Source organism: Fibrivirga algicola, assembly GCF_011742925.1.
GTDB classification, from domain to species: domain Bacteria; phylum Bacteroidota; class Bacteroidia; order Cytophagales; family Spirosomataceae; genus Fibrella; species Fibrella algicola.
Genome location: NZ_WAEL01000007.1, coordinates 230,687 through 346,029, shown reverse-complemented (window position 1 = coordinate 346,029; position 115,343 = coordinate 230,687). Strand labels below are relative to the sequence as shown.

General features: G+C 54.7%; 78 protein-coding genes (2 of these 78 running past the window's edge). 36 read left to right on the top strand and 42 right to left on the bottom strand.

The window, feature by feature from the left end:
- Together F7231_RS19635 and F7231_RS19630 are read left to right on the top strand one after the other, a co-directional pair.
- On the top strand, positions 1-903 hold the 3' portion of the coding sequence (locus F7231_RS19635; RefSeq protein ID WP_166693242.1) for a sugar phosphate isomerase/epimerase family protein. It extends 21 nt beyond the left edge of the window; the window shows 903 of its 924 coding nt (coding positions 22-924); its start codon lies beyond the left edge, outside the window; it ends in the stop codon at positions 901-903.
- Positions 904-924: 21 nt separating this feature from the next.
- Positions 925-1,659 carry a carbon-nitrogen hydrolase family protein gene (locus F7231_RS19630; protein WP_166693241.1) on the top strand — a complete coding sequence of 245 codons (735 nt, stop codon included), beginning with the start codon at positions 925-927 and terminating at the stop codon, positions 1,657-1,659.
- A 137-nt stretch (positions 1,660-1,796) separates the two neighbouring features.
- On the opposite strand, the gene F7231_RS19625 is transcribed toward F7231_RS19630, so the two are convergent.
- Entirely contained in the window at positions 1,797-5,918 is a 4,122-nt protein-coding gene (locus tag F7231_RS19625; protein WP_166693240.1) for a DUF8508 domain-containing protein, read from the bottom strand.
- 389 nt (positions 5,919-6,307) lie between these two features.
- Here F7231_RS19625 and F7231_RS19620 point away from each other — a divergent pair, with 389 nt between their 5' ends.
- The gene (locus tag F7231_RS19620; protein ID WP_166693239.1) at positions 6,308-7,609 is read left to right on the top strand and encodes an alpha/beta hydrolase family protein; all 1,302 of its coding nucleotides are present in this window, start codon (positions 6,308-6,310) and stop codon (positions 7,607-7,609) included.
- Between the two features lie 24 nt (positions 7,610-7,633).
- Here the strand turns inward: F7231_RS19620 and F7231_RS19615 are convergent, their stop codons facing one another.
- Positions 7,634-7,873 carry a DUF3820 family protein gene (locus tag F7231_RS19615; protein ID WP_085413943.1) on the bottom strand — a complete coding sequence of 80 codons (240 nt, stop codon included), beginning with the start codon at positions 7,871-7,873 and terminating at the stop codon, positions 7,634-7,636.
- Positions 7,874-7,982: 109 nt separating this feature from the next.
- On the opposite strand from F7231_RS19615, the gene F7231_RS19610 reads away from it, so the two are divergent.
- The 4 genes from F7231_RS19610 (at position 7,983) to F7231_RS19595 (ending at position 13,820) form a co-directional block, all read left to right on the top strand.
- The gene (locus tag F7231_RS19610; protein ID WP_166693238.1) at positions 7,983-9,425 is read left to right on the top strand and encodes a Gfo/Idh/MocA family protein; all 1,443 of its coding nucleotides are present in this window, start codon (positions 7,983-7,985) and stop codon (positions 9,423-9,425) included.
- 74 nt (positions 9,426-9,499) lie between these two features.
- Positions 9,500-10,513 carry a glycoside hydrolase family 5 protein gene (locus tag F7231_RS19605; RefSeq protein ID WP_166693237.1) on the top strand — a complete coding sequence of 338 codons (1,014 nt, stop codon included), beginning with the start codon at positions 9,500-9,502 and terminating at the stop codon, positions 10,511-10,513.
- 62 nt (positions 10,514-10,575) lie between these two features.
- On the top strand, positions 10,576-12,207 hold the full coding sequence (locus tag F7231_RS19600; protein WP_166693236.1) for a serine hydrolase domain-containing protein: 1,632 nt from the start codon (positions 10,576-10,578) through the stop codon (positions 12,205-12,207).
- A 179-nt stretch (positions 12,208-12,386) separates the two neighbouring features.
- Positions 12,387-13,820, top strand: a complete 1,434-nt coding sequence (locus tag F7231_RS19595) for a DUF6600 domain-containing protein (protein ID WP_166693235.1) — start codon at positions 12,387-12,389, stop codon at positions 13,818-13,820.
- A 209-nt stretch (positions 13,821-14,029) separates the two neighbouring features.
- Here the strand turns inward: F7231_RS19595 and F7231_RS19590 are convergent, their stop codons facing one another.
- Both F7231_RS19590 and F7231_RS19585 read right to left on the bottom strand, forming a co-directional pair.
- Positions 14,030-14,617, bottom strand: coding sequence for a DUF4405 domain-containing protein (locus tag F7231_RS19590; protein ID WP_166693234.1), 588 nt, complete (start codon positions 14,615-14,617; stop codon positions 14,030-14,032).
- A gap of 499 nt (positions 14,618-15,116) precedes the next feature.
- A complete protein-coding gene (locus F7231_RS19585) occupies positions 15,117-15,512 on the bottom strand; it encodes a hypothetical protein (RefSeq protein ID WP_085413949.1) in 396 nt (131 codons plus the stop codon).
- A gap of 261 nt (positions 15,513-15,773) precedes the next feature.
- Between F7231_RS19585 and F7231_RS19580 the strand changes: the two genes are divergently transcribed.
- The 13 genes from F7231_RS19580 (at position 15,774) to F7231_RS27260 (ending at position 39,361) form a co-directional block, all read left to right on the top strand.
- The gene (locus tag F7231_RS19580) at positions 15,774-16,178 is read left to right on the top strand and encodes a hypothetical protein (RefSeq protein ID WP_166693233.1); all 405 of its coding nucleotides are present in this window, start codon (positions 15,774-15,776) and stop codon (positions 16,176-16,178) included.
- An 18-nt stretch (positions 16,179-16,196) separates the two neighbouring features.
- Positions 16,197-16,625 carry a hypothetical protein gene (locus F7231_RS19575; protein ID WP_229370127.1) on the top strand — a complete coding sequence of 143 codons (429 nt, stop codon included), beginning with the start codon at positions 16,197-16,199 and terminating at the stop codon, positions 16,623-16,625.
- Between the two features lie 29 nt (positions 16,626-16,654).
- Complete coding sequence (locus F7231_RS19570) at positions 16,655-17,536, top strand: alpha/beta hydrolase (protein WP_166693232.1); 882 nt, start codon at positions 16,655-16,657, stop codon at positions 17,534-17,536.
- A 105-nt stretch (positions 17,537-17,641) separates the two neighbouring features.
- Positions 17,642-18,553: an ABC transporter substrate-binding protein gene (locus F7231_RS19565; RefSeq protein WP_166693231.1), complete on the top strand. Its 912-nt coding sequence runs from the start codon at positions 17,642-17,644 to the stop codon at positions 18,551-18,553.
- A gap of 133 nt (positions 18,554-18,686) precedes the next feature.
- Positions 18,687-19,718, top strand: coding sequence for an FHA domain-containing protein (locus tag F7231_RS19560; RefSeq protein WP_085413954.1), 1,032 nt, complete (start codon positions 18,687-18,689; stop codon positions 19,716-19,718).
- A 113-nt stretch (positions 19,719-19,831) separates the two neighbouring features.
- Complete coding sequence (locus tag F7231_RS19555; protein ID WP_166693230.1) at positions 19,832-20,902, top strand: PP2C family protein-serine/threonine phosphatase; 1,071 nt, start codon at positions 19,832-19,834, stop codon at positions 20,900-20,902.
- A gap of 2 nt (positions 20,903-20,904) precedes the next feature.
- Complete coding sequence (locus F7231_RS19550) at positions 20,905-22,458, top strand: serine/threonine-protein kinase (protein WP_166693229.1); 1,554 nt, start codon at positions 20,905-20,907, stop codon at positions 22,456-22,458.
- Between the two features lie 6 nt (positions 22,459-22,464).
- Positions 22,465-23,769, top strand: a complete 1,305-nt coding sequence (locus tag F7231_RS19545) for a serine/threonine-protein kinase (protein ID WP_166693228.1) — start codon at positions 22,465-22,467, stop codon at positions 23,767-23,769.
- 48 nt (positions 23,770-23,817) lie between these two features.
- Complete coding sequence (locus F7231_RS19540) at positions 23,818-27,795, top strand: FtsW/RodA/SpoVE family cell cycle protein (RefSeq protein ID WP_166693227.1); 3,978 nt, start codon at positions 23,818-23,820, stop codon at positions 27,793-27,795.
- Positions 27,796-27,861: 66 nt separating this feature from the next.
- Complete coding sequence (locus tag F7231_RS19535) at positions 27,862-28,743, top strand: FHA domain-containing protein (RefSeq protein ID WP_166693226.1); 882 nt, start codon at positions 27,862-27,864, stop codon at positions 28,741-28,743.
- 91 nt (positions 28,744-28,834) lie between these two features.
- A complete protein-coding gene (locus F7231_RS19530) occupies positions 28,835-29,407 on the top strand; it encodes a phosphatase PAP2 family protein (RefSeq protein WP_166693225.1) in 573 nt (190 codons plus the stop codon).
- Between the two features lie 12 nt (positions 29,408-29,419).
- A complete protein-coding gene (locus tag F7231_RS19525) occupies positions 29,420-30,160 on the top strand; it encodes a hypothetical protein (RefSeq protein ID WP_166693224.1) in 741 nt (246 codons plus the stop codon).
- Between the two features lie 426 nt (positions 30,161-30,586).
- Positions 30,587-39,361, top strand: a complete 8,775-nt coding sequence (locus F7231_RS27260; RefSeq protein ID WP_208295646.1) for an ExeM/NucH family extracellular endonuclease — start codon at positions 30,587-30,589, stop codon at positions 39,359-39,361.
- Between the two features lie 102 nt (positions 39,362-39,463).
- Here the strand turns inward: F7231_RS27260 and F7231_RS19500 are convergent, their stop codons facing one another.
- The 3 genes from F7231_RS19500 to F7231_RS19490 all read right to left on the bottom strand — a co-directional run bounded on the left by F7231_RS19500 (position 39,464) and on the right by F7231_RS19490 (position 42,427).
- A complete protein-coding gene (locus F7231_RS19500) occupies positions 39,464-40,084 on the bottom strand; it encodes a class I SAM-dependent methyltransferase (RefSeq protein WP_166693223.1) in 621 nt (206 codons plus the stop codon).
- A gap of 67 nt (positions 40,085-40,151) precedes the next feature.
- Positions 40,152-40,640, bottom strand: a complete 489-nt coding sequence (locus F7231_RS19495; RefSeq protein ID WP_166693222.1) for a metallophosphoesterase family protein — start codon at positions 40,638-40,640, stop codon at positions 40,152-40,154.
- 89 nt (positions 40,641-40,729) lie between these two features.
- Positions 40,730-42,427, bottom strand: coding sequence for a fatty acid--CoA ligase (locus tag F7231_RS19490; RefSeq protein ID WP_166693221.1), 1,698 nt, complete (start codon positions 42,425-42,427; stop codon positions 40,730-40,732).
- Positions 42,428-43,283: 856 nt separating this feature from the next.
- Between F7231_RS19490 and F7231_RS19485 the strand changes: the two genes are divergently transcribed.
- Both F7231_RS19485 and F7231_RS19480 read left to right on the top strand, forming a co-directional pair.
- On the top strand, positions 43,284-44,129 hold the full coding sequence (locus F7231_RS19485; protein WP_166693220.1) for a M12 family metallopeptidase: 846 nt from the start codon (positions 43,284-43,286) through the stop codon (positions 44,127-44,129).
- A gap of 145 nt (positions 44,130-44,274) precedes the next feature.
- Positions 44,275-45,546, top strand: coding sequence for an MFS transporter (locus F7231_RS19480; protein WP_166693219.1), 1,272 nt, complete (start codon positions 44,275-44,277; stop codon positions 45,544-45,546).
- 45 nt (positions 45,547-45,591) lie between these two features.
- Here the strand turns inward: F7231_RS19480 and F7231_RS19475 are convergent, their stop codons facing one another.
- From F7231_RS19475 to F7231_RS19460, 4 genes are all read right to left on the bottom strand, one after another.
- Positions 45,592-46,479: a trypsin-like peptidase domain-containing protein gene (locus F7231_RS19475; RefSeq protein ID WP_085413968.1), complete on the bottom strand. Its 888-nt coding sequence runs from the start codon at positions 46,477-46,479 to the stop codon at positions 45,592-45,594.
- Positions 46,480-46,583: 104 nt separating this feature from the next.
- Entirely contained in the window at positions 46,584-47,936 is a 1,353-nt protein-coding gene (locus tag F7231_RS19470; RefSeq protein WP_085413969.1) for an OmpA family protein, read from the bottom strand.
- Positions 47,937-48,079: 143 nt separating this feature from the next.
- Positions 48,080-48,976 (bottom strand): phosphogluconate dehydrogenase (NAD(+)-dependent, decarboxylating), encoded by an 897-nt coding sequence (gnd, locus tag F7231_RS19465; protein ID WP_166693218.1) that lies wholly within the window; start codon positions 48,974-48,976, stop codon positions 48,080-48,082.
- Positions 48,977-49,056: 80 nt separating this feature from the next.
- Complete coding sequence (locus tag F7231_RS19460) at positions 49,057-49,281, bottom strand: hypothetical protein (RefSeq protein WP_085415208.1); 225 nt, start codon at positions 49,279-49,281, stop codon at positions 49,057-49,059.
- A 238-nt stretch (positions 49,282-49,519) separates the two neighbouring features.
- Here F7231_RS19460 and F7231_RS19455 point away from each other — a divergent pair, with 238 nt between their 5' ends.
- Entirely contained in the window at positions 49,520-50,398 is an 879-nt protein-coding gene (locus F7231_RS19455) for an SMP-30/gluconolactonase/LRE family protein (RefSeq protein ID WP_166693217.1), read from the top strand.
- A gap of 310 nt (positions 50,399-50,708) precedes the next feature.
- On the top strand, positions 50,709-53,168 hold the full coding sequence (locus F7231_RS19450; protein WP_166693216.1) for an outer membrane beta-barrel protein: 2,460 nt from the start codon (positions 50,709-50,711) through the stop codon (positions 53,166-53,168).
- Positions 53,169-53,264: 96 nt separating this feature from the next.
- On the opposite strand, the gene F7231_RS19445 is transcribed toward F7231_RS19450, so the two are convergent.
- Positions 53,265-54,686, bottom strand: a complete 1,422-nt coding sequence (locus F7231_RS19445; RefSeq protein WP_166693215.1) for an arylsulfatase — start codon at positions 54,684-54,686, stop codon at positions 53,265-53,267.
- Positions 54,687-54,987: 301 nt separating this feature from the next.
- Between F7231_RS19445 and F7231_RS19440 the strand changes: the two genes are divergently transcribed.
- From F7231_RS19440 to F7231_RS19415, 6 genes are all read left to right on the top strand, one after another.
- Complete coding sequence (locus tag F7231_RS19440) at positions 54,988-55,533, top strand: GNAT family N-acetyltransferase (RefSeq protein ID WP_166693214.1); 546 nt, start codon at positions 54,988-54,990, stop codon at positions 55,531-55,533.
- Between the two features lie 76 nt (positions 55,534-55,609).
- A complete protein-coding gene (locus tag F7231_RS19435; RefSeq protein ID WP_166693213.1) occupies positions 55,610-62,308 on the top strand; it encodes a hybrid non-ribosomal peptide synthetase/type I polyketide synthase in 6,699 nt (2,232 codons plus the stop codon).
- Positions 62,309-62,606: 298 nt separating this feature from the next.
- Complete coding sequence (locus F7231_RS19430) at positions 62,607-63,185, top strand: nucleotide exchange factor GrpE (RefSeq protein WP_166693212.1); 579 nt, start codon at positions 62,607-62,609, stop codon at positions 63,183-63,185.
- An 89-nt stretch (positions 63,186-63,274) separates the two neighbouring features.
- Complete coding sequence (dnaJ, locus tag F7231_RS19425) at positions 63,275-64,438, top strand: molecular chaperone DnaJ (RefSeq protein WP_166693211.1); 1,164 nt, start codon at positions 63,275-63,277, stop codon at positions 64,436-64,438.
- 219 nt (positions 64,439-64,657) lie between these two features.
- A complete protein-coding gene (locus tag F7231_RS19420; RefSeq protein WP_085413978.1) occupies positions 64,658-65,263 on the top strand; it encodes a hypothetical protein in 606 nt (201 codons plus the stop codon).
- Between the two features lie 118 nt (positions 65,264-65,381).
- Positions 65,382-66,068: a DUF421 domain-containing protein gene (locus F7231_RS19415; RefSeq protein ID WP_085413979.1), complete on the top strand. Its 687-nt coding sequence runs from the start codon at positions 65,382-65,384 to the stop codon at positions 66,066-66,068.
- A 215-nt stretch (positions 66,069-66,283) separates the two neighbouring features.
- Here F7231_RS19415 and F7231_RS19410 read toward each other — a convergent pair whose 3' ends face one another.
- The 8 genes from F7231_RS19410 to F7231_RS19375 all read right to left on the bottom strand — a co-directional run bounded on the left by F7231_RS19410 (position 66,284) and on the right by F7231_RS19375 (position 73,530).
- Positions 66,284-66,697, bottom strand: coding sequence for a response regulator (locus F7231_RS19410; protein ID WP_085413980.1), 414 nt, complete (start codon positions 66,695-66,697; stop codon positions 66,284-66,286).
- A 186-nt stretch (positions 66,698-66,883) separates the two neighbouring features.
- Positions 66,884-67,534, bottom strand: a complete 651-nt coding sequence (locus F7231_RS19405; protein ID WP_166693210.1) for an alpha/beta hydrolase — start codon at positions 67,532-67,534, stop codon at positions 66,884-66,886.
- Positions 67,534-68,067, bottom strand: coding sequence for a DUF4442 domain-containing protein (locus F7231_RS19400; protein WP_166693209.1), 534 nt, complete (start codon positions 68,065-68,067; stop codon positions 67,534-67,536). The genes F7231_RS19405 and F7231_RS19400 overlap by 1 nt, the downstream gene beginning before the upstream one ends.
- A gap of 27 nt (positions 68,068-68,094) precedes the next feature.
- Positions 68,095-68,547: a DinB family protein gene (locus F7231_RS19395; RefSeq protein WP_166693208.1), complete on the bottom strand. Its 453-nt coding sequence runs from the start codon at positions 68,545-68,547 to the stop codon at positions 68,095-68,097.
- Between the two features lie 22 nt (positions 68,548-68,569).
- A complete protein-coding gene (locus tag F7231_RS19390; protein WP_085413984.1) occupies positions 68,570-68,974 on the bottom strand; it encodes a MarR family winged helix-turn-helix transcriptional regulator in 405 nt (134 codons plus the stop codon).
- 107 nt (positions 68,975-69,081) lie between these two features.
- Positions 69,082-70,299 carry an AGE family epimerase/isomerase gene (locus F7231_RS19385; protein ID WP_166693207.1) on the bottom strand — a complete coding sequence of 406 codons (1,218 nt, stop codon included), beginning with the start codon at positions 70,297-70,299 and terminating at the stop codon, positions 69,082-69,084.
- 97 nt (positions 70,300-70,396) lie between these two features.
- Positions 70,397-71,620 (bottom strand): glycoside hydrolase family 130 protein, encoded by a 1,224-nt coding sequence (locus tag F7231_RS19380; RefSeq protein ID WP_166693206.1) that lies wholly within the window; start codon positions 71,618-71,620, stop codon positions 70,397-70,399.
- 26 nt (positions 71,621-71,646) lie between these two features.
- The gene (locus F7231_RS19375; RefSeq protein WP_166693205.1) at positions 71,647-73,530 is read right to left on the bottom strand and encodes a sodium:solute symporter family protein; all 1,884 of its coding nucleotides are present in this window, start codon (positions 73,528-73,530) and stop codon (positions 71,647-71,649) included.
- 324 nt (positions 73,531-73,854) lie between these two features.
- Here F7231_RS19375 and F7231_RS19370 point away from each other — a divergent pair, with 324 nt between their 5' ends.
- Entirely contained in the window at positions 73,855-74,727 is an 873-nt protein-coding gene (locus tag F7231_RS19370; RefSeq protein ID WP_085413988.1) for an AraC family transcriptional regulator, read from the top strand.
- A 172-nt stretch (positions 74,728-74,899) separates the two neighbouring features.
- On the top strand, positions 74,900-76,042 hold the full coding sequence (locus F7231_RS19365; RefSeq protein ID WP_166693204.1) for a TlpA disulfide reductase family protein: 1,143 nt from the start codon (positions 74,900-74,902) through the stop codon (positions 76,040-76,042).
- A gap of 173 nt (positions 76,043-76,215) precedes the next feature.
- On the opposite strand, the gene F7231_RS19360 is transcribed toward F7231_RS19365, so the two are convergent.
- The 6 genes from F7231_RS19360 to F7231_RS19335 form a co-directional block, all read right to left on the bottom strand.
- Positions 76,216-77,943 carry a RagB/SusD family nutrient uptake outer membrane protein gene (locus F7231_RS19360; RefSeq protein WP_166693203.1) on the bottom strand — a complete coding sequence of 576 codons (1,728 nt, stop codon included), beginning with the start codon at positions 77,941-77,943 and terminating at the stop codon, positions 76,216-76,218.
- Between the two features lie 15 nt (positions 77,944-77,958).
- Positions 77,959-81,240: a SusC/RagA family TonB-linked outer membrane protein gene (locus tag F7231_RS19355; RefSeq protein WP_166693201.1), complete on the bottom strand. Its 3,282-nt coding sequence runs from the start codon at positions 81,238-81,240 to the stop codon at positions 77,959-77,961.
- Positions 81,241-81,373: 133 nt separating this feature from the next.
- On the bottom strand, positions 81,374-82,480 hold the full coding sequence (locus tag F7231_RS27770; protein WP_166693199.1) for a FecR family protein: 1,107 nt from the start codon (positions 82,478-82,480) through the stop codon (positions 81,374-81,376).
- A gap of 55 nt (positions 82,481-82,535) precedes the next feature.
- Positions 82,536-83,108 (bottom strand): RNA polymerase sigma factor, encoded by a 573-nt coding sequence (locus F7231_RS19345; protein WP_085413993.1) that lies wholly within the window; start codon positions 83,106-83,108, stop codon positions 82,536-82,538.
- Between the two features lie 283 nt (positions 83,109-83,391).
- Positions 83,392-84,249: a dienelactone hydrolase family protein gene (locus F7231_RS19340; protein WP_085413994.1), complete on the bottom strand. Its 858-nt coding sequence runs from the start codon at positions 84,247-84,249 to the stop codon at positions 83,392-83,394.
- A 37-nt stretch (positions 84,250-84,286) separates the two neighbouring features.
- Positions 84,287-85,246, bottom strand: a complete 960-nt coding sequence (locus F7231_RS19335; protein WP_085413995.1) for a nitrilase family protein — start codon at positions 85,244-85,246, stop codon at positions 84,287-84,289.
- Between the two features lie 186 nt (positions 85,247-85,432).
- On the opposite strand from F7231_RS19335, the gene F7231_RS19330 reads away from it, so the two are divergent.
- Positions 85,433-86,413, top strand: a complete 981-nt coding sequence (locus F7231_RS19330) for a DUF1028 domain-containing protein (RefSeq protein WP_166693197.1) — start codon at positions 85,433-85,435, stop codon at positions 86,411-86,413.
- An 87-nt stretch (positions 86,414-86,500) separates the two neighbouring features.
- Here F7231_RS19330 and F7231_RS19325 read toward each other — a convergent pair whose 3' ends face one another.
- The 11 genes from F7231_RS19325 to F7231_RS19275 all read right to left on the bottom strand — a co-directional run bounded on the left by F7231_RS19325 (position 86,501) and on the right by F7231_RS19275 (position 106,410).
- Positions 86,501-87,274: an SDR family oxidoreductase gene (locus F7231_RS19325; protein WP_166693195.1), complete on the bottom strand. Its 774-nt coding sequence runs from the start codon at positions 87,272-87,274 to the stop codon at positions 86,501-86,503.
- A 147-nt stretch (positions 87,275-87,421) separates the two neighbouring features.
- Entirely contained in the window at positions 87,422-89,308 is a 1,887-nt protein-coding gene (locus tag F7231_RS19320; protein ID WP_166693193.1) for a heparinase II/III domain-containing protein, read from the bottom strand.
- Positions 89,309-89,345: 37 nt separating this feature from the next.
- Positions 89,346-91,298 carry a heparinase II/III domain-containing protein gene (locus F7231_RS19315; RefSeq protein ID WP_166693191.1) on the bottom strand — a complete coding sequence of 651 codons (1,953 nt, stop codon included), beginning with the start codon at positions 91,296-91,298 and terminating at the stop codon, positions 89,346-89,348.
- 154 nt (positions 91,299-91,452) lie between these two features.
- On the bottom strand, positions 91,453-92,664 hold the full coding sequence (locus F7231_RS19310) for an alginate lyase family protein (RefSeq protein ID WP_166693189.1): 1,212 nt from the start codon (positions 92,662-92,664) through the stop codon (positions 91,453-91,455).
- 84 nt (positions 92,665-92,748) lie between these two features.
- Positions 92,749-93,741: a DUF4466 family protein gene (locus F7231_RS19305; RefSeq protein WP_166693187.1), complete on the bottom strand. Its 993-nt coding sequence runs from the start codon at positions 93,739-93,741 to the stop codon at positions 92,749-92,751.
- 6 nt (positions 93,742-93,747) lie between these two features.
- Positions 93,748-94,146 carry an SGBP N-terminal domain-containing protein gene (locus F7231_RS19300; protein WP_085414002.1) on the bottom strand — a complete coding sequence of 133 codons (399 nt, stop codon included), beginning with the start codon at positions 94,144-94,146 and terminating at the stop codon, positions 93,748-93,750.
- A gap of 19 nt (positions 94,147-94,165) precedes the next feature.
- Complete coding sequence (locus tag F7231_RS19295; protein ID WP_166693185.1) at positions 94,166-95,911, bottom strand: RagB/SusD family nutrient uptake outer membrane protein; 1,746 nt, start codon at positions 95,909-95,911, stop codon at positions 94,166-94,168.
- Between the two features lie 18 nt (positions 95,912-95,929).
- Positions 95,930-99,076 (bottom strand): SusC/RagA family TonB-linked outer membrane protein, encoded by a 3,147-nt coding sequence (locus tag F7231_RS19290; RefSeq protein WP_166693183.1) that lies wholly within the window; start codon positions 99,074-99,076, stop codon positions 95,930-95,932.
- 108 nt (positions 99,077-99,184) lie between these two features.
- The gene (locus F7231_RS19285) at positions 99,185-100,297 is read right to left on the bottom strand and encodes an endo-1,4-beta-xylanase (protein ID WP_166693181.1); all 1,113 of its coding nucleotides are present in this window, start codon (positions 100,295-100,297) and stop codon (positions 99,185-99,187) included.
- A 522-nt stretch (positions 100,298-100,819) separates the two neighbouring features.
- Positions 100,820-104,986: a hybrid sensor histidine kinase/response regulator transcription factor gene (locus F7231_RS19280; RefSeq protein WP_166693178.1), complete on the bottom strand. Its 4,167-nt coding sequence runs from the start codon at positions 104,984-104,986 to the stop codon at positions 100,820-100,822.
- Positions 104,987-105,219: 233 nt separating this feature from the next.
- Positions 105,220-106,410, bottom strand: a complete 1,191-nt coding sequence (locus F7231_RS19275) for a glycoside hydrolase family 88 protein (RefSeq protein ID WP_166693176.1) — start codon at positions 106,408-106,410, stop codon at positions 105,220-105,222.
- 436 nt (positions 106,411-106,846) lie between these two features.
- Here F7231_RS19275 and F7231_RS19270 point away from each other — a divergent pair, with 436 nt between their 5' ends.
- Positions 106,847-107,905 (top strand): LacI family DNA-binding transcriptional regulator, encoded by a 1,059-nt coding sequence (locus F7231_RS19270; protein WP_166693174.1) that lies wholly within the window; start codon positions 106,847-106,849, stop codon positions 107,903-107,905.
- An 81-nt stretch (positions 107,906-107,986) separates the two neighbouring features.
- Entirely contained in the window at positions 107,987-109,159 is a 1,173-nt protein-coding gene (locus tag F7231_RS19265) for an alpha/beta hydrolase family protein (RefSeq protein ID WP_166693172.1), read from the top strand.
- Between the two features lie 41 nt (positions 109,160-109,200).
- Here F7231_RS19265 and ggt read toward each other — a convergent pair whose 3' ends face one another.
- Positions 109,201-110,907 carry a gamma-glutamyltransferase gene (ggt, locus tag F7231_RS19260; RefSeq protein ID WP_374757381.1) on the bottom strand — a complete coding sequence of 569 codons (1,707 nt, stop codon included), beginning with the start codon at positions 110,905-110,907 and terminating at the stop codon, positions 109,201-109,203.
- A gap of 90 nt (positions 110,908-110,997) precedes the next feature.
- Between ggt and F7231_RS19255 the strand changes: the two genes are divergently transcribed.
- Positions 110,998-112,041, top strand: a complete 1,044-nt coding sequence (locus F7231_RS19255; protein WP_166693170.1) for a sialidase family protein — start codon at positions 110,998-111,000, stop codon at positions 112,039-112,041.
- A gap of 29 nt (positions 112,042-112,070) precedes the next feature.
- Here the strand turns inward: F7231_RS19255 and F7231_RS19250 are convergent, their stop codons facing one another.
- The 4 genes in view from F7231_RS19250 to F7231_RS19235 are tightly spaced (at most 37 nt apart) and all read right to left on the bottom strand, a layout consistent with a single transcriptional unit that may run on beyond the window.
- Positions 112,071-113,057, bottom strand: a complete 987-nt coding sequence (locus F7231_RS19250; RefSeq protein ID WP_166693168.1) for a glycosyltransferase family 9 protein — start codon at positions 113,055-113,057, stop codon at positions 112,071-112,073.
- Between the two features lie 14 nt (positions 113,058-113,071).
- Complete coding sequence (locus tag F7231_RS19245) at positions 113,072-114,151, bottom strand: DUF4249 domain-containing protein (RefSeq protein WP_166693166.1); 1,080 nt, start codon at positions 114,149-114,151, stop codon at positions 113,072-113,074.
- Between the two features lie 37 nt (positions 114,152-114,188).
- On the bottom strand, positions 114,189-115,271 hold the full coding sequence (locus tag F7231_RS19240; protein WP_166693164.1) for a DUF4249 domain-containing protein: 1,083 nt from the start codon (positions 115,269-115,271) through the stop codon (positions 114,189-114,191).
- Between the two features lie 22 nt (positions 115,272-115,293).
- Positions 115,294-115,343: the end of a TonB-dependent receptor gene (locus tag F7231_RS19235; RefSeq protein WP_166693162.1), read on the bottom strand. Its footprint extends 2,347 nt past the window's final position; the window shows 50 of its 2,397 coding nt (coding positions 2,348-2,397); the start codon falls outside the window, past its right edge; the stop codon is at positions 115,294-115,296.

Here is a 115,343-nt window from a genome sequence, read left to right as displayed (position 1 = left end):
CGACGATCATTTCTTAAAACCGTGACGGCTGGCATCCCTCTGGCAGTTACGTCAACGGGTGCCCCAGCAATAGCGACTTCGGCTGGTTTGGCGCCCAAAAAGCCGTTACCAGTCCGATTGAGCTGCAACCTGTATTCGTTCAACGAACCACTCGTCAACAAGACCATGACGCTTGAGGAAGTGCTGAGGTTTTGTGCCGAAACAGGCTTTGCGGCCGTTGACCCGACGGGCTATTACTTTCCTGACTACCCCGCCACTCCCGACGACAGCTACACGTACCTGATCAAACGGACCGCCTTCAGGCTGGGGCTCGACGTTAGCGGCACGGGTGTGCGCAACGACTTTACGCTGCCGGACGTTACCCGCCGGAAAGCCGAAATTGAGCTGGTTCGGCAGTGGATTGGCGTGGCCGCGAAACTGGGGGCTCCTGTCCTGCGCATCTTTGCGGGCAAGAACGTACCTGCCGGTCATACGCGCGATGAGGTGACCACCTGGGTGGCCGACGCGATTGGTGAGTGCGCCACCTATGCCGCCAAACAGGGCGTGATGCTGGTGTTGCAAAACCACGCCGACTTCATTGAAACTGCCGATCAGGTGCTTGACCTACTGAAGCGGGTAAACTCTCCCTGGCTGGCCCCCAACCTCGACGTGGGCAGTTTCAAGATCGGCGACCCGTATGCCGAGATTGCTAAACTGGCCCCGCTTGCCGCCACCTGGCAAGTAAAGGAAAACCTGTTCGTCAACGGACAGGAACAGGCAACCGACCTTGGCAAGATTGCCCAGATCGTCCGAAATTCGGGCTATCGGGGTTATTTGCCCATTGAAACGCTTGGCAAAGGCGATCCCCGGCAGAAGGTACCGGCTTTTTTTGATAAAGTGCACCAGGCGTTGAACGCTGCCTAACGTTTCTAACCAGCTTCGCTCATGACGATTTGTGTCGCGCAGAGTAGACCCGTCACGGGCAATGTCCCGGCCAACCTGGATAAGCATATCGCCCTGATAAAGCTGGGCATTGCCAACGGCGCAAGTGCCATTTTCTTCCCTGAGCTATCGCTGACGGGTTACGAACCAACGCTGGCAAGAAACCTGGCTACTCAAGCCAACGACCCCCAATTCAACGTTTTCCAGCAACTCAGCGATGCCAGCCAAATCGTCATTGGCGTAGGCATGCCAACGATCACTGAGTCGGGCATCTGCATCAGTCTGCTTCTTTTTCAGCCGCATCTGGACAGGCAAGTTTACTCGAAGCAGTATCTGCATGCCGATGAGGTACCCTATTTTGTGAGTGGCAATGACTTTCCCGGTCTGACGATTGGTGGCAAAAAAATTGCCCTGGCTATTTGTTACGAGCTTTCAGTGCCCGCCCATACGGCCAATGCCTGCTCAGGAAGTGCCGTAGTTTACATCGCGAGTGTGGCTAAAACCGCTGGTGGTCTCAGCAGCACCCTAAGCCGATTAGCGCTCATTGCCCGTACCCAGTCAATCCCCGTCCTGATGGCTAACTGTGTAGGACAGGCCGATGGAGACATCTGTGCCGGTACATCTTCGGCCTGGAACGACAGCGGCCAATTGACCGGTCAGTTAGCTAGTGATAACGAAGGACTATTGCTTCTGAATTTGGCTACGCAGGAAGTAACCGTAAAACAGTTGCCGCATTAACGCGCCGAGCTCCCACCGGCGCTGCCTTGCTCTGCACAATTCTGCCTTCATAAGCTGCGCTTGACACGCCAACGGGTAAGGAATTTACCTAATAGCGGCCTATTCCTTACCCGTCGACAATCAGTTGGCAGGGTAGCCTACCGCTGCTTCAGCAACCGCTGGCGATGCAGTATACCTTCAGCCGTTTTCACGTTCAGGATATAAACTCCTTCGGGCAAATCCGATACAGTAACCCGCAGTTTCCCTACACCCGCAACCGGTGCTATGTCCCACTGCTGTTGTAGTCGACCTGCCACGTCGAGAAGCACAATACGGGCGGGAGCCGTCAACCCCTGTATATCCACTTCCAGCATTTCTTGTACCGGATTAGGATACACCCGCACCTGAACCAACTCGTCGGTTTCCCGCCCCATACGGGCGTTACTACCACCCAGCATGCACGATCCATCCAGCAGTGTTTCCTCGCTGACGGCAGCCCCGGTTTTATCTGTCACAGTCAACCGAATCAAATAATTCTGCAGGCCGTTGAGGTTCCCTTTTGTGCCAGTGATGTTGATGGTTGAGCCACCCGGAACAGGCACAAAACTGACCTTTCCGATAGCGGTACCGGCAGTTGCGATTCCCTTATAGTTCGTCGAATTTGGTGCTTTGTAAGACCAACTGTACGTATACGGCGACGTCCCACCCGTTACAGTCATAGCCAGTGGCAGCGTAACAGCCTCGTTGGCTGGTGGCGCGCTTTTAATACAGAGTCGGGCCGGGCCGTCCACGTCAAGTAACCGGATAGCCGTAATGCTGACCGACGCGATACTGGAGCAACTGGCCAGATTAGTAACGACCACCGAATACACCGTGCTACCGGCTGGTGGCGTTACGGTAATGCTGCTACCAGTAGCGCCTGTGCTCCACAGATACGACGTACCTCCGCTGGCGCTGAGCAAAACCGACTGGCCTACAGTCACTGTAGTTGCCGAGGCAGTCAGGCTGGCAGTTGGCAGCGAATTGACCGTTAGCGTGGCTGTGGCCGTTGCTGTACACCCACTGGCGTTTCCGGCAATCACCGTGTAGGTACCTGCCGCACTCACCACAAATTGACCCGACGTACTCTGCTGCCCATCACTTAGCGTGTAACTGCTGCCGCCGGTCGACGTGGCCAGCAACGTAGCCGATTGACCAGTGCAGACAGACGCACTCGTCAGGCTCGTGTTTAACGGCACCTCGTTGATGGTTATCGGGCCACTTACAGCCATTGCGACCAAGTTATCGTTGGTTGAAACGGTAGCCGTAAAAGCTCCGTTGACGGTGGGAATAACACTGGTTTGTATAAGGGTAGCCGATTGACCAACTGCCGAGATCGTGTTGGTTCCGTTGCTGATCGTGTAACTGTACGTCTGCCCGGCCGTTAGTCCTCCAACCGTGAGCGAGAAAGCAACGGGGGTACCCGGACATATTGCAGATGCGTTGGCAGCGATCGTTACCGACACCGGCGGTTCCAGACTAAACTGCGCCACACTCGGATCATGGTCGCTAATCTGATCCGCAAATTCCGAATTCATATGCACCACATCGAACCCGTTAAGTTTACTCAACAGGCTGTTGCTGACCAGAATGTGGTCGAGCGTTTGTGCGTTCCCTTCGAAATTGTACGTGTAGCGTTCGTTGGCAGGCAGCGTTTCAATCAGTGCAGTAAGGCCACTGTTTTTTAGAATGGTCAGCGGAGCAGCAAACTCAAAGTCGTTCAGGTCACCAGCCACAACTACGTTGGCAGACGCACTGATTGCCAGAATACTCTGTACAAAATCCTTTACGATGGTTGCCTGCTGAATCCGCTGGGCTTCGCTACTGAGTACCGGTGGCTGAAACTTACCAAACAGCGGCTGATCACCTCCTTTTGAATTGAAGTGGTTACCAATAACAAATACCGTTTGCCCGTTGAACATAAATTCACCAACCAGCGGTTTACGGCTAGCCGCAAAGGCGGCATTAGTGGGATCAATGCGGCCGGGGCTAGCCGATAACACGGGTTGCCCACCACTGGCACTAACCGTCGTAGCTGTCGTCGCATTACCTCCCGGCCGATCCATAAAACTCACCCGCACCGGATTGTACAGAAAACCCTGCCGAATGTTACCGCCCGGTTCTCCACCATCCTGGTCATCTACAGGATCAATCTGGCGGTAGGCGTATGTAGGCCCACCGGCCGAAGCGATGGCATCAACCAACGTCTGGTAGGTGGTCGATGCGGAAACAATAGCATCATTGACAGGGCCATTGTTGTCCTGTATCTCTTCAACAACGATAATGTCGGGCGATTGCAGGTTGGTAACCACAGCCGTAGCCAGGCTAGTAAATTTCTGTGCACCATCGCCCGAATCTAGATTTTCAACATTGAAGGTCGCAACGGTCAATTTTCGACTGTCGCCCGTCAGGGTGGTAACTTCTTTCGTTAAGCCCGAAGGTGATGAAACCACCGGGGCCGTTGCGGGTAGTACGGCAAAGTTGCCCGAGTTGTAATCGACTACTCCCGTGATGGTATTGAGTTGAGTGCCTACAGTCACCATAGGGCTACTGGCACTATACAGCACGTTATCGATCTGGATTCGCTCAGGGTTAAAATCCGTCGACTGAATCAAAATACCGCCTCGGGCCGTACGCAGGCCGGCTGCGGCCCCGTTATCGGCCAGTACCCAGATCTCGCCGGAACTAGCGGTTGGGCCAACTGCTACCGGGTTGTTGATCTGAACCAACATCCCCTCCAGACTTTCATAAAAATCAATTCCATCCGTAGCTGGGTCGAACGTACCGCTTGTTTCGACGTTACCTGCAGCGTCGTTATCAATTATTGTGGAAGGTATAGCGCGGCCTCCGTTGCCAAGAACCGTTGTGGCTGGCAGTGAATTACCTGACGATAGTCTAGTAACAGTGGGATTGGTAAGCTCAGTCGTGGTTAGGTTGGCTGAGCCAGCGCCACCCGCTCTGAATTCGGCGATGGTGCCGGTAACCTGTACCGCATCACCAATGGCTACTACAGGAGCCGAACTGGTAAAGACAAATAGCCCTTCTGACGTAGCTTCGTCACTATCCGGAGTTGGGTTCTGTATATAGAATCCATTACTCCGAAGCGCCGTAACAATCCCGGTTGTAACGACCGACTGACCAACAAGGGGCGAGGTATGACCTGCCCCCTGAATGCTGTAAATGGGCAGGATCGATACATCGTCATTCTGAATAATACCCAGCCCCTGTGCATCAGCAACTGTAGTACCGGTAACATTAGTTACATTGACAAAGAAGGCCTCGTTAGCTTCTTGAAATCCATCTCCGTTAATCAGCACGCTGAACGTATAAGTAGAGCTCCCCGCAGGAATCGTCTGGCCCGTGAGGCTTTTGGCGATGTAATCGCCAGTGGCCGTAGTGGCCGTACCGTCGGCGGTAGCCACGTCAAAACTGACCCCTCCGGCCGGAGCAGGTGACGATAAGCTTATGGTAAAATTGAACGCGGTCGTTCCACTATTTCCTTCACTCAGCGTCACGTCATTAATCGAAAGCGATGGGGTCGAAGTGGCATTGGGCGTGAGGCTAAAATCATCAACGGCCAGTCCGTCGTCTGCTCCTGCAGGGTCTGAATCGGTCCATCGAATCCAGAACCCGGCTCCATTCGGGATGGATATCCCGGTGATGGTCGCTGATAGGTTGGTTCGATTCTCCGCTGCGTTGCCGTCTTTCGCTCCCGCAGTCACCGTATTTGGGGTAACGAAATTGAGTGCGGCAACAGATGTCCAGACGCCTGTCGACAGATCGGTGGCGTTGGTGCTGTATTCGAAGTTCAGTTGATCGGTTCGGGCAACCCCACCCAATCGCCACTCTTCGCCCGTGTAGCTAATTTGAAAGCTATTGATTGTGCTGCCTGTGTTGTTTACAAAGTAGGCCCCAAAGCTAGGCACCAGTGTGCCACTGCGCAGGCAGCCAAATGCGCGATCGACACTGCCAGTTGCCCCATAGCTATAGGTATCACCCGCATTACTGCTCCCTATATCAACCCCATACTGCTCATTATCTCGGGTACTGCCGCCCGACTCAGTCATAAACCACCCGGTAATCGTCAGGTTGTTCGTTGTAGACCCCGCTGTGCTTGACAGCTCATTAAAATTCTGTGTATACGTACTACCAAGCGTAGTTAACGATACGCTCTGGCCCCAGGCTATACGGGCAAGTAATACCGGAACAAGACACAGGAATCGGAGTAATCGTGGGTTCATAAGCATATAGGTTGATTGGTTAACTCCATACAGACAGGTCAACTTTTCTACTTTTGGCGGGGTATGGGTAAGCGAGAGTGTAGCACTGGCCCTGCTCAACGCTCAAGTAGACGGCCTGACTGGCGCTAGGTACGCTACTCTGTACTGTGCCTGCCAGGCATGAGAAATACCCTGCGGAAATCTACTAACTATATACTCAGTAGCTATTTCGTTATATCATTTTAGGCACACTGTTTATCAAGCGGTTAAGCAGACGGCGCTTTGCACCTCAGCTAGTAAGCAGGCTGACCAAAACCAGTTCGGTGATACGCCAACGGTTATAAATAGGAATAAGCTACTTTGCCATGTACAGGCGACACGCCACCCTACTCACAAACGCTGCTTACACCATGCACTTCTGCTACCGATTTATCACCCTGCTCATTAGTGGGGTATTGTTCCTGTCAACTGCCGTTCAGGCGCAGTCAGCCACCGACGCGTTCGTGTTCGGCGACCTGCTCCCCGATGCTCCCGAACTGGCGGCGCGGGGAGTCCTCGGCGTTGGCGTTCGCACGCTGACACTCTCCCACGCTAATCAGCTGAATATTCTAAAGACGAAAGATGGGCAAACACCGCGCTACGACCGGCCACTCACCGTCGAGATTTGGTACCCGGCCGACATCCCGGCGGGCAAAACGCAACAGGTAACGTATGAGCAGGTAATGGGGAGTTCAAACGACCCCAAACGTCCGCTCATTCCGTTTACGTTTGCCGGGCGGGCCCTGCGCGACGCCACACCCACAACCGGCACGGCTCCGTATCCACTCCTCATCGTGTCGCACGGGTACCTGGGTTCGCGGTTGCTGTTTACGTACCTGACCGAAAATCTGGCGTCAAAGGGGTACGTTGTCGTTTCCATCGATCACGCCGAATCGACGTTTCGGGACGCGGGCGGATTTGCCAGCACGCTCTACAACCGGGCACTCGACGACCTGTTTGTCCTAAACGAAATGGCCCGCCTGAGCGAGAAAACAAGCAAATCGTTTTTGGCCGGCTTACTCGACGCCAATAACACCGGTCTGATCGGCTATTCGATGGGGGGGTATGGTGCACTGAACGCCGTTGGTGCGGGCTACAGCGCCCAGGCAGCCGGTATGTTCAAACAGCTCTCGGGCGGCAGTACGGCACTCGATACGCGCCTGACCAACGCGCCGGAGTACAAAGCCTCGCAGGACCCACGCATCAAGGCCGTGGTGGCGTTTGCTCCCTGGGGCATGGAACGGGGCGTTTGGGATGCGGAAGGACTAGCCGGGCTAACCCGTCCTACGCTGTTTGTGGCGGGTAGCAAAGATGATATTTCAGGCTACGAAAAAGGAATAAAAGCAATTTTCGACGGGGCCGTCAACGCTGATCGGTACCTGCTGACGTACCTGAATGCCCGGCATAACGTGGCACCCAACCCACCACCAGCCGAGTCGCTGAAGCCCGGCCTGCATATCGACGAATATTACCGCTACGCCGAACCTGCCTGGAACGAACGCCGGATTAACAACATCAACCAGCACTTTGTCACCGCTTTTTTGGGCATGCACCTGAAGGGCATGGCCTACGGCAAATACCTCGCCCTGCCCGAATCCGCCAACCAAGGTTCCTGGACCGGCTTCAAACCCCGTTCGTCGGTCGGGCTTGAACTGCGCCACGTCAAACCCTGATTGGTCACTGAACAGGCCTCTCTCCTAGCGTCGCGTTTTCTGAAGTTCGTCGAGCAGGTAGTCGAGGCCATTCAGCCTGATTTCGTACAACGTCTGGAGCAGCATGCCCAGCTTTCCAGGGGGAAAGCCTTTCTGTGAAAACCATTCCAGGTACGTTACGGGCAATTCCCGAAGTAACCGCCCTTTGTATTTACCGAAGGGCATCGGGTACTGAAGAAGTTCAAGCAGTAATTCAGGATTACCGGCTGGCAGATACTCGGCCATGTGATGAAGTTGCGGTTAATGTGTACTAAATGAATTGCACAGAGTATGTATAGTCACTAATTTACTTCAATAAAAAATAACAAGACTACCCAAAAGCCATACGTACCTGATGACTAAACGCGATCAACCCCCAGTTTCGCCCACCTACTCGTCCGACGCTTCTCCTGGTTCGGCATCTCGTCGCTCATTTTTAAAAACGCTCGGCGTAGCGGCTACAACACCCGTTGCCCTAGCAGAATCGGCTAAGGGTGCACCAACCACCCAGTACCTCAACCTGGTTAAAAACCACGCGAGCAGCTCGGCAAACAGCAAAGTCAGGATGGCGCTGATCGGTACCGGCGGTATGGGTATCGGCGATATGCAGACCGCCCTTCAGGTCGACGGTGTTGAAATGGTAGCCGCGTGTGATTTATACGACGGTCGCCTGCGCCGCGCAAAAGAGCTGTGGGGCGATGGCCTCACCGTTACCCGCGATTACCGCACGCTGCTCGACCGGACTGACATCGACGCTGTTATCAACGCCACGACCGATCACTGGCACGAAAAAATCTCGTCAGACGCCATGCGCAAAGGCAAGCACGTGTACTGCGAGAAGCCGATGGTGCAGAAGGTTGACGACGGCCATACGCTTATTAAAGTGTCGAACGAGACAGGTAAGGTATTCCAGGTGGGCAGCCAGTTTGCGTCGTCGATCATTATTGCCAAAGCCAAAGAACTGCTGAAAGCGGGCGACATTGGCGAGCTGGTTTTTGCCGAAGCAATTTATGACCGGCACAGTGCCATGGGCGCCTGGCAATACTCGATTCCACCCGATGCATCACCACAAACCGTTGACTGGGACACGTACCTGGGCAGCGCCCCCAAGCGGTCGTGGGACCCGCTCCGCTTTTTCCGCTGGCGTAACTACCAAGACTACGGCACCGGCATTGCGGGCGATCTGTACGTCCACCTGCTCACTACGCTGCACACCATTACCGGCTCGCTGGGGCCCAACCGGGTCTATTCGAGTGGGGGTACCCGCTACTGGAAAGACGGGCGCGACGTACCTGATATTCAGCTGAGTGTCTACGATTACCCTAAAACAGCCGAACACCCTGAGTTCAACCTTACCACCCGCTCGAACTTCGTAGATGGCGGGGGCGGCAACTACCTGGTTCGGCTCGTGGGTACCGAGGGCGACCTGTCTATTGGCTGGGATAGCCTCACGGTACACCGCAACAAGTTTCCCAAAGCGCCGGGCATGTCGATCGACAATTTCCCGAAAGATCAGAAGGAGTTATATATCGCCCAGTACAATAAACTGTACCCGGCTATTCCCGAGATGGAAGGGCCCAAAGAGTTTAAATACTCGGTACCAAAAGACTACAAAGGCGACCGGTACGAGCATTTTGTCAATTTCTTCAACTCGGTACGCGACAAGAAGCCAAACATCGAAGACGCCACGTTTGGTCTGCGCGCCTGCGGCCCAACGCAGTGTGGTAACATGAGCCTGCTCCAGAAGAAAGTGGTTAGCTGGGACCCTGTAAAAATGAAGATCGGCAACGCCGTTTAAGTTAATAGGCTGTGGTTTGTGGGGGCTGCTTCACGAGCAGTACCCACAAACCACAACAAGCGCTTTATCACTCAATGCAAGCACAATCAGTACGTTTACTTGTCAGCCTGCTACTCTTGGCGGGGCAGTTAATGGCTCAGCCGACTACGCCGCTTGGCCAGCTTCGCGTGCAGGGAAACCAATTTGTGACGGCCGACGGGAAACCGGTTGTGTTCAGAGGACTCAACGCCAGTGACCCCGACAAATTGGAAAAAAGTGGCCACTGGGACAAGTCGTATTTCGAGGAAATGAAACGCTGGGGAGCCACCCTGGTCAGGTTTCCGGTACATCCGGCGGCCTGGCGCAGTCGGGGTGCTACCCAGTACCTACAACTACTCGACAAAGGCGTAGCCTGGGCGGGCGAACTGGGCATGTATGTCGTGATCGACTGGCACAGCATTGGCAACCTTAAGAACGAGATGTACCAGAGCCCAAACTACGAAACCACCCGCAAGGAATCGTTTGAGTTCTGGCGCACCCTGTCGGACCATTACAAAGACAACTCAACCGTTGCGTTCTTCGAGCTGTTCAACGAACCGACCGTTATGGGTGGCAAGCTGGGTACGTGTACCTGGGCCGACTGGAAAGCGTTAATGGAGGAAACGATCACGATCATCCGGGCAAACGGTGCCAAAGCCATTCCGCTGGTGGCTGGTTTCAACTGGGCCTATGACTTGAAAGAAGTGGCCCAAAGCCCGATCAACGCCGAAGGGATCGGGTACGTCAGTCACCCCTACCCTATGAAACGCCCCAAACCGTGGGAACCACAATGGACGGCCGATTGGGGCTTCATCGCCAAAAAATACCCATTGCTACTAACGGAAATCGGCTTTTGCGGAGCCGATGATAAAGGAGCGCACGTACCCGTAATCAGCGACGAATCGTACGGCGACGCCATTACCAGCTATTGTGCCACCAATGGCATTTCGTATGTGGTCTGGGTGTTCGATCCGCAGTGGGCCCCTATGTTGTTCAGTGATTGGAATTATACACCTACCCGACAGGGCCGGTACTTTAAGAAAGCCATGCAGTCGGCCATTGCCAAGTAAGACAGCACCATCCAAACGACCCGCCTGCTTCATTACCAGGCAACCCTAAACCGTCCGTTCTTATGCATCTCGATCGCAGACATTTTTTGAAGCAACTGGGCTTTGGCGCCCTGGGCCTCAGCGTAGCCACCACCAGTTGGGCCAGTTCAGTCGGCTCGCCGGAAGGGCTGTTATCGCCCACGCGTACGGCCAAACTGCCCCGCAGCCTGCCCACGGCGCAGGGGGTTGCTCCGTCGGGATTACTCGATTTTACCACTACCATTGAAAAGGCGAACCTCAATGTGCACAGCATCATGGTGGTTCGTCACGGAAAAGTTGTGGGCGAAGGCTGGTGGGCGCCCTACGCTCCTCAGCTGAAACATACGCTCTACTCGCTGAGCAAAGCCTTTACCTCAACCGCTGTTGGAATTGCAGTAGACGAAGGTCGCCTGTCGGTAGACGATAAAGTTGTTTCCTTTTTCAAGGATCAGCTCCCCGCCACCGTCAGTGAAAACCTGGCGGCCATGCGCGTGAAGGATCTGCTCACCATGACCACCGGGCACGACAAGGAGCCCACGCCCGATATGCGGGCAAACGGCAACACAAACTGGATCAAGGTGTTTCTGGCCCATCCCGTCGACCACAAGCCAGGTACGCATTTCGTGTACAACAGTGGTGCCACCTACATGCTGTCGGCGATTGTCCAGAAACTGACCGGACAGCCCCTGATCACGTACCTGACACCACGCCTGTTTGGTCCGCTGGGTATCGAAGGCGCCGACTGGGAGGTGGACCCGAACGGCATCAACACCGGCGGCTGGGGACTGCGACTGCATACCGAAGACATCGCCAAATTCGGTCAGCTCTACCTGCAAAAGGGCATTTGGAATGGCAAGCGACTTCTATCTGAAGGCTGGATTGCCGACGCCACCAAGCCGCAGGTCCAGTCGGCCGGGGGTAAACGCAAAGCCGAAGAAAACGACTGGCTTCAGGGCTACGGCTACCAGTTCTGGCGGTGTCGGCACGACGCGTACCGGGGCGATGGAGCCATGGGTCAGTACTGTATCGTGATGCCCAACGAAGATGCCGTTATTGCCATCACCTCCGAAACGGGCGATATGCAGGCCGTAATGGACGCCGTCTGGAACCATATTCTGCCCGCTTTCAACGCCAGTCCGCTCCCCGCCGATGCGGCCGCAACCGCCCAGATGAATCGGAAGCTGAGCAGCCTCGCTCTCACCTACCCGGCCGCAGAAGCCACCTCACTCCTGGCAGCTACCATCAGTGGGAAAACTATTTTGTTCGACGACAATTCCCTGAAAGCCAGCAGCATGTCGTTGACCTTTGCTAACGGCAACTGCCTGGTCAAATTCAACGATGGGCAGGGCAAGCACCAGCTAACCTGTGGCCTTAACAAATGGGCAGAGAGCGAATCGACGCTGTCGACGGCACCGATTAAACTGGTACCAACGCCCATTCCCGGTGAAACCAAAACGCGCATTGCCGGCACCGGTACCTGGACGGATGCCAACACCTTTCTGATGACCTGGCGGTTCATTGAAACGGCTCATTACGAAACCGTCACCTGCCGCTTTAAGGCCGATACGGTTGCCGTTGAGTTTGAAAGCAGTATCTCGAAGATCAACAAAACGAAAGACAGCCGACCTGTTCTTCAGGGAAAGATGCAAACTGGCGCAGTCAGTCAGCGCGGGTAAGTACACAATAACCAAAAAAAGACTAGCCGACCGATAACTAGGATCAGGCTGAACTGCCCGGATTTTAATACGCAGTTCGGCCATATCTGAGTTATCAGTAGGCTAGTCTTTTTTTGTCAGTCAACTAAACGTTTGCCTGCCAGATACATCTAACTTGTATACAAGCCCAAAACAAGGCCATGAAAACTGCAGGTAATTTTTTAATTGTGTTGGTCGGGCTGACCGTCAGCCTTTCCGGAGTACTCTCTTCGTGTGCGCAGGGCACCTATAGTCAGCCGGGCTACGGTCAAACCCAGCCCGACTATGGCCAACCGGGCTACGACAACGGATACAATAATCAGCCAGGGTATAATAGCCAGCAAGGCTATAATCAATACGGCGGTCAGCCGCAGGATTTTTACAACGAACTTGGGCCTTACGGTCAATGGGTACAGACGCCCCAATACGGTACCGTCTGGATTCCGAACGTACCCCAGGGTTTTCAGCCCTATGCTACCAACGGCCACTGGGTTGTTACCGAGTATGGCAACACCTGGGTGTCTGATTATGCCTGGGGTTGGGGGCCATTTCACTACGGTCGCTGGTTTCAGGACCCCCGGATGGGTTGGGCCTGGGTACCGGGCTACGACTGGGGTCCTGCCTGGGTATCGTGGCGTTCGGGTGGTGGCTATTACGGCTGGGCTCCGCTGGGACCAGGCATGAACATCAACGTAAACATCAATATTCCAGCCAATTACTGGGTGTTTGTGCCGCAGGTGTACATTACCAGCCCCAACATTTACAGCTACTATGTACCCCGCCCGCGGGTGGTGAATATTTACCAGAACACCACCATCATCAACAACGTGTATCGGTCCAACAACCGGGCGTATGCCTACGGACCACACCGCGATGAGATCGAACGGGTAACGCGCCGCTCAGTGCCGGTCTACCGGATCGAAAACGCCGGACGGCCTGGCCGCGATGAAGTACGGAACAACAACTCAGTTGGCATTTATCGGCCCGAGGTAAACCGTAACAATGGTCGCCAGGGGTCAGAAAGTCGGAGTTACAACGAGCCGTTCGACAATACCCGCCGTGGTTCTGGTTCACGGACCGACTCGCGCTACGATTCACGCAACAACGCCCCTAATGCCGGTACGTATAACGGGTACCCAAATGGGCGCGGCAACGCCGGCACGTACCCAGACGCAGGTTCACGGCCTGTTCCATCGACGCCCGCCCCAACCGCCCCAACGCCAACTTATCCGGAACGGGGACAGTCGCCCCGGGGTGGCGGAAGCTACGGTCGGCCAAACTACGAGGCGCAGCAGAATCAGCCGGCGCCGCAACCGAGCCAGAGTTATCCCGGCCAATCAGCGCCACAGCCCCGCCGGCAACAGTCGATTGAACCAGCACCAGCTCAATGGGGACAAGGCAACCGGCAGCAGGCACCAGTACAGCAAGCCCCCGTCCAGCGGGAATACCCAAATCGGGATGCCGGTAACGGGCGTGTAGGTACTAGCCAGCCGCAGGAGCAGCCCCGCCCGGCAACTCCCGAGCAGCGCAGCCCCGGCCAGCCCACCCAAGGCGGGTACCAGTCCGGACGCGGCAGCTCACGCGGCAATAATTAGTCGCACTACTAACAGATTACACAAAGAGCCAGCCCCTGATGGGAGCTGGCTCTTTGCTTGTATACTCATCCCACGGCGATTAACCAGTTGACAGTAGCATATGAACGGGTCCTGACTAACTGCCTTTGCGTGGTCTTGGTGCTATCGACTAGCCAAGTGGTGTAGTTCTCTGATGGAAATGAAGTAAGCTTTCTCCAGTTTAAATAGACCTACCGAACGGGTGCTGATTGCTGAGCGGCCACTTTCCATTGGTCCTTATCTAATTTAAGTACTTCGGTAAATCGGAATGTAGCTGTGTCGGGACTGGCGTGCGAGGCCGTACCCTGCGCCATGATCACATTATCGGCCAGCGAAGCGGTTGAATCGAAGTGAATTGTTTGCGCATCGGCAGCCAGAGAGCCAACCACTACCTGCCGGGCGATCGAATCGATGGCGATTTTGCTTAACCCGCGTTTTTCTGGGCGGGCGGGGCTGAACAGTTTCTTACCGGCATTGGCCAGGTCTTTAAATACTGGCAGATCGGCCGCAATCCCGCCGGCAAACACAACCACAACCAACGCCGATACAAGAAGCTCCCGCTTCAGGCCACCCGTTCGCCGATCGGTTGAATAGCCTTTAAGCGACGACCAGTTGTTGACAATATGAAAAACCGCTGCGGCGAAAAACAGCATGCCAAACCACGCATGCGTATGATCGACGGTGTGATTGCTCTGCCCAAAATAAATGAGCAGACCGGTGACAGACAGTACGGTGAATACGGCCGCCACCATTAGGCTAACCAAGTTCTTCTTTTTCATACTAACGAGTTAAGGGCCAATTGCCTGGCTGTATCTGCAAAGGTTTGTTTTGAATATGGATCTAAAAAGGTAATTACTTTTTTGAGATTCTCAGGCAATAAGCAAAGCTAGCCGCTATAGCCTGTGATGGTTACCCGCTGTTTCCTCAAGCCTCAGCTATCAGGTGACCATCCGTTCTATGCTGAGTCAGGTAAGGCGGGTCGGACTTGCCGAGGTAGGTCGCGGTTCTGACTCGTTTTAGCGGTAGTTGATAGCGACAATGGCGTAGCTATGTGTATGGGCGTCAAAAACAGGTGGCAACCATCAAGCGGCAGCTAGTCCAACACGAATCTACTTCATGCCGCGAAGAGCAGAAGTTAAGCCAACCTGAACGGTCGATATGCTGTACAGATGAGCGCTATTCGGTTCTTAACCAACAGTGTTTTTTTAAGTGTCTCGCAAGTTGTTTAGCATGTCACCACCTGTGTCGCGATCTCTGCAACTGCTGCCGCCCTGATGATCAGCGCCGGAACCGGAACCGGATCAACACGAAAAGACTGCCGACAACGAGCGCAAAACTGACCAGCACCATACCCGCTATATAAGCTGCTCCTACATGCGGCCCCTGATCACTAACGGCCGACAAGCCAGTTTCGAGAGAAAAATGCGCGCCGATCAGACCCGCTATCCATACACGCCATAACAGCCAGCGTTTCTCGACGATGGGTACGTACCAGAGCGCGAACAGGACAACGGTAACGGCAGGCAAAAGTACCGATAACCCTTCGATGAGGTCATCGAAGAGCGGCTGGGGTGGGTGATTGGCATTCGCCAGTAAGCAGACAAGCCAATAGACCAGTAGCCAAAGCAGTTCTGGACCAATCAACGCAGTCAGCCATCGAGGCAACAGTTGCATACACATTTAAAAAAGCTACAGTATCAATACGCGGCTTGTCAAGCAGATGTGTGGCAATGGCGCTCTTCCGGTCTACTATTTTAGCCTGCGGTCGCCGACTAGAGCGGCAATATCAATACACATGCACCAACGTTCATCATATCACATTAAAAACTGATTAACTGAAACCACCCCGAACCAGTGTACCCGTTGCGGTTGCGTAAACTTGTACCTTTGGCCATTGCTGGCGTATCCCAGACGTAATCATTTCTCAACAAACTCATGAAACCAACCGCGATCTACGATCTGTTGATCGATGCCATGGAGGAGCACCTCCCGTCGGGCTGGACCATTGCCCGCCTGAATATTCAGTTTCTGACCAATGGCCAGGATGTCGAGTTCTCAGGCACGTACCTGGATGCCGCCGGAGAGCCGCAACCCCTTACGACTGACTTCCCCGATGAAGTCACCGAAGCGGTACAACAGCTTTACCAGTCCCGTAAGACAGAAGGCCACCCCAAAGCCAACACCATGCAACTCGACCTTACGGCGGCAGGGCAGTACACGACAGCTTATAGCTGGGACCAGGAAATTCAGGATGAAGATGACCACTTCAGCAATGGCGGTACAGCCCGGGAATGGCAGGCAATTCGGGATGACAGGTACGGCGCTTCCTCAGAGCAGTAAGTCCATCCCGCTGACCACATGATGACTGTCTCGTATCGCACTCTGGTTGATTTTGGGCTGGTCATTCTAATCTGGCTGGTTCAGCTCATCATCTACCCTGGCTTCCGCTATTGCAGCCCTTCCAGCCTGGCGATCTGGCACCCAACATATAGCAACCTGATTACGCTCATCGTTGGGCCACTCATGCTGGCACAGGTGGCCCTGATTGGCCGGGAAACGTACCTGAACGCATCCTGGATTACTGTATCGTCGGCCGGGCTGGTAGCACTGATGTGGGTAGCAACGGCCTTCGTATCGGTGCCCATTCACAACGCCATTGCAGCGGGCGACACGTCTACAGCCACACTCGCCCGGCTGGTCGACACCAACTGGATACGTACCATTGGCTGGACGATCCTTTTCATCCTTGGTTTGATCAGCCATGCCCGAACGGAAACCATCGACTAAACTGACTGCTTCTAGCCCGCCTCTCCCAAATGCACATCAACCTTTCCGGTCTGTTCGTCCTGCTTTGCCTCTTTGTTTTCAGCCCACTCGTAGGGCAGGCACAGAGCAGCCGGTCAGCTACCAGGCCTGCCACCTTTGCGCTTAGCCGAATTGACACGATTTCATCGACTATTCTTGGTGAAAATCGAGTGCTCAACGTCTACCTGCCCGATGGGTACTCCCCCGATTCGGCCACCAAATACCCGGTCATCTACCTGCTGGATGGTGGCGTCGATGAAGATTTTGTGCACATCGTTGGGCTGGTAATGTATAATACCACTCCTTGGATCAATCGCTTTCCACAGTCGATCGTCGTTGGCATCGGTAACGTGAACCGGCGGCGTGACTTCACCTTTACCGTTCCCAATCTGGACTTTGTTGCCCAAACCGGTTTCGATAAAAGCCAATATTCGGCCTATGGCGGTTCCGCGAAATTCATCGCCTTTCTGGAGCAGGAAGTTCAACCGTTCATCGACAAGCGGTACGCCAGCAGTAAAGCCAGAACGATCATCGGCGAATCGCTGGCAGGGTTGCTGGCTACCGAGATTCTGCTGAAAAAACCCGCCCTGTTCGATACGTACATCATTATGAGCCCCAGCCTGTGGTGGGGGCAAGAGTCACTGCTGTACGATGCCCCCCGCCTGTTGGCAGCGAAGGGCCGCAATCCCGTGAACGTCTATATTGGAGCCTGCGAGAAAACAACCAGCCTCCGTATGTATGCTGATGCAAAAGCACTATCGGATATAGTAACGAAACACGGAGCCGGAAAAGCGCGGGTTTATTTTGATTACCTGCCCGACGAAACCCATGCTACGCTGATTCATCAAAGCGTGTACAACGCATTTAAATTACTGTATCCGCTAAAAAAATAACAACAAAGCAGGGCACACCCACCGTTTACCCTCGGAGTGCCCAACGCTGCATCATCCGAATAAACCAGCCATGTACGCTGGGCATTACGCAACCAACTCATAGCCATGAAAAACCTCCGACTCGCTCTCGACTGGACAGCCAACACCAACCACACCGGGTTCTACGTAGCCCGCGAATTAGGCTATTACGCCAAAAACGACATTGCCCTCACGCTGCTCACGCCCGACGAGGATGAGTACGCAACAACCCCCGCCAAAAAGCTGGAGTTGGGCACAGTTGATTTTGCACTGGCCCCCTTCGAGAGCATTATCAGCCTGCACACCAAGCAAAACAGACTACCTGTGAAGGCCATTGCCGCGCTATTGCAGGAAGACATCAGTGCCATCGTTACCCTCAGTGCTAACAAAATTTCCCGCCCCCGTGACCTCGACGGACGTACCTACGCCTCCTACAAAGCCCGTTATGAAGATGCCATCGTTCAACAACTGATAAAAAATGATGGAGGCGCCGGTTCCATCACGGTGCTATACCCGGAAAAGCTGGGTATCTGGAACACACTCCTGACCAATGCCGCGGACTCGACCTGGATCTTCGACAACTGGGAAGGGGTAGAAGCACAGTCATCGGGTATAGAACTGACCAAATTCCGGCTGGCTGATTACCAGATTCCGTATGCGTATTCGCCGTCTCTGATTGCTACGGAGGCCGCCATCGAACAGAATGCTGACCTGTACGCTGCTTTCCTGGCCGCTACGAGGGCTGGTTTCCTGTACGCCAAGGCAAACACGGAAGAGGCCGTAGACATCCTGAAAAAATACGTACCTGAGCGGGATGCCCGCCTCATCAATCTGGCCGAAAGCCAATCATACACGTCAGCCTACTACGGCGATGAAAGCAATTGGGGCCAAATGGATGCCGATCGGATTCAACGGTTTATCGACTGGCTCTATGATCTGGGCCTGGAGTCGGAAAAACTTGCCGCTGCCAATCTATTTACAAATGAGTTGCTCGGTTGAGCACTTTACGTGGCGGTATCAGGCTGGGCACAGGTAGCAAGAAGTGGCAGTTCGTTGCCTCGGTCTGAAAAACTTAATGACCATTGCCCCGTTCATTTATGTAAGACAATCCCATCTGTCCGTTAGTAAGAAAATGGAAAATAAGCCCAAGGATTTTTGGGATCAGTTAGGCAGTCTGCTCGTTCCGAAGCGGCAGTCAAGTGCGCCGCGTACCGTAACGAACGAGCAGATTCTGCACGAACTGATCCGGTGTTTCGACACCTCGCTCAATCGGGAAAGCATTGGTACCAGCCTTCTGTTTGACGCTCACTACGTTATTGTGCTGCATCCCGCCAGCTATGCCGAACGGCTGGGGGCGCTACCCGTCATTGTCAACGAGGCAGTGAATGCATTCAATGAACGGCTGAAACAGCGCAACCGTGAACCCAACCGGATTGTCACGGTTGCGTCGCACTGGCATTTCAAATTTGGGCCCGGTACGGAGTTTGATGGCCGCGCTATCACACCGGCCGATGTGGAGGTAATCGGCTCATTAACGGGCGCGTCGCTCGAAAATGACAGCCTGAGCGCCCCCAAAGCGGGCAGTGTGAACCTGAAGGCGACCCGGAAGGTGAAAAATACGAACGTCTATGAAAAGCTGGACCTTAATCTGCCAGCATTCAGCCACATTGATTTTCGCGAATCAGGGGCTTTCGCCGTGCGAATCGACCCCGCTATTTTGCACCCGCCCGTAGCCGCTCAACCAACGCCGGAGTCTTCGGCCGTTATGCCTGAGCAGACCGCCACGCCCCCACCCGCCCCCAGTCCGGTTCGCCCCGATGCTCTGGCGCGGATTGACTGTTACATGGCCGACCAGAACACGGAACAGACCTACTGGATGAAAGACCGCGAGATTGTCATTGCCCGCCTGGAGCCTGACAATGAACTATTTACAAACTACATTCGGCTATCGTCGCCCTACGTTTCCAACCCGCACGCCCGTATACGACACGACGCCGCCACCGGTCGGTTTCAGCTGGCATCGTTCAGTAAACACGAGACCAGGCTCAATGAGCAGGTGGTGGTCCGCAGCGAACCGGGAAGCCCCACTTGGGTCGAGCTGCCAAACAGCTCGCAGATTTTGCTCAACGGTGTCGTTACACTGACCTTTCAAAGCAACATTTAGCCCATGTTCGACGTAATCACGGCCCTATTATTGAGCATACTTGTGTTGGTGATGGTTTTACGACATTTCCGTAACCTTCCTAGATAACCTAGACGCTTTTCAACTTTTTCTCAATGGCTTCAGTACACATCGCCGGTCAAACCGATGTTGGTCGCTCCCGTCACGACAATCAGGATACCTTTATCAGCCAACCGCTCTGGTCGGCGCAGGATGCCCTGTTGGTCGTTATTGATGGAGTTGGTGGCTATGCGGGCGGCGCGGAAGCCGCCGGGTTAGCCAGAGAATCGATCACACAGTACATGGCAACGCCCACCGGCGACACCCTGACCATGTTGCGCGAGGCGGTGATCTACGCCAATAACCAGATTGTCCGGCAGCGACAGCAGGATCCGTCGCTGGGGCGTATGTGCTGCGTGCTTACCGCCGCCGTTGCCGACGCCGCCACCAGCAAGCTACTGTATGTACACGTGGGCGATACCCGCCTGTACCGCTTTCGGCAACAGGAACTCGAGAAGCTGACCCACGATCACTCACTGGTGGGCGTTCGGGAAGATGCCAACCAGCTTACCGAGCGCGAGGCGATGCGCCATCCACGTCGTAACGAAATCCTGCGCGACGTGGGGTCGGTCATGCACCGCGTCGACGACCCGGATTTTCTGGAGTCGGGCGAAACCGATTTTCTGCCTGGCGATGCCCTTCTGCTTTGTAGCGACGGCCTAACGGATATGCTCACCCGCGCTACAATCACCGATGTGCTTACCCAACCGCTTCCGGCAGATGAGCAGATAACTGAGCTGATTCGGCTGGCCAATGAACAGGGCGGACAGGATAACATCACCGTTGTGCTGGCGCAACACCTGGCCGAAGATGCAGCCAGCATAGCAGACGCACCCGTAAGAGAACCCGTGCGCACCAGTGAGCCCCCGCCCGACCTGCTTGCCAGGGTAGCCGGGCACCAACCCACGCCTGTTCCGTCGCGTACCCGGAAGCCGTGGTTGGTCGTTTTGGGTGTAGTGCTTTTGGGAGCCGTGTTGACAGCGCTACTTTGGCCCCGCGCTAACTCGATTCAGCCAGCGACCAGCAGCCAACCAACGGCAGCCGATTCTGCTGTCAGCTTTCCATCGGCAGAACCGATTAGTTCGACTGCCACCCTTGCCAATCCTCAACCAGATTCCACCCGGTAACCATGCCAACTGTTAGCTTTAATACAAATTTTCCGGGCTACGATGTACTGGGTGAAATCGGCCGCAGTAACGCCCGCGTCCTGAAGGCCCGCCACCTGGCTACCGGTGATCTGGTCGCCATCAAGCACTTTGCCCTTAATACCGACGCTGACACGCTCCGCCGTTTTGAACGTGAATCCGAGATCATGTCGCGTATGTCGCACCCCAACATTGTCCGGGTGCGCGAGGTCCGCTTAAATGCCGATCTGCCCTACATTGTGCTTGACTATATTGAAGGGGGTACCGTACGGCAGCTGATTACCGAACAGGGCTGCCTGTCAGTTGAGCTGACTATCCGGCTGGGCCTTCAAATGGTCGATGCTTTCCGCCAGATTCATGCCCAGGGTATCATCCACCGTGACGTAAAACCGGAGAATATCCTCTATCACCGCATGGCAAGTGGTGAACTGCATTTTCTGCTTACCGACTTTGGGGTAGCGCGGCTGCACGAACAGCCTGTAACCATGACGGGGCAGTCGCTGATGACCTATGAATACGCCGCCCCCGAACAGTTCGATAATCCGCGCAACGTCACCGAATCAGTTGATTATTACGCACTTGGCGTCGTTTTTTATGAATGCCTGACGGGTAAAGTACCGTTTGCCATGCGTGGCGAAACGGGGATCGTCACGTTCATGAACGCGGTGCTCACTACCCCGCCGCCAACACCAGTTCTACATTCAGCGCAGCCAATTCCCGGCAGTTTGGCATCCCTGCTGAAACAACTGCTCATTAAGAAGCCAACCGAGCGGCTCTATAACCCCGACATTGTCAGGCTGGCGCTGAAGCAGGCTGAGGTGGAGCAACTGCAAGTTGAAAACGGACAGACGTCGCCACCATCTATCTCGCGGACCGAAGCCTACCGCCCGGCTTCGATACCCAACCAGACCCGGTCATTCACACCGCAGTCAGACAACACGCCCGCTCAGCCGACTCAACGGCGTCGAAGCGGACTGTTACCGATCTTACTGCTGGTGGCGGCACTCATTCTGGGGGGAGTTGCGGCCTTTTGGTACGTAAACCAGGAGGACAAGCAGGCTAACCCGACTAGAGAAGCGTTAGAATCGGACCCGTTTCAGGGCAATGCTGACCCACGTACGACTGATGACGCCCTGCCCCCCAAGGTCATAAAACCGTCGGATGCCGAGGTTAAACGGCTGGCGGCCGAAGCGGCGATTCGGCGATTTGATGAACAGGTTGCCACGGCCACCAAACAACTCAACGCGGAAACCTTCGGCGGCAAAACGCGTATAATCGGCGGTGTGAAAGGACTGAATGTGCAACTGAGCAACCCGTCGGCCATTACGTTTTCGTCGGTAAGAGTGCGCGTGCGGTACTACAAGGAAAGCGGCGACCTGTTCAAATCGACCACTATGTATTTCACCATTGGCCCCAATGCCACGGTTGTTCGAAAAGCTCCCGACAGTCCGCGCGGTACCCGATTTAGTGCCGATGTGATACGGGCCGATGCCGTGCGGCCAGATAGTCTAGCTGCCGACACGACCCAAACTCCCTGACCCTCAATGCCAACAGTTAGTTTCAACACACACCTTCCCGACTACGAAGTTTTGGCCGAATTGGGCCGGGGCAACACGCGGGTGCTGAAAGCCCGTCACGTACCTACCGGCGATATCGTTGCCATCAAGCAATATGCTTTCGCTACCGATGCCGACACGCTTCAGCGGTTCGAGCGTGAATCGCAGATCATGACGCAGATCAACCACCCAAACGTAGTGCGGGTGCGCGAAGTACAACTGGGAGCCTCCATGCCGTACGTAGTTATGGATTTCGTAGAAGGGGGTGATTTACGCGGCCTTCTACGGCAGTTAGGGCACCTCGACATACCCACCACCATCCGGCTCGGCTTGCAGCTGACAGAGGCGTTTCGGGCAATGCACCCCCTACACGTCATTCACCGCGATGTAAAGCCGGAGAATGTGCTTTATCGGCGGTTGGTGAGCGGCGAGCTGCACTTTCTGCTCACCGATTTCGGCATTGCCAAGCTTCGGGCCGACGACAGTACCCGGACCCGCACCGGCCAGTCGCTGATGACCTACGAATACGCCGCTCCCGAACAGTTCGACAATCCGCGCCACGTTGATGAAGCGGCCGACTATTATGCGCTGGGGGCTGTACTGTACGAATGCATTACGGGCCATGTCCCGTTTGTGTTGCACCACGAAAACGGGTTGGGTGGATTCATGAATCAAGTCTTGACTGCCCCCATCCCGAAGCCAGTGCTGCCGTCCGGACAGCCGCTGCCCCCAAGCCTGGGTACGTTGTTGATGAGCTTGCTTATCCGGAATCCTGCCCACCGCCTGCGCGACCCCGACCAACTTGAACTGCTGCTAGAACAAAGCCGGGTAGAGCATTTAAAAGCCAGCCGAATGGCCCAGCCCGCACCCGTCGTGCGCAGCCAGACTGTGGCCGGGCCGGTAGTAGCCGCTACAGCGCTGGCCGGGGAAGTACCAGACGAAACAGGCTACGTACCTGAAGAAGAAACCGGCCTCAGCAGCGGAACCTGGTGGGGCATTGGCGGCATCGTAGTAGCGATTGGTCTGGCGGCGGGGCTTTACATCTATTCAGACCGGGACGTACCCACGGCAACCGAGCCTCAGATCGACTCCACCATGCTTATGCAACGGAGCAGCGTACCCACGATAAGCGATTCCAGCAACGTATCAACGGACGAGCCCGTGCCGCAGGAGGAGGAAGCTACCGAGGAGCCAGCGGCCAGCGAGCCAACCCGTTCGACCCCGTTCGATTCGACCACAAACACCCCGCCCGACGATTCACTGAGCCGCGTGCCACCCGACAGTACCGAGTAACGCACGTCGCTTTTACATCGTCTTCCTCTCAACGTTCCCACTACACCCATGAAATTCCTTTCGTCAGAACGCGGCTATTTAACGGTGGCAACGGCCCTGTTACTGGTGCTGTTCCTGCGGTTGTTTATGAATAGACAACCCATGCTCGAGGCGGCTGAACAGGACTATACCGCTGGCCTGAAGCTGAACCTGCAGCCTGGCATTCGGGCCGAGGCGCTGCAACGGCTACTTCGACAAGGCAACTACCTCACCGACCCCCGCGACATTGAGCTTGTCAGCGATTCGCTTCGGGCCAAACTTAGTCAGAACGGCACGCCCGACAACTTGGGGGCGATCAACAAACGGGCTTTCGCCATTCGTACACCACAAACCTGGCAAAGCCGTATTGGTGGCAATGACTTTCAGAGCCGATTACGCGTATCGCGCCAGCAGATTGGTTTCGATTCACTCCTGTATAACAATGAGTTAAGACAACCCAAAACATACCCGGCCGTGGTAGGCACAGGCGGTGTGCAACTGGCAGGGCGCGTGCTGGATGATAGTGAGCCCGACGCGAAACCGATAGCCAATGTGCTCGTGCAACTGAAACAGCACGTACCCAATCGGGACCCGGCCAGCGAAACGCCCAACGCATTCACCTACGCGCGCACCGATGCCGATGGCCGGTTTACCTTCGCCGGATTGCAGGCCGATGGAGCCTACAGCGTTTTGCCGCTTAAACCAGGCTACGAATTCGGTAGCCGACGGGGTACGTCAAAACTGGCGCGGGCAGCCGAGTACACCTTTACGGCCCGCCCTCATACGCTTCGCCTGATTGGCCCGCTGGCCTACGGACAGCTGAAAACCGATCACGCCCTGACGGTACGTACCCCAACCGAGTTCCGACTCTCATTCTGGCTGCAGGCGGGCCTCTTTCTGATGGCGTTCTGGGTCGTGCATCTGGTCTGGACCATCCGCCGTTTTCAGCCTGACCCGCTCCTGCTGCCCATTCTGATGCTGCTGACAGGCATTTCGGTATTGACGCTGCTCGCCATTCAGGACCCGTTGCAGGATACGTTCTACGGCGGTCAGGCTGTGCTGGGGGTTGGCCTGGGCCTGCTGGGACTTACCATCGTTTCCCAACTGAACATCGGCAAATTTTATACCCGCTGGTGGTTTGACCCACTGGCCAATCTGCGCCAAAAATCTACGTTCCGCCTCACCGGCTGGACCTGGCTGCTCCTGGCGTTTGGACTGGCCGGGCTAACGCTGGTGTTCGGTACGGGGCCCGAGGGCAGCGGCGTTCGGGTGAACCTGCGGGTCGGTGGCCTCCTGTTTCAACCCAGTGAGCTGACCAAATACCTGATGTTGCTGTTCCTGGCCGGTTTCTTCGCCGCCAATGAAGAGCAGCTCCGCACCCTTCCCGACCTGCGGTGGCGGTTCCGAATCAGCATCGGCGTGTTCATGGGCACGGGCATTCTGATGGGCCTTTACCTCTTGCTAGGCGACATGGGGCCGGCGCTGGTAATTGGCTTTACCTTCCTGCTTTTCTACACCATTGCCCGGCAAACGCTGGGGATCACCTTGCTGGCTGGGCTCATCTACGGGCTGGCCCTGTGGCAATTGCCCGGTTTGCCGGCTACGCTGCTGGGGCTAGTGGCGGCTATTGGCCTGCTGATCTGGAAAGGCCATGCCCGAACCACTACAGCGGGCGGCTGGTTTGCACTGCTGGCAGAAGGACCGGTGCTGCTGGTATTGGTCTTGGCGGCCTTTGCCTTTGGCGATCAGATTCCAGTTGTCGGCGACCGGCTGGCCGACCGTAAAGCAATGTGGCTCAGCCCCTGGAATAACGACGTCTATGGCGGCGACCACCTGGCCCACAGCTTTTGGACACTCTCGACAGGCGGCTTGACCGGGCAAGGGCTGGGCAAAGGTTTCGCTACAGCCATGCCCGCCGCCCATACCGACATGATTTTACCCAGTCTGGCCGAAGAACTTGGCTGGGTGGGGCTGGTATCTGTGTGCCTGCTCCTGTTCATGCTCCTGCACCGAATTTTGCTGCATGCCCGCCGGTCTGGACAGCCGTTTAGCTTTTACCTCTGCGCGGGCATTGCCCTGGCTACAGGCGTCCAGTTTCTGCTCATTGCGGGCGGCTCACTCGGTCTGGTACCCCTGACGGGCATTTCAGTCCCCTTCCTCAGCTACGGAAACGTGTCGCTCATTATTAACCTCACGGCGATGGGTGTCGTTTTTTCCATTGCCAGCCGCCCTGGCGAGGCCATTCAACACACGTACCTGGACCAGCACTACGACCCGGTACTGGCCACTGGTATAGCCGGTTTTCTGATCGGTTCGCTGGTGCTGGTAGGTCGGGCTGGCGACGTATCGTTGCTGAACTGGACCGACTACATTGTGCGGCCCAGCCGCGTACTGAGTCGCGATGGCCTGCCGGTTTACAGCTACAACCCGCGTATCAACCGGATCACCGACGCGCTGGCCGCGGGTACGCTTTACGACCGCAACGGTAAGATTCTGGCCACCAGTTCGCCCGATTCTGTTCGTCGGAATATGCCGCAGCTTAAGCAGGCCGGTCTCGACGAAAGCAGTGTCAGGAAGTTGACAACACGACGACTGAAGCGTTTTTACCCCTTTGGCGAACAGCTCTTTTACATGGTCGGCGACGCGAATACCCGGCTTTTCTGGGGGCAGCAGAACGGCTATTTCGCCGAAGCCGCCCACCTGAGCGACCTGCGTGGCTTCGATAACCATCCGCGCCAGAATACGCTGCTTACTACCCGCTACCGCGCCGACCGTTTCACCCCCGCTATTGACCGGTCGCTTACCCTTCCGCTCTACGATTATCGGGAGCTAGCCCCGGCTGTACGCTCCGGCATCGACGGACGGGTGGTTGAGGAACACAAACGCCGCAACCGGGACCTGAATCTGAGCATCGACGCGTCGTTGCAGGTGGCCCTTCAGCAAGCCCTGGCAGGTTCCGAGTTCAACGATAAGCGCCTGTCGGTGGCCGTACTCGATGCCCACACGGGCGACGTACTGGCTTCAGCCATGCATCCGTTGCCCAACCTGCAACGCCCCGACGAACTGGCCCTTCCCGACCGGGAGCGCATGAACCTTCCCTACCTGACCACCGAACGCGACCCGGCCCTCACCTACCCAACCGCACCCGGTTCTACGGCGAAGATCATGACCGCTACGGCGGCGCTCAACAAACTGGGCATGGCCGGGGCCGAGGTGACGTTCCCCATCAGTTGCGGCGAGATCATCCGGCGGGGCAAAACCGAGAGTGAACCCTGCGGCGGCCGGGTCGACATGCGCCAGGCCATCGTTCGGTCGAGCAACGTCTATTTCATCCGTATTGCCAACGAGTACAGCCTCGACAACGAAATGGCGAAACTCTACCTGGCAACGGGCATGAACATCGACTACGTGGGTGGCTATTCCTTTGCCGATACCCGCACCGCCTCCGATGAGTCTCGGATTTTGAAACACTGGCATGACTCGTCGTTTGTTGTGCGGCGAAACCTGTATAAGAGCCTGGTTTACCCCCGGCGCTACCGGGGTGAGTTTTCGGGACTGGCCTGGGGGCAGGGGCAGCTCACAACCACGCCGGCAGGGCTGGCCCGCATGGCGGGTGCCGTCGCCAACGGAGGCGTGATGCAGCCATCCCGCTACGTATTGCGGCGGGGCGGCAAAGCAGTACCCGTAGCCAAAGGAGTGCCGCTCACCCAACAACCCGCCGCCAATCTGATTCGTGATTTTATGATTGAGCAGTCGAACCCCGGCGGCCGGGCGAAGATCAGCATCAGCAAAGTCGCGGGGAAGACCGGAACACCCGAACGCATTGTGATGGGCGAAAAACGCAACGATGGCTGGTACGTCTTTTTTGCCCCCACGCCCAACGGCCGCTCCCATACGGTTACCTGCGTGCGCATCGAACTGGGCGAATCCTCGGCCGACGCTGTAAAATTAGCCAACACCGCCATTGCGCCCATCCTGCAGGAGCGGGGGTATCTGGGCTCCTTTTAACAGCGCCTGCCAGCCATTTCAATGTAATCGGTACTTAATCCTTGTTTAGTGCTAACTGACCAAACCATGGCGTTCATCGATAACCTCAAGCAACTGTTCGGGCTGGGTACGTACCCGGCCAAGCCGGAAACGCCCCCGGCGCAGGCGAGCAACGTACCTGCTCCAACGCCGCCCAACCCATCGGGTATGCCTACCACCCCGCGCCTGCGCGAAAGCCTATACCGGTTCATCGTTGAAAAACTGGGGGCTTATTCGAGCGAAACCGACGGACTCCCCACGGGCCTGAAACTCTGGGTACGTTGCGCCGATACCGCCGAAGAAGACCGTATGGCCGTGGCCCTGTACGCCGCTCAGCCCAACCATTTCCGCAACGACCTAAGCCGGCACCTGGCCGATCAGTATATTCGGCTAGCCCCCAACTGGACGTTTAGCTGGCAATTTGTTCATGATGAACTACCGGCGGTGTGCTCCTACCAGCAAGGAAACCTGGGGCTGGAGGTGATCCGTCCGGCCACGAGCAAGCCCCTTCAGCTACGGGTACGCACCCTGAAGGGACAAACTACCCAAACGATCTATGTGCTCGACCCGGCGCAGCAAACCGAGTTTCGCGTCGGGCGGGGCCGCACCGTCGAAACAGCCTCGGGACGCGTTCGCACCAACGACATCGCCTTTCTGGACCCCGCAGAACCAGGGTTTGACCCCGAGCGGGGCGAACCAAACGCCAGCGTTAGCCGGCAACATGCCACGATCCGCTACGATGCCGAAGCACGCCGGTATCGCCTGATGGCTGATGCGGGTGGCCTGCCAGCCAACGGCAACAAAACAAAAATACTCCGCGCCGACGATACCGTCGAACGCGCCGATCTGCCGGGCGTTGGGTACACCCTTTCACCCGGTGACCAGATCGAACTGGGCGGCGAGGCCAAGCTGCTGCTGGAAGGGATCTGACGGCAATCAGGCACTATGGAGTACAGTTCGTCTGGTGGCTTATCAAAAACAGACTATACTCCGTGGTGCCTGCTGTTATCTTTGCGGCACCATGCGCGACATCCTAAATCAGCTCGATACAACGTTTTTCCTTTACCTGAATGGCCTGCACGCCCCCTGGCTCGACGGGCTGATGGTGCTGATTACCGAGCGAAACACCTGGATACCGTTTTACCTGCTGCTGATTGGTTGGCTGGGCTGGCGTTTCGGCTGGCGGGCGGTGGGGCTGGTACTCACGCTGGCCCTGGCGGTGGCGGTGAGCGATCAGGTCTGTTCGTCAGTCCTTAAACCCCTCACACTTCGGCTGCGGCCCTGCCACGAAGCGGCCCTGCAACCGCTTATTCATCCCGTACTGCCCTGCGGTGGTCTGTATGGGTTTGCCTCCTCGCACGCAGCCAACACGTTTTCGCTCGCCATGAGCCTATGGCTGCTGTTTGGGCAGCGCATTAAGAGCCTGGTCTGGCTGTTTCTCTGGGCACTGGTGGTATCCTATAGCCGCATCTACGTAGGCGCTCATTACCCGCTCGATGTACTGGCCGGGGCTGGTATAGGTACGTTGGCGGCGACTGCTGCTGTATCTTTGTACCACACGCTGGCCGGGGCTCCCTACTCACCCAGCCGCTAATCTTACCGCCGTATGTCGTTTGCTGCTCTCCAAATTCGCTTTCAATCAGCCGGAATGATTCCGGCACCTTATACGCACTTCTACGAACTACAGGCCCGGCCCGTTGGCAAAAATGGGTTGCAGATCGATTTTTCCATTACCTATACCGACCGCGAAGACCTCGACGAAGAGGATATTGTGGGGGAAGGATTCACGCTGACCGATGATTTTTCCTGGTCGGGACAGCTTGGTTCGGCCTGGTTACCGCTCATAGACAGGCTCGTGACAACCACCAAACTTGGTCCCTTCGACGAAACGGCACTCGATGAGGAGGATGATTTTCTGGAAGTGACCATCGATAGCGGCACCGTCCGGCCTACCGTTGGTACACCAGCTAATGCGGAAAGCTTTCTGTACGCGATTCAAGAGCTGATTCAGGCAATCTATGAGGCGGGTGGTAAGGAAAAACCGTTTGAACTGAGCTACTTAAGTTTCCAGCGGAGTGGCGACTCGGAAGTGCACCTGCAAGCCCAATTTGCCACGCGAACGGTAAAGTTGATTACGGTCCGCAACGGACAGGAACAGAACCGAACATTACCGTGGGACCAATTGCGCAGCCTGATGAGCGTTGTATTTGCCCATGATTATATCCCCGGCGAAGGAACGCCCAAACCACCTAAACGCGACGGGCATTACCTCGACGTGGGCGGTGACGAATGGCACGACATCAGTACACTCGATGAGGTCCATGAGGCATTAGTAGCATTGCTGTAAGCTCAGGCAGCTCAGTTACCGACCCGCTCCAAACGTTTTGCCATTAAGTTGTCTTTATGACAATACTGCCAACTAATCAGCCAGTTAGTAGTGAGCATCCCCTATGGCCGGGGCCATAGTGTAGTGAAAGCATGGCCAAAAAAGGCTGGCATCACGAAAAAACAACACATCGAATTAACCCACTGATTGTCAGCAACCTATTTTTCAGAAGGCGCTAAAAAACAGCAGAAAGTTTTTTCTACTTACTGGTACTACGCCCCCGACCCTATATTTATTTACTGGTACCGCCCGTTCAATTCGCGGCTAGTAACCATCTTTGTCTTTATACCTCTTTTTCCCTGTCGTATGTGTTAACGAAAAAGTAACACCTTTACATAGATAGGATTAGTAGATTTACAGTGCTTATTTATCTTTTTCTCAATTTTCATGAACAAACCTTTACAACAATCGTACCGAACTTGGCTTTGGTTAATGGCCTTGCTGTGGGTACAGAGTACAGCATGGGCACAAACGCCTCTGTTGACAGATGATTTCAACACGACTTCGTTGCCTTACAGTCTCACCTCACAAGGCTGGGGGATTACTGGCACAGCAGCACCAAATTCAATCTCGGCCTTAGCCCCTGGTTTAACGTATTCGGGCTTAACCACTGCTGGTGGGTCAGCCAGTTTAACGACGTCTGGCGAAGATGTGAACCGCACATTTGCTTCGCAGACAAGCGGGTCAGTCTATGCCTCATTTCTGGTACAAGTAACCACTGCCCAAAGTGGTGGCGATTACTTTCTGAATTTAGGACCTTCTCCAATCGGGACTGCCTATTTCGGACGGGTTCATGTGAAGAGTGTATCGGGTGGTATCCAGTTTGGACTCATCAAAGCAGCTACCGAAACAGTGACCTATAATCCAACGACTTATTCGTTAGGCACAACGTACCTGCTTGTTTTGAAATACACCTTTGTGAGCGGTACTACAAATGACCAGGTCAGTCTATTCATAGAGCCGGCTCTCGGCCAACCGGAACCGACGCCAGCGATTTCATTAACACCTACTACCGGTGATGCCACTCAGATAGGTGCAGTTGCTCTACGGCAAGGAGGGAGCGGTACGGCAGCGGGTCTGCGAGTCGACTATATTCGTGTAGGCACATCCTGGGGAGACGTAACTAGCTCCAATGGAACATCAACAGTTGCCACTTTATCGGCTACACCTACTGCTTTGAATGGTTTTTTAGCAACAAGTGGTACAGCCTCTGACGTGAAGCAGTACACGTTGAGTGGGGCTAATTTAGCCACACAAAATGCGGTGGTCATTTCGGCCACCAACGGCATAGAATTAAGCACTGATGGCAACACGTTTACAACGGAACCGCTGTCATTCTCGCCCGCATCCGAGAGCATTAGCCGGGTAATATACGCCCGTATTGCTAACACGGCAGCAATCGGCCAGTTTACGGGTACGATTACCAACACGTATAACGGTACCCTCACGGCCTCAGTAACGGTCGCAGGAACAGTCAACAGCCCACAGGTTACCTACAAGCTGATTTCAGTGATTCAGGGTAGCGGGGCAACCAGCCCGCTTGTCGGCAATACGGTGACCATTGAAGGTATCGTCACGCGCACTTTCGCCGGGGCAACCAAACTCAATGGTTTTTATGTGCAGGAAGAAGACAGCGATGCAGATGGCAACCCCGCCACGTCTGAGGGCATCTTCGTCTATGACCCAACGGGTTTGTTTATCGGTAATACTGGCGACAAGGTTCGGGTATCCGGTACCGTTGCTGAATTTACCAGCGGCACCAACAGCAGCCTGACTCAACTCACCACGCTCACCAGTGTAGTCAACCTGAATGCCAGTACGCTGCCAGCAGCTACCAGCGTAACCCTGCCGGTGGCTAGCATCAGTGATCTGGAGCGCTACGAAGGCATGCTCGTCACCATGAGTGCAGCCACGGGTAACCTGGCCGTTACCGAATATTTTCAACTGGGCCGATACGGACAGGTTACTCTTTCTGCAACCGGCAGTACAGACGTAGCGGGTACCGATTCACGCCTCGACCAGTACACCCAGTTCTACGCACCCAGCGTGTCGGGCTACGCAACGTACCTGGACGAGACCGCTAAGCGCAAAATCATCCTTGACGATGGAAGTGGCGTGCAAAATACGGACCCGATTCTCTTCGGTCGGGGCGGTCAGCCTCTGAGCGCGGCCAACCCGCTTCGCGGTGGTGATGAGGTAGCTAGTGTGACGGCCATTCTGGACCACCGGCTCGAAGGCTACCGGTTACAGACAACGACGGGTGTCGACTTCCAGCCCACCAACGTGCGCCCGGCCACGCCCCCAGCAGTGGGCGGCACCCTGCGCGTGTCAGGCTTCAACCTGCTCAACTACTTCAACGGCGACGGACAGGGTGGCGGGTTCCCCACCTCCCGCGGGGCCGACAACATCAATGAGTTTAATCGTCAGCGGGCCAAGACCATCAAGGCTGTCGTTGACTCAGGCGTGGACATCTTCGCCTTCAACGAACTGGAGAATGATGGCTATGGGGCCAACAGCGCCATTCAGGACATCATCAACGGGGTAAACGCCGCGACGGCTCCGGGTACCTTCACCTTCATCAATGCCGGCAACATCTCGACCGACGAGATCACGGTGGCGATGATCTACAAGCCAGGCAAGGTGACTCCGGTGGGTGCTTCGGCAGCTATTCCGAGTGGCTTTGGCAACGGTGCCTTTGATGTGGTAGGTCGCAAGCCGCTGGCCCAGACTTTCCGCGAGAATGCAACAAATGCCGTATTTACGGTTGTCACTAACCACTGGAAATCGAAAGGCTCTAGCTCAGGAGGAGCCGGTGATACTGACGCAGGCGACGGACAGGGCCAGTCAAACGGCACCCGTACCCGGCAGGCGCAGGACCTGGTCAACTGGCTGGCCACCAAGCCAACGGGCACGACCGATCCGGACTACCTGATCCTAGGTGACCTCAACTCGTACGCCAAGGAAGATCCTCTGACGACGCTCCACAACAACGGCTACCAGAACCTGATCCCCAATACGACCTATTCGTATGTGTTTGACGGTTTTGTGGGGGCGCTGGACCACGCGCTGGGCAACAGCACACTGGCGGCACAGGTGGCTTCGGCGACCAAGTGGCACATCAACGCTGATGAGCCGGCTATTCTTGATTACAATACGGAATTCAAGTCGACTAATCAGATCAGCAGTTACTATAGCGTCGATCCATTCCGTACATCAGATCATGACCCGGTGGTTGTTGGCCTGTCGCTGACGCCCCCACCAGCAACTGCACTCAGCCTGACCGTAACGGCAAGCCCAACCACGCTGTTGGCAAATGGCACAACTACAATTTCAGCAGCCGTATCAGGGGGAACACCCACCTACACCTACAGCTTCGACGGTCCGGGCACGATCAGCGCCAGCGCTAACACAGCTACAGTATCGGGCCTGACAGCAGGCGTACAAACGTTTACTGTCGTGGTAACCGATGCTACACTGCCAACCAGCCAGACGGTGACTGAAACGGTAAGCGTAACGGTTAACGAGGTCCCTACAGTATCACTGGCCGCCAATGTGGTGGGTCTGTCGGGCTTCACTGCCACGCAGGGCACTCCGTCCGCCTCGCAGCTGTATACACTGTCGGCGTCGAATCTGACTGCCGATATTACGGTAACAGCACCAGCGGGCGTTGAGGTTAGCTCAAACAACAGCACGTTCTCATCGTCGCTGGTTCTGCCACAAGCAACAACCTCAGCCACCATTTATGCCAGGTTGACTGGCGCTTCTGTTGGCGCGGTGAACGGCACGATCACGAACGTTAGCGGATCGCTAACGGCCACGGTGCAGGTCGGTGGTACTGTAAGCGCCGTGGTTTCGCAGACCGGTGCCGCAGTCGTTATCAGCCAGGTTTATGGCGGTGGTGGCAACTCAGGTGCTACGTATAGAAACGACTTTATTGAGCTGTACAACCGCAGCAGTTCACCAGTTAGCCTGGCAGGATGGAGTGTGCAGTATGCCTCGGCAACGGGCAGTAGCTGGCAGGTTACTAACCTAAATGGCACCATTCAGCCAGGAGGATACTACCTGATTCAAGAGGCAGGCAGTACATCAACTACGTTTACCAGCCTGCCAACCCCTGACGCAACTGGCAATATTCCAATGTCGGGCACGGCGGGTAAGGTAGCCCTGGTTAACGTGACTACCGCGCTGTCTGGAACTTGCCCAATGGGTGCCAGTATTATTGACTTCGTAGGTTTTGGTACAACTGCCAATTGCTTTGAAGGTACAGGCCCCACCGCTGCCCCAAGCAACACACTGGCTGTACTTCGTAAGTTGGGTGGGCAAACCGATACCGATAACAATGCACAAGACTTCGCAACAGGTGCTCCTACCCCACGCAATTCAGGTCCAGTGGTTGTTGTTGCTTCATTGGTGGCGACACCGTCATCACTGACCGGCGCCAGTGGCCTATCCTATCTGGAAGGCAGCGGCCCGGCAAGCGGCAACATCTCGGTGAGTGGCAGCAACCTGAATACAGCTTCAGGGAATATCACCATTAGCTCGTCGACCACGGCTCTTACTGTTTCGCCAGCTACGCTTCCGTTCAGCAATTCGACGCTGAGTGCTACGTCGTTCAGCGTACAGCTAATCGCGGGTCTGTCAGCTGGCAACTACTCAGGAACTATTACCCTGTCAGGCGGTGGCGCTACACTGACGGTACCAGTTACGGCCATTGTCAACCCAACGCAGGTTACCGCCACATTGATCTCAGCCATTCAGGGCAGTGGAGCAATCAGCCCGCTTGTCGGCAATACGGTAACCATTGAAGGTATCGTTACCCGCACCTTTGCTGGCGCGACCAAGCAGAATGGTTTTTATGTGCAGGAGGAAGACAGCGATGCAGACGGCAACCCTGCCACCTCGGAAGGTATCTTCGTCTATGATCCGGCTGGTCTGTTCGCAGGCGTAGCGGGTCAGAAAGTACAGGTTACCGGCACCGTCGCCGAATTTGCTACCACCAGCGGTGGTGTCAGCCACAGCCTTACCCAACTCGCTACGCTGGTCAGCGTAGTATCGGTAGGCACACCGGGCGCACTGCCTACGGCGGCCAACGTCACCCTGCCAGTGGCTAACATCAGCGACCTAGAGCGTTATGAAGGCATGCTTGTCACCATGAGTGCAGCCACGGGTAACCTGGCCGTTACCGAGTACTTTGAACTTGGTCGGTATGGTCAGATCGTACTCTCGGCCACCGGTAGTACAGACGTAGCGGGTACCGATCCACGCCTGGATCAGTACACCCAGTTCTACGCACCCAGCGTGTCGGGCTACGCAACGTACCTGGCCGAAACCGCCAAGCGTACGATCATCCTCGATGATGGCAGCAGCGTGTCGAATCCAGATCCGATCCTTTTCGGTCGGGGCGGTCAGCCTCTGAGCGCGGCCAACCCGCTTCGTGGTGGCGATGAGGTAGCTAGTGTGACGGCTGTGTTAGACGAGCGCTTTGAGGGCTACCGGTTACAGACAACGACGGGTGTCGACTTCCAGCCCACCAACGTGCGCCCGGCTACACCCCCAGCAGTGGGCGGCACCCTGCGCGTGTCAGGCTTCAACCTGCTCAACTACTTCAACGGCGACGGACAGGGTGGCGGGTTCCCCACCTCCCGCGGAGCCAATACCCTGGTTGAATTTAACCGCCAGCGGGCCAAGACCATCAAGGCTGTCGTTGACTCAGGCGTGGACATCTTCGCCTTTAACGAACTGGAGAATGATGGCTACGGGGCCAACAGCGCCATTCAGGACATCATCAACGGGGTAAACGCCACGACGGCTCCGGGTACCTTCACCTTCATCAATGCCGGCAACATCTCGACCGACCAGATTACGGTGGCGATGATCTACAAGCCAGGCAAGGTGACTCCGGTGGGCGCTTCGGCAGCTATTCCGAGTGGCTTTGGCAACGGTGCCTTCGACGTGGTAGGCCGCAAGCCGCTGGCCCAGACCTTCCGCGAAAATGCGACTAGTGAAGTCTTTACGGTCGTGACTAACCACTGGAAGTCGAAAGGCTCTAGCTCAGGTGGGGCTGGTGATGCCGACTCAGGTGACGGACAGGGCTTCTCCAACGGCACCCGTACCCGGCAGGCACTGGACCTGGTCAACTGGCTGGCCACCAAGCCAACGGGTACGACCGATCCGGACTACCTGATCCTGGGTGACCTCAACTCTTATGCTAAGGAAGACCCCCTGACGACGCTCCACAACAACGGCTACCAGAACCTGATCCCCAACACGACGTATTCGTATGTGTTTGACGGCTTTGTGGGGGCGCTGGACCATGCGCTGGGCAACAGCACGCTGGCAGCACAGATGGCTTCTGCGACCAAGTGGCACATCAATGCTGATGAGCCTACCGTGCTGGACTACAACACGGAGAACAAAACCAGCGGTCAGATCAGCAGCTACTATAACGCTGATCCGTTCCGTACATCAGATCACGATCCGGTAGTTGTTGGCCTCTCGCTGAATACACCGGTTGCGGCGCTGAGCGTCACCCTTACGGCCGACCCGACCCAACTTCTAACTTCGAGCAGCACCAGTCTGTCGGCGACAGTATCGGGAGGTAAGGCTCCCTTCAGCTACAGCTTCTCGGGGCCGGGTACGTTGACGCCATCCGGCAATACGGCTACGGTATCGGGCCTGTCGGCAGGGGAACAGATCTTCACCGTTGTGGTGACCGATGCGACCACTCCAGCCAACCAGACCGTTACCCAGACGGTCAGCGTAACGGTCAATCAGGCCAACCGGGCACCGGTAGCTACGACGATCGCAAATCAGGCGACACTGGCAGGTCAGGCGTACAGTTTCGATGTGGCCAGTGTTTTCTCTGATCCGGACAACCAGGCGCTGACCTATTCGGCCAGTGGATTGCCAACCGGACTGACCTTAAACGGCAGCACAATCAGTGGAACACCAACGGTATTAGGTACGTCGACGATTACGATCACCGCTACGGACCCCGGTTCATTGGCTGCCAGTACGTCATTTGATCTGACAGTGAATGCCGTTGCACTCAATGCTGTTACGGCTACGGCTACTCCGGCCACGGTTTGCCCGTCTGGAACAGCTACCGTGTTTGCCACTATCACCGGCGGAACAGCTCCATTCACGTATGTATGGACAGGACCGGCTACGATCACGAATGCGTTGACGGCTACAGCAACGGTGTCGAACCTGACTACCTCCGGTGTGTACACGTATACGGTTCTGGTAACCGATACATACAACCAGACAGCTACGGCTGAGACAACGGTAACAGTGAGCCAATCGCCGGTTGCCAGCATTACGCCATCGACAACATCGGTATGTGCCGGTGGTACGGCTACCCTAACGGCGAGCGCTGGCAGCAGTTATCTGTGGAATACAGGTGCCACCACGCAAGCCATTGACGTTACGTCGACAGGTACGTACTCGGTGACGGTAACGTCGGCTGGTGGTTGCCAGGCAGTGGCTTCGGCCAGTGTAACGGTAAATCAGCCGGTTACAGCTCCAGCGCTTTCGAGCGTAACGGCTGTTCAGGGATCAGCTAACGTTGTTCTGACTGCTGCCAACTGCACAGGTACGTTGGTTTGGACAGGTGCAGCCAGCGGATCAGGCAGTTCGATCACGGTGTCGACCGCTACGTTGGGCAGCTTCGTTTACAATGTGCAGTGTCAGGTTGGCGAGTGTACCAGCCCGGCTACCTCGGTTACAGTAACGATTGTACCAACGCCAAACACAGCGCCAACGGTTGCCAATTCGATTCCAAATCAGACAGCCACCAGAGGCCTGCCATTCAGCTACAGCATCCCGACTAACACGTTTGCCGACGATGCGGGTGTGGGTGGCCTGACAGTGACCGTAACTGGTTTACCGGCGGGCTTAAGCTTCGTGAATGGTACGATCACGGGTACCCCAACCACTATAGGTATGTCGACCGTAACGGTGAAAGCGACTGACGCGGGGAACCTGTCGGTAAGCACGACGTTTGTCCTGACGGTAAATGCACCACCGAATGCAGCGCCAACGGTAGCCAATCTGATTCCAAATCAGACAGCCACCAAAGGCCTGCCATTTAGCTACAGCATTCCAACCAATACGTTTGCTGATGATGCGGGAGCTGCTAACCTAGTGGTAACGGTAACGGGATTACCTGCTGGCTTGAGCTTTGTAAACGGAACGATCACGGGTACCCCGACTACTACGGGTACGTCGACTGTGACGGTGAAGGCGACCGACTCGGGAAACCTGTCGGTAAGCACGACGTTTGTCCTAACGGTAAATGCACCGACACCGGTCAACACGGCTCCGGTTGCGGCTTCAGTTGCCAATCAGACTACGATTGTAAACGTGGCTTTCAACCTGCAACTGCCTTCATTCAGCGACGCCGAAACCCCTAATCAGCTGAACTACAGTGTCAGCGGTTTACCGAAAGGGCTGCGGTTTAGTGAAAAGGACCTGACCATCGTTGGTACACCTTCGGTAGTAGGTACGTCGACAATTACGTTAACGGCGACGGACCCAGGTAACCTATCGGCAAGCACCAGCTTCGTACTGACGGTTAATCCAACGCCAGTCAACACGGCGCCTACCGTTGTATCGCCTGTCGCGAACAAAACGGTGACGGTTGGCCAGATGTACTCGTTGAACGTTGTTCCCCTGTTTACTGACCTGGAAACGCCAACGCAACTAGAGTATTCGGTGAGTGGTTTACAGAAAGGGGTGAACTTCGACAAGAAGACCAACCTCATTAGTGGAACGCCAAATAACGCGGGTGTATTAACGGTGACGATCACCGCAACCGACCCCGGTAAACTGTCGGCAAGCATCACGTACACGCTGACGTTCAAAGCGGCCAATGGTCGTATTGGGGCTGAGGAGCCAGGCACTCCACTTTCGCTACAAGTTGATACGTACCCGAACCCGGTTGTAGGCGAAGCCGTATCAGTGCAGATTCGGAATGTGGCGCAGCAGAGCGTTCAGCTTCGGTTGATCGACCTGCGCGGCAATGTGATTCAGGATCGGCAGGTGACAGTGTTGACCGATCAGCACACTGAGCGTGTTGAACTGAGTTCGGTTCCGGCTGGCATGTACCTGATTCAGGTTAGTGCAGGCAACCAAACCAAAGCCAAGGCAATTATCAAGTAAGCCGCCGAGGCACGTGTGTATAAAGGAACAGACCCGCCAACAACGGGTCTGTTCCTTTTTTTTATGCCGTTTTAGCGGAGGCAACTTTTCGGGTGAGTCTGGCTATACATACGTCTGCCGCAGCCAACAACCCGAACGTAACTGACCATATCGAAAGGATTGCCCATGCTGTTCAACCAAACCGAGGGCAGCCAGAGAGGCGGGCCAATTAGTCCAGTGCCGGGCCGGGATTCCCGTGGTTAACCGGAAGAAGCGGAGCATCAGCCACATATAAACTCGCTGCCAGTATGTGGTAGGTTTGGCAAAATCAGTAACGATCAGTTGACCGGCTGGCTGAAGTACGCGGAGCAACGTGGGCAGCATATCAGATTCCAGAGCTGCCGCCGGGTAAAGGTCCAGCACAAACGGAAGCAGGATATAATCGAATGGTTCACTAGTAGGTACGTCGGCTTCTGTGCCCAGCAGGAAGGCGACTGGTGCACCCGGTGGTACCCGCTGTTGGGCCAACAACAGCATGGCCGCCGATGCCTCAACGTAGACAACCTGCGTGGGGTGACGGGCAAGCAGGCCGGGCAGGGTCACTCCGGAGCCTCCGCCCAGAACCAGTACCCGGTAACCCGGACGTACCTGCGCAACGCCCCACTCCTGAGCCCTGATCAGCGACTTTCCAAACGCTAACGCAGCCAGTGAGTCGTAGAAAGGTGCCACAGGGTCGAACGTCATGGAGTAGATAAACGGCCCGCAATCAAATGGGCGTTGCTAAGGATGGTACGCGGATAAGAGGGGTCGCTTAGCGTTTCCCCAGTCCAATCACCTGCATGTTGCTGATCTGCTTTTCGTGGAGCGAAAAACGCAGACAGGTACGCTGAAGATGAAACCCGGTTTTGCCCGCTGCGCCGGGGTTGAGGTACAGCATATTGGCCAGTTTGGGATCGCGCACTACTTTCAGAATGTGTGAATGCCCACAAATAAACAGGTCGGGGGCATTGGCCTGAAGTAGTGGACGCACTGTGGGATTATAGCGCGGAGGCGACCCGCCAATGTGCGTGATCCAGACCGAAAAGCCCTCCAAATCAAAACGCAGATCGGCCGGGTAGTCGTGCTCAGAGTCGATATTGCCGCTAACAATGCGAAGCGGCCGAAAGTCGGCAAGTTGCCGGGCTACTTCAGGGGCACCTACATCGCCTGCATGCCAGATTTCGTCGCACTCCTGAAAATGGGTAAAGACAGCCGGGTCGAGGTAACTATGGGTATCCGATATAAGCCCGATTCGAATCATGGAAACGTACTAATAGGCGGTCTGCCGCCGTGCTCAGGTGGCCTCCAATGGCGAAGGTACCGCCTGCTTAACGACAGACTACCCAGCTGTTAGTTCAGCATTGCGTCTTTTAATTCAACCCGCATCCGTTTTTTATCCAGTTTACCGACGCTCGTTTTCGGAATTTCGGCAACGAAGAGAATGCGGTCGGGTACGTACCACTTATTCAATTCGCCCCTATCGACCCGTGCCTGAAGAGCCGCCCTCACCTGATCGGATTGCAGCTTGTCTTTGTAGTCGGGTTTAGGCACAATGATCGCATACGGGCGCTCACCCCACTTTTCGTCGGGCAATCCGATCACGGCCACCTCGGCCACGCCGTCAATCTGAGACAATAAGTCTTCGATTTCGAGCGAGGATACCCACTCGCCCCCCGTCTTGATGACGTCTTTGGTACGGTCGGCAATGTGCACCCAGTTGTCGGGCGTAATACTGGCTACGTCACCCGTGTGCAGCCAGCCGTGATTCCATAACTCGCTTCCCCGGTCGGGCTCCTGCCAATAGCCCTGGGTCATCCAGGGTCCCCGCGCCACAACCTCGCCCACCGCTTCGCCATCGTGGGGCAGCATGTTTCCCAGTTCGTCCATAAGGCACATCTCAACAAAGGGAGCAATGCGCCCGGCCTGTGTAAGGAGTGGCACTTTTTCCTCGATCGACAGATCGCGCTCCTGATCGTTCAGGTACGTGATGGCCATGACCGGAGCGGTTTCGGACATACCGTATCCCTGATACACCTGGATGCCCATCTTCATGGCAGCACCAGCCAGCCCCTTTGTCAGTGCCGACCCGCCGATGATCACTTTCCAGCGGCTCAACTGCTCGCGGAACTGCACAGCGGCCGGGCTGCTCACCAGCATATTGAGAATGGTTGGTACGCAGTGCGAGAACGTGACACCCTCGGTGAGAATCAGTTTCAGCAGCATCTCGGGCTCGTACTTTCCAGGATACACCTGTCGGGCCGATAGCATGGTAGCCAGATACGGGAATCCCCAGGCGTGAACGTGGAACATGGGCGTGATGGGCATGTACACATCTACCGACGATTGAAACGACACCGCCTGATAGCCGCACACATAGGTGCAGAGGCCCATTGTGTGCATAAATAGTTGCCGATGCGAAAAATAGACGCCCTTCGGATGCCCCGTTGTACCAGTTGTGTAGAAGGTAGTCGCAAGCGCATTTTCGTCGAAGTCAGGAAAATTAAAGTCGGCCGACGCAACGGATAGCAGGGTTTCGTATTCGCCAGATGTACCCTCCGGTGCGGCGTAGGCACCGGACTTTACCTGCCTGGTCTCAGGATCGTACACGTTATCGCTGAGCACCACAATCGTTTGCACCGTTGTCAGTTCGGGGCGAATGCTGTCGAGCAGCGGCAGGAAGTCTTCGTGAATCAAGACCACTTTATCAGCGGCGTGGTTCATCGTGTACAGAATCTGAAACGGAGACAACCGCACGTTGATCGTGTGCAGTACCGCACCAAGGCAAGGCACGGCGAAGAATGCCTCCAGGTAACGATGACTATCCCAATCCATGACGGCAACGGTATCGCCAGCTGTAACGCCCAGTTGGGTCAGTACATTGGCAAGTTGCTGTACCCGATGATTGAAAGTTGCGTAGGTCATTCGGAACAGGTTCCGGTACACAATTTCTCGATTAGGCTCATATCGGTCCGACTGCCGAAGCAGATTCTTTATCAACATTGGCGGCTCATGAGCCGTAGCAACCCGGGGTATCAAACGAACAGGCATAGTAAATGAAGAATGATGAGTAAATCCTGGATTAGATAATAGGTAACACGAAAGTAAGACAAAATTATTAATCGGGGTATTTTTATAATAATTATAAGACAAGTTAGTATTTTTTTTATTATATATAAACAATAACACGAAGCCACTAAATAAGCATATATACTCATTTTATATATATGGCTCTTACTGGCTAACTAAACAATCAGCTACAAATTAAGCCGTGTACGTTAACTAATTAACTGAGTTTGTTAATAAGAAATAATACTCATATTTACAACGAATCAACTCATATAATCATCTGCTGATGTAATCAACTGTTTTGACCATTGGGTATGGTAGTTAACACCTATTCAGCTGTGATACTGTGTCTTGTTTTCCGATTTAGTAATAAACCATAGACTAAACCTACCAATCCATGAAAAAAACGATGATTCATCAATGTTTTGCCAGCACCTGCCAGTACAGACTAACGCCGCACTCACCAACAAAGCTGTTTTTAAGGCCACGTTGGCGTGCCAGGTCGAATGACCAGAATCGACATATGCGGTGCTTAATCTGGTCAACCAGCTACGTAGGCGCGATCGACGTTGTCCGATACCTTTCAGCCATGCGCAGGCTTTCTAAAGCTGACTAGTTCTAATCAGTTTGACTCATTTTGCTGTGTGCAATTAGCCCATGTGATCAACGACCTCTAGTTTACAGTCTATAGGATTAATATACTTATTCACTAAATAATCCACTGAAAAATAGATTTAAACAATAAAAGTGACGTTGTGTTAATTTTCTGCATTGCGGGAAATACGCAGTAACATGAAAGCTCCCCTAAGTTTTTTTCATTAACTTATTAGATCGTTCCATGAAACACATCCACCTTTCATTTGTCGGAACTGCCCTGTCAGTCCTTTGTTTTTTTGGCTGCGCTACAGACCAACAGGCTGTTGACCTGGCCCCGCTTCATAACAACTCATCCATCGAAGTGGCCTACCCCCACCAGACCGGCACTCTGGAAGCAGGCACCTACCTGGGCCAACCCATCACCTTTCGGCGCGTTAACGGAGAGGCCGTTTATCAAGGCGACATGATCCTTCACCCCAGCGAGCTGACCGACGCCGACCATGCTACACAGGGAGCCGGTCGAACCCTAAAATCACTTCGCTGGACAGGCAAGATTGTCTATTATACCATCGACCCTAACTTACCCTATCCCGAGCGTGTAACTGATGCGATGGCTCACTGGCAGGCTAATACGGCTATCCGCTTTGTGCGGCGTACGGCCGAGTATAGCTACGTGACGTTCAAGGCGGGTAGCGGGTGTGCCTCAAACGTAGGTCGAATTGGCGGCCAGCAGTTTATTACCCTGGCCGACTGGTGCTCAACGGGCAACACCATCCATGAGATTGGCCACACCGTAGGACTCTACCATGAGCATAGCCGGGCTGACAGGGATGGGTCAGTCACGATCCTGACCCAGAACATTATGCCAGGTTACGCAACAGATTTCCAAACCTATATCCAGCAAAATAAGGATGGCTTCGATCAACCGGGAGGCTTCGACTTCAACTCTATCATGATGTACCATTCCTGGAGTTTTTCGGTCAATAATGAGCCCACCATTGTCAAAAAAGATGGCTCTACCTTCAATGTACAGCGTACGGCCCTTTCTCCTCTTGACATTGCTACCGTCAAGACAATGTATCCGTAAGCAGCAACAGGATGCCAGTCAGGCGAGATGTTCCCCCTCGTTGGGGGCCAATCAGTGTAATGCAGTTGGCTAGTGAACCTCCAGCGCAAGATCGGACGTTGACTAACAGACTGCGCGACGTCTCGCCTGACTTCTTGACATTTCCATGACTTCTTCTGATTCAACTTCTTCCAGTACGCCATACGATCCGTTTGCCTCGCTGCGAATCCCCGATTTCCTTTATTACATTCTCAATTCGTTCTTTATCACAGTAACGTTGTTGATTCAGGAGGTAATTCTCGGTTACGAATTGTACAAAATCACGCGTGATCCACTGGCGCTTGGGCTTGTTGGTCTGGCAGAGGCAATCCCGTTCATCGCACTCTCACTCTTTGGCGGGCATCTGGCCGACCGGCGTGATAAGAAGCGCATCCTGCAGATCAGCCTGGTTGTTATCATGCTGGGATCGGTCATTTTATACGCGGCCTTTCGTCCGGCAATTGTCAGTCAATTTTCTCAAACCACACGGCTAGCCGTCATTTATGGCGTACTGATGCTAATCGGTACCGCACGCGGCTTTTACTCGCCAGCCAGTTCGTCATTAAAACCCTTTCTGGTTCCCCGTGAGCTTTACGCTAATTCGTCGACCTGGAGTAGTTCCTTCTGGCAAGCCGGTGCCATTGTGGGACCTGCCATAGCGGGTGTGCTGTACGCTACGATTGGCTTTGAGAACACACTATTGACCGCCATTTTTCTCTATGTGCTCTGCTTTATTTTCCTCTCACTCATCAAGCGACGTCCGGTGGTAGCTACTCATACCGTGACCGATGTTGGTTTTTGGGATAGTCTGCGCGAAGGATTCTCGTTTGTATTCTCCAACCGTATTGTTCTCTACGCCATCTCGCTGGACCTCTTCTCTGTCTTGTTCGGTGGCGTCGTGGCTATTCTGCCCATCTTCGCTGAGGATATTCTACGAGTGGGTGCCGAAGGACTAGGGGCTTTGCGGGCGGCACCTTCTATCGGGGCCGTGCTGACTATGCTGGCAATGGCCAAATACCCGCCTACCCAAAACGCGTGGCGCAATATGTTATTAGCGGTGGCTGGCTTCGGAATAGCCACCATCATTTTTGCGCTGTCAACCAATTTTTACCTGTCACTATGCATGCTGGCGCTAACGGGGGCTTTTGATAGTGTCAGCGTAATTATCCGGCAAACCATCTTGCAGATTTTTCCGCCCGATCACCTGCGTGGCCGGGTAGCGGCCGTAAACGGAATTTTCGTAAGCTCATCAAATGAAATTGGCGCATTTGAGTCAGGGGTTGCTGCGCGTATACTAGGTACCGTTCGATCTGTGCTGGCAGGCGGGTTGGTCACCATTTTCGTAATGGGTTACATCTACAACCGATCAAAAGACCTGTTTAAAGTCAAAATCAATTAAGCCGGATCAGCCGCGAACGTACCTGAGACTTATACACAAAGCGGATCACGCCTCAGTGTATGCTACATTATGATCAGTGAGAAAGCGCTTGATTACATCGACATGAACACAGGCACCTACATTCAGAAATGGGTAGTTCGACACGCGGGCTTTACGACCGTTAACCATCACGTCGCGCCCTTCAATATCGAAGCCAAGGTGTAGGTGTCGCGTTTCGGCCTGCATACCGTATACCAGGCCATTGACATCAAACAGCGGGCCGCCGCTTTGGCCTCTTAAACCAGGCGTACTTAGCTCAATACCTGTTGCGATGGTTCCGTTGTCTGAAAGCAACCGGGTAATGATGCCATCGATTGGAAATTTCGGGGTGGTATCCCGCCCTTCAGTAATCCACTCAATATCGTCATTTCCGGAGTTGTATCGGTAGTTGGTAAATTCAGGAAACGGATAACCCAATCGGCACAGAGACCGCCCCGGTCGAGCGCGGCTACTATCGCGCAGAAATGTAGCGTGGCCTTTGTAGAGCGTACGGGTATAACCAACAAATCGAATCAGGGCCAGATCCTGCGTGGGATGCAGATCAACTTTCAGTTCGGTAAACTGATCTACGCAGTTCATGAACATGTTACGTACCCGGATGACCGTTTCGCTTTTGAAGTTGTATTTCTCTTCAAGCTTCTGCAACAGGTGGGCGTAATTTTTGTCGCGCTGAAACTGCCGAAGCTCGGCACGAAAGGCGTTGAACTGGCCATAGATCGCGTCAGACTTAACAATGAGCTCGGCAACGTGCTTACACGTGATGGCACAGGCGTCGTTATTGACAAAGAAGAGAGTAGCCGAGCCGGGAATTACTTCATTGTGGCCATATAGGCGTAGAATAGAGTGGATAGGGCGGGTAAATGGATCGACCAGGTCAATCGCGTCTGCAAACATAGGTAGTAGGCTAAGTCACAAAAATAGCATACGTAGAGACGCAAAATCTTGCCTCTCTACGTAGAAACCGTAATTATATCGCTCTAGCTACCCCAGTATCAGGCTTAAACCTTCGTCACCACCACATCGATCCGCCGGTTTTGCTGGCGGCCCTCTTCTGAATCATTAGTGGCAACAGGCTTCTCCGCCCCAAAGCCTTGTGTAGTTACTCGGTTTGCGCTAACCCCTGCCGATGTCAGGGCAGACCGAATGGCATTAGCTCGCTCAAGGGAAAGTTTTTTGTTAGCACCAGCATCGCCCGTATTATCAGTATGTCCCTGAATGTTTATCTGTAGCGACGGGTAGGCGTTCATGATCTCGATCAGATCGTTTACGTTTGGTCGCGATTCAGAAGTAATCCGGGTTGAGTTGGTTTCGAAGGTCAGGTTTTCGAAGGTGAAGGTGCGAGGCAACGGTCTTGTTTTCCCTGAGAGAAACTGAGCCAGATTGGCATTGAACGTATTGTCCGCTACACGAATGCGTCGGCCACCCGGCAAATCTAGCTGGCGTTTTTCCTCCGCAGCCGCTGCTGCTGCACCTGCCGGACCACCTGGAATTGACCCAGCCGGACTTCCATTCGATTCCGCAGCATTGGCCCGGGCGGTAGCCGAGGTATCTTCCCGACTGTCGGGTTCTGAGCGGGCCGTGGTATCCGTGTATACGCCATCGGCGCCCGTTTGAGGTTGACGGCATTTCTGAACAATCAGGAACAGAATAAGTAACCCCACCGCAATCATCGCCCAGCGCAGCCAGCCTACGTTTTCACGCTCCCGCTCAACCAGTGGACTTTTAGGAATATCCGGATTGGTAGGTGTACTCATAAAGGTGGTGACAGCCTGCTCGTCGCCTGTGGCGGGCCCACCCAGTTTGTCGAACCCCAGTGAAGTAGCCAGACCAGCCAGGCCAGCGGGCAAACCAGCCCGAATGCCAGCTACCTGCCCCCCTACCAGCGTGCTCAGGTTTACCCCCGTTAGCCCATTCTCGAGCGACTGCCGACCCAGTATACCTTCCAATACAGCCCCGACCAGATCCATCAGGCTCAACGCCGAGGTTCGGTTAATCTGGCTGTGCCGGGCGATAGCAGTAGCTACTTTTTCAACGTTTGTAGAAAACAGCCGTTCAATAAACGTCCCGCCCGCCGACACCGCATCCTGGGTATCAGCAGCCGTGTTACTCACCTGAGCAATATCGAGGGGTGTAGCTGTATTGGTGTACTTGGAGTGCCGCAAAAAGTCGACAATCTCATTGGCATCAGATACGGAGTGGGTACGTTGGGCTAAGCCACCCAGCACCGTTGGAATGATTGCCTGTACGGCGACCCCTGTATTGGCAGGTGATTCGCCGATCCGTTGGCCCAACTGATCAAGCACAGCGGGCGTAAATTGGTCGGATAGGTAAGTAAGCAGATTAACAGCCATAGTTCGACACGAAAAGTGAATCAGACTATTAACCGCAGCGGAAGAGGTAATGTTAAGTTTGCATACTAAGCTTCGGAGGTTTGCTGGCTACGCTGCCAGCTAATCAGTTAGTAGCGTAGTCAGCAAACCCCTGAAATCAACATTTATTTCTTATCGACGGCATGGCCGCCGAACTCATTGCGGAGGGCAGCGACTACTTTGCCGGAGAACGTATCTTCCTGCAACGAACGATACCGCATCAGCACCGACATAGCAATGACTGGGGTAGGCACACCCATATCCAACGCTGTTTCGAGAGTCCATTTACCTTCGCCCGACGAGTGCATCCGGCCTAAGATCGACTCTAACTTCGCGTCTTTCGAGAACGCATTCTCAGTCAGTTCCATCAGCCAGCTACGGATAACTGAACCGTTGTTCCACATTTTGGCAACCGCCCGGTAATCATACGGGAACGGACTTTTTTCGAGCACTTCAAATCCTTCAGCAATTGACTGCATCATGCCGTATTCAATCCCGTTGTGGACCATCTTGGTAAAGTGGCCACTACCAGCAGGACCCGTGTAGAGGTACCCATTTTCTACTGACATGTCAGTAAACACCTGATCGATGTAAGCCACCACGTCAGGGTCGCCACCAACCATCGTACAGGCTCCGTTCAGAGCTCCTTCCATTCCCCCGCTCGTGCCGCAGTCAACGTAGTTGATGCCTTTTTCTTTCAGCATCGCATAGCGGCGCATCGTATCCTTATAGTGCGAATTCCCCCCATCGATCAGGATATCACCTTCACTAATTAGCGGCAATAGCTGGTCGATTACCCGGTCGATCAGCGGACCAGCCGGAATCATCAGCCACAGTACGCGGCGGCCCTGTAGTGCATTGCACAGGTCTGGTAGCGTCAGTACGCCCTGTGCGCCTTCGCCTTTTACTTCGTTTACCAACGCTTCGTTGATATCGTAACCAATTACTTCGTGGTTATGGCGCAGCAGGTTAAGCACCATGTTGAAGCCCATTTTACCGAGGCCAACAAATCCAATTTGCATAAAACAGACGGAGAGTGTAATGAAACTAAATGCCGGAGCAGGCTCCGGTAGACCGCGTAATGTTACGCATCACCCGGCATTTATCCCACCAATGCCGCTGGAATATGCCTGTCCGGGTCGCCCGACAGCAGCCGTTGCACGACAAACTCATCTACTTTGATCGGCTGGTTTAGTAGCACCCGTTCGTTAAAAAAAGTCCAGAGCATCTCGTCTGACGGGTTGTAATAGTGATTCAGGCGGGCCAGGTCCTGGATACTCGCCTTGAGCGAAGAAGCCACGTTTTGTTGGTTGTTTTGGATAAACATGGTCGTACGATTAAGAAGGTAGCAGGTCATTAACATGGTCATTGTTAGAAGGTTTATTAAAAAATGCAGGTGGCGGCCGATTTTTGGCTCAACTCCCCGGCCTGACGAATTTTGACTCACTATCCATCAAAAAAGTGCGTGTTGCGCGTGCGCCTAAACCGATTGCTGGAAAAGTAGTCGACGGTGCTTGTAGTCGGCAAAATCTCTACTTCTTTTGCCAGCGAAAACAAACTCACTCATGCGTAAACAATCAGGTCCGCTTGCCTGCCTAGTGCTGGCGGCCGGGCTGCTGCTCGGCAGTAGCCAACAGACCGTAGCAAAACCTAAGCCAAAAAAATTGGTAAAAGTCTGGGAAACAGATACAACCCTGCGTGTGCCCGAATCAGTGCTGTACGACAGGGCAACAGATATTGTCTATGTTGCCAATATCGACGGAAAAGCGGATGTGCTGGACGGAACAGGCTTTATCAGCCAGATGACTGTTGACGGAAAGATCACCAACCTGCGCTGGGCTACTGGCCTGAACGCGCCTAAAGGGATGGGGTTGTACCGCGGCAAATTGTATGTAACCGACGTGTATCGGCTGGTAGAGATCAACACCAGCACCGGTCAGGCAGAGAAAACCTACGACGCGATCGACCCAAAAAATTCGTTTCTAAACGACGTGACCGTAGCTAAAGACGGCACCGTCTACGTGACCGACAACCGGTTCGACAAACTGTACCGGTTGAAGGATGGGAACTGGGAGGTGTTAATGTCAGGTGAGCAATTGAACAAACCAAATGGTGTGCTAGCCGATGGCAACGGGTCGCTCCTGCTTGGAAGTACAAAAATCGGGGCACTTCGCCGACTTGACCTGGCTACGAAAAACATGACCACCCTGGCCGACGGGATGGCCAACACAGACGGAATCGTCAGCGATGGCAAAGGTGGATTCTTCGTATCGGATTGGGCCGGACAGATTTTCTACGTCGATAAGAACGGGGTAAAACAGAGCCTGCTTGATACGCGGGCGAGCAAAATCAACTCGGCCGACATTGAGTATATCAAATCCAGAAAACTCCTGCTGGTACCTACATTCTCTACGAATACCGTTGTTGCCTATAAGGTCGACTAAAAAAAAAGCCTCCTGGTTATAAACAGAAACCCGATTTGCTCGCTGCAAATCGGGTTTTTTAGTACCTGCCTACTGTCAACGACCATGCCTGTAGCTGGATACGGCAATTTTTAAAGGGGCACCATGCAACGCACCCTACCCCTTTTTTCATCTGTTATGTAATTCCGGCTAAGCAGTACACAGCATCGCCACCGTCCGGTTAGCAGAACCACTGATCCCAATAAACCTGCCGTTCATGTAAGAAAGGTACTATGCAGTACATAGTACCTTAGTTTTACAACATCAATAAAGGCTCTCGCCAACACACCTTATGCGTGCACTCATTCTACTCTCCGTTTTCTACTGGTTCGGCACAACATTCACCAATGCCCAGCAGCCCATCAGGGGCACCATCACCGGTCAGTGTATAGACCAGGCCAACAAGCCGCTTCCTTTTTCAACCATGCTCCTTGTAAAAGCGAGCGATTCTACTCTGGTGAAGGGCGCCGTTGCTGATGCTGAAGGGACGTACCTATTCGAGAATATTGCGGCTGGTCACTACCGGCTCAATGCACAGCAAGTTGGCTACGCGAAAGTACGCAGCGACGAATTCGTGCTGGATGCTGACCATACGTCAATTAAAATGCCCCAGTTACAACTAGCTGAAGAACAGCGTAAGCTAGCTGAAGTGACAGTGGTAGCGAAGCGACCGTTCATTGAGCAACAGGTAGACCGTATGGTTGTCAACGTAGAAAACAGTGCCGTTGCGGCGGGCAATACCCTGTTAGAGGTGCTGGAAAAAGCCCCGGGGGTAACCGTCGACCAGCAGAATGAAGACATTAAAGTACGCGGAAAGAGCGGCGTGATTGTCGAGATCGACGGCAAGCGGTCGTATCTCTCCACGCAGGAGTTGATGAACCTGCTGCGCAATACCCCAAGCGACAACGTTGAGAAGCTGGAGGTGATCACCAATCCATCGTCGAAATACGACGCGGCCGGTAACTCTGGGATTATCAATATCCGCTTCAAAAAGAATAAAAACGTTGGCACTAACGGCACCTTCACGGTGGGGCTGGGCCAGACCCTGCAACCCAATGGTCGTGGCAGAGCGTCGGCTTCGCTTAACCTGAATCATCGCGAAGGCAAGGTGAACCTGTTTGGTACCTATAGCGTGGGGCAGTACAACAACTTCAACGGAAATGATCTGTACCGTCGCATTCCTTATCAGGGCAACGTAACATATTTCGATCAGCATACGAGCCGTAGTAGCAGCAGTCAAAACCACAATTTCAAGGCGGGCATTGACTGGTCGATGTCTAAAAAAACAACGGCAGGTGCCCTATTCAGCGGCTTCACCGACACCTGGACCCAGCCTAACGGTGAAAGCAACACCGATATTCTGAATCAGGACCTGATCGTAACGCGCCGGTTTGTTACCAACACGGCAACGTCGCGCAGCCTGACCAACCTGAACGGTAACCTGAACATCAAGCATCAGTTCAATGCCAACGGCCGTGAGCTAAGCGCTGACGTTGACTACGTGACCTACGATGGCCGGTCGAACAACCTGCTCGGTACCCAGTATTTCACGCCAAATGGTACGCCCAGTAACCGCCCCGACTCGGTCCGTAACCTGATGCCGTCTGGTATCAACATTCTGGTTGGCAAGATCGACTATGCGCATCCACTGGCCAATGGCAAGTTCGAAGCAGGTCTTAAAGCCAGCCGCGTAGAGTCAGACAACAACCTCACGTTTGAAACGAAAACCGACAACTGGACCGTTGATCCAACCCGCTCAAACCGGTTTATCTATACCGAAAACATCTCGGCGGCCTATGTGAACTACAGCACCAAACTGAGCAACAAAACACAGTTGCAAACGGGGCTTCGGCTCGAGCACACCAATTCGGTCGGCAACTCGGTGACGCTCAACGACGTACGGGAACGTACCTATACCAACCTGTTCCCAAGCGTCTTCCTGACGCATCAGCTCGACACCAACAATGCCATCTCGCTGAATTATAGCCGTCGCATTGATCGCCCCAACTACCAAAATCTCAACCCGTTCATCTTTTTCCTCGATCCATACACCTACCAACAGGGCAATCCCAATTTGCGGCCGCAGTTTACTCACTCCATGCAGTTGACCCATACGTTTAAACAGGCGTTCATCACCACGCTGGCCTATAGCCGGATCACCGATGCCATCTTAAGCGAAGTGCCCCACCAGATTCCGGCTGAAAACAAGACGTATGTGACAACGGAAAACATCGACAATCAGGATAACCTTAACCTGACGGTCAGCTTCCCGATCAAGTTCACCAAGTGGTGGCAAATGCAAACCAATCTGTCGGCTTTTTATAACCGATACAAGTCCTACTACAACGATCAGTTGGTAGACATGGCCCAAACATCCTGGAATGTGTATAGCAGCCAGAACCTGACGTTGAGCAAAACACTATCGGTTGAAGTGAGTGGTTTTTATAACGGCAAAAGCGTGTACGGTTTCTTCCTGAACCAGCCGCAGGGAGCCCTCTCTATTGGCGTACAGAAGCAGGTTTGGGAGAAGAAAGGTCGCTTCAGTCTCAATATAAATGACCTGTTCTGGACGAATCAGTTCAGAGGCGTTGCCCAGTTTCAGGACATCAATCTTCGGATTCACTCGTTCTGGCAAAGCCGTGTTGTCCGGGCCTCCTTCACCTACCGGTTTGGCAACCAGAACGTAAAGGCAGCACGCCAGCGCAACACCGGTGCCGACGACCTGAAAAACCGCATGCAGTCAGGCAGTTAAGATTTTTGATTAGTTTAGGTTAAGTAAACCAAAAAGCCAGTCCCACGATGAGGACTGGCTTTTTCTATGTTCCCCTTCGCACGACGGATACGTGCATTAAAGCGTTGGTGCCCGAAATTGCGGAAGTTCCGAGTCAATATGTGCCTGCTTCATCAGGGCTTGTAATGCCTGCACCCGTTGAGGAAAACGGGCAGCCAGATCGGTGCTTTCGGACGGGTCATGGCTTAGGTCGTACAACTCGGTTGTGACCGTGCCAGTTGGCCCAACCCGGCGAATCGCCTTCCAGTTGACCTGTCTTACGGCCTGACTGAATCCGGCTTCGTAAAATTCCCAGTACAGATACGTGTGCGTTTGCTGCCGGCCGGTGCTGAGCAGCGTCGGCAGCAAAGACACCCCATCCGTTGGGGCGGCCGGTCTTATCTTCGCCAGGCTACAAAACGTAGGCACCATATCCCAGAAAGCTCCCTGAAAAGTGCTGGTCTGCCCTGGTTTGATTCGCCCTGGCCAACGGGCGATAAACGGTGTGCGAATGCCCCCCTCGTACAAATCCCGCTTTATACCCCGCAGTGGTCCGCTACTCTGAAAATAAGCGACATCGGCCCGGCTGCGCCCGCCTTCGACATGCGTGCCGTTGTCGCTGGCAAATAATACCAGGGTGTTCTCGTCAAGGCCTTGTTTCGCCAGTGCATCCAGCACCTGCCCCACATAGGCGTCTACCGAAGAAACCATGGCGGCGTAAGCCACTTTGGGTTGTGGCTGAGCACCGTAATGTTGCCCATCTGGGTATGGTTTTTCCGGACCGAACCGGCTGCTGCCATCCGTCGTCTGGTAGGCTTTCGTGAATTGTTCGGGTACCTGCAGGCCAGCATGGGGCAACGTAAATGCTAGGTATAGAAAGAAGGGCTGCGAACGTTTTTTGCCAATAAATCGGATGGCAGCTTCGGTGAAAGCCTCATTGGCATAGGCCCCTTTCGGCTGAATTACCGGTGTTATACGTCCATCAACAGCCTCAGCCTGCCAGAGAGTATCGGGTTGTTGGAAATGGGCCGCTACGTGATGCAACTGGCCAAAAAACGTATCCCAGCCTTGTTTGGGGGGTTCGCCCGTGGTCCCCAGCGGACCCAACCCCCATTTGCCAAACAGCCCCGTCGTATACCCGGCTTTCTTCAACTGCTCAGGCAAAATTAAATCCTGGGGCCGGAGCGCTACCTCGCCATTCCCCCGTATGTAGGTGCGGCCCGTATGCCGACCACTCATAAGGGTAGCCCGCGAGGGTGCGCATACGGTACTGCCCGTGTAAAACTGTGTGAACCGCATACCCTCAGCGGCCATCTGATCGAGTCGGGGCGTGCTGATGCGTTGCTGGCCGTAGCAGCCCAGATCACCATACCCCATGTCGTCGGCAAGAATAAAGACGATATTAGGAGGGATACCCGGTTTAATCGCTGGCCTGAACGCCAACAGCGTGTGTAGGCCAATTGCCAGCAGTACAAGACACAAAAACAACCGAGTCTGCATATTGTGAACAGAGACTAACTTCTTAAAGCGAACAGAAAATGTATTCTCAGCAAGCCTTTAGTGGTCGCCCAGTGGGTCGGCTTCACACGTATGGAAATGCCTAGTGACAGATTGATCAAAAAAAGCCAGTTGTAGTACACAAAATACTTAACCAACAACGCTGTGGTACTCTATCTTCACAAAATGTGCGCAATTGATCCATTGAAATAGTGTGACGACTCTGGGTTTATACAGTCAAAGAGATGGTGACTTCCATGAGATTAAAAAATAGTTAATCTCTCTTTCCAATACGGAACAAACAATGAGAATAGACTGTGGCCCTTGTGTGATTCGCTCGTGGCAGTATGGCGATGAAGACAACCTACATCAACATGCAAACAACAGGGCCATCTGGCTTAATCTACGCGACAGCTTCCCGTACCCTTACACTCCAGCTGATGCACAGCAGTGGATTCAATACGTAGTTGACCCGACACTGGAGACCAACTTTGCCATTGACGTTGATGGAGAAGCCGTTGGTAACATTGGCATACGCATCGGCGAGGATATCGAACGCTACTCGGCCGAAGTATGGTACTGGCTGGGCGAGCAATTCTGGGGCCGCGGTATCGTGTCTAAAGCCTTACAGGCCATTACCCACCATGCGTTCACTGAGTTTAACCTGACCCGACTGTATGCCAAACCGATGGCCCATAACTTGGCGTCGGTTAAGGTGCTCGAACGAGCTGGTTTTCAGCACGAAGGCCTGTTGCGATGGAGCGCCGTAAAGGATGGAATTTTGATGGATACTATTCTCTACTCTTATCTGTCGAGCGATTGGCTGGACGCAGCCAACGAGTCTATTTGATGTAAGCGTTTCATTAAGCTTCTCTACCAGCTTACCTGCCCTTGATTCGCAATAGGGTAACTAAAGCGTGCTGACCATGACTACAACCGCCGATTCCGCTTCCTATCCCACCGATAAAACCCTTGTCGACTTATTTACAGAGCAGGTCAGCCTAACCCCAGATAATACGGCGGTAGTGTTGGGCACGACCCAGCTAACGTACCTGGAACTGGACAGGCAATCGACTCAGTTGGCACACCGCCTCCGTACACTAGGCGTTGTCGAGGAAACGCTCGTTCCAATCTGCCTCGATCGCTCAATCGCCATGATCGTTGGCCTACTGGGTATCCTGAAAGCCGGTGGAGCCTACGTTCCCATCGACCCGGATTATCCCGCCGACCGGATCGCTTACATGCTCACCGACACGCAGGCGAAGGTGCTCGTCACTGACCGCGCATCGCGCAGTAAACTCGCGGCAGCTGGTTCCGACACCTCGATTGTCTGCCTCGACGATCCTGAAGCAGCCATAACGGACGAACCTGTCAGCGCAGTTAGTACCAACCTGAAACCCGGTAACCTTGCTTACATCATCTACACATCCGGCTCTACAGGCCGACCCAAAGGCGTACAGATTGAACACACCAGTGTAGTCAGTCTGCTGAAACCAACCTCCCCCCTCTTCGATTTTACCGATCAGGATGTCTGGACGATGTTTCACTCCTTCTGCTTCGATTTTTCGGTTTGGGAAATGTATGGCGCCCTGCTATTCGGCGGTCGGCTGGTCATCGTACCTAAACACATCGCGAAGGACGCCAGCCTGTTTGGAGCGCTGCTGTCGGCCGAACGGGTGACAGTTCTGAACCAGACGCCATCTGCGTTCTATGTGCTTCAGGAGCAGATCGCCAGCCGGGCAACCAGCCTGTCAGTCAGGTACGTTATCTTCGGGGGTGAGGCGTTAAACCCCGCCAAGCTCAAACCCTGGCATGAGCGGTTTCCGGCCTGTCAACTCATCAACATGTACGGCATCACCGAAACAACCGTACATGTAACGTACCTGGCCCTTACCGCGCAGCATCTAGCTGGCACAAGCAGCCTTATTGGCCGGCCAATTCCAACGCTAAGCGCACATGTGCTTTCCAGCGACCAAGCCCCCGTAGCCATTGGCGACACGGGCGAACTATACGTGGGTGGCGCAGGCCTGGCCCGGGGTTATCTGAACCGGCCCGAATTAACCGCTCAACGCTTCATCCCCCATCCAGCAAGCAAGCAACCCGGTGAACGGCTCTATCGCAGCGGTGATCTGGTTCGTCTTCTCGACGGCGGGGAACTCGAGTACATGGGCCGCATCGATGAACAGGTCAAGATTCGCGGGTACCGCATTGAGCTGGGCGAGGTCGAGCACGCCATTCAGCAGTTTCCGGGGGTAAAACACGCAGTGGTCGTAGCCCGGTCGTTTGCCGATTCCGACGTACGACTGGTTGGCTTTATCGTTGCCGATGGGCCGGTCAAGTCAGCAGACCTGACAACGTTTCTAAGCACCAGCCTACCTGAGTACATGATTCCCAGCCTGTTGATTCCGATTGGCAGCATGCCGCTTACCGGCAACGGGAAAGTGGATCGTAAAACGCTCCTCAGCCACGACGTACAGGCTACCGTTTCAAGTGAGTACATCGCGCCCGGCAACCCCACCGAAGAAAAGCTGAGTGCCGTCTGGAAAGAGGTGCTGGCTAGTGAGCGAATTGGGGTGAACGACAATTTTTTCGAACTAGGCGGCAACTCCCTCCTCGCCGTCCGAACAATGGCGGCGGTTGGTCAGGCCCTTGGTCATGACATTCCGGTTACCAAGCTGTACCAGTTTCCTACACTACGGGCGCTGGCTGGCTACCTGGATGGCCGCACCCAGTCCAAATTGACACCCCGCACCAGGCGGCCTACCCAGATCGATTCCGGTGAGGTGGCCGTCATTGGCATGGCTGGCCGTTTTCCGGGCGCCAACACGATCGATGCGCTATGGGATCTGCTGCGCGAAGGCAGGGAAACAGTCCGTTTCTTTTCTGATAGTGAACTAGACCCTGCCCTCCCAGCCGAACTGACCCGCGACCCGGCTTACGTGAAGGCGAGAGGTATCCTGGACCAGGCAGACCAGTTTGATCCGGGCTTCTTCGGCCTCAACACGAAGCTGGCCGAGGTGATGGACCCCCAGCAGCGGATCTTCCTGGAAATCGCCTGGGAGGCGCTTGACCAAGCGGGCTATCTGCCCCAGCAGTATGGCGGAAGCATTGGCGTGTGGGCCGGCTGCGGCAACAATACGTATTACCTGAACAACGTACTGGCCAACCAGCAAGTGGTCAATCAGGTAGGCAGCTTTCAAGCGATGACGGTCAATGAAAAAGATTTCATCGCATCGCGAACGGCATATCAGCTCAACCTGAACGGACCGGCGGTCAGCGTATTTTCGGCTTGCTCTACCTCGCTGCTCGCCATCACCCAGGCCGTGGATAGCCTCCGGCTGGGGCATTGTGAACTGGCATTGGCAGGAGGGGCCAGCATTACGGCTCCCATTCACAGCGGCCACCTGTACGAAGCCGGAGCCATGCTCAGCAAAGACGGTCACTGCCGCCCCTTCGATGCCAGCGCTACGGGAACACTCTTCAGTGACGGTGCCGGGGTGGTGCTGCTCAAATCACGACAAGCCGCCGAACGGGATGGTGATACGATCTATGCCGTCATCAAGGGCGTGGGTGTCAACAACGACGGGGGTGGTAAAGGCAGTTTTACCGCACCCAACGCCGACGGACAGGCCGGAGCTATTCGTATGGCCCTTGATGACGCCCGCGTTGAGGCGTCGACAATAAGCTACGTTGAGGCGCATGGCACGGCGACCCCCCTCGGCGACCCGATCGAAATAGAGGGACTATCGCTGGCGTTTGGCGACGTAGGCCGGAAACAGTTCTGCGCCCTGGGCTCTATAAAGAGCAATATGGGGCACCTGACGGCTGCTGCGGGCGTGGCGGGTTTTATTAAAACCACGCTGGCATTGTACCACAAACAGTTGCCCGCCTCCCTCGGCTACAACGTACCTAATCCGGTCATTAACTTCGCTGATAGTCCCTTTTACGTCAACGATACCCATACCGACTGGACGTCGACTGCCCCCCGTCGGGCGGGCGTTAGCTCTTTTGGTGTGGGTGGTACCAACGTACACGTAGTGCTGGAAGAATCCGCTCAGCCACAACCGGCTGTTGACTCGACTAAGCGTGAAAGCCATCGACCCATGCACCTGGTTACGTGGTCGGCCAAGTCGGACAGTAGCCTGACCGCCTACGGGACGCAGCTGGCCGCGCACCTGCACCGCCATGCTGATCTGAACGTACCTGACGTAGCCTACACACTCCAGCGTCGTTATCCGTCGTTTGCTCACCGCCGGTTCGTCCTGGCCAGTTCGCGGGAGGAGCTGCTACATACGCTGGCCACCCCACCTACCGCCGCCAGCACGTCCCGTCCAGAAAACAACCAGTTACACGCCCCCGGCGAGCTGGTATTCCTGTTTCCTGGTCAGGGTGCCCAGTACGTAAACATGGGCCGTGCGCTGTACGAACACGAGCCCGTGTACAAACAGGCCATAGATACCTGCGCCGAGTACCTGCTGGCCCACCTCGATACCGACATCCGCGCCATTCTATACCCGGCTACCGTTGATCAGATGGCCCAGGATCGGCTGACCGACACCCGGTTTACGCAGCCCGCCTTGTTTGTGACCGAATACGCACTGGCTCGCCTCTGGCAAAGCTGGGGCGTTGAACCGACCGTTTTCTGTGGGCATAGCATCGGAGAATTTGTGGCGGCCCACCTGGCGGGTGTCTTTTCGCTTCCAGACGCGCTGGCGCTGATTGCCAGCCGCGGTAAGCTGATCAGCAACCTGCCCGCTGGCGATATGCTCTCTGTCAGGCTGGATGTGGCCAGCGTGACAGCCATGCTGCCGGCAACGCTATCGCTGGCCGCCGTGAACAGCAAAAAGCTATGCGTTGTGGCTGGTACGGCCGAAGCAATTGCCAGTTTCTCGGCGCAACTTACGGGCCAGGGAATACCCAACCGGCTCCTGGCAACGAGTCATGCTTTCCATTCTGCGATGATCGACCCCATTGTGGGCGAATTTGAGCAAATTGTGCAAGGCATTTCGTTGAACCGCACCACAAAACCAATCGTATCGACGGTCACTGGCACCTGGCTTACCGACGCCGAAGCGACCAGCGCCCGGTACTGGGCTACCCATATGCGGGCTACGGTACAATTTGCCGATGCACTGGAAACGCTGTTTACGCTATCGACCCCGCTGTTCCTCGAAGCCGGCCCCGGAACTGTAACCTCGACACTGGCACGCCAACAGGCTATTCCACGGCCAATCAGCGCGCTGGCCAGCCTCGACACCAGCAAAGGCAGTCTAACCGATTATGAGTCGATGCTGACTGCCCTGGGGCAACTCTGGACAAAAGGTATTGACCCAGACTGGACCGCCTTCTCTGCCGAGCCAAACCGGCAGCGCGTGGCGTTGCCCACCTATGCGTTTGATCGGAAACGGTGTTGGGTGAACCCGGCCCGGCCACTCGCCCCCCCAATCAATCCGGAACCGGTTCCTGAACAGACCGAGCCAGCCACCAGACAACCTGAAGACACATCAACCATGAGAAAAACCCATCTACTCACCCTCGTTAACACGTTACTGAACGAAACGTCCGGCATCGAGGCCGACCAGTTGCCAGCCACAACAAGCTTTCTTGAGATGGGCATTGACTCGCTGGCACTCACTCAGTTTTCGTATAACCTCCGGAAAAAATTCAGCCTTCCCATCTCGTTCCGGCAGTTAAACGATGAGTTCAGCACGCCCAACGACCTGGTTGCCTACCTGGACCACGACCTCCCAGCCGACGCTTTTCGGCCAGCCATGCCGGAAGCACAGCAACCTGCCCCGGCGGCAGTCCCAGGTACGTTGCCAGCCCCAAAAGCGATAAATGGCCACGCCCCACAACCGACCCCACCGGTTCCGTATACAGGAACAACCGACGCCTCCTCGCCGCTGGTCAGTCTGATCGAGCAGCAGTTGCAGATTATGGCGCAGCAGCTGGCCGCCCTGCGTGGGCAGGAAATGGCCGTGCCCGTTCAGCCGCCGGTTTCGCAGCCTGCCCAGCCGGTAAGCCCCGCACCAGCAGCGAAGCCAACGGCCACACCTGTTGCCGCGGAGAAAACAGTGGTGAAGCAGGCATTCGGAGCCGGTGCCCGCATCGAGCGGCAGGCATCCGCACTGAACGCGACCCAACAGGCATTTATTCAGCAACTGACTGATCGATACACAAAAAAAACGGGCGCCAGTAAGCAGTACGCCCAGGAACACCGCCGCTATATGGCCGACCCGCGAGCGGTAACCGGTTTCAAGCCGCTGACCAAAGAGCTGGTGTACCCAATCGTAGTTGACTCGTCGAAGGGAAGTCGGCTGTGGGATATCGATGGGAACGAGTACATCGACGCGCTGAACGGCTTTGGCTCTACCATGTTTGGCTACCAGCCCGACGTGCTCAAAGCGGCTCTGCACGATCAGATCGAAAAGGGGTACGAACTTGGCCCGCAACATAAGCTGGCCGGCGAAGTGACCCGGATGATCTGCGAATTTACCGGCTTCGACCGCGCCGCTCTGTGCAATACCGGCTCAGAGGCCGTACTGGGTGCTATTCGCATGGCCCGCACGGTAACCGGACGGTCGCTGATCGTTACGTTTGCCGGTTCGTACCACGGCATTTTCGATGAGGTTATCAGCCGGGGTGGGGCCAGCCACCAGGCAACCCCCGCTGCCCTGGGTATTCCAACGGAGTCGGTGCAGAATATCCTGATCCTGGATTACGGTACTGATGCGAGCTTACAGATCATTCGGGAGCGCGCGCACGAGCTGGCTGCCGTTCTGGTTGAGCCGGTGCAAAGCCGCCGCCCCGAATTTCAGCCCGTCGACTTTCTCAGGGAGGTACGTGCCATCACTGAAGCGACTCAAACGGCGCTGATCTTCGACGAGGTGATCACCGGTTTCCGGATGCATCCGGGAGGCGCGCAGGCACTGTTCGGCATCCGGGCCGATCTGGCCACCTACGGCAAAGTAGTTGGCGGGGGCCTGCCCATCGGCGTGGTAGCGGGCAAGGCACGGTTTATGGACGCATTAGACGGTGGGTACTGGCAATATGGCGATGACTCATATCCGCAGGCCGACCTGACGTTTTTTGCAGGTACGTTCGTTCGGCATCCACTGGCACTGGCCGCGGCCATGGCGTCGCTGCAACACATGCGCGAACAGGGACCAGCCTTGCAGGAACGGCTAACAGCCAGTGCCAAGCAACTGGCTGACAAACTAACACTGACGCTGGCCAAACTACAACTACCCCTGGTTGTAGGCCAGTTTGGTTCGCTTTGGAAGCTGAAATACACCCAGGATGTTCCCTACGGCGAATTACTCTTTACATTGATGCGGGAGAAAGGAATTCATATTTGGGACGGATTTCCCTGTTTCATGACTGAGGCCCATACCGATGCCGACATCAATCAAATTGCGCAGGCATTCGCCGACAGCCTTCAGGAACTGATCTCCGCTCAGTTTCTGGTACCCAAAGGACCGCCCCTGGTAAAACTGACCGACGTGTTTACCGATCTAAAAAAACCACCCGTCCCCAATGCGCGCCTGGGCCGCGATAAACAGGGCAATCCAGCCTGGTTTGTTTCCGACCCAGCTCAGCCCGGCAAATACCTGCAACTGGTCTAGCAAGCCAGCAGGCGGCTTTCAGTCCTCCTAAAAGCGTCTGGTTGGACGAGTTGACAAATTTCGAGTAGGTACGTACCTGCCCGCAGTTTGTCAGCTCGCCCAACCAGACGCTTTTTATTGTTAAGTAATGTAGGCAGACTAGAAACGGCAGAAAGTAGCCTGGTTTTGTCGACATCTTCATTCTCCAGGCCACTACTTACTGGCACATAGCGTGTCAACTTGTCAGCCCGATTGGCTTTGGCAGTGGATTTGCACCTACCTTTGCAACCCGATTTAGCGCGAAATACGACCTGTTTGTATGGAAAATAAAGACATTGTGGACGAGTCTGTGCCACAACCTGACAACTCAACCGAACCAATTACGACTGAGGAAGCGGAAGTTATTAATGGTGGCACTCCGGAAGGCGATGCCACCGGGGAAACACCTGAACCCGCCGAAGCCATTGGCTCTGAACTCGCCGTAATGAAAGATAAATATCTCCGCCTCTACGCCGATTTCGAGAACTTCCGTCGGCGTACGGCTAAAGAAAAACTGGAGTTGATTTCAACCGCCAGCGAAGGCCTGATGGTGACTCTGCTTCCTGTAGTCGACGATTTCGAGCGGGCCATGCAGGCTCTTGAAACAGCGACAGACATCAGCGCGGCGCAGGAAGGTATTGGCCTGATTTATAGCAAGCTTACGAAGATTCTGGAAAGTAAGGGATTGAAGCCGATGGCGAGCAAAGGTGAGCCATTCAACGCCGATCTGCACGAATCAGTTACGCAGTTCCCCGCTCCTACCGAAGACCTCAAAGGCAAGGTGATCGACGAAATTGAAAAAGGATACCTACTCAATGACAAGGTGATCCGCTATGCTAAAGTAATTGTAGGAGCTTAAACAGGATGAGTGCTAGAGCGACTGCGTGATGGGATGACTGCCAGATAAGTCACTCCATCACGTAGTCGCTCTAGTACTCATTAATTCAGATGGCAACGAAACGCGATTTTTACGAAATTCTGGGGATTGATAAGAAAGCCTCAGCGGACGACATCAAGAAGGCGTACCGCAAAATGGCGATCAAGCATCACCCGGACAAGAACCCCGACGACCCCACCGCCGAAGAGAAATTCAAGGAGGCAGCGGAGGCGTATGACGTGCTGAGCGATGATAACAAACGCGCCCGGTACGATCAGTTTGGTCACGCGGGCCTGGGCGGGGCTGCTGGCGGTTACGGTGCGGGTGGTCCTTCAATGGACGATATCTTCAGTCAGTTCGGCGACATATTTGGCGATGAGTCCCCCTTCGGATCGTTCTTTGGTGGCGGCCGGGGTGGCGGCCAGCAACGGCAGCGCGTGCGTCGCGGCTCTGACCTGCGCATCAAACTAAAGCTCGATCTTCAGGAGATTGCCAATGGCGTTGAGAAGAAAATCAAAGTAAAGCGCCACGTGGCCTGCCAAACCTGTGGCGGCAACGGATCGAAAAATGGAACGGCCGTGCAAACGTGCCAGACCTGCCAGGGAACCGGCCAAACCCGCAAGGTGGTTAACACCATGCTGGGGCAGATGGTCTCAACGGCTACCTGCGGCACCTGTAATGGGGAAGGCAAAATGGTAACCGACCGCTGCGATGTTTGTCATGGCGAAGGTCGTGTTTTGCAGGAAGACGTTATTCCGATCAAAATTCCGGCGGGTGTTGCCGAAGGCATTCAGCTGTCGGTGGGAGGCAAAGGCAACGTACCCCCACGCGGAGGTGTAGCCGGTGACCTGCTGATCGTGGTAGAGGAGGAAGAAGATGAGGACCTGAAACGTGACGGCACCAATGTCGTATACGATCTGTACGTTAACTTCGTCGATGCCGCTCTTGGCACCAGCGTTGAAGTACCGACGATTGATGGACGCGCTAAAATTTCGCTGGAAGCCGGCACCCAGAGCGGCAAGATTTTACGCCTGAAAGGGAAGGGCATCAAAGACCTGAACGGATATGGTCGTGGCGACCAGCTGATTCACGTGAATGTCTGGACTCCTAAAGTGCTCAGTTCGGAAGAACGGGGCATTCTGGAAAGACTCCGGTCATCCCCCAATTTTCACCCACGTCCGAATAAAAGCGACAAAGGATTCTTCGAGAAAATGAAGGATTTCTTCCACGGTTGATCTACGGACTTAAGCCGTTTGGTAAAGAATAGATGGAAAAGCCCCGTACACACGCCGTGTACGGGGCTTTTTTAGGTAGTGTCCGGTTTGCCGCTACTGGTTGACAGGTATTCAGTTAGCCTGATATGTAGTCTTTCACCGAGTTAATCGATGTCGGTTAAGGCCCTAAAACAATGCCCTGTCAGGTAACATTAACGCCCTGTATCTGCTTTTAGGCGTATGAGCACCTCAACCAATACGACGACGGGTTTATCCCTGATCGAAGACGGTGGGCGGCGGCAGTTAGAAGCCTCCCTGTCCGACTTTGTCGCCTTTCTTCACCGTCAACCAGCTTTCTGCGGCACACCCGAACAACAGCAACTCTTGATTAAGCATGTCTCCCAGGGCAACGACCTGATCAAGCTTGTCGCCGAAGAGCGACTCAAGATCACCCGGGAACTGGATCATCAGAAGCACGAGTGGATTGAACTGGAGAAGCAACTGACGGCTCCCGTCGAAGCGGCAATGCAACCCTTGAAAGACGCCGTGGATCATTACAATCGGGAGATCATGCGGGTACGTCAACACCAACTGGCCGAGGCCCAGAAGCAGGGAATCGTTGACCAGGCCGATCAGACCGATTGGCTGGCTGCCAACGTCGATGCCATGGAGAAGCCAAAAGGAGTACGTACTAAATGGACCTATAAAATTGTCGACCCAACTCTGGTGCCTAACGGCTACTGGCTGATTAATGAAGGAGCAATTAAAGCCGATATTGCCAAGGGGGTTCGGTCTATTCCCGGTGTGGAGATTTATGAGGAGGTTACTACTACCTTCCGCACCTAGCTGGCTTCCATAACACCACACTAGCAGGCTGTCGAACGGAAGCCTCTCTGTCTTTGTCGTACCCTGCCTGAAAACAATGCCTTAGGGTCAGTTAGTTAGTATCAATAAACAGCAACAAATGCAGATTGATCTAAACGAGGTTTTTCTAAACGACCTGGACTGGCACTTTGCCGTCGAAATTGCGATCAGAACGCTGATCATGTTCACCATCATCCTGGTTTTTCTGAGGCTGACGGGGAAAAAAGGCATCAAGCAACTCTCACTCTTTGAAGTGGCGATTATTATCGGCCTGGGTTCGGCGGCAGGTGATCCGATGACCAACCCGGAAAATGCGATCATACCCGCCCTACTGGTCTTCATTACGATCTTACTATTCTACCGCCTGATTACCTGGCTGGCAGCCCGAAGCGAACGATTTGAGAGCATCCTGGAAGGCGATCCCATCTATGTGATCGAAGATGGTCGGTTTGCGTTACTGGAAACCAAGGAGCAGACCTATGCCAAAGATGAGTTCTTCTCTGAAATGCGCCAGCAAAACATTGAGCATGTTGGCCAGGTGCAAACGGCCATTCTCGAAACAAATGGCAATGTGAGTTTCTTTTATTTCGCCGATGATGACGTCCGGCCGGGGCTACCTGTGCTGCCCAAGCTATACCAGAAAAAGACAACCACAATTCAGGCAGAAGATGCATATGCCTGCACGATGTGCGGACAGGTAGAGCAGTTGGCGGAGGGAGCGCACAACTGCCCGCGCTGTGGCAAGGACGAATGGGTCCAAGCGATCGACACGCAGCGACGTACCTAGTAAGCCAAAACCAACAGGCTATTTTGTAGCGGTTTGCAACACAAGTAACCGGTGTGAAATGGCTAGCTACAACCGCTAGCCCCTCTTCCTGACGTGTCCCGTTGAGTATCCGCCTGGCTTTGCCCCTATGTCGGCGCAAGGTCAGGCGGATGCTTACTACCCCGTACTCAACAATACATACCACTAAGCAGTATGCAGAGGGAAGTTGCCTTTCACTACTCAACGCTGGCGTTCAACTGCCATTCTACGTTCAGCTTAAGCAATAATTGACCAATGTCGCCGATACTGTCAGGCTTTGTCTGAAAGCCGTTAGCACCCATTGCCAATGCCCTGTTGCGATCATCGGCGGCATCAGACGTGGTAAACACCACAACGGGAATGGCCTGACCGTGCGCTAAACTGCGTAGGTGCTGGAGAATCTCAAATCCGTTGGAGGGAGTCATATTCAAGTCGAGCAGGACCAGGCTTGGTAATGTAGCGGCCTGTTTTAACCCCGATAGTAGGGATTCACCATCGGAAAGCAACCTGATAGACAGGGCGGGCAGTACGCGCTGAAAAGCCAGCTGTACCAGATACAAATCGTCCGGGTCATCATCTACGACCCAGACACTCGCTTGGTTCTTGGGCATAATCCATTAAGTGACAAGTACGGGTTAAAAAGTAAGCTACTTACCAAGTATACCATCTTGCACGCTCAAGACCAATTTCTTCTCGCTGTACGGATCAATTTAGTTAGGCAATGGAGCTCGTTATAAGCTAATTTACAGCTAGTTACATCTAAATAAACGCTGGTTCTATTGAGATAACCGAGGTGTTCATAGCAGCGATTTCAGCACCAGCCGGTCAACTACGTGCCTGCCGTCGAACGGGACGAACAGCAGGTTGGGTACGTCTGTTTTAAGCCGGTTCAGGTACAGATTAACGTCACTTAACTGACTGATGTATTCGTCGTCGCGGCCATACACGTACTGCACCGGAAGGTTGGCAACGGTTTCGGGCCGCAGCACATCGCTCAGGCCATTTGGGAAATAGCCCGCCCACAGGATCAGCCGGTTAGCGTGGACCTGCTGACTGCGATCGAGCCAGCGGCATGCAGTGGATGCGCCTTGTGAAAAGCCCATTATCGTAATGTCCAGCCCATCGAGCGAACGGTCGCCCAGTACCGATGCCAATACCAGATCGAGGTAAGCTACGTAGTCGTTCACCTCCTGGTCGCGGTCTTCGCGGGTGAGCCACGAGGCCCCCACTTTACCGAACTCCGTATCGATGTATAGTCGTGACAGGCCTTCCGGAGCAATAATGAGTGTCTCGTCATCAGCTACCACGTCGAAGCGCCGGATAAAGTACTGGGCCAGTTGCCCGTAGCCGTGCAAGACAAACCAGATACGGCGCGTCTTTTCCGTCAACCCGCCCAGCGTATAATACCGGGCTGTGCGCTGTACCGACACATGATGTGCTTCTATCATCAGTTTCTGTCGAACCGCGACGACTGGCGATCCTGCTTTTTATGTTCGTAATGTGATTTGTCGGCGATATACACGGTTCGTTCAATCCGGGCGTGTACAATCCCCTCGGCGTCGAGCCAGTCGATGAGCAGCACGCGTTCGGTTTGCCCGTCTGCGGCTACATCGGCCCGAATGCCGTCGATCTGTTCATTGGTAAGTTGGTACCGGGCGTAGAGCGTTGTGCGGCCCGGTTTGCGAAACCGAATGCTTGCCGCCTTATCCCACACCACAAAGTCGCGACCCAGAATATGGTACAGCATCAGCATGTAGAACGGGTCAGCCGCTGAGAACATACTGCCGCCAAAGATCGTCCCGACATAGTTGTAGGTCCAGATATTCCGGCGGAGGCGCAGATGCACTTCCTGCCAGTCGCCCGACCAGAACAGGATTTTCCCGCCGGTGCCGAAATACATCGGGTACCAGTTCATGAACGTTCTGAAACGCCAGGTCTTGCCCGACTCTTTTCGGTCTGTTTGTAGAAATGTTGGCTTCACTAGAGGTACGTTGGCTGGGGCAACGGGTTAATACAGGCTTCCTTTTTTTAACGCCTGCGAAATCTGGCCGCAGTGGTAGGAGTTGTGGTGCATCAGAAACTGGAGTACACCCATCCGCGGAAGTTCGCCGAAGGGTGTGGCAATAAGCTCCGTCCACTGCTCATCGGTGGTCGTTTTAATGTGCGCAGCCACTAATTCGAACCCGCTTTGAATGACCTGATTAACCATCGCCAGGTCGAGCAAACGGCCATCGTCGGTGGCGCCGCCCATGGCCTGCGGTTGCAGACCGGAGTCGTGGTTGAACAATATGTTGGCAAACCGGTGCATTGCCTCGCCCGTGTGCAGGGCAATAAACGCCGCCGATGCTGTGTCGGGCGTAAGTCGAAAGCGGGCATTATCAGCGGTCATCTTGCCAATTGGTCCCATGATGGTGAGCTGATTTACGCTCCATTGGCGGCTTAGTATATCCTGAATCGTCATAAATAAGAAAGGGTGTAGTTGTTTAGTGGGGTAACTGACGAACGGCATCCGCCAGGGCTGTTAACCCCGACACGGCCTGCTCGCCAAGTTGGTCACGTACCTGCGTGTTCAAGGCTTTCCATATTTTGTGGCAGCGTTTAGCCAGTAGTCGGCCCTCTTCCGTCAGAAAAAGGCCCTGCCGGATATTGTCGGTTAGCCAACCATTGCGCTGTAACAGTTGTACATCCCGGCTCAGCGCCGACTTCTCAATCTGTAATTGCTGCGACAGCGTTGTTTGCCGAACGCCGGGCTGCGCAAACATGTACATCAGTAGACTGGCCTGCGCAAACGTGACCCCCTCCCCTACAAATGCCTCGTTGTACAGGTTGGTGACCACGCGCGCCAGCCGCCTCACTTGCCCTGCCACACAGGCGTTTATATCAGTCATGCGGTAAAAATACTAGCTAAAGTTGTATATGCAACTTTAGCTCGAAAAAATTAAGCCCGCTTGTTAGCAGACCACTTAACTACCACCTGTCTATGTTTACCGCGTAGCTACGTACCGAAGCTAACCTGTCTCTTTTCCAGCCGGGAAATGACCTCCAGACAGGCTCGGACGTTGTGGTACGGGCATTTCCAGAAGCCAATTTTGTCGTCGGCGGTCATTGGCTGGTACGTATCGAAAACGCCCCATCGCCACTCGCCGCCCTCCCGGTCGAGCAGATGGCGCTGAATGAACTGCCAGCTCTGTACTGACTGGTTGTAGAAGGTCTCGTTGCCAGATAGTTGCCAGGCGTTCAGAAAACCAACCATTGCCTCGGCACTGACCCACCACTCCCGATGGGTGTCGTAGTGGTTGGTGTCGATGTTATACTCATGATATAGGCTTCCATCAGCCTGCAGCGCAGCGGCGGTAGCCCGTGCCATTGCCACGGCAAGCTGGCTGAATGTCGCCATCAGTTTCCCATCGTGCAGTACTTCGGCGGCTTCGAGCAGCAGCCACGCCGCTTCGATGTCGTGTCCATACGAAACCAGGGCAGCCGTTGAGTGCCAGTCGGCGGTAAAAAACAGGCGTAAGTGACTGGTTTCCGAATCGATCAGGTGTGTTTGGAACGTACCCAGCAACGCCCGAATCTGGTTGGCTAGCCCCGCATCGGGCCAGATTCGGTAGAGATTGGTGTAGCCCTCCAGAATGTGGAGGTGCGTATTCATCGTTTTTGGATCGTTACGGTCTTTCGCGCTCAAACGCAGATCGCTGAGCAATGCCCCTTCCTGGCTGAACGCTTCAAAATAACCACCCTGCGCTGGATCGTAGCTGTGGGTTTCAATCCACTGGTAGAGCGACTTTGCCAGGTCGAGGGCGGCTGGTTCACCGGTTAGCTGATGGTATTCGCTCAGGCCGTAGATGGCGAACCCCAGCGCATAAATCTGCTTTCGGGGGCTCAGCGGTTTGCCTGCCGGGTCGACCGACCAGTACACGCCACCAAATTCCAAATCAATAAAGTGGCGGCTAAAATACGCGTAGGCCCGATCGGCAACTGCCCGATAGGCCGGGTTGTTGGTTTGCCGCGCTGCCGCCGAGAATGTCCAGAGAATGCGGGCGTTCAGTACAGCTCCTTTCGGGGCTTCGGGGTCGAGATGGCCGTTGCCGGTGAGTCGGCCGATGAATCCACCGCGCTCCTGATCGGGGCTGTGTGTCATCCAGAACGCCAGAATAGCTGTCAGTTCCGCTTCAATCTCCTGCCTATATTGGTGCGGGGGTAGTAGGGTCATTCTTCGTTGGGCTAAACAGGCTTGCAGTGGGCTTCGCTTCACTGATCTGGTAACACCAGCGTGACCGCACCACAGCAAGCCTGTTCGTACAAGGCATCTACTTTACTGCGTCCGTCAGCGCGTAACCAACCTCAGCCGACTCGCGATGCTGATACGCCTTATTCCGGTCGATCAGCACGTTCAGCCGGTCGACAGATGTGGCTGAGCGGAACCCATCGGGCGGGGTGTTGATCACGTAATCCAGTAATTGATCGAGGGTCGACGTGGCAACGTGCATGCGGGTGTCCGACGAGGCGTAGTAGATGAACACCGTGCCATCGTCGTCCAGAATCCAACCGTTGGCGAAAGCTACGTTCGACACATCACCCACGCGTTCCTCGCCTTCCGGCGCCAGAAAATAACCCGCTGGCTTGTGCGTCACTTTTGTCAGGTCGGTCAGATCGGTCAGGAAGAGGTAAAGCACGTACCGCAGCCCGGCGGCGGTGTTCCGCACCCCATGAGCCAGGTGCAGCCAGCCTTTCTCGGTTTTAATCGGAGTCGGCCCCTGCCCGTTTTTTACTTCGTATACAGTGTGGTAGTGCTTTTCGTCGACAATGAACTCCTTCTTGATAACGGCGTTTTCCATCGAATCGGCGTAGCCAAATCCAATGCCTCCACCCGTTCCGGCTTCGATGAACCCATCCTGCGGACGTGTATAGAACGCGTATTTACCGTCGACAAACTCAGGGTGAAGCACCACGTTTCGCTGTTGGGGCGACGGCGTTTTCAGGTCGGGCAGGCGCTCCCAGGTCCGCAGGTCGCGGGTGCGGGCCATGCCACACTGCGCCAGCGCCGACGATTCGTCACCGGGCCGGGCGTTCGGATCTTTGCGCTCTGTACAGAAAAGGCCGTAAATCCAGCCGTCCTCGTGTTGCACCATGCGCATGTCGTACACGTTCCCATCAGGTACGTCAGTTTCGGGCATGGTGATGGGCCGGTCCCAAAACGTGAAGTTGTCGATTCCATTTGGGCTTTCGGCTACCGCAAAAAATGATTTCCGGTCCATACCTTCCACCCGGGCCACCAGCAGGTAGCGCCCGTTCAGCCGGATCGCTCCGGCGTTGAATGCCGCGTTGATGCCGAACCGCTCCATCAGATACGGGTTAGTAGCGGGGTTGAGGTCATAACGCCAGAAGAGCGGCGCATGCCCGGCAGTCAGCACCGGGTACGTGTAGCGATCGAAAATACCGTTGCCAAGGGGGCGCTTCGCATTAGCCCGACCAATCAGTTCAACGTAGGCCGCCTCCAGTTGGGCAAGGCGTTTCTGGAACACAGAATTCATGTAGTAAAAGAATTAATCGTAGTAGATCAGTGGGCCAGCACGCGTTGTCGATGCACTTCCGCGGCATCGGTAGGTAGCTTATCCCACCAGGTACGTTTCAGAATCCCAACGCAAACCGCCAGCAGCGCTACCGTGATGGCCAGTTCAGAGTACATTTTGACAACCAGGTACATGGGCAGCATGGTGAGGCAGCATTGGGCAATGATGCCAACGACAACGTTGAACATATCGAGCCGGAAATTTTCGTTGGCCTCAAACGTGGGGTCGTCGGCCACAACTTTCGCGTGTATCGGGCCCCAGAATCCCCAGGGACGCACAGTTTTGTAGAAGGCTTTCAGCGTGGATTCGTCTGTGGCGGGCGTCAACAGTGAACCGGCCATACAGCCCGCCAGCGATAACCCGAACAGCAGCGGGAAGTAGTACAGCTCCAGCGTTTCGCTGAACACTGAAGGCAGGATCAGGGCGGGGACAATACCGGCCAGCATACCCCAGAAGAAACCACTGGCATTGAATCGCCACCAGTGCCATTTCAGCACATTGGCTGCTACGTACCCCCCATACAGCGCCGACACGATCCATTGCAGTATGCTGTTCACATCTTTGGCGAAGAAGCCCATGAGCACCCCGACGACCGCCACCAGTAAGCCTGAGCTATAATTCATGGTGGCAATGCGGCTGTTGGAAGCCTTTGTCTCGACGTATTTGAGGTAGATATCGTTCACGATATAGGCCTGCGCCGCGTTGAGGGTGCCCGCGAACGTACCCATAAAGGCCGCCAGCAACCCCGCCAATAAAAGGCCCATCAACCCGGCCGGCACAAACTGCAGTATAGCCGACGGCAGAATCTTCTCGAAGTCGATCCCCTGCCCAGCCGGACCGGTGGCTGAGCGCAGGTCGAGCTGGTCGAAATGAAGCAGGGCCAGCACCGTGAACCCCATAATCATGGCGTACCGGACCGGCAGCAGCACAATCGACACAAAGCCGCTCATTTTGGCGGCCTCCTGCGGTGATTTTGTCGACAGCACCTTCTGCATGTCGTAGTTTGGTGCCGGACCAGCCAGACTGGCCAGAATACCTTTGAAGACCATCATCATGAAGAAAATGCCGAACAGCGAATAGCCATCTGACTTGATCTTGGCGTTCACGTCATCGATCATTCCGGTCCAGTCGAGGTCATTCAGCTCCCAGCTGAAAAAAGGCGTATACCAGCCCGCCGGCACGGTCAACGACTGGGTATTCAGGTTGGTCATGGCAATCCAGGCAATTACTACGGCGGCGATGCTCATGATCACGTATTTCAGCACATCGCCAATTACGATACTGGTCATGCCGCCCAGAATAGCATAGAAAACAGCCACGGCGGTGAAAACAATGCCATAGAAATGAGGCACGTATTCAGGTGGTATGGCGAAGGGAATGTAGTCCGATACAATGCTGAACGGAATAAAAATCTCGACGAACTTCCCCAGGCCAACGAAGCCATACGCCAGAAAACCCAGGCAGCTCAACAGGGCGAATACGACAACAATAGTATGCGAAGCCATCACGCCCTTGCCAGTGATGCCAAACCGGGTACCGATCCATTCAGCCCCCGTTGTCACGTTGGAGCGACGGAGCCAAACTGATAGGTACATCATCATGAAAATCTGGTTGAAGACGGGCCAGAGCCATGGAATCCAGAGGCTTTTCATGCCGTATACGAAAGCCAGCGAGACCATCCACATCGTGCCCGAAATATCAAACATATCCGAGGCATTGGATAGGCCAAGCATGTACCAGGGCAACGTTTTTCCGCCCAGCATGTAGGCCTCCTTGTCTTTGGAAGCCCGTTTTTTCAGCACTAAACCCATCACAATCACGGCGACCAGATAGGCGATGATAATGCTGATATCAAGGGCAGATAATTTCATAGAGTACGACTAATTAACGGATTTAGGCAGGTTGCCCCGGTATGATGGCCGGCGTCGGCAACAGTTCTGAACAAATCTATAGGAAAGTTCACCCTGATATATAGCACTATTTTATCCTTATTTCGACTCAAAATGATAGCCTGATAAAACGCGTCGTAGATTATACATGATTAATTCATTATTTCCAGCATTTTTTCGTTATTCAACTAAATTATTTGGCTTATTGAGTAGTCTGCCAGCGTTGCGCATCTAATACTTTTTTAACTTACAACTGAGTTCATACGTACATTTTCCTACGACTAATACCCTCAACCCCGTTAACAGATGACCACTATATATCGTGAAATAACGCCACTGACTCAGAGCGATTGTTTTACGCTATTTCACCGGACAGACAAAGTGTTTGACTTTCCGCTGCACAATCATGACGAGTATGAACTGAATTTTCTGGCTAATACTAAAGGCGCCAAGCGAATCATGGGCGACCATACGGCCCTGACCGATGACCTCGATCTGGTGCTTGTTGGTAGTAATCTGCCGCACGGCTGGTTTGATCCGGCCAGAACATGTCAGGGCGTTCGCGAAGTGACCATTCAGTTTCACCGTACTCTATTCGACGAGAAATTTCTGAAGCGGAACCAGCTTAGTTTCATACGGGCGTTGCTGGAACGATCGGCCAAAGGAATATTATTCACCCAGGAAACGGCAGCGGCTATACGTCCCCGATTGGAAGCGCTTACCCAGAAAAACGGCTTCGACTCAGTGCTTGAACTGATGTCGATTCTGCACGACCTATCGACCTCGCGCAACATGCGGACGCTCTCGAACACCACATTCACCAACGAGCAAATCAATTACAATAGCCGCCGCATCGAGAAAGCGTTCACATTTATGCACGAAAGCTACGACAAAGAGATTTCGCTGGCCGATGTGGCGAAGCTGGTTAATATGAGTGAGGTATCGTTTAGTCGCTTCATCAAGAAACGAACGGGCAAGACTTTCATTGAAAGCCTCAATGAGATTCGCCTGGGTCAGGCCTCGCGGCTGCTGATCGATACGACCAACACCATTACGGAGGTAGCCTATAAATGCGGCTTCAATAACATATCCTATTTCAACCGGGTGTTTCGCAGCAAAAACGGCTGTACTCCCCGCGAATTCCGCCAGAATTACTCGGGCACAAGGGTCTTCATTTAACGCACTAGGCAGGGAAAAATACAGCCGTTGGCTATTGATTGTACTGGTTGACAATAAGGCAGGTAAGCCATAGGATAAGGAAAAAGCAGGCACCCGGAAGGGGCAGCTGGCGGGGACTATATTTAGCCTTTATCGACATAGTCCTCTCCAACGCGTTTTTCCCGTCTGCACTATGCGTTTACACTATACCAAAAGGCCGAAGCGGCCAGGTACGCTCCCTTTCAGGATAATTGCTTTCTTCAGCCTATGGACCTCTATCGGGTTGGCGCAGGTCAGGCCGGCCGAACCCTTCACCCTGGCAGGCCAGCTAGCCCAGTCAGTCAAGGGAAATGTGTACGTACTAAATCAGGATGACAAACGGGTTTTTTCTGCCCCAATCCAGGGTACTCGATTTACGCTGAAAGGGAAACTGGCCGAGCCCGGTCTGTACCGGGTTCAACTTGATACCAACTCCCGAACGTATCCTGTATTTCTGGAAGGGGCACCGATGCAGATGACAATTCAGAAAAACGGCGCCTACCAGGTCACAGGCTCTAAACTGCATTCTGAGTGGAGAGCCTATACTGCTTTTACGGACTCAACAAGGAATAAGTTAATCGGCCTGTCTCAGGCGCGGAGCGGGGCCACCCAGAAAGGCGATACGGTACTGCTGAACCAATTATGGGCAGAAAATACGATGATTAGTCTGACGTACGGTTCCCGTATGGCGGACCTGATTGCCCGGAAGCCTTATACCTTTTTTAACCTGTTTCTGTTGAAGGGCAGTGGTTACGCAGACGATCACTTGGTCAACATGCTGAATGAGTTCAAACCCACGCTGGGTACGTACCCGACCTTTCAACTGTACGATCAGGAACTCAAGACGCGAGCCGACAACCGGCAAAAGGTGGCGATTGGTCAGCAGGCCTATGATTTCACGTTGCCAGACAGCACCGGAGCCACCCATAGTTTAGCTTCCGTACGAACTGCCAACAAGCTTGTTCTGGTAGACTTTTGGGCCAGTTGGTGTGGGCCCTGCATTAAGGAGTTTCCCGGCCTGAAAAAGCTCCATGCGAAATATGCCAGTCAGGGTTTGGAAATTATTGGTATTTCCACAGACAAAGAGCCGAAACGATGGCTGAGCGCGTTGTCGAGTTTACGCCCATCCGGACTGCAACTACATCTGACGGAACCAAGCCCGCTACGAGACAAGTACGCAATCTATGCTATCCCCCAAACATTCCTGATTGACCAGAACGGCGTAATCAGAGGGCATAATCTGACGGAAGCCGAGCTGGACAAAAAGGTAGCGGAGCTCCTGGCTGAGACGCGCTGAGCGCGCCGCGCTGCAATTCATTAGGTATGTAGCAGTCACCAGCACACAAGACCAGTTTACCCATCAGGCGGCCTGTTGGAAACTGATTAGCTATAAAAACGCCTCGTCCCTGCCAGCTAGTACAGATTTGTACCAGCTGGCAGGGACGAGGCGTTTTTACCTATGGGCCTTTCTTAATAGCCGGGGTTTTGCTTCAACTGTGGTGACACGTTGAGCACGTTCTGACCAATCGGGAAGATCGCGGTGTGGTTATCGGCATCGGGCTGTTTATCCCACCACGTACCTGAATTGAACACACCCCAGCGGATCAGGTCGGTACGCCGACGCGATTCGACCAGGAACTCACGGCCCCATTCGTCCAGCATCTCCTGATCGGTCAGTTGGCTGCCGTCGGGTTTGTACAGACTTGGCGAACCAGCCGGGTAGTTTCTGGCTCGAACGGTGTTGAGCAATACAGCCGCGCCCGCTTTATCGCCCGCCCGGTACTTACACTCAGCCAGCGAGTAGTAGATCTCTGCCAACCGAATTTCAGCGTAGGCCGATGAAATCTTATTGGGATCGCTGCTTGGATAGTACGGATACTTCACCGGTGTAAGGCCCGAATTCTGGTCGGCGTTGTTCATGTTCGAGGTCTTGTTGGCAATCTTGGTTCCCGGCTTGGCCGCCAGGAACATGCCCACCTGATCGCGGAAGAACAAGGGATAAGGGCCCTTGGTTGACCGTACCGTATCGACTTTACCGTTTGAGTTGACATAGGGCAGGTAACCTTGTAGAAACATACCTTCCCGTTTGCTGTTGCCCAGATTTTTGTACGTTTTCAGACGAACGTCATCAGCGTACTTCCGAAACTTCAGATAAGGCTTACCCAGCGAGAAGCTGTATTCGGTGCTATCTACGTCGCGACCAGGCTGCAAGGCGTACTTGGGGTTGGCCGTTCCAAAATCGGTGAACCCGAAATAGAAAGTGGCGTTCACGGGAAGCATCCAGAAATACATCCCTCCGTCGTACTGCCAGTGAGTCAGGCCAAAGCTACCCGGAAAACCGAACACCGTTTCGGGCGATGTTGGGTTAGTGTAATCGAAGGGAGCATCCCAGCGGCTTTCGAGCGCATACTGGCCGTATTTTCCCGCCAGAATATCGGTACATACGGTGGCGCAATCGGTAAAGTGATCGGTGCCGGTGTAGACCTTCGCGTTCAGGTACAACCGGGCTAGCAGGGCAGCCGCTCCGCCCTGCGTCCAGCGGCCAATGGCGTTGGCGCCCAGGCTTTGCCGGGTGGGCAGTTGCGGCAGCGATTCCTTCAGTTCCTGTTCAATGTAGTTGAAGGTTTCCTGTGGGGGTACCTGGAGACCTCCCTGCGTTTCGCCTTTCACTTTCTTCACCAGCACAATGTTGCGGTAAAAATCGAGCAGCCGCAGGTTGAGCCAGGCCCGCAGTGTGCGTACCTCGGCAATCATGCCATCGAGTTCTGCCTGCGTCATGTTGAACTTGGCGGGGTCAGCAATAGCCTGCAAATCTTCCAGCGTATTGGTCGCCAGCGTTACGCCGCCGTAGAGGGCATTCCAGGCGTCGCTGGTGTAGCCGTCGTTGGGGGTCCAGGTGTGATAGTGAACCCGCTGAAACTGCCCACCGTCGAACCAGTCACCCTGGCGGTTGGGGGTCATCAGTTCATCCGAGCTGTTCTCCTGCAGCATGAACGTCGACCCACCCTGGATTGTCCAGTAGCTGTGTTCGAACGGCCGCAAAAAGTCACGAATGACGTCATCTTTGGTTTGAAGGAAATTGCTCGACACAATTCGGTCAGAAAGTACCTCATCCAGGTTGGTACACCCTTCGGCCAGCAAGAACGCGGTGGCGACAGAGGCAATACGTATGGCGTTATAAAAACGAGATCGATTCATAAGTTGACTTAGAAATTAGAAGGTAACCTGAAGGCCCAGCAGAAGTTGGGTCGTCGACGGGAAGTAATTCAACGAGCTGTTGATGCCCGGATATAAGCCATTGATCTGCACCAGGTCCGGATCGCCACCGGTGTATTTGGTGAAGGTTTTCAGGTTCCGGGTGGTGGCATAGATACGCGCCGACCGCAGGAATTTGCTCGTAATAGGCTGGGTATAGCTCAGGGTTACGTTGTCGATTTTCACAAAACTGCCCTGTTCCAGGAAGTAGTCAGACAGCGACGAGTACGTGGCGGCGTTAGACAGTTTCGAATACTTGCCCCCGTCGTAAGCCGAGGCCAGCGTGTTCACGTTCTGCTGCGTGGCCGGCGTGCCCAGGTAGAACGCGTAGGTGTTGAAGATCTGATACCCGAACGTACCCCGCAGGAATACCGTCAGGTCCCATTTGCGGTACCTGAGGTTGTTGGTCAGGCCTCCCGTAAACGTTGGCAGACCATTGCCCACAAACTGCCGGTCGTCATTGTTGGCTTTGTTGGCCTGAATCACGTCGCCATTCTTGTTGTAAACCAGCAATGCACCCGTTTCATCAACTCCAGCCGACTTCAGCATGTAGAAGCTACCGATGCGCGTATTTTCCTGCAACCGCTGCGACGTACCGGGGCTGCCGGGAGCCGGCAAGCCAACTACGTCAATAAAGGTTTGCCCTTTGAATGCTTCGTTCGAGAAGGAAACGAATTTGTTGCTGTTGGTGGCACCGGCGAAGGTTACGTTATAGCTGAAGTCTTTCTTGGCAATCACGCTGCCGGTCAGCTGAATTTCCAGACCAGAGTTCTGCATCGTCCCCACGTTGGCGAAGGTCGACCCCTGTACGTTGGGCGGGTTGGGTACTGCATACGAACCGAGCAAATCTTTGTTGGTCCGAATGTAGTAGTTCAGACTACCCGTAAGCCGACTGTTTTTGAACACGTCGAAGTCGACACCCACGTTGAAGTTGATGGCTTTTTCCCAGCGCAGGTCGTAGTTCGTGTTCTGGCTCGGCCCCCAAACCTGATACGAGGTGTTGTTGTAGAGGTAGTAACCGTAGCCGCCGTAGGTGTCGAGCGAGAGGTAATTGCCGAAATCCTGGTTACCGGTTACCCCGTAATCGGCCCGCAATTTCAGCTCGTTCAGCCAGGGAATACCCTGCGCGAAGGATTCCTGAGTAACGCGCCAGCCCACCGACGCCGCCGGGAAGTTCCCCCATTTGTTGTCGTAGCCAAACTTCGACGAACCCTCGCGGCGCAGACTGGCCGAGAGGTAGTACTTCTGGTCGAAATCGTAGTTGACCCGTCCGAAGAAAGCCGCCAGTTTAGAGTTGTTCCGGTACGAACCCACGTTGTTGATCCCCTGCTGCAGGTTCCATAGACCCGATCCCAGGTTGTTGTACGTCAGCACATCAGAAGGGAAGTTTTCGTTGCCCGCGCTGAATCCCGACGACGTAAAGTATTGGTACGAGTACCCTGCCAGCAGTTTCACGGCATGCTTCTGCACGTCGAGAGCGTAGTTACCCGTCCACTCAAAGCTTTTCTGATCGTTTTCATCCAGGGCCTGCGACGCACCATTTCGTTTCGAGCCGTTGACAACCGTCGAGAGGGTCGATGGCGTAAAGTTCTCGTTTCGGAACGATGAGCTCACCTCACCGATAGTCACGAGCGTAGACAGGTTATCGAGCAGATTCAGCTTGAACGACCCATTGATATCCAGGTACTTCACCTCCTGCTGCGCCAAGACACTTTTAGCCCGTTCTACGGGGTTGTTGGCGAAGAAACCGCTGGTGATGTACGCGTACCGGCCCGCGTTGTCGAAAATAGGTTGGGTCGGGTTGAGCGTCAGCGCATAGTTGAAACCACTGTAATCGGCCAGGTTGGTCCGGGTGTAGCGGGGTGCCGCCGTGAAGGTCAGCGCATACAGGTTATTGGCCGAGGTATGGTTAATGTTGACCCGTCCGCCGTACTCCTGCTTGCCCGACCGCAGGTCGATACCCGTTGCGTTGCGGTAATCGAGCGAGGTAAAGTAGTTGGTTTGTCCGTTGCCGCCCGAGAATTGCAGAGTATGCTTCTGCGAAAAAGCCGGATCGCGACTCACTGCTTTTGTCCAATCGGTATTGCCACCCAAATCGACACCCCGTTTATTGGCCAGGAATTCCTCCTTAGAGAGCAACTTCAGTTTGTTTGTGACAAAATCAAACGACGAATAGCCGTCATAGAAAATCCGGGATTCGGCTGATCCTTTTTTGGTAGTGATAACAATTACCCCGTTGCTGCCCCGTGTGCCGTAGATAGCCGAGGCCGCTCCACCTTTCAAGACATCGATCGACTCAATTTCGTTTTGGTTAATGTTGTCCAGGTTACCACCGGGAATACCGTTAATGACAAACAGAGGCCCTAGCCCGGCACTTCTCGACGAAACCCCACGCAGTTGAATGCTGGGCGTTGAGTTGGGATCACCAGCGGCGGTGTTGGTTACCGACAAACCCGCCACTTTACCCTGAATGGCCATCAGCGGGCTGTTACTACCCACCCGCAGCAGGTCTGATGACGACAAGTGCGTCACTGCGCTGGTTACTTCCTTACGGTTCAGCGAGCCGTAACCCACCACAACCACCTCGTTGAGCGACTTGATATCCGACTTTAGTTGAATCGACAGAGTTTCCTGGTTGGTAATCGCCAGCTCTTGCGTAACGTACCCGATGAAGCTAAAAACCAACGTTTGTGCACCATCAGGAATGGTTAACCGATACGTACCTGACGCGTCGGTTACGGCACCACGGGTCGACCCTTTCACCACCACGCTCACGCCCGGCAGCCCCTCTCCTTTCTCATCCGTGACAATACCGGTGATTGTCCGCTCGGCGGGGGCTTCATTCTCCCCCACGGGCTCCCCCAGTTGGATGTCCACGGATGACTGGGCAGGACGGGCCAGAATGATCTGTTCGCCAGAAATAGTAAAATTCACATTTAGCGGAACAAGCAGCTTTTCCAGCACCTCTTTCAGGGTACTGTTTTGCACACGCATCGAGACAAGCTGTCTTGAACGAACAATTTGCGGGCTATACGAGAACTTGACGTTGGCGGCTTTCTCAATGCTGCGCAACGCATTCTTCATGTTCTGATCCTGAATCATCAGGTTTATGCGCCGGTTGAGCAGCTCTTGGGCCGAAACGTCACCGGCCCAGGCTATCCCCATAAAAATCTGCGCGATCAGGAGTTGGAGGCAGGTAAGTTTCATCAACCTTAACACGTAGTAGTTTACTTTTTTCATATAGTTGATCAGTTTAATCAGGTAAGACGTTCAGGAAAGCCAGTTGGCAATCACTATAAGTTGGCTGGAAGAAGGCTATTGGCACGTACCTGGCCTTCACTAAATAGAAACAGGCAGTATATACACGTCGAACTTAGGGTTGCTGACAGCCGCCACCGTTTATAACTATCTGTCCATCAATAATTTCGTAGGACGCCCCGATGGTGGCGCACACGATACCCAGCTTTTGCTCGAACGATTCGCTGGCCATCGATGAGTTCAGCTGGCAGTTGGCCAGTGCTTCTTTATTGTAGCGAATATCAACGCCATACGCCTCTGTCAGCTCTTGCAGCACCTGCGGTATCGGCGTATCGTTGTAGACGAATGCGGGCGCTTTTTTCTGTTTGGTTGGACTGGCAAGGATCACGGGCGAATCGACCAGCATCTTATCGAACTGATCGGTCTCGCGGTTGAAAACCACCTGCTGGTTGGGCAGCAGCATTACGCCTTTTTGCCGCACCAACGAGCCTGTCGGATCATTGCGGTACACGGATACCTGACCGGACTGCACCTGCACATGCACCCTGTTTTCACCGGCAAACGCCCGCACCGTGAACTTGGTCCCAACCACTTTGGTAACCACCTCGTTGGCATGCACCAGGAAGGGCTTGGCGCTGTTTTTGGTCACGGCAAACGTTGCTTCGCCAGACAGGTACACAAACCGGTTCCGCTGGCCAAAATCGGCGGGGTAACTCAGCCGGCTGTTTGGGGCGAGCGTAACCACCGACTTATCGGGCAGGTGAATGGTTTGCCCCTGTTGGGTAGTGTTTACCTGTTCGGTGAAAGCAGTGGGCAAGGTGGCTAGCTGCTGTTCGTAAGGCGTGGTGCGATGCGCAATCTGCCACCAGACGCCACCACCCACCGCCAGAACAAGTGCCGCTGCGGCCGCCCAACGCCCCCAGTTCAACCGGCGTGCAGCCCCGCCAAGCGGACGTACCTGCGCGTTTGTCTGTTTAATCCGGACAAGTAACAGGCGAATCGTCTCCTCAGGTATCTGTGTTTCAGCATACTCGGTCAGTCCCAGCCGAATAGCGGCCAACAACTCGATAGCCTGCTGGTACTCGCCCTGCCGATGCGGATGCTGCGCCAGCCAATCTGCCCAAAACCGGGTAGTTTGGGGCGTTGGCCCAAGCTGATGTGTCACGAAGGCATCGTCCGTTAGAAAATCGGCCGATGAAAAGTGCTCGTATAAGTGCGCCACTAGCGATTGAATTTGTCAGTAGATGACAGGACTTCAAAAGCGTACTCACTTAATCCTAAAAAAAAGTAGAAAAAGTTAAAAAAGGAAGAATAATCCAGCCCCGCAGCTTCTCTACGGCCCGGAAAACCAGGTTTTTAGCCGACTGCTGATTCACATCCAGCACCTCGCCGATCTGGTTATAGTCCATGTTTTCGACAAAGCGGAGTTTCAGCGCCTCCTGTTGCCGGGGCGGAAGCTGGGCAATGAGCCGTTGAAGCCGTTGCTGCCGGGTGCTGGCCGCTTCCAGTTCTTCCAGAAGCTCCAGCTCGTTCGGCTCCGCCCAGAGGCCATCGTAATCGGTTTCGTCCAGCGATTTGTTGTAGCGCTCTTTTCGTTCGAGCAGGTGCATGATCCGGTTCTTGAGCGCCCGAAGCAGGTAATGCCGAATGTTGGCGGGAATCGACAGCCGGGTGCGTTTGGCCCACAATTCGGTAAAGACATCGTGCACGCAGTCCAGCACAAAGGCTTCAGAAGCAGACACCAGGCTCATGCCATAGCGGTACATGGCCCGAATATGTAGTTGGTATAATTGCGTGTAAGCCTCTTCATCTCCCGCCTGAAAAGCGGCCCAAAGTTGTTGTTCGTCCACCTGAACTTGCTAAGCCATTTCTGTAAGTAACGAGTGTATCGTCCAGAAACATATAAAATTAATCGTACTGAAAACAACGCAAAAAGAGGTAAGCACCTACACTGCCGGCCACTTTAAGGTAGGCGGCCTTCAGGTGTGGTAACTGCTATAGCCAGCTACCGATGAGAGGTAAGTCCACCAAATGAGTCAGTAACTGGCTGCCCCCTTCCTGGTCTACTCAACCGTCATTAATAGCTGGCTAAAGCAGTATACTAGTAACTCTTCTGCAAACCGGAAGACCAACTTACACCAGTTTCTCTTTCAGGAATTTAGTGGTCCGCTCCCAGGCCAGTTTAGCGGCAGCCTCGTTGTAACGGGTTGGCGCAGTGTCGTTGTTGAACGCGTGCTGAGCGCCTTCGTAGATATACAATTCGTAAGGGATACCGGCGGCTTTCAACGCAGCTTCGTAGGCGGGAATGCCCGCGTTGACGCGCTCATCCAGTCCACCATAATGCAGTTGTACGGCGGCTTTCATCTTGGGTACGTCGGCGGCATCGGGCTGGCGGCCGTAGAAGGGCACAGCGGCTTTTAGATCCGGCGCGTGAATGGCGAGCTGATTCGCCATGGCTCCACCCCAGCAAAATCCAACGCAACCCACTTTTCCGGTACTGTTCGCCTGTGTTTTCAGGTACTCAACGGCTTTTACAAAGTTGTTGCGGGTGGCGGTTGCATCGAGTTTCCCGAACAGTTCGCGCATTTGGGTCTCATCGGTTGGCGTGCCACCGGCGGCCGAGAGGGCATCGGGAGCCAGCGCCACAAAGCCAGCCAGGGCCATGCGCCGGGTTACGTCTTCGATATGGGGGTTAAGGCCCCTGTTTTCGTGAATCACGACCACGGCAGGGTACTTACCCGGTGCCGCCGGACGGGCCAGATAGCCTTTCATGGTTGTGTCGGCGCCTGGGTACGTAATCGACTCCGTTTTGATACGGTCGTCGGTATGGGCTACGGTAGCCGCCTGCGCGTAGTTGACTTCCAGGAGCGGCAATACAGTCATGGCGGCAGCCATACTGCCCGTCAGTTTAGCCAGGCGTTTCAAAAAATCGTCGCGTTTGAGCGGCTTGTGGGTGTACTCGTCGAAGAGGTTAATGATGCGCTGATCCATGATCGGGGTTTATAAACAGGGTTGACTGGAAAGGTAATTATGTCGCTGATTCTGACGTGAGCCAGACCACCTTTTGCTCCGATTCGTGCGGCTGACCAATAATGTCAGCGTAGAGGTCGGGGCGGCGGGCCTTAAGATAACGATAACCGCCGGCCTGACGTAACTTTTCGGGTGTACACGTGGCCGTTACCACGTCATTACCCAGCTGCCTGCATTCGGCCAGGCTATCGCCGAAGGGGTCCAGAATCATCGAGCAGCCATTTTTCAACTGGTCTTCGTCCATCCCGATCGCATTACTGAAAACCACGTAAACGGCATTATCATAGGCGCGGGCGGGTAGCCATTTCATCAGCCACGCCCGCCCTTTCAGGCCATCGAACTCCAGCCGTAGTGAGGTAGGGTCATTTTCCCGGTTAGCCCATAACGCCGGATCGGCAAACCCTGCACCGGGGCGAGTCGAGGGCGTCATCATGGTCACGTGGGGCATAAAAATAATGTCGGCTCCCAGCAGGGCGGTAGCGCGCACATTCTCAACAATGTTGTTGTCGTAACAGATCAGAATGCCGCATTTCCAGCCAAGCAACTCGAACACAACGTACTGATTTCCGGGCTGAATGTGCGGATTGATAAACGGGTGCAGCTTCCGATACGTAGCCACCAACCCGTTCTTATCTACACAGACATACGCCTTGAATAGGTGATCATCCTGATCTTTCTCGAACAACCCAGCCAGTACTACGATGTCGTGCTCCTGCGCAATCGCCTGTAAAGCCTGCATGCTCTCACCGTCTGGAATACGCTCGGCAATGGCCAGCAGTTGCGCTTTGGTCAGGTTCCGCGCAAAGGTGTAACCCGTTATGGAGCATTCATGAAAGGCAACTACCTGAGCGCCCTGCCGCGCAGCCTCGCCAGCCAACTGCCGAATTATTGCCAGGTTGGCCGCTTTATCGCCACTGGCATGCTCAAATTGAGCGGTGGCAATTTTAAGGTGTTGCATAGGCTGAGTAAAATGATCCCTGCATTGGAAAGGAAAATACAATTCCTGACTACCGTGATTGGCCAGAAAAAGAGCGTTCACTACTGCGTGACACTGTCTGTCGGGTCAATATCTATTTACCAACAATAGGGGGTGCCGGGTCAACGCGATTCGCGTATTTTTGGGGGACTTAACTCACAGCAACCGATGCGTAAACTTGTCTTACTTCTCTTAACTATTCCGTTTTGGGGCAACGCCCAGCACACGCTAAAGGGGGATCCTTTTGCCCATACCTTCTCGATTGTGGCCCGCGACGAAAAAACGGGGGATCTGGCCGTCGGGGTACAAAGTCACTGGTTTTCGGTGGGTACGTCGGTATCGTGGGGCGAAGCGGGCGTTGGCGTGGTGGCTACCCAGTCGTTCACCAATAAATCGTTTGGGATGCGTGGGCTCCAGCTGCTCAAATCCGGCAAAACGGCTCAGGAAGCTCTCGACGAGCTACTCCGCACCGACGAGGGCCGGGAGGTACGTCAGGTGGCGATTGCCGATGCCAAAGGCAACGTGGCGGTGCATACGGGCACCAAATGCATTGATTTTGCCGGCCATAAGAAAGGCGCCACCTATTCGGTGCAGGCCAACATGATGCTGAACAACACCGTGCCCGACGCAATGGCGGCAGCGTTCGAGAAAAACGCGTCGTTACCCCTTCCCGAACGGGTAGTAAGCGCCCTCAACGCCGCTCAGGCAGCGGGAGGCGACATTCGTGGGCGGCAATCGGCGGTGTTACTGGTGGTGAAGGGCAAGGCGGGCGATACGCCCTGGGACGATAATCATCTGGTAGACCTGCGGGTTGATGATGCGGAACAGCCACTCACCGAACTAGCGCGGCTGCTACGTACCCACCGCGCCTACGAGTACATGAACAATGGCGATCTGGCAACGGAGAAAAACGACATGAAAGCCGCCATGGACCTGTACGGTGCCGCCATGAAGCTGTTCCCAAAAAATCTGGAGATGCAGTATTGGACGGCGATTGCACTGGCCAATACCAAACAGGTTCCGAAAGCCGTAGGTATGCTCAAAAGCATTTACGCTCAAGACGGTAACTGGCGCGAACTCACCCGCCGTCTACCGAAAGTAGGCCTGCTGACGGTATCTGATGCCGAACTGGCACAACTGGTGAGATAACGTGTACAGTTTGCTGTTTACTGCTACGCTGGCCGGGTTTGATCGACAGGCAGCGCAACGGTAAACAGCAAACTGTAACCTACGAATTTACCGTCCCATCCAGCCACCATCGACGGTCAGGACGGTGCCCTGAACGTACTTCGCGGCGTCTGATGCCAGGAATACGACGGGGCCTTTGAAGTCAGCGGGTTCGCCCCAACGTCCGGCCGGAATACGGCCCAAAATCGACTGGCTGCGTTCGGGATCGGCGCGCAGGGCTTCCGTATTGTCGGTTGAGATGTAGCCGGGGGCAATGGCATTTACGTTGATGCCTTTCGAAGCCCATTCGTTGGCAAATGCCTTCACCATGCTACCGATGGCGCCCTTGCTGGCCGCGTAGCCGGGTACGTTAATGCCGCCCTGGAAGGTCAGCAACGAGGCCGTGAAAATGACCTTGCCACTCCCCTGCTCGATCATGCGTTTGCCGATTTCGCGGGTAAGAATGAACGGTGCATTCTGGTTGATTTCAATCACTTCATCCCAATAGGCGTCTGAGTGCTCGGCGGCGGGCTGGCGCAGAATGGTGCCGGCGTTGTTGATCAGAATATCGATCACCGGATGGTCGGCCTTTACCTGTTCGATAAACGCGTAGAGCGAGTCGCGCTGCCCAAAATTAGCCTTGTAGGCATAAAACCGACGACCCAGTGCCTCTACAGCCTGCGCCACGGCACTTCCCTGTGCCGCCAGATTGGCCGAAACACCAATAATATCGGCACCTGCTTCGGCCAGTGCCTCGGCCATTGCCATACCAATACCCCGGTTGCAGCCGGTCACTAAAGCGAGTTTACCTTCTAATGAAAATGAATTGAGTACGTTGGTCATCGTAGAGAAAAGGACTGTTTAAGCGAGTGTTCTGAGGTAATGAAGATGTGCCCGTCTGCCCCGATACGCCTGGTTGAGCGCCGCTAATTGGGCAGACGGCAGGGCGAATGTACGGACAATACCCTTTTCAGACCGTCATCAACGTACCTACTTTGGCCATTGCGTGAGGGGTAACACTGGTGTTGGTTTCACGTTTCCCGCCTGCTCAGGAATCAGCAATACGGTCATAGCAGCGGTTGAGTTGGCGGGCACCACCACCTCGAACCCAACCAGGCTGGTACCCGTATTGGGATTTTCGAAACTACGCGACGGCGTCGTTGGCCAGGTTTTCATCACTACTCTGGCGGGTTCCTGCACTTGCAGAATTAGCTTTTTACCATTTTTGGTCAGTTCGGCGCGGTTCTCTCCCACGATCGTTACGGTAGCCGGAGTGGCCATTGTCCAGCGCACCGTTGTTTCGGTGGAACGGGTTTGCAGTTCATCCCGCACCACCACATGGGTTTTGTTGACGATGGCCAGGCCCCGATTGGCCTTCACCAACTGATCGCTGTAAACGGGCGTCAGATCGGTGGTCAGGTTCATGAACCGGGGATCAGCAGACGATGAGGTAATGGACGAGAACCCTTTCACCTGCTGCAACTTTCCGTTAACAGTCAATGTGTTGTGCGTGAAATTATTGTATCGAAACACCGTCCACCGCTCTGAGTCCTGGGTCATGCCCCACAGCTTTACACCGTTAACCTCCAGCGGGTTGTATTCTTCCATACCCATATCCATCGCCCACCGCACGCCATCGGCATCCATAATAAACGACCCCACATCCATATGGCCGTGGTTCACGCTGGGCGAGCCGGTTTTCAGGCCTACGTAAATGGCGGACGGATCGGTCCAGGAGGTGCGCATCATGCCCACCGGATTGGTACCGCTCCCTACCCAGATCAGGTTGGCGGGGGCTTTTAGTTTGTCGAGTTTGAGGCCACCACTCCAGATCATCACAGCCGGAATCAGCCGGTTTCTCACGTGCTTCGTCGCCGGAACGTTCATCAGTTGACGGCGCTCCTCCATCAGCAACGACGGGTCTTTCAGCTTGTTGGCAAACCAGAACATGGCTGGCTGCAATTCACCGCTGCCGCCCGAATCGGAGTAGTTAAACGGAATTCCGGTTGGGCCACTCATATTTTCCATGAAAGCCGCCGTTTGCATAAAGCCGGGTATGTTGGTCAGGCCAAAATCACTGCCAAGCGCTTTTTCGAGGGCACTGATCAGCAACACGTTGAAACTGGTCCCATAGCCCCAGTACCCGTAGCCTTCCTGATAGCCGCCGTTGGGTTTGTAGTCGCCCATGGGCAGTTTCACGGTCGTGATGGCGCGGTTGATCAGGTTGCGGGCCAGTTCGGGCTGGTCTTCGTAGATGGCCATTGCCCCGAAGGCAATGCCTGCGTTACACACCTGATTCCAGTTGTGGGTAGCCCGCAGCCAACTGTTATTTTTTGATTCCAGCGACGGTTGTAGCCCTTTTGTCAGTATCGCCTGACGGATAGTGGCGCGCGACGATTCAGGCAAACCGCCATGTAGCCAGTCGTAGCCAATAGCAACGGCCATTGTCATCTCGGCCACGTCGAGAAAGTGAGACGGGTTCCAGTCGCTGAAGGCCGCTACGGTCAGCAGTTCCTGCTCGGCCCGCTTCAGGTACGTTGGTTGCTGCGTGAGCCGGTAGGCATACGACAGCGTAAAAATCCGGCGTAGGGCCTCGCGCGATATGCTGAGCAACCGACGACCTGTCAGGATCCGTTCCAGTAGCGGGGCCTTCGACATCACATCAGCCTCGGCCACGATTGCCTGATGCATAGCGGACCAGGTCTGATCGGCCTTGATCGTTTTCTGAATGGCCTGCTCTTCGCCGGCCAGGAGCAACAGGCGGGGGTGATCAGGCAGTTTGGTGGCGGCCGTTACGGGGCCCTCCTGAGCAACCGCCAAGCTGGCGTTGATAAACAGGCAAACGAGAAGGAACGATCCGGTTAAAAGCGCTTTCATAATCGAGTTGAGGGAAATTGGTTGGTGTCGTCGTGGATTATCTGGCCGCAATCTGAAAAGTAGCTTTATCGGCTGTTTTGGGCGTCAGTGCTTTCAGGTTGATTCGGTAGATGGTATCGCCCCACTTGGCAATAATACCCTTATCCTCAGGCGCATCGAGTTTCACCTTCTCCACGCTGGCCTGAAACTGCTTCGGGTTGTACGTCACCACAAAGTCGTTGGCCGGCCCGCCTTTGGGGGCATAATGCACCAGCAATTCGCCCGGTTTTCCAAGATCGGTCGGGTAGCAGGTCATCAGGTGCTGGGTAAGGTCTGTGGCTTTCTCCAGTTTAATGGCATCGGCAACCTGCACGTTTTTTCCCCGGTTGAGCCGGATGGTGCGCTGGTAGCTGATAATGCCTACCTGGCTAGGATAGGCCTGCGCCAGATTGACGTCGAACTGGGTAAAGCCATTGCCTGCTTTGTAGGCCACGTTGCTGGCTTTGAACTTCGGGCCGGGCGACTGGTTCTGGCCGTTGATCGTGGGCAGGTTATGGTAATCCGAGCAGTTGTACCAGATGTCGTAGCGCTTACCGCTGAAGGTCTTGCTGGTATACGTACCCCGCCCAACGTCGATCAGTAGTGGCTGTCCATCGTAATACACCACATAGTTGCCAATGTCATTGTGGTTGTGGCTCTCGTCGTTATGCCCACCTTTGGCCGCTACGTAAAACCCGTTGGTTGTACCGGCCTCGTCACGGGCGGCAAACACCTGCAAATCGGGCAGCCAAACGTTCTGGGGTAGCGGTAGGCCTTTAGCCGCTCCTCGGAATTCATCCTGCATAAACAGCGAATAAAAGTGGCGGAAGTAGTGAAACTTACCGATGCTACCGGTTTCCGGCTTCAGGTAGTAAGCCCCAAACCGCATCATGTCGGGGTCGCTGATGGCCTTTCCGTAGCGATAGATCATGGTAGCGGCCATACCGGGCTGCGGATCAGCGTCGGCGAAGTTCAGGAAATACCGGTCGCTGATTTGAGCGCGGTAGATGAACCGCCCCATGTTCCGGAACTTCTCGTCGGCATACACATACGCAAAGGCGTCATTGCTGGCGGTATTGAGCAAGGCCAGGTTGTCGTACAGCGAGGCCGCGGCCGCCCCCCAGTAGCTTGGCCCTTCGTCGCAGCCCCCATCGGCCGGGTACGGGTTCACGAATTCATCGAGTACGTCGAGCAGTTTATAGACCGCCGCCGCGCGCTTGTTGTCGTCTTTTTCGAGGAGCAACACTGCGTTCAGCCAGTTCGAGCAAATCCAGGGGTTCCAGTTGTTGGGGGCACGGCCATTGGCGGTTTTGGTCATCCAGCCGTGCGGCTGCGTCATCAGAGGCTGGAATATCCGGCTGTTGGTTTCGGTATAGATTCGCTTCCGGATTTGCGGCGAAATGGCATCGAGTTTATCGCCCAGGTAGTAATCGACCCAGGCCAGGTACGTTGCCGTTTCAGCAGCAAACAGATCGACAAACGGCTTCGACACGTCCATCAGGCCGGCATAGGCTTTCGACTTGGGTAAGTGCGCCGGAACGCCCCAGAACGATTCTTCGCAGATCGACCATACCCCGTCGATGATCTGATCGGTGAACCGTCCCTTGTTTTCGTAGATTTCGGCGAGCAGTAGCGTGCCCAGCACCTCGCGTTTCTCGAAACTGACGTTCTGATACTCATCCCGGTCGCCGGTTCGTTCAATGAGCAGCGATTTCGTAGCGGGAATGTAGGGCCACTGATAGGTTAGGTACGTCTCTGCTTTTTTCAGGTACGCCTGCATCATCGCCTGGTCTGCTTTGCCCCAGCCAGCCCGATCATCGCGCTTCGGAAAGGGAGTCCACTTCGCCTGCGGGATCAGGACTTCTTTCACCCCCTCTTTCGAGAATTTTCCGCTGAGCAGATTGGCTTCCTGCGCGGTAGCTACCCCAACGCAGAGCACACTGAAAAACAAGGCTATGAAAAGGCGTTTCATACTGACTGGGTACGTTACAGGTAGATTTGGCTATTTGCGCTTGCGTGATGCTACGTGTGGTATTGTGTGATGCTGTGCATTGCGCTGAGCCTATCGAAGAGCCCAGCGCAATACACAGCATCACACACCGAAAGCAGCCACTACCACGCTCATACTAAAACAGCGTTTGGGTCAGGGCAAAAACACTCTCTGCACCCGACGCCGGTACAGGCGTTGCCGGGGCGGTTTTGTACTTAGTTTGGGCAACGGCTTTGAGGGGCAGAAACTCGTCGAAATGCGGGGTTTTGATTTGCTGGAAGGTCCACGGCTTTTGCTGGTCAGCGTAGGGTAGCATCCAGAAGTAGGCTTTTTTCAGGCTCTTCCCGTCGGGTGTCTGGTAGTTCCAGAGATCCATATTGACGTTTTCGGCCAGACGAGCCAGCCCGAAAAAGCCTTTCAGATTCATGACCGAATAACCCCAGGTAAGGGTGCGCGCCAGTTCGTGCGGCTGGCTGCCGTCTTCTTTTAGTTGACTCTGTATTCGTTTAACGGTCTTGTCTTCCAGAATCTGCTTTGCCAGCGGTTTATCATTCAGGAAGAGGGCAAACGCAAGCGACTGGAAATCGTAATAGGTGCCGTGGTTGTTATGCTCATCTTCCTCATCCTTGCCGATCGGGCTCGTCAGCATCCAGGTCAGGAACTGCCGGAACCAGCCTTGCAATGCCACATGATCCTGTTTGGGCCACGCTTTCGAACCTGTCAATAATTGCGTAGCGTCGACCAGTTTGGCTAGCATCCGGGTGTCGATCAGCCCAATGCCACGCCCTTCGGTAATGCCCGGAATAGCCTGTCCGTAGTTCAGGTTTGGGTTCATGCGCGTGTCGTTATTCAGAAACCAGACCCGTAGCAGTTCGGCCGCCCGGCGCGCGTATTTTTCATCGTCAGAGAAGTAATACGCCAGCGACAGCAACTGCACATCGTCGCAGAGGGCGTTCAGGTACGTGCCATCCTGAATGGCGTAGCGATCCGGGTTGATCTGCCCATCTTTTCGGATGTAGGGCAGTCCGTTGGCTTTCGAGGAGTCGGGCCACCAGTACGGGCCAACGCTCATGTAATCGTGCTTATCACCGCTGGGGGGCGTTTTGGTTTTTTCAACAACCGAGTGTGCGGGCTTGGTCAGCGTTTTGTCGGCATTGGCCAGCAGTGTTTGTTTAGCGGTTTGCAACGCCGTGTTTCCCTGCCCAATGGCCGCTTTGCTGGCGGCCAGCACGCTGGGATCGATCAGAAAAGTGGTTGGAATTTTAGCTGACTGGGCGTAAGTCCGGAGTCCACCTGCCGCAAGCAGCAGGCATACCCATAGCGCCAGGCGCTGGCCGTATGGTCTCATAAGTTGGTGCGTGAGGGGGAGCAATACCCTGTAAAACAAGCGGGAGCGGTCGGACTACCGGCCGCTCCCACAAAACAAATGAAGCTAGTTTAATTTAATCCGCTTTATGCTCACTGTCATAGTCTTAGCTGTATTGTTAATCGCGTTAACGTAGACGTAAGCCGCATAAGTACCATCGGCCGACTTCACGAATGCGCCCTGATCGGCGGCTAAACCGTAGGCGTAGTCAGCGGAATTGACGAAGGTGGTCTGCTGCAAATCGATATCATCGATGAAGACATCGAAGCCGGCCGTGCCACGCAGTTGAGCGTCCTTCACATCCACCCGCTTATCGAGCAGGGTGCGGGGCTTAGCCAGACCAGTTGGCAGTACCACGTCGGTCAGGTACGTTGGGTTCGACGGTGCAATAAGGGCATGACCGAAGGCGAACGTGCTGATCGTGGGTCGGTAGATGTACACGAAATCAATCTTGCTGCCCAGGTTGTTAGCTTCCACTTCTGCTTTAGTATACGCAGTCATATCGGCCAGCGATACATACGCTTTGGCCCCATCGCCTAGGACGATCGACCGTTTCATGTCCATCCGGCTGATCCTGTACGAGGGCGACTGAATGCTGACTTCTTTGCCGGTGGAGTTGGTAGCGCTGAACCGGAACGACACGTCTTTCCCCTGCGCATCGGCGGTTGGGTAATAGTAATACCGCAACGTAACGGCCTTGTTGGTCGCCACATCGAGAATATTGGCGGTCGAAACGGCTCCGTTGGTCAGGGTATCGGTTGCCGTTTGTTTGGGCTGATCAACGCCCGTGCTGGGGTTAGTGTACCAGGAGTTGCGGCTGAACCCCGTTCCCGGCCCTCCAGCCACGCTGGCTTCGGCCCGAACATTTTTCAGATCGCCTTCCAGCGTACCGATCGCATAGGCGAACTCGATCCGGTCACCTACGACGGCCGGACCAACGGTCTTTTTGAGCAAATCGTTTTGAAACGGCTCGGTTGGTGCAATTGCTTTTTTTTCGCAACCGGCGGTCAGCAGGGCAACGATAGCAACCGGAATAAGCGGTATAAGGTAATGACGCATGGGTGGCTATTTTTGAAGAGTGACGGTAACGGTATACGTTTTGCGCACTTGCCGATTGCCCGACACAACGGTGTAGGTCTTGGCCTCGGTAAAGTCGGTCCAGATACCCATCGTGGGCTCCACAATGGCGTCGGTCACTACGCTACAAATCGGCTTAAGCCGCTGCATACTGGTGCCAAACCTGGCTACCGCCGTAACCGTCAGCGCGGTAGTGTCGATCTTCGTCTGACCGCTGACGAGTACCGTGCGGTGATCGGTGCCCAGCAAGTCAAACGAGGTCATGTACGATTGCGAACGCTGGGTAATCAGCAGGCCATTCGCATCAATTGGGTCTTCACCGCCGCAGGCAAACAGGCCAGCCACAGTCAGCAGACTCAGACAGATATATAGGATTGTTCGTTTCATGGATAATGGCGATTTCAGCTTAGAGCCAGGGAATGTTCTGGGTGATTTTGGGATTTACTTCGATCTCGCTGGTTGGAATCTGGAAGATGTAATAGCGCTGGTAAGCCCGTAGGTCGGCGTTCACGAACTCGTCGCGGATACGGGTGCCCTGCGTGTCATACAGTACCTGTCCACTTGGGGCAGGCCAGATTTCCTCCGCTTTCTTCCAGCGGCGAATATCGAAGAAGCGCTGTCCTTCACCCACCAGTTCAATGATCCGCTCCTGCTCGATTGCCTTGAAGAATTCGGTTTTCGAAGCAAATTTCGCGGCGTTCAGCGGCGGCAGGTTCCCCCGGCGACGGATGCGGTTCAGCAGCGTAAATAGCTCGGGCGTTGGGCCGCTGATCTCGTTGACGGCTTCAGCATACATCAGCCAAACGTCGGGCAGGCGCATCAGGTAAATATCCTGTGGTCCGTCGCTCCGGCCAATACCGCCCGTTTGACGTACCCATTTCCGGAAGACGTACCCCGCCGGCGCACCGTCGTAGTTGATGGCCGTTACGCCATCGCGGTTACCAAACCGGAATGGCAGGCTGTCGCCAACTACGGTCAGGCCATCGGTCGAGAGCTGTACCATTTTCTGACCATCCCAGACCATCGTGGCCCGCATGCGGTAGTCACGACCTTCGTATGACTTCGGGTTGGTGGCGCTGTTGGTCAGCGTCGTAGTGCGGCTCAGCACGAGAGGCGGCGCAAAATCACCAGTGCTCGTGAGCTGGTACCGATTTGCCAGCCGGAATGTTGGTGCTACCCAAACCTGCCCGAAGCCCGTGTTCCGGTTCCCAAAATCGCGCGACAGTTCTTCGCCCTGGCTCAGCAGTGGCCCGCCAAACTGCACCGAGAAGATGATTTCGGGGTCGTACTCGTTGAAGTACTGGAACAGATGCCAGTAGTTCGGGTTGTCGGCCGGACCGGGATCGCCATTGCGAAAGAGCGGGATATTGCGGTCGATGATTTTCTTGAAGTCAGCCGCAGCCGCGGTGAAGTGCTTTTGGGCTTCGGCGGTGTTGCCCTCGTTTTTCATCCACGAGGCCCAGAACAGGTTCACCTTACCGCTGAATGCCCAGGCGGCCAGCTTGGATGCCCGGCCCAGGTTATCGCCCGAGTAGGTTTCGGGTAGCACTGAAGCGGCAAAGGCCAGATCGGCTAAAATCGAATCTTTCACGGCGGCGCGGGGGGTACGCGACAGGGTGTAAGCTTCGGCGTTGCCGTTCAGCTTATTCGTAAAGTAAGGCACGTCACCCCACAGATCGATCAGCCGGAAATAGTTGATCGCCCGCAGAAAACGGGTTTCTGCCACCAGCCGGTCCATCAGGGCCAGATCGGCCGGTGCCGTCGTCGTGGCGCGCAGTATACCGATGTTACCCAGCACGTAGTTGGCCCGGTTGATGGCCCGGTAGCAATCACCCCATAGAAAGCCAAAGTTACCTCCGGTTGTGGCATTCGTGGCCGAACCCAGGCCGCTGGGGCTGAACGAACCCTGGTTGTTGCTGGTGCCACGGGTATGCATAAACTCACCAGCCCCGTCGAAATAATAGTCGCGGTCGAAGGTGGTGCGGTTGGCTTCGTACACGCCGTTGACGGCCGCACTGGCATCAGCAGTAGTTTTCCAGAACAGGTCGGCCGACAGTTGGGTGGTCGGGACCTGATCGAGCAGATCCTGCGTACAGGCCGCTGTGATCACGACCAGACCCACCAGAAGGTATAATTTATAGATTCGATTCATGACGAAAAAAGAAAGGAGTTAGAAGCTGAGGTTCAGACCAAACGAGTAAGACTTCAGCAGCGGAAACGGGTCATCCTGATTGTCGACGCCCGAAACGCTGGTGCTTTTCTCGGGATCGACACCCCGGTACTTGGTGAAGGTCAGCAGGTTTTCGGCGGTGCCGTAAATCCGTAGCTTACTGGCACCTACCTTGCCCAGGTAGCGGAGCGGAATATTGTAGCCCACCTGAATGTTTTTAAGGCGCAGGTAGCTGAAATCATCTAACCAGAAAGTAGACTCAGCCTGGTTGTTGCCGCCCGAACCGGTCAGCAGCCGTGGCAATGAAGCCGAGCGGTTGTCCAGGCTCCAGGTGTCGTTCCATAAAAAGTCCTGGAAGGCATTACGCGCCGACGGAATGTTAACCTGGTTGAAGGGTTCCAGCCAGTAGTCTTTCCGGCCGGTAGCCCCCTGCCAAAGCACACTCATATCGAACCCGCGCCAGTTGCCGAACAGGTTAAGTCCATACGTACCCAGCGGCTGATCCCGGTTGAATTGTGGCTGCGCTACCCGGTCTTCGTCGTTGACCTGCCCATCGCCGTTGATGTCTTTGTAGAGCACATCCCCCGGCGAAAAATATTGCCCCTGATACGGTGCGTTGGCGATATCTTCCCACGTTTGAGCGATGCCCGTTGCCACCCGGCTGTAGGCAAAGTGGTATGGCATGTTCAGGTACGTGAAGCCCTTGCCCAGAAACTCGTTCCACTGCAGGAGTTTGTTCTTATTGAAGGCCATGTTCAGCGTGGCACCTACGTTGGCATCCCGCACTTTGGCCCGGTAGGTGAGATTTACTTCAAGACCCGTGTTACGCAACTGGCCGATGTTGACACGAGGGGCATTGTAGCCCGACAGGAACGTCGACAGCGACGACGGCCGAATCATGCCCGACGTCAGTTTGTTGTAGAAGTCAATATCCGACGTTAACCGACCGCCGAAGAAGGCCAGGTCAAGCCCAACGTTGGTTACGTTTGTTTCTTCCCACGAAAAGTCTTCGTTGATGATCTTAGCCGAGCTGAAACCCTTCACGATCTTACCGTTCAGGATGTAGTTCGTCAGGTTGAAGATGTCGCGCTGCTCGTAGCGGCCAACGCCCGAGTTGTTACCCAGCTTACCGATCGACGCCCGGATTTTGGCCGACGATACGACCGAGCTGAGCGGCTTGAAGAACGGCTCTTCGGAGAAACGCCAGCCCACCGATGCCGACGGGAAGAAACCATACTGGAAACCGGGCAAAAACTTACTCGATCCGTCATAACGGGCGTTTACTTCAAACAGGTACTTGTCGTTGATCACGTAGTTCAACCGACCGATACCCGAACGCAGCCCCTCTGCATCGGAGTTACCACCGGCCGTCTGCGTAGTTGTCAGCGCGGCGTCGATCTCACTCAGCAGTGGGTTGATCCGCTCCAGACGGCTGGCCGACAGGTTGCGGTTGAACCAGTATTCTTCGGTATAGGCACCGAGCAATGTCAGCTGGTGATTGCCAAACAACGTCTTGTTATACGTAACCCGGCCCTGTAACAGCGTTTTGTAACCCGAGTTAACGGCGTTGCTCACACCCGCACTGGGTGCAATAACGGTACGTGATAGCTGGTTGGTCTGGAAGTTAAATACGTCTGTTGGGTCAGAATAGCTTTTTGTAAACTGGTTGTAATACCGTAAGCCGTAGTCGCCCCGGACAGTAAGGCCCGTAATCGGCGTCCATTCGCCATAGAGATTAGCATTTACCTCCTGCCGGTCGCGCTCGTTGTGGTTGATATTCATAGCCGCCAGCATGTTGTAAGCCAGGGCATCTTCACCGTAGGCCATGGCACCGCCATACTGCCCCGTAGTTGGGTTTTGGGGCAGAATACCCGCTACGGCATAGCGGATATCATACCCGCCCGTACCGTTGTAGGTGATCAGCCCTTCCGAGTTAGCATAGGTCTGCTTCGACCACTGACCGTCCATCCGGATACCGACCTTGATGTTATCGCTTAGCTTGTAGTCCAGATTGAACCGGGTGTTGTAACGTTTGTAATCGTGGTTGATCAGCAGGCCGAGTTCATCATACACCCCCGCTGAGAGGTAGAAGTTGGCCCGGTCGTTACCACCGGCCGCCGACAGATTATGGGTCTGAATCCGCCCTTTATCGCGCAGTACCACATCCCACCAGTTGGTGCTTGGGTATTTGATCGGGTCGACCATGCTCTTCGAGAGCCAGTCTTCTACGGTGCCGTAGCGGAACGTGGTCGATGAAGCTCCTGCACCAGACGCACGCAGGTGCATGGTCAGCGAACGGGCGTAGTCGTCGAAATAGTTGTAGAAATTAGTCGGCTGAGAAACGCCATACGTACCTGAGTAGCTGATTACCGGCTTTTTGTTTTGCGATCCGTTCTTGGTCGTGATCAGCACAACGCCATTGGCAGCACGCGATCCATAGACCGAGGCCGAGGCGGCATCTTTCAGGACGGAGATGCTGGCCACATCGTTCATGTCGATCCGGTTGATATCCACGTCGGGAATCCCGTCGACCACAATCAGTGGCCCGGCGTTGTTGACAGTGCCTAACCCCCGGATCACCAGCGACGCACCACTGCGCCCGGCCTGCCCTGTTGACTGCTGAACCGATAAACCTGGAATCAGACCCGACAAGCCCGACGATACATTGGCTAGTGACCGGCTGGCAATTTTATCATCGATCGTGATCGCAGCCACGGCCCCCGTCAGGTTCTCTTTCTTCTGCGTGCCATACCCAACCACAACGACTTCGTTCAGCAGTTTGGTGTCGGGTGCCATTGCTACATCAAGTGACGTTTCACTCGTGATAGCCAGTTCTTTGGATAGATACCCAATGGCAGAAACCACCAGCGTTCCGCCGCCGGTGGGCATGTTGATGGTAAATTTACCATCGGCATCTGACGTGGTGCCGGTCCGGGAATCGGTCTTCAAAACCACCGTAGCCCCGGGGAGTCCTGCCCCTTTTTCGTCAAGAACCCGGCCAGTAAACCGGTAGGTATTGACCGACGTCGGGGCTTTTGCCGCGCCTGCCGACCCGGTTTGCCCGCTTGCTGTACCGGCAATCAGCAGCAGCGCCATACAACCGTATGTTGCCGGTAGCAAAAGATGTGTTAATAAAGGTTTTCGCATGAGGAGTTATGGTTTCCAGGTTAGCCGTTTGTATACTGGGTGCTGGGTAGTTGACTTAATCGGTTTACGCATAGTGCACTGGTTAAAGGAATTCAGGTTGACGTTGACTTATTGTAATCCATCGATAAGCCCATCGTATGCCGTCTTTTTAGCATACTGCTTATCGAAGGGCAATGGGTAATCGGAACAGGTACAGTAATTGGGTATCCAGCTATCGGCATCACCGACGTTCCAGGTGGTAATGCCGTGCTGCTGTGCGGTGGGCACGAGTGTCCGGTAGGCCCGAACGATGGCCGCGTATTTCTGGCGTTGCCTGAGCGCGTCGGCGTCGGTCAGCACGTAGTTGGCCACCTTAGCCTGATTCACCCGCACATCCAGTTCCGAGATGTGAATGAGCAGGCCGGTGGCGGCTACTTCCTTCAGCGCATTCTGAATCGATGCGTCTGTCTGGCCAATGTTGGTGTGCATCTGGAGCCCCAGCCCGTCGAGCGGGATTCCGCGCTTTTTAAAATCAGCCGCCAGGGCTACGGTTGCGGCCAACCTCTTTGCGCTGTACTCGTGGCCATATTCGTTGTAGAAAAGCTTCACGGCCGAATCAGCTTCGCGAGCGTACGTAAATGCCCGGGCTATATAATCGGGGCCCAGTTTGATCAGCCAGATCGATGGACGGAGCGTGCCATCATCGAGGAACGCTTCATTGACAATGTCCCACGACCTAATCCGCCCTTTGTACTGGCCGACCACTGTCTGAATGTGGTTTTTAAACAGTGCTTCCCAGGCCAGCGAATCGCCCTGAAAGCTGGTTACCCAGGCCGGTAGCGACTGATGCCAAATCGCCGTATGACCGTGCATTCGCTGCTTGTTCTGCTCAGCAAACAGCACCAGTTTATCGCTCCCCGTCCAGTCGTAGCGGTCAGGTGCCGGGTGTACACTCCCCATTTTAAGGTAGTTCTCTGCCGTGACACTACTGAACTCCCGCTCTGCGACCTGCCGATACGCTGCATTAGTGGCTAACAGGTTGGGGTTCATAGCGGCCCCGATCGGAAACGGCAATGCGTTGCGCAGCACAGTGGCCGCGTTTGGCTGCGGATCAGCCACACTACCAGACTGACTCGACCGACAGGCCATCAGTGCCAGTCCGGCAATGGCAACGAGCAGAACCAGCCGGCCCTTCTTGCCATCCAGTTGCAGCGTTACCATAGATGGGGGTGAGTTTTTCATTGTCGGCGTAGTCTGGCTGATTGCTCAGGCGCAACCAGTCACTGTTGAGTTGATACGTCATGCCTACTCCGGTGCCACTGATCCGAGGCCGAAACCCACCAGGCGCGTTACTAATACTGTAGAGGCAGGCACTTTTGAGCGCGGCGCAATTGGCAGTTACCAGTCAATCTGAACAGGTTTTTCGCCTTGCTACCAAGACAATATTAATGACTATACGACAATAAAATAATGGAATAGTATCAATTGGAGCGATGAATCCACCCTTTTGAACGCTCCGTCTCCCTGCTGAACAGTTTGTCCACCTGCATGAACCGTTCACGTACCCAGCCTGAAGCTGGCCGGTACTAAACTTGCAGTATAAATGTCAGAAGGACACAATTGTGAGAAAAGACAAAGATTCGCTAACCCTCGCCGAGATCGGATCGCTGATGCTGATCGTCAGTTTGCTGGTGTACATGCTCTCCATTATGCTTTGAGCCTGTACTCATTCCGACCAGTATCAGCCTTATCCAAGCTGGTTGATCAGGGATTCGTCAGCACAGGCTCGGCGGGCTGTGCGCAGTAGTCAGTTGGCGACATACCAAACTGGCTTCGAAAAGCCCGGCTGAAGTATTTTGGATCGCTGAAGCCCACGGCAAAGGCCACTTCCGATACGCTTACTTTACGCTGTTTCAGCAGCAGTTCAGCCTTCTTGAGACGGGTGGTGCGTAGCAGATCGATTACCGAGAGGCCCGTCAGCATTTTCACTTTGCGAAACAACACAGGCCGACTCATGCCGATTTCACTGACCAGGCTGGTCACGTTGAACTCCGGCTCGTGCAGGTGCTTATCCAGCGCGATCATCAGCTGATTCAGGAATTTAGCGTCCGGGTGGTCCAGTTCCTGCGCCTGTGGTTGTAGCGTTACCTGTCGATTGTACTTGGTCTTCAACTGATCGCGCAGGCTCAGCAGGTTAGTTACACGGGCCTGAAGCAAAATCGGGTGAAACGGCTTGGTCAGGTAGTCGTCAGCGCCCGTTTCCAGCCCGGTGAGCTGATTGTCGACTGTATCCTTGGCCGTTAATATAATGACCGGTATGTGGCTCGTTCTCGGGTCCGATTTTAGGCGGTGGGTCAGGGCAAAACCATCCATGATGGGCATGGCTACGTCGGCAATGACAATGTCGGGCAACAGCTGAGCGGCTTTTTCCCAACCAGCAGCCCCGTCTTCGGCTTCAATCACCTGATATTTATCGGCGAACAGATAACGGATATACGTACGAATATCATCCTGATCTTCAACCAATAACACAATCGGTCTGGGCGAGCTGGTAATTTCGCTACCGGTACCATCCTGGCTGGCTACCGGAACAGGCTTAGAAAGCAGGTCTATTGGCTCAGCGGTTCTGTCGGACACCATTGGCGCCGGTATGGGCAGTACGTCAAAACTGGCGACAGGCAGCGACAGCGTGAACCGGGTAAAGCCAGGCTCCCGGGCGGCGGCTTTCCGGCTCTCTACCGTGATCTGCCCGCCGTGTTGCTCCACGATGTGCTTACTCAGGGCCAGCCCGAGGCCAAATCCGGAGTCGCGCGTTTTCGGCTGGTTGACCTGATAAAACTGATTGAAAATGTGCGCCAGATCGTCGGCAGCGATACCTCGTCCGGTGTCCTCGATTAGAATCACGGCCGTATCTGCCCCCGTAGCTGTACTAAAATCCTGTTGGAGACGTACCGTTACGGTGCCATCGGCCGGAGTGAATTTGAACGCGTTCAGTAACAGATTCGACACGACCTTTTCCAGTTCTTCACTGTCGATCCAGGCCGGGAGCGCACGTACTTCGGATTCAGTGATCAGGGCGATGCGCTGTGAACGGGCGTGTTCAGCGAAGGAGTCGGTAATGGTTTGCAGAAACGAGACCAGATCAACTGTTTGCCGTTGTAGCTTGATGTTGCCTGTTTCGTGCTTCCTGAAATCCAGCAGTTGGTTCAACAGGCGAAGCAGCCGATCGGTGCTGTTCCGCATGATAGCAAGCTGTTTCTGCACGGTGCCGTCACCAGCATACTGAACGGCGAGCACTTCAATTGGCGCCATCACCAGCGTTAGTGGCGTACGGATTTCATGAGCGATCTCCGTAAAGAAATTAAGCTTGATCTGATGCAATTCCTGCTGGCGCGACTTTTCGTCCTGCTCTACCTGCAGATCGTGGGCCAGTTGAAGGCGGCTCTGGTTGATGCCCGACCAGAGCCGGAGCAAACCCAAGAAAGCGAGGACATATACGCCATACGCCCAAGGCGTTTTCCAGGGTGGCGGCAGCACCGTGATCTTTAGCTCAAGCGGTTTCTGGTTCCAAACATCATCGTTGTTGGTTCCCTTTACACGCAGCACATAATCGCCCGGAGGTAAATTCATGTAGGTGGCCAGCGGTTCGCTGACGTAGTTCCAGCCGGCATCGAACCCCACTAACTGATAGGCATAGCGGTTTTTGGGGGAATTGATGTAGTTGAATGCGGCAAAGCCCAGTGAGAACACATTTTGCTGATGCGTAAAGGTCAACCCCTCGGCCGACTCAACGTCGAGGTCGTCACTCAGCACTGTTCCCGGCTGGTTAAACAGCCGCAACTGCGTAAACGCCAAACGCGGCGCTCTGGTATTACGCCGGATGCTGTCCGGGTGAAACATGACAATGCCATTGTATCCCCCAAAATATAAGTTTCCCTGATCGTCCTGAAAGGTAGAATTGGGCGTAAACTCTTTACAGATCAGCCCATCGTGCCGGTCATAGGCAATTACACCCGAGTTGCTGGGGTCAAACTGCACCATACCTTTGTCGGTACTGAGCCACAGACGCCCCCGGTTGTCCTCCTGAATACCGAAAATGGTATTGCTTGGCAATCCGTCGGCCGTAGTGAAATGCCGGAATGACCGCTGGTCAGGTAGTAGCAGATTCAGCCCCCCGTCGCGCGTACCTACCCAGAATCGATGCTGTCTGTCTTCGAGCACACAGATCACATGGTTGCTACTGATCGACGTGCTGTCGCCGTTGCGATGGAGGTACCGAACAAACGCGTTTTGCCCCGTTACTTTCCGGTTAAGTCCATGAATCGTGCTTACCCAGAGCGCCTGCCTGCTATCGATATACAGGTTGGTTGTGTTGTTGCTACTGATCGACGTTTGCCGATCAGGGTCGTTTACCAGCGGAATGAACGTCTTCGTCTTCTGGTCGAACTGGCACAGACCGCCAAAATAGGTAGCTACCCACACTGTTCCCTGGGCGTCGCGTTTCAGGTCGTAAATATGGTCATCGGGAAGTGAACGGGGATTGTTGGGCTCGTGCAGGTAGCGGGTTACCGTCTGGCGGCGCAGGTCCAGGTAATTCAATCCCTTCAACGTACCTACCCACAGGCCATTGGGGCCATCGTCCAGCAAGCACTTGATTTTATCGTTGGTCAGCGACCGGCTGTCTTTGGGGTCGTGACTATAGTGCCGGGCAATGGTTCGGTTCGCATTGAGCAGAAAGAGGCCTTTATCTTCCGTACCCAACCAACGCTGGTTCGGTGTGCTGGCGGGTAGCATCGGTCCCGAAATCTTGAAAGGCATACCTCCCTGCCTGTCGACGGGCCGGTAGGAACCAAACTGCCGGGCAAGCGGGCTGTACATGCCCACGCCGCCAAAGTACGTACCTACCCAGAACGATCCGTCTCGATCGCGGAAGAGCGATCGAACTGAATTGTCGCTTAGCGAACTAGGATCGGTCGGGTGATTCTGCAGGGTCTTAAACTGGCTTCCGTCCTGCGCCACAATGTGCAGGCCCGTCATGGTACCCACCCAAAAGCTTCCTTGCCCATCGGGCACTATCGTTCTGACGGTCTGCGTGCTCAGATCGAGCCCAGGCACCGGATTCCAGGAAACAACTCTCCCCTGCTGTTGATCGAAGAGGGCAATTCCGTTCCGCTCCGTGCCAACCCATAATCGACCGTTTTTATCCTCAGCAATGGCATTCACACCATTCGATGTGTTGTGGTAGATGGAGTCGGCGGGCTGGAGAAAATAATTGGTCAGCTCAAACTGGCCCGTGCGGGTCAGCACTAGTTTAGCCAGTCCGGCCGACGTACCTACCCAAACCGTTTTATCGCGGGCTTCATAGAGTGTCCGAATGTTCTGATGGCTTAGATCCTGGTGTTTCCGGGTCAGATCGGCCACCCGCTCACAACGGGCCGCCGGCCCATTCTGAAGGCGAAACAGGCCACGGGGCGTGCCAAACCACACCCGCTGCCGGCTGTCTTCCAGTAAGGTGTTGATGGTTGAATCGGCTAACTGGCCCGTGGCAGCAATGCGAGGCACTACGGGCAGAAAATCGTCTTGCCGGGGTCGGTAGAGCGCTATTCCTTTCGAAGAACCAACCCATAACTGGCCCCGTCGGTCGAGCAGCAGGCTATTTATGATGTTCGAGGCCAGACTGTTGGCCGCGCCGTTACGTGTTTGATAGACTACGATATGGCGGGAATCGTACCGGTTCAGCCCGTTGCGCGTGCCGAACCACATATACCCTTTGGTGTCCTGCGTGATGGTATACACGCTGCTCTGCGATAGGCCCTCTTCAATACTCAGATGACTAAAATGCTGCGTGTCAGCCTGCCCAAAGGCAGGCTGCAACAGCCTGACGTACAGCACCACCAGCCATAGACCAGATGCCAGTTTGATCGTACTCATTTTGCCTGCCTGAAAATCGCGTTCACTAGCCTCTCTCCTACCATCACTTGACGCTAAACAGCCTGACTGTTGGTTACTCACCGCTGGGATGACCACTGCGCCTTACTGCCATCTTACCAGCGATGGCGTCCGGCAAAGCCAGAACAAGTCAGCTTTACCAGACGCCATTTCTGAGGAGAGCATGTTAATGAAGCACCTTCCTGTCAGTCGTTTAACCTATATACTCAACGCTGCTACCCTTGCTTTTTGCGCAGGGCATCGTACCGCAGTAAAGCCTCAAGAAAGTAATAATCGGCATACACCAGCGGCACATCAATTTCGCTCTTGCCGGGCTTGTGCCCTACGCTGTGCTTGAGAATAAAATGGTTGTTTTCGCCCGGCTTGGCCAGGTATGTTGGGCTCGACAGACTTTCGAGCATCTTCACCGCCGACTGGTAGTAGGTCTTTGTTTGGGGACCACCGTACGTACTCAGTTCGAGCAAAGCCGACGCCGTAATGGCTCCCGCTGAAGCATCACGCTCTTCATTCGGAATGGTTGGCGCGTTAAAGTCCCAGTACGGAATCTTGTCGGCGGGCAGGTTGGGGTGATTCAGCATAAAGTCAGCGATCCGCTGCGCCTGCGTCAAATACTTTTTGTCTTTCGTTTCACGGTACATGGTTGTGTAGCCATACAGCGCCCACGCCTGTCCCCGCGCCCAGGCCGACTCATCGGCGTAGCCCTGATGGGTACGTCGGGCCAGCACTTTTCCGCCGTCACCATACAATACTACATGGTAACTGCTGGCGTCGGGCCGGAAATGGTTTTTCAGAGTCTGGTCGGCGTGCGTCACCGCAACGGTTGCCAACTGTTTATCACCCGAGTTTTTGGCGGCCCAGAAGAGGAATTCCAGGTTCATCATGTTATCGACAATGACCGGGTAATCATACACCTGTCCCGACCGATCCTTGAAGCTGTTCCACGATTTGATAACGCCGTAATCGGGCCGGAACCGTGTAGCCAGCGACTTGGCGCCTTTCAGCATCACCTCGCGGTATACCGGATTTTTGGTGAGGCGATAGCCATTGCCGAATGGGCAGTAAAGCATGAAGCCCAGGTCGTGGGTGCCGGTGTTGTTCTGTTCTTTAGCAACGGCCATGGTCCATTTATGCGCCGCCTCCTTCCACTTCGGATCGCCCGTCTGTTCGAACAGATACCAGAGCGAACCCCCAAAAAAGCCGCTGCACCACCAGCTCGACTTCATGTCGCGGGGGCTCCCGTCGGGGTTGGTCGACTGGGGGAACTTAGTGGTGTCAGGGTGCGAGGCCAGCATGCCTTCATACTGTTTGGCCGCCAGTGCAAAGGCATCTTTTACGTTAATCGTTGACTGGGCCGAAGACAGGCGGGCCAGTAATAACAGAGCAAATAGGGAGAGCGATCGAATCATTAGTGTACAAAGGCAAGTGAGACAAAATCGACAGTTGAGCAAGTGGAAAGCGCCCAGCCAGAATTAGTAAAATGACCTATTGAGCCGTTCCGTGAGCGGGGATGCATTCCCGGAAAAGTTAAACAGTTAGCCAATTCATGTAATGTAGTAGAGGCTTACATCTCCTTATTCTACCGCCACCAGAATTAAACATATTGATGAATTTCCATTAACTAAACAAGAAAACCAACTCGCATTCAACCCAAATGCCTGTTTTCTTACCGCAAACGTTTCCGCAATCGTTTGCATTTAAAGTTATTTCCCGAACAAATTGACTTATTGTCGTTCAGGTTAGCTTGCACACCCGTCGGCGTCCAACCAGCTTCGCGCTAGCGCTTTCCCCGGCGTTCGCTTGGAATAGTTCAACTTTGCCTATCAACCCTTTTAAGATGTACCCATGAGAAGTGCACCGGTAACCATTAAAGACATTGCCAGAGCCCTGAATATCTCTATCTCAACCGTTTCGCGGGCGTTGCGTGGTATGCCGGAGATTCATGCCGACACTCGGATGGCCGTGATGCGGCTGGCCGAGGAACTGGACTACCAGCCCAACCAATTGGCGAAAAACCTGCTCAAAAGCCAGACTCGGACCATTGGGGTGATTGTGCCAAACATGAGCTATTATTTTTTCTCGGCCATGCTCAACAGCATTGAGGAAGCCGCCATGCAGGCAGGGTACAGTGTGTTGGTTTGTCAGTCGAACGAATCGTATCTGCGCGAGAAAACCCAGATGGAAAACCTGCTCCGAAGCCAGGTGGAAGGATTCATCATTTCGTTGTCGCTCGATACCAATAACTGTGAGCACGTAGAGCGGCTGGTGCGCAAAAACATCCCGCTTGTGCTCTTCGACCGCTATGCCGACAGCATCAGGGCCTCCAAAGTCATCGTCGACAACTTCGACGCGGCCTTTAAAGCCACCGAACACCTGGTTGAGAATGGCTGTAAACGGATTGCCTTTCTGGCGGGGCCGCCTCAGTTGCTGCTTAGCAACCAACGGATTGATGGTTATCGGGCGGCCTTAGCTAAACACGGACTGCCCATGAGCGAACAGTATATTTTCCATTGCGACTACACGCAGGAAGATACGCTGATGCAGACATTGACCATGATGAACCTGCCCCAGCCCCCCGATGGCCTACTTACGGTAAGCGACCGGATAGCGTACCCGGCCATGTATGCGCTGAAACAGAAAGGCGTTCGGATTCCCGAAGACATAGCGATTGTCAGCTTTAATAATGAGCCAATATCCATGTTTGTCTCTCCATCACTGACGAGCGTCAGCCAACCCATTCAATCGATGGGTATGGAAACGGTTCGGCTGCTGCTGAAACAACTGGAAGCCACCGATTTGGCTCCCTACGTACCTGAAACCAAAGTAATGCCTACTGAACTGATCGTCCGCGAATCATCGATGCGGAAGGCGCCTACGACTCAGGCAGCCTCGACAGTCGCATAGCCGGGCCCTGTTCTACTGATAGCTATCCGTTTACGTCGGTACCCATCGGTAGAACAGGGCCAGTTGGCTGCTTTTGCGGGCATGGTACGAGTCAGTTTATCGCTTTTCGTCAGCGGCCTGTTTGCTTCGCTGGCCGGTTTTTCCCAGCCCAATCCTGCCCGCCCCGACCTGCGGCAAGGAGCCTACTATTCGGAAGAAGAAGGTGCCAGACGCCTGGCCGAAACAGCGCAGACGTACCTGACCCGCGCAGCCTGGGAGAAGCGGGCCAAACTCCTTCGCTCCGGCCTTACCGACGGCATGGAACTCCCCGCCAGGCCGGACTTTGCCCCGCTGAAACCAGTACGCCACAGCCTGCGCCAGTTGGATGGCTATACCGTTGAAAACGTAGCATTCGAGAGCGTACCGGGCTATTTCGTTACCGGTAACCTGTATCGGCCCGTTGGCCTATCCGGCAAACGCCCGGCCATCCTCAGCCAGCATGGCCACGCCAAACTGCTCGATGCCCGCTTTCAGGAATCTGCCCAGCAGCGTTGCGCCACGCTGGCCCGTATGGGCGCGGTGGTATTCGCCTACGACATGGTTGGCTACGGCGACAGTAAACAATCGGAACACAAGCTGCCCAAAGCCCTGAAGCTACAGGCCCTGAACGGCATTCGGGCGCTCGATTTTCTGGTGAACCTGCCCGATGTTGACCCCAGCCGAATTGGGGTGACGGGCGAATCGGGGGGCGGCACGCAGGCCTTTATGCTGGCGGCGCTTGATCGGCGCGTGGCGGTGGCCGTGCCGGTGGTGATGGTGTCGGCTCACTTTTTTGGCGGCTGCACCTGCGAGAGCGGAATGCCCGTTCACAAACGACCCACCCACGAAACGTCTAACGCCGAACTCACCGCACTGATCGCCCCCCGGCCCCTCCTGCTGATCTCTGATGGGAAAGACTGGACCAAAAATACGCCCGTTGTCGAGTATCCGTTTTTGCAACACGTGTACCGCTTGTACGGCGCAGAAAATCGGGTTGCCAATGTGCATCTGCCCGACGAAGGACATGATTACGGCCTGAGCAAGCGGGTGGCGGCCTACCAGTTTCTGGCTACCCACCTGGGCCTCGACCTGAGCCGCGTGCTGAAAGAAGGTATACCCGACGAAAGCCGTAACACCGTGCTCGACGCCTCCGCGTTGCAGGTATTCACCGCCGGTCACCCCCGCCCCGCTCACGCCGCCATGGGCGACGAAGCGGTGTCGGCGCTGCTGAAGTAAGCCCTATCGACAGGTAGCAACTGGGTACGTACCTGATCACCCTAGAATCCGGCGGCGTGACCGTCTTTTCGCGACTCGGTAGCGCCGTGATAAATCTTGTTTTTAGCGTCGAACATAATGCCCTGATAGCCGCCATAGCCACCCAGGCCATAGCCCACAGTATGCCCTTTGATCATCAGCGCCCGGATTGTCTCGTACGGATAGCCCGATTCGAGGGTGATCGTGCCAACCCCCGTTCCTTTCTCGCCGGTCGGCTCCGACGACCCGGCATGGTCAATCCGGGGGGCGTCGCCAGCCTCCTGCGGGTTCATGCCGAAGTCAACTAGGTTCATGACGATCTGCACGTGACCAAGCGGCTGAAAGCTGCCGCCCATCACGCCGAAGCTCATAAAAGGCTGCCCATCCTTGGTGATGAAGGCCGGAATTATGGTATGAAACGGCCGTTTGTGCGGCGCGTAGGTATTGTTTTGTCCTTCGGTCAGGCTGAACATTTCGCCCCGATCCTGCAACGTGAAGCCAAGCCCGTCCGGAACCATGCCCGAACCAAACCCCCGGTAGTTACTCTGAATCAGTGATACCATGTTGCCTTCGCTATCAGCCACCGTCAGGTAGATCGTGTCGCCATCTTTCAGCGCCGGGTTACCCGCTTCGACAGTTGCCGATGCCCGATCGAGGTTAATCAGCGCCCGACGCTGGCTGGCATAAGCTTTTGAGATCAGCGTCTGCACCGGAATCTTGGCAAAGGCGGGATCGGCATAGTACTTGGCCCGGTCTTCGAACACCAGTTTTTTCGCCTCCACAAACCGGTGAATGTGTTCGGGGCTCCCCCACGGAATTTTCGAAAAATCATATCCTTCCAGAATGTTCAGCATTTGCAGCACGGCAACACCCTGCCCATTTGGCGGTAACTCCCAGACATTATAGCCCCGGTAGTTGGTCGAAACGGGGTCAATCCAGTCAGAGGTGTGCTCGGCCAGATCACAGTAGCTCAGAAAGCCGCCTGCTTTCTTCATGAAGCCGTCGATGGTGCGGGCAATATCTCCTTTGTAGAAGGCATCGCGGCCGCCCTTCGCAATTTTGTCAAGGGTATTGGCGAGCGCCGGATTCCGAAACAGTTCACCCCGTTTCGGGGCAGCACCGGTGGGCGCATACACGTCCATCACGTTCGGGTATTTACCCATCCGAGCAATCATGCTTTCCCAGTAATAGGCGGCTTCGTCGTGAACGGGATACCCCTCACGGGCGTACTGGATCGCGTGCGATAGAATAGCAGGCATGGGCGTTTTGCCAAACCGCTTGTGCATTTCAAACCAGCCATCTACGCAACCCGGCACCGATACCGGTAAAGGACCGGCAGACGGTATATGGGTCAACCCGCGTTTTTTCAATTCAGCCAGCGTCAGGCTATACGGCGACCGCCCCGACGCGTTGAGTCCGTATAGTTTCCTGGTTTTGGCATCCCAGACTATAGCAAACAGGTCACCCCCAATGCCGTTCATGTCGGGTTCAACCACGCCCTCCATCGCATTGGCGGCAATGGCAGCATCGATGGCGTTGCCGCCCTTACGCAGCACATCAATGGCAGCCTGGGTAGACAGTGGGTGCGAGGTGCAGACCATGCCATGCTGGGCCATGACCACGGTACGGGTGGCAAATGATTTACCGGTCAGCCGGTCTTGCGCGTAGGTGTGCAGACCGCTGGCAAGAAGTAAACCAACTGTGAGTAAGCGTTGTACAGGTCGTATCATGTGGGGGTGTTTTAGGCCAGCTAAAATAACGCATTACCCGGCACATCCTACTGTCCTGCCGGGTACGTTACAAAACCCTATATTGGCACCATGAAATGGCTTCCCTACCTCTTTATCACGTTCGCGTCGCTCCCAGTCATGAGCAGTTTTGCCCAGCCCATTACCCAAACGCGGCAACGCGAGTGGATCTATGAACAGGCTCCGTTTCCGGAATGCCATGCCTCTACCCTGGCCGAAACACCGCAGGGACTGGTAGCGGCTTGGTTCGGCGGTGAATACGAGCGCCACCCCGACGTGGGTATCTGGTTTAGCCGCCGCTCCGATACCCATTGGACACCACCCGTCGAGGTAGCCACGGGCCTGCAACCCGACGGCAAGCACCTACCCTGCTGGAATCCGGTGCTGTTTCAGGTGCCCAACGGTGAACTGATCCTGTTTTATAAAGTAGGCCCTAGCCCATCCACCTGGTGGGGTATGCTAAAACGCTCAACCGATCAGGGTAAAACCTGGTCGGCGGCAGAGCGGTTGCCGGAGGGCATTGCCGGGCCGATCAAAAACAAGCCGGTGCTGCTGCCATCGGGGGTGCTACTTTGCCCCAGCAGTTCGGAAGATCATAACTGGCGGGTTCATTTTGAGCAGACCTCCGACTGGGGTAAAACCTGGCAGAAAACAGCCGCCATCAATGACGGTGTGACTGATGGAGCTATTCAACCCAGCGTGCTGTTTCACCCAAACGGAAAGCTACAGGCCCTTTGCCGCAGCCAGAATAGCGGGTTTATTCTGGAGACCTGGTCGCAGGATGGCGGCAAAACCTGGTCGGCCCTGCAAAAAACAACGTTGCCAAACCCAAATTCAGGGACCGATGCCGTGACACTGGCCGATGGTCGTCAGGTGCTGGTTTATAACCCAACGCCCTTTTCGAACGGTCAGTTTGGCGGACCACGAACACCACTACACGTGGCTATTTCGGCCGACGGGATTAGGTGGCAAACGCTGGCGGTGCTGGAAAATGAGCCGGGTGAATACTCCTACCCCGCCGTTATTCAAACCGCCGACGGGCTGGTACACGTGGCCTACACCTGGAAACGGAAACGTATCCGGCATATCGCCCTCGACCCCGGCAAGAAAGCGTAGGGTAATGAGCAGCAGACTAGACCGGACGTTTACACGCCGCGCTGCCGCTTTAGCTCGGTGATCTCAAAGTCGAAGGAGATCTCATTCATGCACTTGAAATGGCCTCGCGGGCATTTGGCGTAACCAATTTTAGAGCAGGGGCGGCAGTCTAACCCGTTTTTTTCCAATACCACATAGGGCGTTTTGTAGGGATACATGCCAAAGGCCGGCGTGGTGTTCCCCCAGATCGAATACACCTTTTTCCTGAGTGCCGCCGCAATGTGCATCAGGCCCGTATCGTGCGTAAAGACGAGCCGTGCGCCCTGCACGAGTGAAGCCGACTGATTGAGGTTGTAGCGGCCACAGGCATTGTAGATAAGTCCCGATCCCAGTGCCGTTTCGATTGTCTCGCCCGCCGGCTGATCTTCTTTGCCACCCAGCAGAACCACCGGATAGTCGATCTTCCGGCAGAGCTCGATCATCCGGTCGACGGGCAATTTTTTGGTAGCGTGCTGCCCACCGATCGCGTAGGCAACGTACCCGGTCTGGTGCGTGGGCGGCAGCCAGTTGAGTTCAACCTGATCTTTGTAGGGGATGAAGTAGTCTAGCCCCTTTCCATCGTTGCTGACGCCCAGCGGCAGCACGGTAGCCAGGTACCGATCGACGATGTGAATATCCGGCAACGTGTTTATTTTCAAGCGCACCATCAGCCACTTATTCAGGTTTAGCTTGTCGAACGAGTAGGCTTTGACCCCAAGTTGCAACTTGATCAGACGGGTGCGCAGGTTCTGATGCAGGTCAATGATGTAGTCGAATTGTTCGGCCCGAAGTTCCTTCACCAGCGCCGACAGCGAGCCATCGAGGTAATGTAGCTTATCAATGTACGGGTTATCAGTCAATAAGGTAGCGAACCCCTTTTTGGTGGCATAATGCACCTCCGCACCGGGCACCTGCTGCTTGATACAACGAACCACAGGCGTCGTGAGCACGATATCGCCGATCGACGAAAAGCGAAGGATGAGAAACTTGGTAGCCATGGGGCAAAATTACATTAAAACGGCCACCACCGCGGCTTGATCCGGGTTCTATAATCGCTTTCTTCGCAATTGATACAAGGCGGAATGCCCGGCACCGGTGGGGGCTTCTGAATGAAGTTCGGCGTGCCTATCCCTTTCGACCGGTCAACCGTATACGGCACCTTCTGGCTCCCCGACGCGCTGAAGAAACCAATCACTTTTTCGCCGGGGTTCGATACCGACACGATGTTTCCGGTTAATGGGGCTGGAGCCGGATCGAAAATACCGCCGTTGCTTTTCGTCAATCCTTCGATGGTTTTGTAATACAGGTACGCCTCTCGAGATATGGCCAACTGCTCAAGTTCTACATAGTACCCGCTCTGGGCCGTGTAGGGTGCGCGGAGCAAAAACTGCCGACTGATCGACTTGCCGTTGATCTGCTCATCGGAGGTTACGTTGATGCAGTCTGCGTTGGTACACCGAACAATATCCCAACAATCCTGGCAGCAGTAAATACCGTATTCGGCCGAGCCATCACCCAATGCCAGTCTTACGGTGTTGCAGTAGACCAATGGCTCGAAGTGGGTCCAGACCCAGCGGTAATAATCACCGGTCGTGGCGGGGTCTTTGGTATCCAGGTACACACTGAATCCCTTGTTGGCCGCGAAGAACCCGTCGACAGGCCGTTCGTCGTATTCATCATAGATCCGGTCGATAGCCGGAGCAGGTTTGATTTTTTCCGGCTTCGACTCGTAACGCCGTCCGTCGGGCAACGCAATCGTGAGCTTGTAGGTACGTCCCGGCTGTCCCTGAAACGAGACGGGCGTGCGGTAGACGCCCCGACCAATCTCGGTGAAGCCTTGCCGGTTGCCCAGGTCGTCGGTCACAGCTACAGTAGCCCCCGTAGCCACCATGTTCAGGGCGTTGAACGTGAAATTGGCGGTGTACGACAGGCTTACCTGATGCGGTCCCGGCTGGTCGGTAATATAGCCATCCACGATCAGCATTTTCCCCTCAAGCGCTTTCGTATCGGGTTGATAGGGCGTGATGCAGCCGATCAGCCAGCCACATAGCAGGAGGAGGGTGCAATACCGACTACGTTTCCGAGCGTTCATGATTGAGGGGATACCAGCCTGGTCTGGCAAACGATGACTAGAAAGGCCACCAGCGGGGCTTCACACGGGTGCGGGAATCGCTTTCACGGCAGGCCGCGCAGGGCGGTAACGGTGGCTGGGGCGGCGCTGGCGGCAGGAATACAAAATTAGGGGCGCCCTTTCCTTTCGTTCTGTCGACAACGTAGGGCACTTTCTGAGCACCCGACGCACTGAAATAGCCATATACCTGTTCAGCCGGATTACTCACACACACGACATTACCCCTCAGCGGAACAGGAGCCACATCAAAAATTCCCCCGTTGCTCGACGTCAGGTTTTCGATGTTTTTATAATACGCATACGCCTCTCTCGATAAGGAAAGCTGCTCCACTTCAACGTAATAGCCACTCGTTGATGTGTACGGCGCACGCAGCAGAAACTGCCGACTGATCGACTTGCCGTTGATCTGCTCGTCGGAGGTGGCATTGTTACAGTTAATACCAGCGCAGCGGGCAATCTCCCAACACGACTCGCAGCAGTTGTAGCCGTATTCAACCGCCGTAGTGGCCACGGTTGTAGTGCGTATGTCGCAGATTACCAGCGGTTCGAAGTGGGTCCAGATCCAGCGGTAATAATCGCCGGTCGTGGCGGGATCTTTTGTGTCGAGGTAGATATTAAAGCCTTTGTCCAGCGTGGCAATACCGGCAATTGGCTTTTCCGTGTATTCGTCGTAAATCCGGTCGATGGCTGGAACGGCCTTGATTTTTTCCGGCTTGGATTCATAGCGCCGTCCGTCGGGCAACGCAATCGTAAGCTTGTAGGTACGTCCCGGCTGTCCTTGAAACGAGGCCGGCGTGCGATAGACACCCCGACCAATCTCGATGAAGCCCTGCCGGTTACCCAAGTCGTCAGTCACACCTACGCTGGCCCCCGGCACAACGAAGTTCAACGATGTCACCGTGTAATCGGTAGAGAACGAGAGCGTAACCTGGTGCGGGCCGGGCTGGTCGGTAATGTAGCCATCCACGATCAACGCACTATTGGTCAGCGACTTCGGCTCCGACTGGTAAGGCGTTACGCACGAGGCAATTAGTCCGTAGATGAGAAGATGAGTAAAGAGGCGTAGAACGATTCGGTTCATGATGGTAGCGGCAGCGGCTGGTCTAAAACCGAACGTTATAGGTTAAGGACGGGAAAACGGTGCCGAAAATTG

What these genes read in the sequence shown, in the direction of transcription:
- F7231_RS19630 (WP_166693241.1), top strand. Translation starts at nt 925, where the DNA reads ATGACGATTTGTGTCGCGCAGAGTAGACCCGTCACGGGCAATGTCCCG.
- F7231_RS19625 (WP_166693240.1), bottom strand. Translation starts at nt 5,918, where the DNA reads ATGAACCCACGATTACTCCGATTCCTGTGTCTTGTTCCGGTATTACTT.
- F7231_RS19620 (WP_166693239.1), top strand. Translation starts at nt 6,308, where the DNA reads ATGCACTTCTGCTACCGATTTATCACCCTGCTCATTAGTGGGGTATTG.
- F7231_RS19615 (WP_085413943.1), bottom strand. Translation starts at nt 7,873, where the DNA reads ATGGCCGAGTATCTGCCAGCCGGTAATCCTGAATTACTGCTTGAACTT.
- F7231_RS19610 (WP_166693238.1), top strand. Translation starts at nt 7,983, where the DNA reads ATGACTAAACGCGATCAACCCCCAGTTTCGCCCACCTACTCGTCCGAC.
- F7231_RS19605 (WP_166693237.1), top strand. Translation starts at nt 9,500, where the DNA reads ATGCAAGCACAATCAGTACGTTTACTTGTCAGCCTGCTACTCTTGGCG.
- F7231_RS19600 (WP_166693236.1), top strand. Translation starts at nt 10,576, where the DNA reads ATGCATCTCGATCGCAGACATTTTTTGAAGCAACTGGGCTTTGGCGCC.
- F7231_RS19595 (WP_166693235.1), top strand. Translation starts at nt 12,387, where the DNA reads ATGAAAACTGCAGGTAATTTTTTAATTGTGTTGGTCGGGCTGACCGTC.
- F7231_RS19590 (WP_166693234.1), bottom strand. Translation starts at nt 14,617, where the DNA reads ATGAAAAAGAAGAACTTGGTTAGCCTAATGGTGGCGGCCGTATTCACC.
- F7231_RS19585 (WP_085413949.1), bottom strand. Translation starts at nt 15,512, where the DNA reads ATGCAACTGTTGCCTCGATGGCTGACTGCGTTGATTGGTCCAGAACTG.
- F7231_RS19580 (WP_166693233.1), top strand. Translation starts at nt 15,774, where the DNA reads ATGAAACCAACCGCGATCTACGATCTGTTGATCGATGCCATGGAGGAG.
- F7231_RS19575 (WP_229370127.1), top strand. Translation starts at nt 16,197, where the DNA reads ATGATGACTGTCTCGTATCGCACTCTGGTTGATTTTGGGCTGGTCATT.
- F7231_RS19570 (WP_166693232.1), top strand. Translation starts at nt 16,655, where the DNA reads ATGCACATCAACCTTTCCGGTCTGTTCGTCCTGCTTTGCCTCTTTGTT.
- F7231_RS19565 (WP_166693231.1), top strand. Translation starts at nt 17,642, where the DNA reads ATGAAAAACCTCCGACTCGCTCTCGACTGGACAGCCAACACCAACCAC.
- F7231_RS19560 (WP_085413954.1), top strand. Translation starts at nt 18,687, where the DNA reads ATGGAAAATAAGCCCAAGGATTTTTGGGATCAGTTAGGCAGTCTGCTC.
- F7231_RS19555 (WP_166693230.1), top strand. Translation starts at nt 19,832, where the DNA reads ATGGCTTCAGTACACATCGCCGGTCAAACCGATGTTGGTCGCTCCCGT.
- F7231_RS19550 (WP_166693229.1), top strand. Translation starts at nt 20,905, where the DNA reads ATGCCAACTGTTAGCTTTAATACAAATTTTCCGGGCTACGATGTACTG.
- F7231_RS19545 (WP_166693228.1), top strand. Translation starts at nt 22,465, where the DNA reads ATGCCAACAGTTAGTTTCAACACACACCTTCCCGACTACGAAGTTTTG.
- F7231_RS19540 (WP_166693227.1), top strand. Translation starts at nt 23,818, where the DNA reads ATGAAATTCCTTTCGTCAGAACGCGGCTATTTAACGGTGGCAACGGCC.
- F7231_RS19535 (WP_166693226.1), top strand. Translation starts at nt 27,862, where the DNA reads ATGGCGTTCATCGATAACCTCAAGCAACTGTTCGGGCTGGGTACGTAC.
- F7231_RS19530 (WP_166693225.1), top strand. Translation starts at nt 28,835, where the DNA reads ATGCGCGACATCCTAAATCAGCTCGATACAACGTTTTTCCTTTACCTG.
- F7231_RS19525 (WP_166693224.1), top strand. Translation starts at nt 29,420, where the DNA reads ATGTCGTTTGCTGCTCTCCAAATTCGCTTTCAATCAGCCGGAATGATT.
- F7231_RS27260 (WP_208295646.1), top strand. Translation starts at nt 30,587, where the DNA reads ATGAACAAACCTTTACAACAATCGTACCGAACTTGGCTTTGGTTAATG.
- F7231_RS19500 (WP_166693223.1), bottom strand. Translation starts at nt 40,084, where the DNA reads ATGACGTTCGACCCTGTGGCACCTTTCTACGACTCACTGGCTGCGTTA.
- F7231_RS19495 (WP_166693222.1), bottom strand. Translation starts at nt 40,640, where the DNA reads ATGATTCGAATCGGGCTTATATCGGATACCCATAGTTACCTCGACCCG.
- F7231_RS19490 (WP_166693221.1), bottom strand. Translation starts at nt 42,427, where the DNA reads ATGCCTGTTCGTTTGATACCCCGGGTTGCTACGGCTCATGAGCCGCCA.
- F7231_RS19485 (WP_166693220.1), top strand. Translation starts at nt 43,284, where the DNA reads ATGAAACACATCCACCTTTCATTTGTCGGAACTGCCCTGTCAGTCCTT.
- F7231_RS19480 (WP_166693219.1), top strand. Translation starts at nt 44,275, where the DNA reads ATGACTTCTTCTGATTCAACTTCTTCCAGTACGCCATACGATCCGTTT.
- F7231_RS19475 (WP_085413968.1), bottom strand. Translation starts at nt 46,479, where the DNA reads ATGTTTGCAGACGCGATTGACCTGGTCGATCCATTTACCCGCCCTATC.
- F7231_RS19470 (WP_085413969.1), bottom strand. Translation starts at nt 47,936, where the DNA reads ATGGCTGTTAATCTGCTTACTTACCTATCCGACCAATTTACGCCCGCT.
- gnd (WP_166693218.1), bottom strand. Translation starts at nt 48,976, where the DNA reads ATGCAAATTGGATTTGTTGGCCTCGGTAAAATGGGCTTCAACATGGTG.
- F7231_RS19460 (WP_085415208.1), bottom strand. Translation starts at nt 49,281, where the DNA reads ATGTTTATCCAAAACAACCAACAAAACGTGGCTTCTTCGCTCAAGGCG.
- F7231_RS19455 (WP_166693217.1), top strand. Translation starts at nt 49,520, where the DNA reads ATGCGTAAACAATCAGGTCCGCTTGCCTGCCTAGTGCTGGCGGCCGGG.
- F7231_RS19450 (WP_166693216.1), top strand. Translation starts at nt 50,709, where the DNA reads ATGCGTGCACTCATTCTACTCTCCGTTTTCTACTGGTTCGGCACAACA.
- F7231_RS19445 (WP_166693215.1), bottom strand. Translation starts at nt 54,686, where the DNA reads ATGCAGACTCGGTTGTTTTTGTGTCTTGTACTGCTGGCAATTGGCCTA.
- F7231_RS19440 (WP_166693214.1), top strand. Translation starts at nt 54,988, where the DNA reads ATGAGAATAGACTGTGGCCCTTGTGTGATTCGCTCGTGGCAGTATGGC.
- F7231_RS19435 (WP_166693213.1), top strand. Translation starts at nt 55,610, where the DNA reads ATGACTACAACCGCCGATTCCGCTTCCTATCCCACCGATAAAACCCTT.
- F7231_RS19430 (WP_166693212.1), top strand. Translation starts at nt 62,607, where the DNA reads ATGGAAAATAAAGACATTGTGGACGAGTCTGTGCCACAACCTGACAAC.
- dnaJ (WP_166693211.1), top strand. Translation starts at nt 63,275, where the DNA reads ATGGCAACGAAACGCGATTTTTACGAAATTCTGGGGATTGATAAGAAA.
- F7231_RS19420 (WP_085413978.1), top strand. Translation starts at nt 64,658, where the DNA reads ATGAGCACCTCAACCAATACGACGACGGGTTTATCCCTGATCGAAGAC.
- F7231_RS19415 (WP_085413979.1), top strand. Translation starts at nt 65,382, where the DNA reads ATGCAGATTGATCTAAACGAGGTTTTTCTAAACGACCTGGACTGGCAC.
- F7231_RS19410 (WP_085413980.1), bottom strand. Translation starts at nt 66,697, where the DNA reads ATGCCCAAGAACCAAGCGAGTGTCTGGGTCGTAGATGATGACCCGGAC.
- F7231_RS19405 (WP_166693210.1), bottom strand. Translation starts at nt 67,534, where the DNA reads ATGATAGAAGCACATCATGTGTCGGTACAGCGCACAGCCCGGTATTAT.
- F7231_RS19395 (WP_166693208.1), bottom strand. Translation starts at nt 68,547, where the DNA reads ATGACGATTCAGGATATACTAAGCCGCCAATGGAGCGTAAATCAGCTC.
- F7231_RS19390 (WP_085413984.1), bottom strand. Translation starts at nt 68,974, where the DNA reads ATGACTGATATAAACGCCTGTGTGGCAGGGCAAGTGAGGCGGCTGGCG.
- F7231_RS19385 (WP_166693207.1), bottom strand. Translation starts at nt 70,299, where the DNA reads ATGACCCTACTACCCCCGCACCAATATAGGCAGGAGATTGAAGCGGAA.
- F7231_RS19380 (WP_166693206.1), bottom strand. Translation starts at nt 71,620, where the DNA reads ATGAATTCTGTGTTCCAGAAACGCCTTGCCCAACTGGAGGCGGCCTAC.
- F7231_RS19375 (WP_166693205.1), bottom strand. Translation starts at nt 73,530, where the DNA reads ATGAAATTATCTGCCCTTGATATCAGCATTATCATCGCCTATCTGGTC.
- F7231_RS19370 (WP_085413988.1), top strand. Translation starts at nt 73,855, where the DNA reads ATGACCACTATATATCGTGAAATAACGCCACTGACTCAGAGCGATTGT.
- F7231_RS19365 (WP_166693204.1), top strand. Translation starts at nt 74,900, where the DNA reads ATGCGTTTACACTATACCAAAAGGCCGAAGCGGCCAGGTACGCTCCCT.
- F7231_RS19360 (WP_166693203.1), bottom strand. Translation starts at nt 77,943, where the DNA reads ATGAATCGATCTCGTTTTTATAACGCCATACGTATTGCCTCTGTCGCC.
- F7231_RS19355 (WP_166693201.1), bottom strand. Translation starts at nt 81,240, where the DNA reads ATGAAAAAAGTAAACTACTACGTGTTAAGGTTGATGAAACTTACCTGC.
- F7231_RS19340 (WP_085413994.1), bottom strand. Translation starts at nt 84,249, where the DNA reads ATGGATCAGCGCATCATTAACCTCTTCGACGAGTACACCCACAAGCCG.
- F7231_RS19335 (WP_085413995.1), bottom strand. Translation starts at nt 85,246, where the DNA reads ATGCAACACCTTAAAATTGCCACCGCTCAATTTGAGCATGCCAGTGGC.
- F7231_RS19330 (WP_166693197.1), top strand. Translation starts at nt 85,433, where the DNA reads ATGCGTAAACTTGTCTTACTTCTCTTAACTATTCCGTTTTGGGGCAAC.
- F7231_RS19325 (WP_166693195.1), bottom strand. Translation starts at nt 87,274, where the DNA reads ATGACCAACGTACTCAATTCATTTTCATTAGAAGGTAAACTCGCTTTA.
- F7231_RS19320 (WP_166693193.1), bottom strand. Translation starts at nt 89,308, where the DNA reads ATGAAAGCGCTTTTAACCGGATCGTTCCTTCTCGTTTGCCTGTTTATC.
- F7231_RS19315 (WP_166693191.1), bottom strand. Translation starts at nt 91,298, where the DNA reads ATGAAACGCCTTTTCATAGCCTTGTTTTTCAGTGTGCTCTGCGTTGGG.
- F7231_RS19310 (WP_166693189.1), bottom strand. Translation starts at nt 92,664, where the DNA reads ATGAGACCATACGGCCAGCGCCTGGCGCTATGGGTATGCCTGCTGCTT.
- F7231_RS19305 (WP_166693187.1), bottom strand. Translation starts at nt 93,741, where the DNA reads ATGCGTCATTACCTTATACCGCTTATTCCGGTTGCTATCGTTGCCCTG.
- F7231_RS19300 (WP_085414002.1), bottom strand. Translation starts at nt 94,146, where the DNA reads ATGAAACGAACAATCCTATATATCTGTCTGAGTCTGCTGACTGTGGCT.
- F7231_RS19295 (WP_166693185.1), bottom strand. Translation starts at nt 95,911, where the DNA reads ATGAATCGAATCTATAAATTATACCTTCTGGTGGGTCTGGTCGTGATC.
- F7231_RS19290 (WP_166693183.1), bottom strand. Translation starts at nt 99,076, where the DNA reads ATGCGAAAACCTTTATTAACACATCTTTTGCTACCGGCAACATACGGT.
- F7231_RS19285 (WP_166693181.1), bottom strand. Translation starts at nt 100,297, where the DNA reads ATGAAAAACTCACCCCCATCTATGGTAACGCTGCAACTGGATGGCAAG.
- F7231_RS19280 (WP_166693178.1), bottom strand. Translation starts at nt 104,986, where the DNA reads ATGAGTACGATCAAACTGGCATCTGGTCTATGGCTGGTGGTGCTGTAC.
- F7231_RS19275 (WP_166693176.1), bottom strand. Translation starts at nt 106,410, where the DNA reads ATGATTCGATCGCTCTCCCTATTTGCTCTGTTATTACTGGCCCGCCTG.
- F7231_RS19270 (WP_166693174.1), top strand. Translation starts at nt 106,847, where the DNA reads ATGAGAAGTGCACCGGTAACCATTAAAGACATTGCCAGAGCCCTGAAT.
- F7231_RS19265 (WP_166693172.1), top strand. Translation starts at nt 107,987, where the DNA reads ATGGTACGAGTCAGTTTATCGCTTTTCGTCAGCGGCCTGTTTGCTTCG.
- ggt (WP_374757381.1), bottom strand. Translation starts at nt 110,907, where the DNA reads ATGATACGACCTGTACAACGCTTACTCACAGTTGGTTTACTTCTTGCC.
- F7231_RS19255 (WP_166693170.1), top strand. Translation starts at nt 110,998, where the DNA reads ATGAAATGGCTTCCCTACCTCTTTATCACGTTCGCGTCGCTCCCAGTC.
- F7231_RS19250 (WP_166693168.1), bottom strand. Translation starts at nt 113,057, where the DNA reads ATGGCTACCAAGTTTCTCATCCTTCGCTTTTCGTCGATCGGCGATATC.
- F7231_RS19245 (WP_166693166.1), bottom strand. Translation starts at nt 114,151, where the DNA reads ATGAACGCTCGGAAACGTAGTCGGTATTGCACCCTCCTCCTGCTATGT.
- F7231_RS19240 (WP_166693164.1), bottom strand. Translation starts at nt 115,271, where the DNA reads ATGAACCGAATCGTTCTACGCCTCTTTACTCATCTTCTCATCTACGGA.